At 36.9% G+C, this 115,343-nt stretch carries 105 protein-coding genes, 4 pseudogenes, 2 riboswitches and 1 other annotated feature (1 of these 112 running past the window's edge); of the genes and pseudogenes, 82 read left to right on the plus strand and 27 right to left on the minus strand.

The annotated features are described in order from the left end of the window. Positions 1-95 precede the first annotated feature (95 nt). From BC6307_RS01935 to BC6307_RS01945, 3 genes are all read left to right on the plus strand, one after another. Entirely contained in the window at positions 96-734 is a 639-nt protein-coding gene (locus tag BC6307_RS01935; RefSeq protein WP_066416305.1) for an NAD(P)-dependent oxidoreductase, read from the plus strand. Between the two features lie 481 nt (positions 735-1,215). Next, positions 1,216-1,617, plus strand: coding sequence for a PH domain-containing protein (locus tag BC6307_RS01940; RefSeq protein ID WP_066416307.1), 402 nt, complete (start codon positions 1,216-1,218; stop codon positions 1,615-1,617). Positions 1,618-2,106: 489 nt separating this feature from the next. Continuing rightward, positions 2,107-3,108 carry a 3'-5' exoribonuclease YhaM family protein gene (locus tag BC6307_RS01945; RefSeq protein WP_066416312.1) on the plus strand — a complete coding sequence of 334 codons (1,002 nt, stop codon included), beginning with the start codon at positions 2,107-2,109 and terminating at the stop codon, positions 3,106-3,108. Between the two features lie 282 nt (positions 3,109-3,390). Here BC6307_RS01945 and BC6307_RS01950 read toward each other — a convergent pair whose 3' ends face one another. Beyond that, complete coding sequence (locus BC6307_RS01950) at positions 3,391-4,395, minus strand: DUF3231 family protein (RefSeq protein ID WP_066416315.1); 1,005 nt, start codon at positions 4,393-4,395, stop codon at positions 3,391-3,393. Between the two features lie 139 nt (positions 4,396-4,534). Then, positions 4,535-5,377 carry a DUF1259 domain-containing protein gene (locus BC6307_RS01955; RefSeq protein ID WP_066416318.1) on the minus strand — a complete coding sequence of 281 codons (843 nt, stop codon included), beginning with the start codon at positions 5,375-5,377 and terminating at the stop codon, positions 4,535-4,537. A 397-nt stretch (positions 5,378-5,774) separates the two neighbouring features. Here BC6307_RS01955 and BC6307_RS01960 point away from each other — a divergent pair, with 397 nt between their 5' ends. The 16 genes and pseudogenes from BC6307_RS01960 (at position 5,775) to BC6307_RS02030 (ending at position 24,939) form a co-directional block, all read left to right on the plus strand. Further along, positions 5,775-6,740 (plus strand): tRNA dihydrouridine synthase, encoded by a 966-nt coding sequence (locus BC6307_RS01960; RefSeq protein ID WP_066416320.1) that lies wholly within the window; start codon positions 5,775-5,777, stop codon positions 6,738-6,740. A 190-nt stretch (positions 6,741-6,930) separates the two neighbouring features. Beyond that, positions 6,931-7,083, plus strand: a complete 153-nt coding sequence (locus tag BC6307_RS24680; RefSeq protein ID WP_157076653.1) for a hypothetical protein — start codon at positions 6,931-6,933, stop codon at positions 7,081-7,083. A gap of 404 nt (positions 7,084-7,487) precedes the next feature. Beyond that, the gene (locus BC6307_RS01965) at positions 7,488-7,865 is read left to right on the plus strand and encodes a lactococcin 972 family bacteriocin (protein ID WP_066416321.1); all 378 of its coding nucleotides are present in this window, start codon (positions 7,488-7,490) and stop codon (positions 7,863-7,865) included. Positions 7,866-8,721: 856 nt separating this feature from the next. Continuing rightward, a complete protein-coding gene (locus BC6307_RS01970) occupies positions 8,722-9,417 on the plus strand; it encodes an ABC transporter ATP-binding protein (RefSeq protein ID WP_066416324.1) in 696 nt (231 codons plus the stop codon). Next, positions 9,414-9,767, plus strand: a complete 354-nt coding sequence (locus BC6307_RS01975) for a hypothetical protein (protein ID WP_066416325.1) — start codon at positions 9,414-9,416, stop codon at positions 9,765-9,767. The genes BC6307_RS01970 and BC6307_RS01975 overlap by 4 nt, the downstream gene beginning before the upstream one ends. A 338-nt stretch (positions 9,768-10,105) precedes the next feature. Continuing rightward, positions 10,106-12,079: a hypothetical protein gene (locus tag BC6307_RS01980; protein ID WP_066416326.1), complete on the plus strand. Its 1,974-nt coding sequence runs from the start codon at positions 10,106-10,108 to the stop codon at positions 12,077-12,079. A 447-nt stretch (positions 12,080-12,526) separates the two neighbouring features. Continuing rightward, positions 12,527-13,123 carry a 50S ribosomal protein L25 gene (locus BC6307_RS01985; protein WP_066416327.1) on the plus strand — a complete coding sequence of 199 codons (597 nt, stop codon included), beginning with the start codon at positions 12,527-12,529 and terminating at the stop codon, positions 13,121-13,123. A 484-nt stretch (positions 13,124-13,607) separates the two neighbouring features. Beyond that, positions 13,608-14,183 carry a helix-turn-helix domain-containing protein gene (locus BC6307_RS01990; RefSeq protein ID WP_066416329.1) on the plus strand — a complete coding sequence of 192 codons (576 nt, stop codon included), beginning with the start codon at positions 13,608-13,610 and terminating at the stop codon, positions 14,181-14,183. Positions 14,184-14,329: 146 nt separating this feature from the next. Then, the gene (locus BC6307_RS01995) at positions 14,330-14,560 is read left to right on the plus strand and encodes a hypothetical protein (RefSeq protein WP_066416343.1); all 231 of its coding nucleotides are present in this window, start codon (positions 14,330-14,332) and stop codon (positions 14,558-14,560) included. 254 nt (positions 14,561-14,814) lie between these two features. Then, a pseudogene (locus BC6307_RS02000) lies at positions 14,815-15,557 on the plus strand (SDR family NAD(P)-dependent oxidoreductase). Between the two features lie 695 nt (positions 15,558-16,252). After that, positions 16,253-17,308, plus strand: coding sequence for a flavin-containing monooxygenase (locus BC6307_RS02005; protein WP_066416357.1), 1,056 nt, complete (start codon positions 16,253-16,255; stop codon positions 17,306-17,308). A 43-nt stretch (positions 17,309-17,351) separates the two neighbouring features. After that, positions 17,352-18,176, plus strand: coding sequence for an EcsC family protein (locus BC6307_RS02010; RefSeq protein ID WP_066416360.1), 825 nt, complete (start codon positions 17,352-17,354; stop codon positions 18,174-18,176). A gap of 462 nt (positions 18,177-18,638) precedes the next feature. Further along, on the plus strand, positions 18,639-20,882 hold the full coding sequence (locus tag BC6307_RS02015) for an EAL domain-containing protein (protein WP_084380441.1): 2,244 nt from the start codon (positions 18,639-18,641) through the stop codon (positions 20,880-20,882). A gap of 315 nt (positions 20,883-21,197) precedes the next feature. Next, on the plus strand, positions 21,198-22,739 hold the full coding sequence (locus BC6307_RS02020) for a spore germination protein (RefSeq protein ID WP_066416361.1): 1,542 nt from the start codon (positions 21,198-21,200) through the stop codon (positions 22,737-22,739). Further along, positions 22,736-23,827, plus strand: coding sequence for a GerAB/ArcD/ProY family transporter (locus tag BC6307_RS02025; RefSeq protein ID WP_066416362.1), 1,092 nt, complete (start codon positions 22,736-22,738; stop codon positions 23,825-23,827). Before BC6307_RS02020 ends, BC6307_RS02025 begins: the two co-directional genes overlap by 4 nt. Continuing rightward, on the plus strand, positions 23,824-24,939 hold the full coding sequence (locus BC6307_RS02030) for a Ger(x)C family spore germination protein (protein ID WP_066416363.1): 1,116 nt from the start codon (positions 23,824-23,826) through the stop codon (positions 24,937-24,939). Before BC6307_RS02025 ends, BC6307_RS02030 begins: the two co-directional genes overlap by 4 nt. 40 nt (positions 24,940-24,979) lie before the next feature. On the opposite strand, the gene BC6307_RS02035 is transcribed toward BC6307_RS02030, so the two are convergent. The 4 genes from BC6307_RS02035 to BC6307_RS02050 all read right to left on the minus strand — a co-directional run bounded on the left by BC6307_RS02035 (position 24,980) and on the right by BC6307_RS02050 (position 29,591). Next, complete coding sequence (locus BC6307_RS02035; protein ID WP_066416372.1) at positions 24,980-26,275, minus strand: TRAP transporter large permease; 1,296 nt, start codon at positions 26,273-26,275, stop codon at positions 24,980-24,982. After that, entirely contained in the window at positions 26,275-26,760 is a 486-nt protein-coding gene (locus BC6307_RS02040; protein WP_066416374.1) for a TRAP transporter small permease, read from the minus strand. The genes BC6307_RS02035 and BC6307_RS02040 overlap by 1 nt, the downstream gene beginning before the upstream one ends. Continuing rightward, a complete protein-coding gene (locus BC6307_RS02045) occupies positions 26,753-27,757 on the minus strand; it encodes a TRAP transporter substrate-binding protein (RefSeq protein WP_066416375.1) in 1,005 nt (334 codons plus the stop codon). Before BC6307_RS02045 ends, BC6307_RS02040 begins: the two co-directional genes overlap by 8 nt. A gap of 166 nt (positions 27,758-27,923) precedes the next feature. After that, the gene (locus tag BC6307_RS02050; RefSeq protein WP_066416382.1) at positions 27,924-29,591 is read right to left on the minus strand and encodes a ribonuclease J; all 1,668 of its coding nucleotides are present in this window, start codon (positions 29,589-29,591) and stop codon (positions 27,924-27,926) included. Positions 29,592-29,907: 316 nt separating this feature from the next. Between BC6307_RS02050 and BC6307_RS02055 the strand changes: the two are divergent. The 3 genes and pseudogenes from BC6307_RS02055 (at position 29,908) to BC6307_RS24685 (ending at position 32,296) form a co-directional block, all read left to right on the plus strand. After that, a pseudogene (locus tag BC6307_RS02055) lies at positions 29,908-31,054 on the plus strand (gamma-glutamyltransferase family protein). 137 nt (positions 31,055-31,191) lie between these two features. After that, positions 31,192-31,908, plus strand: a complete 717-nt coding sequence (locus BC6307_RS02060; RefSeq protein WP_066416393.1) for a DsbA family oxidoreductase — start codon at positions 31,192-31,194, stop codon at positions 31,906-31,908. Between the two features lie 232 nt (positions 31,909-32,140). Next, complete coding sequence (locus BC6307_RS24685; RefSeq protein ID WP_157729270.1) at positions 32,141-32,296, plus strand: hypothetical protein; 156 nt, start codon at positions 32,141-32,143, stop codon at positions 32,294-32,296. 96 nt (positions 32,297-32,392) lie between these two features. Here BC6307_RS24685 and BC6307_RS25270 read toward each other — a convergent pair whose 3' ends face one another. The 4 genes from BC6307_RS25270 to BC6307_RS02080 form a co-directional block, all read right to left on the minus strand. After that, the gene (locus BC6307_RS25270; RefSeq protein WP_235858338.1) at positions 32,393-33,004 is read right to left on the minus strand and encodes a DUF3231 family protein; all 612 of its coding nucleotides are present in this window, start codon (positions 33,002-33,004) and stop codon (positions 32,393-32,395) included. Next, the gene (locus BC6307_RS25275) at positions 32,974-33,405 is read right to left on the minus strand and encodes a DUF3231 family protein (RefSeq protein ID WP_235858339.1); all 432 of its coding nucleotides are present in this window, start codon (positions 33,403-33,405) and stop codon (positions 32,974-32,976) included. Before BC6307_RS25275 ends, BC6307_RS25270 begins: the two co-directional genes overlap by 31 nt. A 655-nt stretch (positions 33,406-34,060) precedes the next feature. Beyond that, a complete protein-coding gene (locus BC6307_RS02075; protein ID WP_066415065.1) occupies positions 34,061-34,420 on the minus strand; it encodes an ArsR/SmtB family transcription factor in 360 nt (119 codons plus the stop codon). Then, on the minus strand, positions 34,421-34,840 hold the full coding sequence (locus BC6307_RS02080) for an SRPBCC family protein (RefSeq protein ID WP_066415062.1): 420 nt from the start codon (positions 34,838-34,840) through the stop codon (positions 34,421-34,423). A gap of 252 nt (positions 34,841-35,092) precedes the next feature. Between BC6307_RS02080 and BC6307_RS24690 the strand changes: the two genes are divergently transcribed. Continuing rightward, entirely contained in the window at positions 35,093-35,233 is a 141-nt protein-coding gene (locus BC6307_RS24690) for a hypothetical protein (protein WP_157076627.1), read from the plus strand. A gap of 15 nt (positions 35,234-35,248) precedes the next feature. Further along, positions 35,249-36,184, plus strand: coding sequence for a GGDEF domain-containing protein (locus BC6307_RS02085; RefSeq protein ID WP_084380366.1), 936 nt, complete (start codon positions 35,249-35,251; stop codon positions 36,182-36,184). Positions 36,185-36,200: 16 nt separating this feature from the next. On the opposite strand, the gene BC6307_RS02090 is transcribed toward BC6307_RS02085, so the two are convergent. Further along, positions 36,201-36,491, minus strand: coding sequence for a hypothetical protein (locus BC6307_RS02090; RefSeq protein WP_066415052.1), 291 nt, complete (start codon positions 36,489-36,491; stop codon positions 36,201-36,203). A 167-nt stretch (positions 36,492-36,658) separates the two neighbouring features. Here BC6307_RS02090 and BC6307_RS02095 point away from each other — a divergent pair, with 167 nt between their 5' ends. Together BC6307_RS02095 and BC6307_RS02100 are read left to right on the plus strand one after the other, a co-directional pair. Beyond that, positions 36,659-37,246 (plus strand): DUF421 domain-containing protein, encoded by a 588-nt coding sequence (locus BC6307_RS02095; protein ID WP_066415050.1) that lies wholly within the window; start codon positions 36,659-36,661, stop codon positions 37,244-37,246. 9 nt (positions 37,247-37,255) lie between these two features. Next, positions 37,256-38,548: a voltage-gated chloride channel family protein gene (locus BC6307_RS02100; RefSeq protein ID WP_066415047.1), complete on the plus strand. Its 1,293-nt coding sequence runs from the start codon at positions 37,256-37,258 to the stop codon at positions 38,546-38,548. A 114-nt stretch (positions 38,549-38,662) separates the two neighbouring features. On the opposite strand, the pseudogene BC6307_RS02105 reads toward BC6307_RS02100, so the two are convergent. Next, a pseudogene (locus BC6307_RS02105) lies at positions 38,663-39,292 on the minus strand (potassium channel family protein). 75 nt (positions 39,293-39,367) lie between these two features. Next, positions 39,368-39,511: riboswitch (cyclic di-AMP (ydaO/yuaA leader) on the minus strand. A gap of 206 nt (positions 39,512-39,717) precedes the next feature. On the opposite strand from BC6307_RS02105, the gene BC6307_RS02110 reads away from it, so the two are divergent. The 8 genes from BC6307_RS02110 to BC6307_RS02145 all read left to right on the plus strand — a co-directional run bounded on the left by BC6307_RS02110 (position 39,718) and on the right by BC6307_RS02145 (position 46,673). After that, on the plus strand, positions 39,718-40,692 hold the full coding sequence (locus BC6307_RS02110) for an ABC transporter ATP-binding protein (RefSeq protein ID WP_066415044.1): 975 nt from the start codon (positions 39,718-39,720) through the stop codon (positions 40,690-40,692). Next, positions 40,679-41,452, plus strand: coding sequence for an ABC transporter permease (locus BC6307_RS02115; protein WP_066415042.1), 774 nt, complete (start codon positions 40,679-40,681; stop codon positions 41,450-41,452). Before BC6307_RS02110 ends, BC6307_RS02115 begins: the two co-directional genes overlap by 14 nt. 161 nt (positions 41,453-41,613) lie before the next feature. Next, complete coding sequence (locus BC6307_RS02120) at positions 41,614-42,438, plus strand: aldo/keto reductase (protein ID WP_066415039.1); 825 nt, start codon at positions 41,614-41,616, stop codon at positions 42,436-42,438. A gap of 149 nt (positions 42,439-42,587) precedes the next feature. Further along, positions 42,588-43,319: an ABC transporter ATP-binding protein gene (locus tag BC6307_RS02125; RefSeq protein WP_066415036.1), complete on the plus strand. Its 732-nt coding sequence runs from the start codon at positions 42,588-42,590 to the stop codon at positions 43,317-43,319. Beyond that, a complete protein-coding gene (locus BC6307_RS02130; protein WP_066415034.1) occupies positions 43,316-44,347 on the plus strand; it encodes an ABC transporter permease in 1,032 nt (343 codons plus the stop codon). Before BC6307_RS02125 ends, BC6307_RS02130 begins: the two co-directional genes overlap by 4 nt. 74 nt (positions 44,348-44,421) lie before the next feature. Next, positions 44,422-45,072, plus strand: coding sequence for a TetR/AcrR family transcriptional regulator (locus BC6307_RS02135; protein WP_066415030.1), 651 nt, complete (start codon positions 44,422-44,424; stop codon positions 45,070-45,072). A 167-nt stretch (positions 45,073-45,239) separates the two neighbouring features. Next, positions 45,240-46,298 carry a M42 family metallopeptidase gene (locus BC6307_RS02140; protein ID WP_066415029.1) on the plus strand — a complete coding sequence of 353 codons (1,059 nt, stop codon included), beginning with the start codon at positions 45,240-45,242 and terminating at the stop codon, positions 46,296-46,298. A gap of 90 nt (positions 46,299-46,388) precedes the next feature. Next, positions 46,389-46,673 carry a hypothetical protein gene (locus BC6307_RS02145; RefSeq protein ID WP_066415028.1) on the plus strand — a complete coding sequence of 95 codons (285 nt, stop codon included), beginning with the start codon at positions 46,389-46,391 and terminating at the stop codon, positions 46,671-46,673. 48 nt (positions 46,674-46,721) lie between these two features. Here the strand turns inward: BC6307_RS02145 and BC6307_RS02150 are convergent, their stop codons facing one another. Together BC6307_RS02150 and BC6307_RS02155 are read right to left on the minus strand one after the other, a co-directional pair. Beyond that, positions 46,722-47,024 (minus strand): DUF5634 family protein, encoded by a 303-nt coding sequence (locus BC6307_RS02150; RefSeq protein WP_066415026.1) that lies wholly within the window; start codon positions 47,022-47,024, stop codon positions 46,722-46,724. An 88-nt stretch (positions 47,025-47,112) separates the two neighbouring features. Continuing rightward, positions 47,113-47,883, minus strand: a complete 771-nt coding sequence (locus tag BC6307_RS02155; protein WP_066415024.1) for an AraC family transcriptional regulator — start codon at positions 47,881-47,883, stop codon at positions 47,113-47,115. Between the two features lie 176 nt (positions 47,884-48,059). Here BC6307_RS02155 and BC6307_RS02160 point away from each other — a divergent pair, with 176 nt between their 5' ends. From BC6307_RS02160 to BC6307_RS02190, 7 genes are all read left to right on the plus strand, one after another. Continuing rightward, a complete protein-coding gene (locus BC6307_RS02160; RefSeq protein WP_235858096.1) occupies positions 48,060-48,776 on the plus strand; it encodes a sugar phosphate isomerase/epimerase family protein in 717 nt (238 codons plus the stop codon). Between the two features lie 25 nt (positions 48,777-48,801). After that, positions 48,802-49,524, plus strand: a complete 723-nt coding sequence (locus BC6307_RS02165; protein ID WP_066415017.1) for a ThuA domain-containing protein — start codon at positions 48,802-48,804, stop codon at positions 49,522-49,524. Between the two features lie 17 nt (positions 49,525-49,541). Further along, positions 49,542-50,567: a Gfo/Idh/MocA family protein gene (locus BC6307_RS02170; RefSeq protein WP_066415015.1), complete on the plus strand. Its 1,026-nt coding sequence runs from the start codon at positions 49,542-49,544 to the stop codon at positions 50,565-50,567. Positions 50,568-50,579: 12 nt separating this feature from the next. Continuing rightward, positions 50,580-51,617, plus strand: a complete 1,038-nt coding sequence (locus tag BC6307_RS02175) for a Gfo/Idh/MocA family protein (RefSeq protein ID WP_066415014.1) — start codon at positions 50,580-50,582, stop codon at positions 51,615-51,617. Between the two features lie 22 nt (positions 51,618-51,639). Beyond that, positions 51,640-52,608: a sugar phosphate isomerase/epimerase family protein gene (locus tag BC6307_RS02180; RefSeq protein ID WP_066415012.1), complete on the plus strand. Its 969-nt coding sequence runs from the start codon at positions 51,640-51,642 to the stop codon at positions 52,606-52,608. A 207-nt stretch (positions 52,609-52,815) separates the two neighbouring features. Further along, positions 52,816-53,142, plus strand: a complete 327-nt coding sequence (locus tag BC6307_RS02185) for a PadR family transcriptional regulator (RefSeq protein ID WP_066415010.1) — start codon at positions 52,816-52,818, stop codon at positions 53,140-53,142. 2 nt (positions 53,143-53,144) lie between these two features. Next, positions 53,145-53,909 (plus strand): DUF1129 family protein, encoded by a 765-nt coding sequence (locus BC6307_RS02190; protein WP_066415007.1) that lies wholly within the window; start codon positions 53,145-53,147, stop codon positions 53,907-53,909. Between the two features lie 112 nt (positions 53,910-54,021). Here the strand turns inward: BC6307_RS02190 and BC6307_RS02195 are convergent, their stop codons facing one another. Beyond that, complete coding sequence (locus BC6307_RS02195; protein WP_066415005.1) at positions 54,022-54,999, minus strand: aromatic ring-hydroxylating dioxygenase subunit alpha; 978 nt, start codon at positions 54,997-54,999, stop codon at positions 54,022-54,024. A 191-nt stretch (positions 55,000-55,190) separates the two neighbouring features. Here BC6307_RS02195 and BC6307_RS02200 point away from each other — a divergent pair, with 191 nt between their 5' ends. Both BC6307_RS02200 and BC6307_RS02205 read left to right on the plus strand, forming a co-directional pair. Continuing rightward, positions 55,191-56,525 carry a uracil-xanthine permease family protein gene (locus BC6307_RS02200; protein WP_066415002.1) on the plus strand — a complete coding sequence of 445 codons (1,335 nt, stop codon included), beginning with the start codon at positions 55,191-55,193 and terminating at the stop codon, positions 56,523-56,525. A 382-nt stretch (positions 56,526-56,907) separates the two neighbouring features. Continuing rightward, positions 56,908-57,333 (plus strand): OsmC family protein, encoded by a 426-nt coding sequence (locus BC6307_RS02205; RefSeq protein ID WP_066414999.1) that lies wholly within the window; start codon positions 56,908-56,910, stop codon positions 57,331-57,333. Between the two features lie 175 nt (positions 57,334-57,508). On the opposite strand, the gene BC6307_RS02210 is transcribed toward BC6307_RS02205, so the two are convergent. Continuing rightward, on the minus strand, positions 57,509-59,206 hold the full coding sequence (locus BC6307_RS02210) for a DUF2207 domain-containing protein (RefSeq protein ID WP_066414995.1): 1,698 nt from the start codon (positions 59,204-59,206) through the stop codon (positions 57,509-57,511). Between the two features lie 203 nt (positions 59,207-59,409). Between BC6307_RS02210 and BC6307_RS02215 the strand changes: the two genes are divergently transcribed. The 15 genes from BC6307_RS02215 to BC6307_RS02285 all read left to right on the plus strand — a co-directional run bounded on the left by BC6307_RS02215 (position 59,410) and on the right by BC6307_RS02285 (position 78,076). Further along, the gene (locus tag BC6307_RS02215; protein WP_066414992.1) at positions 59,410-60,660 is read left to right on the plus strand and encodes a methyl-accepting chemotaxis protein; all 1,251 of its coding nucleotides are present in this window, start codon (positions 59,410-59,412) and stop codon (positions 60,658-60,660) included. 190 nt (positions 60,661-60,850) lie between these two features. Continuing rightward, entirely contained in the window at positions 60,851-62,152 is a 1,302-nt protein-coding gene (locus BC6307_RS02220) for a homoserine dehydrogenase (RefSeq protein WP_066414990.1), read from the plus strand. Beyond that, entirely contained in the window at positions 62,149-63,210 is a 1,062-nt protein-coding gene (gene thrC, locus BC6307_RS02225) for a threonine synthase (protein ID WP_066414988.1), read from the plus strand. Before BC6307_RS02220 ends, thrC begins: the two co-directional genes overlap by 4 nt. Then, positions 63,207-64,100: a homoserine kinase gene (gene thrB / locus BC6307_RS02230; protein ID WP_066414986.1), complete on the plus strand. Its 894-nt coding sequence runs from the start codon at positions 63,207-63,209 to the stop codon at positions 64,098-64,100. Before thrC ends, thrB begins: the two co-directional genes overlap by 4 nt. Positions 64,101-64,505: 405 nt before the next feature. Next, positions 64,506-65,408, plus strand: coding sequence for a branched-chain-amino-acid transaminase (gene ilvE / locus BC6307_RS02235; protein WP_066414984.1), 903 nt, complete (start codon positions 64,506-64,508; stop codon positions 65,406-65,408). Between the two features lie 21 nt (positions 65,409-65,429). Beyond that, positions 65,430-67,097 (plus strand): dihydroxy-acid dehydratase, encoded by a 1,668-nt coding sequence (gene ilvD, locus BC6307_RS02240; protein WP_066414981.1) that lies wholly within the window; start codon positions 65,430-65,432, stop codon positions 67,095-67,097. A 5-nt stretch (positions 67,098-67,102) separates the two neighbouring features. Next, positions 67,103-67,362: a binding site (T-box leader), on the plus strand. A 227-nt stretch (positions 67,363-67,589) separates the two neighbouring features. Continuing rightward, the gene (gene ilvB, locus BC6307_RS02245; protein ID WP_066414978.1) at positions 67,590-69,299 is read left to right on the plus strand and encodes an acetolactate synthase large subunit; all 1,710 of its coding nucleotides are present in this window, start codon (positions 67,590-67,592) and stop codon (positions 69,297-69,299) included. Further along, the gene (gene ilvN / locus BC6307_RS02250; RefSeq protein ID WP_066414976.1) at positions 69,296-69,820 is read left to right on the plus strand and encodes an acetolactate synthase small subunit; all 525 of its coding nucleotides are present in this window, start codon (positions 69,296-69,298) and stop codon (positions 69,818-69,820) included. The genes ilvB and ilvN overlap by 4 nt, the downstream gene beginning before the upstream one ends. Before the next feature lie 43 nt (positions 69,821-69,863). Continuing rightward, entirely contained in the window at positions 69,864-70,889 is a 1,026-nt protein-coding gene (gene ilvC, locus BC6307_RS02255; protein ID WP_066414975.1) for a ketol-acid reductoisomerase, read from the plus strand. After that, positions 70,876-72,420 carry a 2-isopropylmalate synthase gene (locus tag BC6307_RS02260; RefSeq protein WP_066414973.1) on the plus strand — a complete coding sequence of 515 codons (1,545 nt, stop codon included), beginning with the start codon at positions 70,876-70,878 and terminating at the stop codon, positions 72,418-72,420. Before ilvC ends, BC6307_RS02260 begins: the two co-directional genes overlap by 14 nt. A gap of 32 nt (positions 72,421-72,452) precedes the next feature. Beyond that, on the plus strand, positions 72,453-73,565 hold the full coding sequence (gene leuB, locus BC6307_RS02265) for a 3-isopropylmalate dehydrogenase (RefSeq protein ID WP_066414971.1): 1,113 nt from the start codon (positions 72,453-72,455) through the stop codon (positions 73,563-73,565). A gap of 24 nt (positions 73,566-73,589) precedes the next feature. Next, on the plus strand, positions 73,590-75,002 hold the full coding sequence (leuC, locus tag BC6307_RS02270) for a 3-isopropylmalate dehydratase large subunit (RefSeq protein ID WP_066414969.1): 1,413 nt from the start codon (positions 73,590-73,592) through the stop codon (positions 75,000-75,002). A 15-nt stretch (positions 75,003-75,017) separates the two neighbouring features. After that, a complete protein-coding gene (gene leuD / locus BC6307_RS02275) occupies positions 75,018-75,632 on the plus strand; it encodes a 3-isopropylmalate dehydratase small subunit (protein WP_066414967.1) in 615 nt (204 codons plus the stop codon). 13 nt (positions 75,633-75,645) lie between these two features. Continuing rightward, positions 75,646-76,602, plus strand: a complete 957-nt coding sequence (ilvA, locus tag BC6307_RS02280; protein ID WP_066414964.1) for a threonine ammonia-lyase — start codon at positions 75,646-75,648, stop codon at positions 76,600-76,602. 148 nt (positions 76,603-76,750) lie between these two features. Further along, positions 76,751-78,076 carry a S8 family peptidase gene (locus BC6307_RS02285; protein ID WP_066414954.1) on the plus strand — a complete coding sequence of 442 codons (1,326 nt, stop codon included), beginning with the start codon at positions 76,751-76,753 and terminating at the stop codon, positions 78,074-78,076. A 52-nt stretch (positions 78,077-78,128) separates the two neighbouring features. On the opposite strand, the gene BC6307_RS02290 is transcribed toward BC6307_RS02285, so the two are convergent. Next, positions 78,129-79,337, minus strand: coding sequence for a SpoIIE family protein phosphatase (locus BC6307_RS02290; protein ID WP_066414952.1), 1,209 nt, complete (start codon positions 79,335-79,337; stop codon positions 78,129-78,131). Continuing rightward, the gene (locus BC6307_RS02295) at positions 79,337-80,173 is read right to left on the minus strand and encodes an alpha/beta fold hydrolase (protein ID WP_066414949.1); all 837 of its coding nucleotides are present in this window, start codon (positions 80,171-80,173) and stop codon (positions 79,337-79,339) included. The genes BC6307_RS02290 and BC6307_RS02295 overlap by 1 nt, the downstream gene beginning before the upstream one ends. A 254-nt stretch (positions 80,174-80,427) precedes the next feature. Between BC6307_RS02295 and solA the strand changes: the two genes are divergently transcribed. Together solA and BC6307_RS25280 are read left to right on the plus strand one after the other, a co-directional pair. Continuing rightward, positions 80,428-81,567, plus strand: a complete 1,140-nt coding sequence (solA, locus tag BC6307_RS02300) for an N-methyl-L-tryptophan oxidase (RefSeq protein WP_066414946.1) — start codon at positions 80,428-80,430, stop codon at positions 81,565-81,567. Between the two features lie 78 nt (positions 81,568-81,645). Beyond that, the gene (locus tag BC6307_RS25280; protein WP_066414943.1) at positions 81,646-82,107 is read left to right on the plus strand and encodes a glycine zipper domain-containing protein; all 462 of its coding nucleotides are present in this window, start codon (positions 81,646-81,648) and stop codon (positions 82,105-82,107) included. A 44-nt stretch (positions 82,108-82,151) separates the two neighbouring features. Here BC6307_RS25280 and BC6307_RS02310 read toward each other — a convergent pair whose 3' ends face one another. Then, on the minus strand, positions 82,152-82,715 hold the full coding sequence (locus tag BC6307_RS02310; protein ID WP_066414940.1) for a thioredoxin family protein: 564 nt from the start codon (positions 82,713-82,715) through the stop codon (positions 82,152-82,154). Between the two features lie 180 nt (positions 82,716-82,895). On the opposite strand from BC6307_RS02310, the gene BC6307_RS02315 reads away from it, so the two are divergent. After that, positions 82,896-83,999: an NAD(P)-binding protein gene (locus BC6307_RS02315; RefSeq protein ID WP_235858098.1), complete on the plus strand. Its 1,104-nt coding sequence runs from the start codon at positions 82,896-82,898 to the stop codon at positions 83,997-83,999. 47 nt (positions 84,000-84,046) lie between these two features. Here BC6307_RS02315 and BC6307_RS02320 read toward each other — a convergent pair whose 3' ends face one another. The 3 genes from BC6307_RS02320 to BC6307_RS02330 form a co-directional block, all read right to left on the minus strand. Continuing rightward, positions 84,047-84,589, minus strand: coding sequence for an NADPH-dependent FMN reductase family protein (locus BC6307_RS02320; RefSeq protein ID WP_066414934.1), 543 nt, complete (start codon positions 84,587-84,589; stop codon positions 84,047-84,049). Between the two features lie 152 nt (positions 84,590-84,741). Beyond that, positions 84,742-85,872 (minus strand): alanine dehydrogenase, encoded by a 1,131-nt coding sequence (ald, locus tag BC6307_RS02325; protein ID WP_066414926.1) that lies wholly within the window; start codon positions 85,870-85,872, stop codon positions 84,742-84,744. 119 nt (positions 85,873-85,991) lie between these two features. Continuing rightward, on the minus strand, positions 85,992-87,236 hold the full coding sequence (locus BC6307_RS02330) for a PucR family transcriptional regulator (RefSeq protein ID WP_066414924.1): 1,245 nt from the start codon (positions 87,234-87,236) through the stop codon (positions 85,992-85,994). Between the two features lie 207 nt (positions 87,237-87,443). Here BC6307_RS02330 and BC6307_RS02335 point away from each other — a divergent pair, with 207 nt between their 5' ends. From BC6307_RS02335 to ybaK, 7 genes are all read left to right on the plus strand, one after another. Continuing rightward, positions 87,444-88,019: a TetR/AcrR family transcriptional regulator gene (locus BC6307_RS02335; RefSeq protein WP_066414923.1), complete on the plus strand. Its 576-nt coding sequence runs from the start codon at positions 87,444-87,446 to the stop codon at positions 88,017-88,019. Between the two features lie 110 nt (positions 88,020-88,129). Further along, entirely contained in the window at positions 88,130-90,241 is a 2,112-nt protein-coding gene (locus BC6307_RS02340; protein WP_066414920.1) for an MMPL family transporter, read from the plus strand. A gap of 304 nt (positions 90,242-90,545) precedes the next feature. After that, complete coding sequence (locus BC6307_RS02345; RefSeq protein WP_094366035.1) at positions 90,546-91,721, plus strand: IS256 family transposase; 1,176 nt, start codon at positions 90,546-90,548, stop codon at positions 91,719-91,721. 386 nt (positions 91,722-92,107) lie between these two features. Then, positions 92,108-92,407 carry a DUF3817 domain-containing protein gene (locus tag BC6307_RS02350; protein WP_066422025.1) on the plus strand — a complete coding sequence of 100 codons (300 nt, stop codon included), beginning with the start codon at positions 92,108-92,110 and terminating at the stop codon, positions 92,405-92,407. Positions 92,408-92,595: 188 nt separating this feature from the next. After that, a complete protein-coding gene (locus tag BC6307_RS02355; protein WP_066422016.1) occupies positions 92,596-93,642 on the plus strand; it encodes a serine hydrolase domain-containing protein in 1,047 nt (348 codons plus the stop codon). Between the two features lie 282 nt (positions 93,643-93,924). Further along, positions 93,925-95,358: a DDE-type integrase/transposase/recombinase gene (locus tag BC6307_RS02360; RefSeq protein ID WP_094366037.1), complete on the plus strand. Its 1,434-nt coding sequence runs from the start codon at positions 93,925-93,927 to the stop codon at positions 95,356-95,358. A 622-nt stretch (positions 95,359-95,980) separates the two neighbouring features. Continuing rightward, on the plus strand, positions 95,981-96,457 hold the full coding sequence (gene ybaK / locus BC6307_RS02365; protein WP_066418131.1) for a Cys-tRNA(Pro) deacylase: 477 nt from the start codon (positions 95,981-95,983) through the stop codon (positions 96,455-96,457). 37 nt (positions 96,458-96,494) lie between these two features. Here the strand turns inward: ybaK and BC6307_RS02370 are convergent, their stop codons facing one another. After that, on the minus strand, positions 96,495-97,844 hold the full coding sequence (locus tag BC6307_RS02370) for a DUF4179 domain-containing protein (RefSeq protein WP_066418134.1): 1,350 nt from the start codon (positions 97,842-97,844) through the stop codon (positions 96,495-96,497). Then, entirely contained in the window at positions 97,819-98,352 is a 534-nt protein-coding gene (locus BC6307_RS02375; RefSeq protein WP_066418136.1) for a sigma-70 family RNA polymerase sigma factor, read from the minus strand. The genes BC6307_RS02370 and BC6307_RS02375 overlap by 26 nt, the downstream gene beginning before the upstream one ends. Before the next feature lie 220 nt (positions 98,353-98,572). On the opposite strand from BC6307_RS02375, the gene BC6307_RS02380 reads away from it, so the two are divergent. Continuing rightward, complete coding sequence (locus BC6307_RS02380) at positions 98,573-100,105, plus strand: Na+/H+ antiporter NhaC family protein (protein ID WP_066418138.1); 1,533 nt, start codon at positions 98,573-98,575, stop codon at positions 100,103-100,105. A 22-nt stretch (positions 100,106-100,127) separates the two neighbouring features. On the opposite strand, the gene BC6307_RS02385 is transcribed toward BC6307_RS02380, so the two are convergent. After that, positions 100,128-100,835, minus strand: coding sequence for a metallophosphoesterase (locus BC6307_RS02385; RefSeq protein ID WP_066418140.1), 708 nt, complete (start codon positions 100,833-100,835; stop codon positions 100,128-100,130). Positions 100,836-101,242: 407 nt separating this feature from the next. On the opposite strand from BC6307_RS02385, the gene BC6307_RS02390 reads away from it, so the two are divergent. From BC6307_RS02390 to BC6307_RS02430, 9 genes are all read left to right on the plus strand, one after another. Then, positions 101,243-102,352, plus strand: coding sequence for an ABC transporter ATP-binding protein (locus BC6307_RS02390; protein ID WP_066418143.1), 1,110 nt, complete (start codon positions 101,243-101,245; stop codon positions 102,350-102,352). Further along, positions 102,349-103,239: a carbohydrate ABC transporter permease gene (locus tag BC6307_RS02395; RefSeq protein WP_066418145.1), complete on the plus strand. Its 891-nt coding sequence runs from the start codon at positions 102,349-102,351 to the stop codon at positions 103,237-103,239. Before BC6307_RS02390 ends, BC6307_RS02395 begins: the two co-directional genes overlap by 4 nt. 17 nt (positions 103,240-103,256) lie before the next feature. After that, positions 103,257-104,078 carry a carbohydrate ABC transporter permease gene (locus BC6307_RS02400; protein WP_066418148.1) on the plus strand — a complete coding sequence of 274 codons (822 nt, stop codon included), beginning with the start codon at positions 103,257-103,259 and terminating at the stop codon, positions 104,076-104,078. Between the two features lie 87 nt (positions 104,079-104,165). Further along, positions 104,166-104,840 carry an extracellular solute-binding protein gene (locus BC6307_RS25440; protein ID WP_066418151.1) on the plus strand — a complete coding sequence of 225 codons (675 nt, stop codon included), beginning with the start codon at positions 104,166-104,168 and terminating at the stop codon, positions 104,838-104,840. 65 nt (positions 104,841-104,905) lie between these two features. Beyond that, positions 104,906-105,478 (plus strand): extracellular solute-binding protein, encoded by a 573-nt coding sequence (locus BC6307_RS25445; RefSeq protein ID WP_066418153.1) that lies wholly within the window; start codon positions 104,906-104,908, stop codon positions 105,476-105,478. Between the two features lie 89 nt (positions 105,479-105,567). Beyond that, the gene (locus BC6307_RS02415) at positions 105,568-106,956 is read left to right on the plus strand and encodes an MBL fold metallo-hydrolase (protein ID WP_066418155.1); all 1,389 of its coding nucleotides are present in this window, start codon (positions 105,568-105,570) and stop codon (positions 106,954-106,956) included. 99 nt (positions 106,957-107,055) lie between these two features. Next, positions 107,056-107,140: riboswitch (cyclic di-GMP riboswitch) on the plus strand. Between the two features lie 156 nt (positions 107,141-107,296). Then, the gene (locus tag BC6307_RS02420) at positions 107,297-108,652 is read left to right on the plus strand and encodes a sodium-dependent transporter (RefSeq protein ID WP_066418157.1); all 1,356 of its coding nucleotides are present in this window, start codon (positions 107,297-107,299) and stop codon (positions 108,650-108,652) included. A gap of 28 nt (positions 108,653-108,680) precedes the next feature. Then, complete coding sequence (locus tag BC6307_RS02425) at positions 108,681-110,318, plus strand: pyridoxal phosphate-dependent decarboxylase family protein (RefSeq protein WP_066418194.1); 1,638 nt, start codon at positions 108,681-108,683, stop codon at positions 110,316-110,318. A 17-nt stretch (positions 110,319-110,335) separates the two neighbouring features. After that, positions 110,336-112,087, plus strand: coding sequence for a methyl-accepting chemotaxis protein (locus tag BC6307_RS02430; RefSeq protein ID WP_066418159.1), 1,752 nt, complete (start codon positions 110,336-110,338; stop codon positions 112,085-112,087). A 59-nt stretch (positions 112,088-112,146) separates the two neighbouring features. On the opposite strand, the gene BC6307_RS02435 is transcribed toward BC6307_RS02430, so the two are convergent. Together BC6307_RS02435 and BC6307_RS02440 are read right to left on the minus strand one after the other, a co-directional pair. Beyond that, entirely contained in the window at positions 112,147-112,446 is a 300-nt protein-coding gene (locus BC6307_RS02435; RefSeq protein WP_066418162.1) for a spore coat protein, read from the minus strand. After that, positions 112,443-112,649: a hypothetical protein gene (locus tag BC6307_RS02440; protein ID WP_066418165.1), complete on the minus strand. Its 207-nt coding sequence runs from the start codon at positions 112,647-112,649 to the stop codon at positions 112,443-112,445. The genes BC6307_RS02435 and BC6307_RS02440 overlap by 4 nt, the downstream gene beginning before the upstream one ends. A gap of 173 nt (positions 112,650-112,822) precedes the next feature. On the opposite strand from BC6307_RS02440, the gene BC6307_RS02445 reads away from it, so the two are divergent. The 4 genes and pseudogenes from BC6307_RS02445 to BC6307_RS02460 form a co-directional block, all read left to right on the plus strand. Then, complete coding sequence (locus BC6307_RS02445; protein ID WP_066418195.1) at positions 112,823-113,050, plus strand: spore coat protein; 228 nt, start codon at positions 112,823-112,825, stop codon at positions 113,048-113,050. A gap of 10 nt (positions 113,051-113,060) precedes the next feature. Continuing rightward, positions 113,061-113,423: a spore coat protein gene (locus tag BC6307_RS02450; protein WP_066418172.1), complete on the plus strand. Its 363-nt coding sequence runs from the start codon at positions 113,061-113,063 to the stop codon at positions 113,421-113,423. A gap of 13 nt (positions 113,424-113,436) precedes the next feature. Beyond that, positions 113,437-114,575, plus strand: a pseudogene (locus BC6307_RS02455) (zinc-dependent alcohol dehydrogenase). Between the two features lie 434 nt (positions 114,576-115,009). Next, positions 115,010-115,343, plus strand: the 5' portion of a protein-coding gene (locus tag BC6307_RS02460; RefSeq protein ID WP_066418174.1) for a LytTR family DNA-binding domain-containing protein. 311 nt of this gene lie beyond the right edge of the window; the window shows 334 of its 645 coding nt (coding positions 1-334); its start codon is at positions 115,010-115,012; its stop codon lies beyond the right edge, outside the window.

Consider the following 115,343-nt stretch of genomic DNA (forward strand, 5'->3'; position numbering starts at 1 on the left):
AATGGTTTTGTTGACATCTAACTTAATTGTAACTAAAATGATTACAGGTAATCGAATTAATTACAAGTGAAATTTTTATATAGGAGGACTTTAAAATGAAAATTGGAATTATTGGTGCAAGTGGGAAAGTAGGCAGTCTTGTTTTGAAGGAAGCAGTTAGTCGAGGACATCAAGTAACTGCAATTGTAAGGGATAAGTCAAAACTAAAAGATACGAATGTAGAAGTGATGGAGAAGAATATCTTTGATCTTACACAAGAAGATGTAAAGCAGTTTGAAGTAGTTGTAAATGCTTTCGGTGCTCCACTTGGAGAAGAGCAAGCACATGTAGATGCTGGACATGCTTTAATTGAAGCTTTAAAAGGAACCGATACAAGAGGAATCATTGTCGGTGGTGCGGGAAGCCTTTATGTGGATGAAAATAAAACGGTTCAGTTAATTGATACACCTGAATTTCCAGATTTCGTGAAACCAACGGCGAAAGGTCAGGGGCGAAATTTACAAGAATTGCAGACAACAACAGGGATTACTTGGACATTTATCAGTCCGTCTGCCGTATTTGATGCGGAAGGAAAAAGAACTGGATCTTATCAGTCTGGAAAAGATCATCTTCTTGTCAATTCAAAGGGTGAAAGCTACATCAGTTATGCGGATTATGCGATTGCAGTTTTAGATGAAATTGAAAATCCACAGCATATAAACGAACGTTTTACTGTCGTGGGTGAAGCAGAATAAGTAGTGGTGAGATTTAAGAGGGCTTAATTTTTGGTTTGTAACGACTACTTTTGGAGTGGTTTCCAATGCTAATTAGTTAATGTTTTTAATAATTCCAGTATTTTTAAAAGGTAAAGCAATGTAATAAAAACCCAAGATTCTTAATGAATTTGAATCTTGGGTATTTTTATGTTCAGTTGTTTATAAAGTAGAATAGGAGGATAAGTTAGTAGTTTCTTTGTAATAAAAATGTAAAAAATTCCAATAAATGTGTGGACGGGGAACCTGTCCCTCTGTCCCATCCCGAAAATCATGAAGCGCCTAGTCTTATGTTAGCGGAGTAAGGTGGTTTGGTGAATAACAAGTGAAAAAGGATAATTATGACAAAAGTCCCTAGCCATTCATAGGACCCTTTTGCAATAATTAAAGTGGTATTAAGTGGTTTATGGATGATTACAAATAATTTTACATAATATCAATTTTTGGGGGAGAAGAATGTCTTATGTTTAATCGAAACGAGTATATGGACCAATTTTTAGATGAAATAATGGAGCCTGGTGAAGTAGAAAAACAGTATTTCTATGTGATGAGTTTTGCTCCGCTCACCAATTATTTGTTGTTTCAGGAATTTACGATGTTGCTGAACAAACACATGATCGTTGCTTTCACAAACAAACGAATTTTAATTTGTGAAATGGATGGAACAACTGGAAAAATGACTGGGAACTTCCTACCGTTGGATTTACAGGATGTTAAGGAAATCTCTTTCAAACGAGGTTTGCTAAAAACAACAGTAAAAATTACTTTTTCAGACGATTCCAAAATCCAAATTAAGCCGAATAATGTTTGCGTAGGGTTATCTAATCATAAAAAGAATTTGTTGGCATTGGCAGAAAGGTATTAATAAGGGGACATTCACGTAGATGATGAAGTTCATTTACTAGATTAAGTGTGAACGAGGGGAAGGTCATTCACACTTAAAATGTGATATATTACCAGACGGCAATACGTCTTTAGCTGCCCAAATGATTGGTTTAAATGCAGTACGTTTTATTCAAAATAACCCTTGTCCGTATGTATGTAATGATGATGATTATTGGCCAATTAGCAATTAATTGGTCTGTTTTTTGTTTAAAGGGTAAGGTTTCAAAGGTTGGTCCAGTATGCTTTATTTAAAACAGGCAAGAAAGCTCCCTCTAAAAGCAGCCTATTAGGGCAGTAAGTGGGTGGAGAGTTCAATTAAGCCATATTAAAGTATATTAGCAATCAATAATTACTAAAATTTATCCTATCTAACCAATACTATGATATATACTTATGTAGAATGAAATAATAGGTTTGAATTTAAAGATTAACTTATGTAATAATTTATCTTCTATTAGGAGGACATAAAATGCCTGTTACATGTTTGTTAGAAGTTAGCCCTGGTAATTCCTTTGATGGTTTAGTTCTCATTAAAGCGGTTAAGTTAGAGAAAACGAAAAAAGGGGATCCATATCTAGACGTGACGATAGGGAAAAAGCATAAAGTAATCGAATGTAAGATTTGGAACAATGGTTTTGGTGGAAGAACAGTGGACGAGATGTTAACGATTTTCACTAACGGTGCAGTCTTACATGTAATCGGTAATGTGTCGGAATATAATGGGAAGGCTCAAATGACGATAAATGAATTCCGAGTCCCTAATAAAGGTGAAGTGAACATCAGTGATTATATAGAAATGGCACCAGAGTCTATTGATAGTATGGAAAACGAAATACTTGAGTTTATAGATGAAATTAAAATTCCTATTTTGCATCAAATCACTTTACAATTGTTTGAGGAGAATAAAAAATACTTCATGACTCATGTCGCTGCAGTGAAGATGCATCATAATTTTCGATCTGGACTTGCCTATCATACCCTATCACTTCTTCGTATATGTAAAAGCATTTGCGATCAGTATGGTGAAGTAATAGATCGCAGTAAAATGTATGCGGCCCTCACACTTCATGATATGGGGAAAATAGTGGAGATGTCTCGTGATTTCACTGCTCCAGAATATACACTTTACGGAAAGTTCCTAGGACATATTCAAATAGTTAACCAAATGATAGACCGTAAGTTAGTGTCGATACGAAATGAACGAACGGTTTCAAAAGAAGAAGTTACGATTGTATACGAACTAATGAACATTATATCAAGTCATCACGGTCCTCTTAGTAACGGATGGGGAAGTACGGCTGAACCTATTACGTTAGAAGCACACCTTTGTCATATGATTGATAATATTGACGCTAAAATCAATATGATAACAAAGGCAACAGAAGATATGCAGGAAGGTGATGTTCAAAAAGTTTGGGGACTTGGCAATATATATAAGCCAAGTACATTAAAAAGTTCAGTTTCGGAATGAATACTGGAAGGTAGTTGGCAAGAGTGGGAAGTTTGTGAATTAGAAGTGGAGCAAGAGAACTGAAATTCGTCTATACAAATATTGATTGAAATGACTAGTAAAAAACCCAAATGAAACAGTTCTGACTTTGGTTGGGCTTCGGGAGATGATAGAGAAAAGAGGCGGGAATATCCACTCTTTTCTCTTTTTCAATTTACAGGTAAAAATAGAAATCTATCTGTGGTATAAACTAGAATTCCTTCCAATAACTGTGTGGACGAGGGACCTGTCCCTCTGTCCCATTTATTTTTGTTTTGCACTTTCTGTTCTATTTGGTGCAAGTGGAGGTTGTTCTAGCCATTTATTTTTCACCATAATGTCAAACCAATTTTTTGTTACCTTTAGATTTTGTAAAATGATGGATTCGTAAGTGGTTACAAGGTCTGCTCTCATCGATGAAGCAAGGCCTGCACCATGATAATTTTGTGCTGCTTGAAACAAGAATCCTATGTGATACATTAATAATTTATCGGAAAATGGAGAGTCTGTCGAAACTGTAACTTCTGTTTCTAACGATTTAGGAACTGGTAAATTATCTGCCTGCATTATTTTAGCTAAAGCTTTAATTTGTCCATCAGCAGTTTTCTCAGAGTGGGTTAAAAATTTTCTAACTTCTTCCGATTCTGCCACTTGGCTAAATGCAATGGAAAGGGTTTTAGCTAGAATACCTTTCTTAATGTTAAAAGAAATACTAATAATTTCTGTCGCTGCAAGTTTTCTACCTTTACCAATAAAACCGTCTATAAAATCTTTACTTGAAAGAAATTGAGTTTGGTTTTGTGGATAAAATAGCGGGTCTCTCTGAAAAAGGCCTTTTTCAAGCAATAGCTCAATCGTTCGATGATACATATTTTTCGCATCATTATCGCAAGAATCGTAAAAATCCCTTAAGTCTTTTCTTACAGAAATACTGAACGCAGTAATATGCCCTAATAATCCATGTAATGTCATGATATGTAAATAATTCAGGCAGAAAGCATCGGTAAACAATCTTGGTTTTCCTGAATACAGGTCTGTTTCTGTAAATCCAATGGGAACAGGAAATCCCTCATTCTCCATAAACGTTTTTAATTGATTCTTCTGTTTTTCAAATATTTGGATGGCATCATTAAAAATAGCTTTTATTTCTTCATCTTCAATAATGGAGTGCATATATTTATTCACTACATCTGTCGCAGTACCGTCAATATATTCCGCCCATAAGGAACCTATTTCAGAAGATGTAAGTTTTAATTTTTCTGTGTCCATGTCTTCACCTCGCAATTATTATTTCCATTTTCAAAATAGATATGATATTTCATTGTTTAAAATATGAGAGTATTATTAAGAATTCATTCCCCAATTAATAAGAAAAAAGGGACGAAACAATCGCCCCATGAAGTGAAAACTATTTTCTAGCAAGCCCTCTTTCAAATGCTGCTAAATGGTTTACCGAGGCATTACGTAGTTGAGTAAAGACATTTCTTACATCAGTAGGAATGTTCATTGTTAAAAATTTGTCGTACATTGATATGTTTTCTATTTCTCCTTGAACACCTGCTGCATATGCAGCTTTTAAGTTATCAGGAGTAGTAACTAAGGATTGAGAAATATCTATTGGTAAAGGAACTTGATAACGTTCGAAAAGTGGTAATAAGGCACTTATATGTCTCATTTCTGCATCTTTAATTTGTACAAATGTTCTTATGTTGCCAAAGGTTGCGATAATGTTATTATATCTTGCTTGGGCTAAATATTCGTCCTGAAGGGCGTAAGTCAACATTTGAGGTAAAGTAAGTGAAGGAGCGTTCAAAGCCCCTAAAGCGCCATAGTCCTCCAGTTGTCTATTGGTATTTGTAGTTTTGAAAACTTTAAATGCTTCTGCCACTTTACGAGCAAAGTTTAAAGGTGGTTCAACGGATTGAAAGTGGACATAAAGAATGGTTGGCTCTGTGTACAGCCAATGATTATGAATGGCGCTGATGATTATACCATTTCTACTTAAACTATTAGTAAATGCCTGTATTTCTTCTTCGAGTATGACTGTTTCACCAAGATTAAGTGCATTACCTTCTTGATCTAACGATTCAAATGATACTTCTGCATGAAGTTCCCCACGACTAGGGCGATCTTGAATTGTAACCTTTAAATTTCGTTCTATTTCCACAGAGCAAACTCCATTGTTAATTTTGGGAGTTTCTTTGAAGATTTGACCAAATTGTTGGCAAATTGTATCGACATTTTGCGGCATAACCATTCCCCTTTATTATTCATTTATATAACTTATGGATTGGGTTATAGTTTAGTAACTTGTATTGCATTACATGATTTTGTATAGGGTGAAAATGTTGACTATTAAAGGGAAAAAAATATTGCTATGTTTTTATACACTCCTTCACATGGAATAAGTTGAGTAATTGACGGATTTGTAATAGAAGATGTATACTAGCATTTATTAGTACGACCCTAAATTCGCAGAAAAAAACATTTTTGCGTTTTCGGGGTCTTTTTCCTGTTACTATCCAACGAGCTCTTCAGAGTGGATTTTAACTTGAAGATTGTGAATGAAAAATAAACAATACCATTTGATATATATAGAAGATTTTCGAATATGGCCTAGTATCCTATAATGAGAGGATTTGAATAGAATGAAAGAAAACTTTTGGCGTGATTTACCACGACCTTTTTTTATATTAGCACCAATGGAAGATGTAACCGATGTTGTTTTCCGTCATGTAGTAAGTGAAGCGGGAAAACCGGATGTGTTTTTTACAGAGTTTACAAACAGCGAGAGTTATTGTCACCCTGATGGTATCCAAAGTGTACGTGGTCGGTTAACTTTTACAGAAGATGAACAACCGATTGTAGCACATATATGGGGAGACAAGCCTGAATACTTTCGCCAAATGAGTATTGGAATGGCGGAGCTTGGGTTTAAAGGTATAGATATAAATATGGGATGTCCTGTACCTAACGTGGCACGGCATGGGAAGGGAAGTGGCCTTATTCTTCGTCCAGAAGTTGCAGCAGAATTAATTCAAGCAGCAAAAGCAGGAGGACTGCCTGTTAGTGTTAAGACAAGGCTTGGATTCAAGGAAATAGACGAATGGCGCGAATGGCTGACACATATATTAAAACAAGATATTGCGAACCTTTCTATTCATCTGCGTACTAGAGAGGAAATGAGCAAAGTTGACGCCCATTGGGAGCTAATTCCTGAGATAAAGAAACTTCGTGACGAGATTGCTCCAGATACACTATTGACGATTAATGGAGATATACCAGATCGCCAAACGGGCTTGAAGCTTGTGGAGCAATATGGTGTGGATGGGGTTATGATTGGTCGCGGAATTTTCCATAATCCATTTGCTTTTGAAAAAGAGCCGAAAGAGCATAGCAGTAAGGAATTACTTGATCTTTTACGATTGCACCTCGATCTTTATGATAAATATTCAGATGTTACACTACGTTCATTCAAGACTCTTCATCGCTTTTTTAAGATATACGTCAAAGGTTTCCGAGGAGCGAGTGAACTAAGAAATCAGCTAATGAGCACAGAGTCAACAGATGAAGTGCGTGCAATGCTTGATAAGTTTGTGTTGGAAAATGATTAATAATATTCTATCTTATAGTTTTTATTAAAGGCTCTGTTTAGCAGGGTCTTTTCTTAATTTAACTAGGCTATAATTTGGTGAGAAAATAGAACTTCTCCAATTACCAAGCGATAATATTTTTAGTATGTGAATAGGAAATTTTGCGAATTATAATCACGATTAAAAAATCAACGTCAATTGGGGGATTGTAATGGAAAAAGAAAATAATGAATTACAGCAATCGATTAAAGATAATGAAACGTTAGAAATAAGTTCAACAGGTTATGGGTTAGAGTCGGTTTCACATGATGAAAAGGAAAATAAACAGGAAAATCAAAATCCGTCTAGTTGTGGAGGATTATGATTTTATAATCTATTGAATCAGTTTAATAATTGTTAAGCCCAAGAACGGCGTTCCACCCTGTTCTTGGGCTTTTTTGTGGTTTGAAGATAGCAGATTTCCCCCAAAAAATGTGTGGGCAGAACCTGTCCCTCTGTCCACAACAAAAGTTTGTGGTAAAAAATTACTATTTTGAGTTGTATTTCTTAATTCACCATCAAAGTTAAGTGAAATAGTTAGATATTTGGGAATAAATTACTAATTTGTAAATAAGGAAGAAACCTCATGAATAATTGGAATTATTAGACTATTATAAATTTGTGGAAGGGGTAAAGAATCCCTCCCGCATCGACATGGTAGGTGAGTTATACAAAGCGCTTGAAGGGTAAGTATTAAAAACCATTAGAAAGTTTGAGGAGGAATGGAAAATGCAAAATCAATTGAAAAGGGAAAAGAAGAAACCGTTATTTCGTAAATTGAAACTTACGTTAGCTGCGTTGACATTGTCTGCTGCTTTTATTGGAGGTACAGCGATGCCTGCATTTGCTTGGGTGAATCCAGGTTGGCACTATCAGTACCCAACTGAGGGAGGAACATGGAGATATGGATTCGTGGACGCTGGGCTCCGTTCTCAGTATAACCATCCTTCAAAGGTACACGGCTCAACTGTTCAGAGGCTTATTGATGGTCAAGTGGTAAGTACTAATAGAAGCTTGGATACTCGTGCAGGTCAGTACTCATATGCCTATATTGGAACAATAAACTCACCAGGGCTTAAGGGTCGTTATTATTATCGAGTAAACTAATTTAGAAGATACAGCTTGGTTAAGTTTACTTAGTTTCAGATAGTACTAGAAAGTTCTGCTTTTTATTTGCGGTTTATTGTTGCTGTCATTTGCAAGTGGTCCATGCAATGCATAGAGACAAGCTATCCACCTATATTAATCGACCTATTTGATCGAGACTTTCTGCAGACAATTGGTGTCTAGAGAGTTAAAATCTACATTCTCTGCTCTAATTTTTAGTTAATAACATACATGGTCATAGGTTGGAGCAACTAAAGTATAAGCCTGTCTTACCGTAACCTACCATGTCGGTGCGGAAGTGGTTCTTTCCCTAAGTAGCAAATTACATCTAGCTTTTTACCTCATACATAAAATTTTTTCAAAAAAGATTTAAAATTAGTGTAACTTTTTCTCACTTTCAGTTGTTGATATTGTAGATAAGTAAAATAGGAGAACAAATAATCTAGTTACCACAAAGAGCGATCAAAAAGATCAACACATCCTATACAGCTTGTCTGATTAGGTACTGGTCATTATTTGATAACCTAATCATTTTTGCCTGGTACGGCAGATTGGTATTACTTATAGTAAAGCAAATGAAAGGGGAGAAAAAGTACTTGTGAAATTAAAAGAATGAATGTCTCCAACAAAGATGAGACACGTTGTCACGGTTCAAAAGTAAACTTCAACAAGCCATCTTAGATGAACGGCAATCCATTATCTTTAATGGTAATTATATAGGAAAAATTAATGGGAGGAATAAAAAAATGAGCAACTATTTTGGGGGAGGAAAGAGTAATCCCTTGGTTCGGACAAGTAAAATGGCACAAGCAGGGTTAGCTTTTTCTTCAAGATTCGAATGTAATGGGTGGTTCAAATGTTGATTCAAGCTAAAGGTATATCAGTAGCAATTGGAGGGCGTACAGTTCTTAATGATGAGAATGTTCGTTGCTCGCCTGGGAATATGACAGCTCTTGTTGGTCCAAGCGGATGTGGCAAGACCACTCTCCTGCACACTCTTGGACTGTTGCTCCCTGTAAATGAAGGACAGATACTGATAGATGGAAAGGACGTCACAAACTATAGTACTAAGGCACGGCGTAAATTTTGGCGTGATCATGCGGCATTTGTGCTCCAGGATTACGGGATTATGGATGAAGAGTCTGTTGCTTTCAATGTCACAATGAAATCGAGCATCTTAGGCCGGCGAATGAAGGGAAATCAAGAACGGTTGTCACAGGTACTTGAGCAGACGGGTCTTCCAGGTCGGGAGGATGAACTGGCTGGCCATCTAAGCGGTGGAGAGAAGCAGCGACTTGCACTAGCTCGTGCCATTTATAAAGACGCTTCTGTTCTGTTCGTCGATGAGCCCACTGCCTCGCTCGATGCCACTAACCGGGGAAAAGTAATCGATTTGTTTGCTGACTTCGCTGCACGTGGTAGTACGGTTATTGTGTCGACGCACGACTCTGAAATGATTAGTGCTTGTGACGCTAAACATGAGGTCGGATTAAAGAACTCGACCTATCACACGGGAATGAGGGAAAAAGCGGGAATAGGAGGGGCCATATGAAATCAAGCTCAAAAATAATGATTGGTGTTGTTTTCTTATTGTTAGTCGTACTAGCTTTTGCCCTTTTAAATGGATGGTTCCCAGTATCAAGGGATACGCATCCGCCATGTGAACAATTGCCGACCACGGCAGAAGCTACTTCGGCACTTGCTAGCAACGAAAGTCTTGCAGAGGAAATTAAAGCACTTGGAGATGGTATTACGGTGGAAGTAGGAAAACCGTGTAATGATGACCAAGAGCGAGGGTTGGTTCTAGTGAGCTATAGTACGAAATCCGAGCGTGACGCCATTTCCGACTTACTTAGCCGCCGCGAAGGGTTTGGGGTTCCGGTGCATCTTGTGAAGCGCTAATTCAAATATTGAGTAATCTTAATATAGTGGAATTAGTATTATCTTTTAACAAACTATTACTTACTTTCCACTTTCTTAAGTTAAAACTAACAATAACAGACTACGCCTAGGGCGAATAGCATTCACGGAATGTAGAACGTTTGCGAACAATAGCTAGGCGAATAAAAACGATAGAAAAGTAAAATGTTGACGAAATTATTCAAATGAATTAGGAGGATGAAGTAGAATGGAAAAACATAACCTGCTATTCCAGGCGATTTCCTCAGGTCTAGCTGTTACCGGTTATGGTCGCTGGGGATTAGCACGACTAACTCAAAATAAATGTTGGAGGGCAACTTGTGTATAAGCGTATTATAGTGGTTGTCGCAAGTGCGTTGTTTGGTCTCCTAGCACTATTAGCGGTGATCATTACGGACCTATATGATCGAGACTTTCCGCAGGCTATAGGCGTCGAAAGTAGACTTAGTATCAATTTTAGCGAATCTAATTTTTCTGTTACGGAAGCATTTGCAATGCTGGAGGAGCTGGATGCAAGTTTGGAGCTTGGTTTAGTGAAGGTCGCGCCGGACCTAGCTAGTGACGGTGAGGGACAAATGTTTGTAGCCCTAAATGAAGGAGAACTGCCCGAAGAATTTAGTTGGTTCGGTGGAGATGGTGTAGTGAAAATCGTCGGCAAGGATAGACTTTCCAACTCATATCCTGATGGTTTTTATCTAGTAACTGGAAAATATGCTAACTTAAGAGAATTTGAAGATACGTTGAAAAGTGCAGGCGTAAAGGTTGGTCGCGGAGATGCCTCAATTTTGGATAGTCTCTTTTTCGTAGTACAAGAAAGAGGCTTTACTGCTGCTGTTATTGCAGCGTTTGCGCTAATTATGGCACTAGCGCTGTTCTGGTTGTCCCTAAGGGCGCGAGGGCGTGCTCTTCGAGTACTCGGTGGATGTCCTACAGTGAGGATACAGATGCAGGACTTGGCCGGATTCGGCGGCACACTGTTCGTTTCGGCGGGCGCTGTATCGTTAATTGCGGCATTATATGTAGGTCTGTTTTATGGCTGGCTGTATGTTGGCACCTTCCTCAAAGTGCTTCTCAGCTTGCAAGTGGCAGTCATTACAGTTTCCCTTCTTGCAGCACTTATTATGTCAGCAACGGCTTGGCCTAGTGCCACCATGCTTGCAACAAGACAACCAGCTGTTAAGAGTCTGCGGTCGGCAGCGATGGTGATTCAGGCATTAACATTTCTACTGGTGGTGTCAGCGGCCGGCCCTGCTTGGTCTTCTTACAAACATTCTTCTGCAATGGCAGCGGAAATGGCGCAGTGGAAGCAACTAGCTGATCAAGTTGCTATTGTGTTCGCCACAGAAATTAACGAAATGGACAATTTGGAGCCACAAATAGGTGAGCTGGTGAAAGATGCAGAATCACTAGATGCAGTTGCTTTTTCGTATACCTATACAAAAGAAATGATAATGTCGGTCAACTTTGGAGAGTACTCTTCCGTCTCTTTTGTGAATGAGAATTGGCTCGATCTAGTGACGAAGGGAGTGTCACAACCGACTGTAACTTCGGTCCCACATGAAGATATTCCAAAAGAGCTTTTCCAAATGGTTCGAGAAGAGGCAGACTTCTTGTCTAGAGATGGAGTTTCCGAAGAATTGTTTTCACAGTTCCAGTTCCTACGCCCTGCCGATGGGTTTCGCCTACCGGTATCCCAGGGAGGAGGTGGCGAAAGACTTCTTTTTTCGGAAGATGTGCTTGTTGTCGTAGTGCCCTCGATTTATAACGTATATAATGATTCGGCATTAACATCAATGGCATCTACTAGTAACGTCGTGTTCTCCGGTGTGACAGCTACGCAACAATTGTTAGAACGACACGGACTCGACGTGCAGTCACTACGAGAAAGTGGTATGAAAGGTGAATTGAGGGTTGTTTACATTGCAGAGGAAGGGATTCTCCTTGCGCAATTCGCCGCATACGTTGTATGGTTGTTAAATCTTGCCCTAGTTGCCCTAGTTGTTGCCTTCTCTGTAGCAGCTGGAATTAGCGCACTGATCACAGCACTCCTTCAATCGAAGCGCGATTTCCCGTTGCGATTAGCAGGTCAATCATGGATAAGCATTCTTCAGAGGCGTATAGTCAAAGATTTATTTGCTGGAATCATTATCGTCGGGATTGTTGTTGTACTTCAAAAACCTGGTACGATGGGAGCTGTACTTGTAGCCGCCGCGTATGGTTTGCTTATAGTGCCGCTGAGCCATCTGTTTGCGACGCGTTGGTGTTTTAATGGTGTGAGTAGACGTCGGATTTGATTTTTACGGAGTAGGATGAGGGAACAGTGTAGCTAAGAAAATACTTTGCGGGATGCTAGAAGGGTATTGGGTCAAACTCGGAATCTATTAGGAAGACTAGTATTCAAAGTTGATGAAGAGCAATCTATAGTTTGGATTGACGGTATACCACGGGAATATGATTATTTGAACATATATTGTATTTGGTACCTACATCATTTTGTAGGTACCTTTTTAATGTGTAGAAAATAGATTATTAATCTAAAACAATTTAATTAAATTTATATACATAATATAGAAAAAATTACAGTAAATGCGTGGACAAGGAACCTGTCCCTCTGTCCCAAAATCAGATAATTTGAAAAAATATATTTTGTTGATATACTAGAGTGTAGTAAGAAAATATTTATATTTCTTACATATATTGTATGTGGAAGTCTCATATATTATTAGAAAGGTGGAAGCATAATGAATGCACTAGTGGCCCAAGAAAGGAATAATTTTAAGAGATCGGCATTGAAGAAGTTAAGAAATGATGGGGAAGTTCCTGCAGTTGTTTATGGAAGTGATGTTAAAACAAAATCTATTTCTATCAACAAGTCAGAGTTACTGAAAGCATTAAAGGTAGTTGGAAGAAATGGTATTTTCCCACTTAATCTTAATGGTAAGGTGAAAAACGTTATTTTAAGAGACTATCAAAATGATAGTGTAACGAGGGAAATCCTACATGTAGATTTTCTTCAAGTAGAGAAGGATACTGAAATCGATACCAAAGTTAGTGTAATATTAACGGGAACATCTATTGGAGAAAAATCTGGTGGAACCGTTAAACAATTTATTCATGAATTAGATGTAACAGCGAAGGCAAAAGATTTACCAGATGAAATTCAAATCGATATCACTGATTTTGATATTGGTCGTGCTGTTAAAGTAGGAGATATCAAAAAGGATTATAGTAACTGTACATTTAAGCATGAAGACCAAGAAACTGTTGCAATGGTTGATTATGTGAAAGCTCAAACAAGTGAAGAAGAAGAGGCTGAAGGTGAAGCAGTAGGTGTTTGACCTTAATGCGTGACACGAATCAATTTACCTTTATTTAATTATGTTGAGGCCAAAGATATACGAGAAAAACGGTTATTTGCCATTTATTTGGCGAATTGCTAAACCGCAATTTCCTTCAACTTTCTCCACACCATATGAAAAATATTACCCACTCTCATCTTTTGGGAATTTGGTGTAATAGTTGCCTCTAACTCTATCCCTAATATGAATCTGATTTTAAGTAGGATGAGAGTGAATAGCTAACATTTTGCTGAAAAAATTTTGCTTCTCATGAGTTTTTAACTCGTGGGAAGTTTTTTACTGAAGACGATGTTTTTACATAAAAAATTATTAGTGCTGTAGGTAAACGAGTGGAAAACTTAGTAAGCTTGTGGAAAGATTAGGTATGCTACGGAAAGTATCATAGATGTAAACAAAGGTTTCTAGAGTTTCTTAAGACCTAAATGATATAACTAGCTTAACAACCGATAAGGAGGAATAGTCAATGACATTAGGTGAAAAAATTAAGGATTATAGATTAAGAGCTAAATTATCCCAGGAGCAGTTAGCACATAAATTAAGTGTGTCGAGACAGGCAATAACAAAATGGGAAAATGATAAAGGAATGCCTGATATACAAAATTTACAATACTTAGCAAAATTATTTGATGTTAGTATTGATTCTTTAATTAATGATCCGGAAGACATCGCTACAATTGTAGTTAAAGAAGACATTAACATCGATTCGTACCAAATTAAAGGAAAGTGCCGTTCGAAATATGATGCAGTTGTTCATGAAAAATATCAGCAAGCAAAAGCAATATTTCCTTTAATAAGAAGAAAAAAGTTGAATTTTGCACAAGAAGTCGTTGATTTTATCGTCCAGCCAGGCGTTTTACATACGGCTGATGCGTTTAATGACATGTCATCGTATTATCTCGTGGAAGATACTAATAAGCAATTATTAGTTCAAGTTACTAAGAATACAATAGAGGGAAGAGAACTAACAAAGAGGTTTGAAGGTAAAAAAATGGTTGTCGATGGCCATCTATACAGAAAAGCTACATATCAAATTTTGTAATTAGAAAGATAAACCTTGTTGCAGCTCAGTTAGATTAGGAAAGCCCTATAACCATTTCTTTTAAGCTATAAAATTTCCTTTAAGATGCTGTTACTGGAACGTATTAGTCTTATGATTTTATATTAGAGGATAAAAGGAGGAGTTTTATGAAGCGACTAATTCGTGCTATTAAGGCGAATTATGAATTTTACGTAGACGTATATGAAAGGATATGGGGAAGTGGAAATACACAATACGAACAACAACAAAAGGAAGAGAAGAAAATTAATGATTCAAAAATAATACCTTTCGATCCCAAGAGGGCGTCTAAGAGAAATAAATTTAATAATGTTCGGGATGTAACGAAAGAGTATGATAAGAAAAATCAAATTAAGTGATTGCAGGGACAGGATTGCACACACATATTAGTAAGTTGAAAGCTTTGTAGTGTGAATTATTAGCTTAGTGAGTTCAGCCAGGTATATTAAATAATATATGTTTTTGTAATGATATAAACACCTTTTATACGTTTTAAGAGGTGTTTAAAATAAAATATCTCGAATTCGAGGCATTTTTCTTGAAAAGTAATTTTTCGAGGGGTACGATAGTTATGTAAAGTAATTTAATTTTTAAAAAATTGGAGGAATACATCATGGGTAAATTAGACGGTAAAGTGCAATTATTACAGGAGCAGCACAAGGTATGGGTGCTATGCATGCTCGTAAATTTGTAGAGGAAGGTGCGAAAGTAGCGATTACGGACTTAAACTTAGAAGGTGCACAAACACTAGCTGATGAATTAGGAGAAAATGCAATCGCTCTTAAATTAGATGTATCTAGTGAAGAAAACTGGTTAGAAGTTGTAGCAAAAACAGAAGAAACATTTGGTCCTATTAATGTGTTAGTAAACAACGCAGGGATCGGTATTTTCAAAACATTAGAGGAACTAACTGTAAAAGATTTCGAGCTAACATTCAAAGTGGACGAGCTTGGTGTATTTTTAGGAATGCAAAAAGTACTTCCTTCTATGAAAAAAGCTGGCGTAGGTTCTATTGTTAACATTTCATCTGTAGATGGTTTAGTAAGCGCACCAACGGCTATTGCATATAGTGCTTCTAAACATGCTGTAACTGGTATGACAAAAGGTGCAGCTACTGAGCTTGGTCAATATAACATCCGTGTAAATTCTGTACATCCAGGAATTATTAAAACACCAATGGCTGACCAACCAGATGTGGAAGAATATTTAAAACAGCTTGAACAAGATATTCCACTAAGAAGAAGAGCAGAGGTAGTAGAAGTGTCTAACTTAGTTGTGTATCTAGCTTCTGATGATTCTAGCTATTCAACTGGAGCTCAATTTGTAGTAGATGGCGGAATGATTTCTGACTTATAATAGATGAAAATAACTCATTATTGGAAAATAAAAGTTATTATTGTTTGCCTATTCCATTAACTAGTGCCTTAAGTTCAATAAAAACTTAAAATAAACATAGGACCACCTATATAAACTGGTCGATTAGTAGCTGACATGGAAAAATAAAGTACTTAAAATCTATACCTAAGAAGCAGAGTTTTAAATACCTGCTCCTTAGGTTTTTTAATGTTTAAATTATTTATCGGACAATTCAGGAAAATTTTTATGGGTATTGAACGTTCCGTGACAAACGGGGAAGTAACCCTACATTTTCAACCTTTGTTCTTGAGCATAGGTTGTTCTATTGGATTCTATATTGTAATAAACAAATTCATAATTATGGGTGTACTATATAGTAAGCTTAGCAATTTCTGTTCCGTTACGCGTAATAATAATATCCTCTTGAGTAGCTAACATTAAATATTTTCCAAATTGTTTTGCAGTTCTGTGGAATTAACTTTCACTTTTACCATCAACCTCCTTTTAGCTAATTGGCAAAAGGCGAATGAGAGTACTTTTGAACAGCTTCAAAAAATAAATAATTTCCAAAAATTGTGTGGACGCGGAACCTGTCCCTCTGTCCCACCCGGAACCTGTCCCTCTGTCCCAATTTTGCCTTTTCGTATATAATAATATTCAAATGGATGTTTGAATGTGGTGAGGTGGCAATATACATGAACGATTACGATGTAGTTATTATTGGTGGCGGTCAAGCGGGTCTTGCGATGGGATACTATTTAAAGCAACAACAGTTTTCTTTTATTCTACTAGATAAAAATGATCGAATAGGGGATTCGTGGCGGCAGCGATATGATTCTTTAGTTTTATTTACTCCAAGAAAATATAGTAGTCTCCCAGGTTTGGCGATGGAGGGAGTGGAAAATGATTTCCCGACGAAGGAAGATATGGCAACATATTTAGAAAACTATGTAAACCATTTTGAATTACCGGTAAAAGGAAATACTGAAGTGAAAAAGCTTAGGAAACAAGATGGTGCTTTTCATATTGAAACGAATAATGGAGTCTTAAGGTGTAAGCAAGTGATCGTCGCAACAGGTGCTTTCCAAAAATCGTATATACCCGTAGTCTCTAACAGTGAAAACCAACCGCTTTACCAACTCCACTCTTCACAATACCGTTCACCAAAGAACATTCCCGGAAACTCGGTGCTAGTAGTTGGCGGTGGAAATTCTGGAGCACAAATTGCGGTGGAACTTTCTAAGGAGAAGAACGTAACAATAGCTATAGGACATCCGATCAAATTTTTACCTTTGCACCTATTCGGAAAAAGTATTTTTAGTTTGTTAGATAAGCTTGGGTTACTTTATGCTGGCGTTGATACATGGAAAGGGAAATGGTTTCAAAAGCAGAGTGATCCGATATTTGGGAAAGAATTAAAAACATTGCTTAAAAACAAAAAGGTTCTTATAAAGCCGAAAGTTGTTTCAGTAACGGGCAATGAAGTATTGTTCGAAGATGATAGTAAAGAAGTTTTTGATAGTATCATATGGTCAACGGGCTTTGTTCCATCGTATGATTGGATTCATATAGATGGTGTACTTTCAGTAGAGCAAAAACCTACCCATACTAGAGGAGTTACGGAAGTAAAAGGGTTATATTTTTTAGGCTTACCTTGGCAATACCAGCGTGGTTCTGCACTGATTTGTGGTGTTGGAAGGGATGCTGAATATTTAGTTTCGTTTATTGTTAGTTTGCAAGGAAGTAATTAAGGACCGAAATTAATGCTGATGCCAGAAAAGGAGAGTTAGCGGTATGGAAACAAAAGATCAGCTTTTAAAAGAATTAAAAGTTATTGAGAAATGGGAGAAGAAACAAAAGGGGCTATGGTTTTGGGAAAGACTTGGTCGTCTTCCATTTAAGCTCCTAGACCGTGTGACACCACAGTTTATTCACAACAAAATAGGGCAAGCCCTAGATGAGTTAGGTAGTTATTTACAAACAGGTGGAAGCTATTTATCTAGTAAAAAGCATATTTTTAAAAGGTATGAAAAAAACGGAGTCGAGGGTGAAGAGGTAACACTCGAATATATTTCTCAATTACCGATAAACGTCATGGATGAAGTGAGTGATCAATTGATTCAGTCGAGAAAAAATACAGCGATGACACAAGGAGCGACAACAGGAATTGGTGGTATTTTTACTTTGGCGATAGATATTCCACTTCTGATTGGGATGTCGCTAAAAACGCTACAAGACATCGCGATTACATACGGATATGATCCTAATGAGAAAGAGGAGCGTATTTTCATTGTGAAATGCCTTCAGTTCGCTTCATCCGATATTGTTGGAAAAGAAGCTGTTTTGAAGGAACTATCCGCTTATTCAGATCCTAACGTAGCAGCGAAGGATGATGCGATCTCTCAAATTCAAGGCTGGCGTGAAGTAATGATGACATACAGAGATAACTTTGGATGGAAAAAATTATTTCAAATGATTCCGATTGCTGGTATTATTTTTGGTTCATTTATTAATAAATCGATCATCTCTGATATTGGTGAAGTCGGAAAAATGTTGTATAGGAAACGTCGAATAAAAGAAAAGCTGGAGCAGTTAACGAAAGATAGTGAGGTTATTTAAGATAGTTGTCTCCTTAAAGGAGTGAAAGAAATGGAGCCACACCTAATAAAAAAATGGCATTGCGATGATTGTGATGAACTGTTTTATACAGTGGTTAACAGACAACCAGAGTATTGCCCTTATTGTAAATCTTTGCATCTATTTGATTCGGAGGTTTTAAGAATAGGTAGTAACTAAGAATAGAGACAGAAAAAGATGCGTGTTAAAAGCTATTAAAAATGTGGATGGGGAACTTATATGTCTGTGCTAGTTATTGAGTTTTATTTAACAAAAAGTCAGTAAGGAGGTAGGCACCACCTTACTGACTTTATAAAATAATTTCCAAAAAATGTGTGGACGAGGAACGCTGTCCCTCTGTCCCACCCGGAGCTGATTACTTGAAAACTATTTTTCCAGTGTTAAAATATACTTAAATTAAATATCTTTAATTCGAGATATTTTGGATTTAAGGAGAGTACGAGTATGACTAAATGGATGATAGACGAAGCACATTCCACCGTTGGATTTGAAGTGAACCATATGATGATATCAAAGGTAAGAGGTCAATTTGATTCTTTTACTGCAGATATTGAAGCGGATGATATTTCGGATTTAACAACTGCAAAGATAGCGTTCACTTTTGAGGGGGACAGTATAAACACTCGTAACAAAGAACGTGATAAACATTTAAAATCAGAGGACTTCTTTGATATCGAAAATTACGAAACGATTGACTTCGAATCTAATACTATTATAAAAAATGGTTATAGTTATAAAGTAACCGGTAACTTAACGATTAAAGCAATAACGAAACCAATAACATTTGATGTTAACTTCGGAGGGAAAGCGATAAGCCAATGTGGAATAGAGGTTTACGGTTATGAAGCAGAAGCAACCATTAACCGTGAAGAATTTGGCCTCACTTGGAATGCAGCACTAGAGACTGGCGGTGTACTAGTCGGTAAAGAAGTGAAAATAATAGTTGAATTAGAGTTAAACGAGCCAACTAGTTTATTCTCAAGAGAGAAAAATCTAGTTGAAAATCTGAACCAAGTAACAGGAAACAATGACATCTACCGGATGATTGCTGAAAACTTAACAGACCTTGTTGTGATTATTAATAAAGGCGGGGATATTCAGTATGCTACTCCATCTTTTAATACGGTGCTAAATTATGACCTTTCATTACTTCAAAAGAGTAATTTTTTTGAGAAAATACACGTGGATGACCGAGAAATCGTTGAAGCTGAGATTAAAACGTATTTTAGTAGAACGATAAAAAAGGCATTAAAAAGTGAATTTAGACTCCTTCATGAAAAAGGAAATTATGTGGATGTTGAGGCAAATATCATTAGTATGAAGAAAAACGGATATATACTAATCTCGATGCGTGATATTAGTGAACAAAAAGAAGTAGGAAAAGCGATATATGAGTTAGCATTTCATGATTCTTTGACACATCTTCCAAACCGACGTTCGTTTATTAATCAACTTCGTGGTACAGTCTTGGATCGAAAATTTTCAAGGTCTAAACTTACTGTATTTTTTATAGACCTGGACAATTTTAAGCAGATTAATGACCAATGGGGACATGATGCAGGTGACCTTGTACTGAAAGAAGCTGCTAAAAGAATTCAATCTGTTATTCGTCCGACAGACATAGCGGCTAGATTAGGTGGGGATGAATTTGTCGTCATGTTAAAAGACGTGCAAGATGAAGAAGATGCAATTACGATTGTCCAAAGGATGTTAAATCAGTTTCAAAAACCTATTAACATATCTGGTCAAGACTATACACTTTCCTGCAGTATTGGTGTTGCACACTATCCTGATCACGGAGAATCTTCAGAAGATCTAATCAAGAGTGCGGACACAGCATTGTATTATGTGAAAGAGCGCGGTAAAAATGATTTTATGATTTATGATCAAACGATGGAACAACAATCTTTAGAACGTCGTATACTTGAAAATGCATTAAGACAAGGGATTAAAGAGGAACAATTCTACATAGAATATCAACCGAAAATGAACATGTCTACTAATGAGTTAATTGGCATGGAAGCGCTAGTAAGATGGAAGCATCCTGATTTAGGAGTTATTTCACCAGGTAAATTTATACCGTTAGCAGAAGAGACGGGATTAATCGTTCCGTTAGGAGAATGGATTCTTAGAGAAAGTTGCAAGCAAGCACTAGCATGGCGAGACGAGGGGTATCCACCGTTAATACTATCCGTAAATATTTCGGTACGTCAGTTGGAGGATGTACATTTTGTAGAAAAGGTTCAAACAATTTTACATGAAACACGATTAGACACAAAATGGCTGGAATTAGAGGTAACGGAAAGTGTATTAGCAAATGATAAAAGTACTATTTCTATTTTAAAAGAACTTCAAAATCTAGGTATCCATATTTCTGTCGATGATTTTGGAACAGGCTATAGTTCTTTGAGTTATCTTAAAGAACTCCCAATTAACACATTAAAAATCGACCAGTCGTTTATAAAGGATATTCATACGAATAAAGCAAGTAATGAAATTGCTAAAGCCATTATAAACTTAGCACACTCCATAGGATTAAACGTTATTGCAGAAGGAATTGAACTAAAAGAGCATGTGGATGAACTTAGTAAAGATGGATGCATACTTGGACAAGGATACTATTATAGTAGACCGTTAAAGGTAGGAGCATTTGAGGATTATATGACTAATATTCATGAAGCGTCATAGGTTGGAGTAATCGCCTGTATAATGTGAGGATGAAAGGTAATTCCAAGCATGACCTCTATGAGTACTGATTATTATAAGATCAATAATTAAAAGGGTATATGAAGTATTCGAGACACTCTGTAATTGGGTGTCTTTTTTTGTGCTCGCGACATGGATGGGATCTCTACAAGTTACCAAAAGGATAAAGATGCTTCTCTATTTCCAAAAAATGTGTGGACGCGGGACCTGTCCCTCTGTCCCGATGTGGAAAAAAGTGAATGGTTTTCCATTTAAAGTTGCATACTAAAATATCATATATTAGGTGGGAATTCTTTCATGATTTTTTTCCGGAAATATAAAAAAATGCAAAATTCCTCTCAACAAACGAATAACAATTCTCAAACTCAAAAATCAATTAGCTCTGAATTAATGGACAATGTTACAGAAATTAAGTCTATTTTTTCTGATACCCCTGATCTCGTTATTAGACATATAGTTATAAAACAAACAGATAGTAAAGCTGCGTTAATATATTTGAGTGGTATTACAGATAGTCAAACAATTTATAATCATGTGCTGAGCCCACTGTTATTTGAAGAAAATAAAGAAAATAACGAAGCAGATTTAAAGGTATCGCTTGGCCATATTAAAGAGGTAACGAAGTGGCAGGAGATTGAAACTGCCATTTTAAATGGCGAATGCGTCTTATTTGTAGACGAATATTCAGAAGCTTTTATTTTCGGTACTCCTGATTTTCCTAAAAGGTCTTTGGAAGACTCGCCTCTTGAATCGACCTTATCTGGTGCACATGTTGGGTTTACGGAAAGTATCGCTGATAATATTGGGTTAATACGTAAACAAATTCGTAATCGCGAATTGAAGATAAAGGAAATAACTGTTGGGGAACGAGGGAAATCAAAAGTATCTATCCTGTATTTAGAGGATGTTGCTAATCCAGAGGTGTTGCAGGAGCTTGAGACACGCATCCAAAAAGTTGATGTGGATGGTATTATAAACTCTGGCGTTCTTACAGAATTCATTGAGGATAATTCCTACTCTCCTTTTCCACAATTATTGTTAACAGAACGTCCCGATTTTGCAGCCTCAGAAATTCTTCAAGGAAGAATCGTGACAGTAGTGGACAGATCACCGAATGTTATCATCGGGCCAACAACCTTTGATTCATTTTTCAGAACGATGGATGACTATGGCTCTCGCTGGATTGTAGCTTCTTTTGTTCGATTGTTGAGGTATTTCGGTTTCTTTATAGCAATCCTGCTACCTGCATTTTATATAGCGATTATTTCCTTTCATTTTGAAGTAATACCGTTGAAGTTACTATTTTCTATCGGTGTATCAAGAGAAAGAGTTCCCTTTCCTCCTTATCTCGAAGCATTTATTATGGAATTTACTTTAGAAATGCTAAGAGAAGCTGGGATTCGCTTGCCAGCTAAAATTGGACAAACAGTTGGCATTGTTGGTGGTATTGTAATCGGTCAAGCGGCAGTAGAAGCAGGAGTTGTCAGTAACATCATGGTTATTGTTGTAGCTATAACAGCGATCGCTTCTTTTATTATCCCTAACTATGAAATGAGCTCTGCGATTCGAATAGTCCGATTTCCGATGATGATACTTGCAACGTTATTTGGGTTTGTAGGAATTGTTGCTGGGATAATGATACTAATCGCACATTTCATTTCGCTAGAATCATTAGGAACTCCTTATAGTAGCCCAATTGCACCATTACGTTTTAAAGATTTAAAGGATGTGTTTATTCGTTTCCCAGTATGGTCTGTCGAAAAACGGCCTTTAAGTACACAAGCAGTTCAAAATAGAAGAGCGAATTCAAATCGTCCAAAGGGTGACGAAAAGGGATGAAAACTAATAAAATAACGTTAATGCAATATATTTTTTTAATTCACGGTGTACAAGTAGGTGTTGGTCTATTAACACTACCACGTGAATTAGCGGAAAAAGCCGGTACAGATGGTTGGATTACAATTATCCTTTCTTGGCTTCTAACGTCAGCAGTTAGTTTAATCATTATACAAGTGATGAAAAAAAGACCGGATGGGACAATTCTAGATCTAGTTACCTATTACTTTGGAAAATGGGTAGGGAAGGCAGCCACTATTCTGTTTGCCTTATATTTTGCAGCATTAGGTAATTTAATTTTTATTAGAGAAGCTATCTTTATTCAAGCGTGGATTTTACCTCGTACGGAACTATACATTTTTATTTTACTGTTATCCCTTCCTACCTATCTAATTGTAAAAAATAATATTACGGTGTTAGGTAGGTATTCAGAGTTGGTTTTTTTCATAACAATATGGATCCTGATTGCCTATCTTATTCCGTTGAACTATGCGAACTGGCTTCATTTACTTCCGGTCGTAAAGGAAGGGTGGTTGCCAATTGTTTCTTCTATACGTACAACCATTTTTTCTTTTATAGGTTTTGAAGTTGCCTTTTTCCTATATCCATTTTTGCACAAAAAGGAGAAAGCATCTCTCGGTATCGTTATTGCGAATACGATAACGATGCTTTCATTATTAATGATCACGTTAGTAGTTTATCTGTTTTTTAGTCCAGATGAAATAACAGTTTTTAATGAACCAGCAATCGTTATTATAAAAATTATTGAATTTACATTTGTTGAACGGCTAGAAATAATCATATTTTCCTACTATATATTTGTTATTTCAACAACCGTTTTACCCCTAATATTCTTTGCGGTGTATTGTACAAGTCAGTTAGTTGGCAAACAAGATCATAGTAGACATTTGCTCTTGTTTTTAATACTTCAGTTTTTAATTGTTCTGTTAATTCCTCCTACAGTTGAGAGAAATGCGATACTTCGAGAAGGTATGAATGTAGTTAGTTTTGTTTTTGCGTTTGTTTTTCCTATATGCATATGGGTGTATGTCTCGTTGCATGGCGTACTAAAAAGGGGGATAAAAAAATGAAACGTATATTTCATACCATTTTTGTAAGTGTGGTTATACTTTTACTATCTAGCTGTGGAAGGCCTATTCCAATAGAAGATTTAACAATTGCTTTAATACTTGGTGTAGATATAGATGAGGAAAATAATTTAGTCATATCCGAATCTAGCCCTGTGTTCTCAGAAGACGCTCCGAAAAATATCGCAACGTATGAAGTGAAGGCTAAAACAATAAGAGAGTCTAGGGAACTTTTTAATGTGAGAGCGACAGGAGATGTAACTGCTGCTAAAATTCAAGTTTTTTTAATTGGTAAACGAGTTCTAGAACAGGACAATTGGTTTTCAATGCTAGATACTGTATATAGAAATCCAACCTTTTCTATTAACACAAGAGTTATAGTAGTAGATGGTCCAGTAGCTGACGTTATTTTCTACGAACCGGATAATAAACCACCGCTACCTTTACATTTGAAGGGACTTATTGATAAATATACAATGCGAACGACTGATGTTATTATTACTTTTCAGGAGCTGCATCGGCAAATGTACGAAAAAGGGCTTACCGCCTTTATTCCAGAATTAATAAAAGACAATGACTTAAGATTAAATGGACTAACATTGTTAGATGGAGATGGAAAATATGTAGACAGTTTATCTATTAATGAAAGTTTACTTCTTCTAGTCCTAAAGGGAGAACAAAAACATGAACTAACGCTTACTTTTCCGGTCACGTCTGTAGAAGAGGACGGTGGAATCTTCAATCTTAACGAAATAAGTATTGCGTTTAGTAACATTAATACAAAAGTAAAATCAAGTTATAAAGATGATAAATTTTCCTTCGACTTTAACATTAAAATGAGAGGAAGCATTGCAGAAAGATTATTTGTAACGGGTTCAATGAAAGAAGATGAATTGAAGAAGATGCTGGAAAAAGAATTAAAATCTCAATTCGAAGATCTTATAAACAAAATCCAAGAAAACAAAATTGATCCGACTGGACTTGGATTGTACGCAAGAGCTTATCATTACGAACAATTTAAAAAAGTAGAAGACAATTGGGGAGAGGCACTTGCGGAAGCTAATATAAATGTTTCGGTAGAAGTGGAAATAAAATCACCGGGTGCTGTTAAGTAATATAAAGGGAGTCAAAGCTTTAGCTCTGACTCCCTTTATATTATAGCCCAAATAAATTCGGTAAAAATAACGACAATTGTGGAATGAACGCTACTAATATTAGTACGACAATGACCGCTGCAAAGTATGGGAGTAATGTTTTAATTACTTCCTCAATTTTAACGTTTGCAACGCTACATCCTACGAATAGAGCACTTCCAACTGGTGGTGTCATGTTACCGATACATAGCGCGAAACAGACGATCATACCGAAGTGGACAGGGTCCATACCGAAGCTTGTCGCAACTGGTAAGAAAATCGGTGTGAAAATAAGAACTGCTGGAGTAATATCCATGAATGTTCCAACTAAAATCATGATCAATAGCATAATAAGAATGATACCAATTTGATTATCCGTAATAGATAATAATGATTTACTAATTGCTTCAGGTAAGCCCATATAAGACATTACTAGGGAGAATAAGGCCGAAGCCGTAATTAAGAAAAGAATCATCCCTGTAATTTCAATTGTTTCTTTAAAAATGCTAGGTATATCTTTTATTTTTAGTCCTTTATAGATCATAGATAGGAGGACTGAGTAAAGTACCGCTACTGCAGCACCTTCTGTCGCTGTAAAAATACCGCCAACAATTCCACCGATAACGATTACAATTAGTAATAAACTTGGAATTGCACTCCAAACGATATATAACGCATCTCTAAGAGAAGGTAAGTTAGAAACAGGGTAGTTTTCTTTTTTCGCCATAAAATAAGCAACAATCATAACTGCTATTCCCCATAGTATACCAGGGATGTAACCAGCCATAAATAGAGCTGCTACTGATGTTCCACCACTTACTAAAGAATATACGATTAGAACGGAACTAGGCGGAATAATTAATCCAGTTGGTGCAGAAGCAATATTAACTGCTGCAGAATACGTTCTTTTGTAGCCCTTTGCTGTTTGCATTGGTGTCATAATACGTCCCATTGCGGCAGCAGAGGCAACACTTGAACCTGCGATTGCTCCGAATAACATGTTTCCAACAACGTTCGTATGTGCTAAAGAACCAGGTAATTTTCCAACTAGAAGTTTAGCAAAGTTAACGAGCCTGAATGCAATTCCACCATTGTTCATAATGATTCCGGATAAAACGAATAGTGGGATCGCCAACATTGTAAAGTTATCAATACCTGTTACCATGCGCTGTGCTGATGTTAAGATTGCTACATCAAAAGGTAGCACAGCTAAAAATGTTATAACTGAACTTAAAATAATTGCAATTGCAATTGGTGCTCCGAAAATTAAAAGCAAGAAGAATGTTGTGAATAAAATAATCCCTGCTACCACTTCCATTAGCCATTCACCTCTTCTGTCTCTTTAGTATCCTTCGACATTAAGCTTATAATTGTGTAAATAATGATAAACAAGCCGCTTGTCGGTAGGGCAGCATAAACCCATGCCATTGAAATCCCTGTTGCTGCTGCCGTTTGTGCAGACGTTAGAAGGACAATTTTTAAGCCGCCATAAACCATGAGAGTGGAGGCGATTCCTAAAATAATTAAATCGCTTACTTTTTCAAACGCTCTTTGCACTTTCCGATTAAATTTTTCACGGAAAAATAGAATTCCGATATGTTTCTTTACTCCAAATACGTACGCTGCCGTTAAAAGACCGAACCAGATGAGTAAATGTCTTGTTAACTCTTCTGTACCTGGTGAAGATATATTAAATACGTATCTTGCTAGTACTTGCCATATAGACAAACTAACCATCATAACTAATAAGGAAGAAGAAACAGTTATAAGAATTTTGTCTATTGCACTTTTTAGTTTAGTCATTGCCTATGTTCTCCTTTATTAAGTGATAAATATCCTTTGTTTTCTCAGCTTCCGCATATTTTTTGTGCATTGGTTGTACAGCATCGATAAAGGACTGTTTATCTACTTCGATAAATTGAACACCCATGTCATTTTTCGCTATATCTGTCTGACGTTCAATTGTTTCAGCCCAAACATCCTCATGATAAACAGTGGATGCTTTTGCTGCTTCTTGGACGATTAGTTTCTCTTCTTCAGAAAAATTATTAAAACGGTTCGCATTCATAATAAGCATATCTGGTACAATTTGATGACCTGTGTACATATAATACTTGGCAACTTCTCCATGGTTGTTACCTACTAATGCGGTTTCATTATTCTCCGCAGCATCAATAACTCCTGCTTGTAGTGCTGTATAAACTTCACCATAAGCCATTGCTGTAGGGAGACCACCTAAAGCATTAATCATACCAACGCTTGTCTGACTTGGTTGTACTCTAACTTTTAAACCTTTCATATCTTCTACCGTCGTCACTTCACGGTCTTTCGTATAAAGATTACGAACTCCTGCATTATAGTAAGTTAAGCCGATAATACCGATATCTTCTGTTTTGAAATATAGATGATCTGTAATAGTTTCGTTGTTCATAGCTTGTTCGAATTGCTCATAGTCTTCAAAAAGGTAAGGGAGACTGAAAATAGAATAATCTGGTTCGAATCCTTCTAGTGCGCTAGCGCTTACTTTTGCTATATCAACAGCTCCTGACTGTGTTAGTTCCAATACTTCACGTTCACTACCTAATTGAGCATTAGGGAAGATTTTAACTTTTATATTTCCGTTAGAATTTTCTTCTACAAGTCTACTGAATTCTACTAATGATAAATGAACGGGGTGGTCTAACGTTTGGTTGTGGGCGATTCTTAATTCAGAAACGCCTTCTTCTCCACTAAGATTTAAACAACCAGTAAGCATTATCATTGTAAGAAGAGAGACGATAATAAAATAAGACTTTTTCATGTTGAATTCCCCTCCTGAAATCGATTCCAATAATTAGTTTGTTTAGTGAATTAACTAATTTGCACTTTCTAAATTACATGCTATGTAATCATATGTCAATAGAAGTATTTGGAGATTTTTTTTATAGAAATTAGAGGAGCAAAACGATGTTTGCTCTTCTAATTGTTTAAATTTCAATGATAATGGGGATAATCATTGGCTTTCTTTTTGTTTTTGAAAATAAAAATTGACCAACAGATTTTTTTATCGATTGTTTTAATATATTCCATTGTCGTCTTTCCTCATTTTCTAAGTCATTTACTGCTTGCTTTACTAGTTTGTTCACTTCCCTGAGGAGAGCATCTGATTCTTTTGCAAACACAAATCCGCGAGTAATGGTATCTGGTCCAGAGATGATTTTTTGCTCTGATCTACTTAGTGTAATAACCGTAATGAGCATTCCATCTTCAGAAAGTTGCTTACGATCACGTAATACGACAGAACCGATATCTCCAACACCTACTCCGTCAACGAACGTATCACCAGCAGGAATCGTTCTCGTCTGGCGTGCAACTCCATGCTGAATATCCATCACTTCTCCATTTTTCATAATAAAAGTATTGCCAGGCTCAATGCCGACCGATTCTGCTAATAACCGGTGGTGGTGTAGCATTCGATATTCGCCATGAATTGGAATAAAATATTTAGGTTTCATAAATGTTAACATTAATTTTAAATCTTCTTGGTAGCCATGTCCGGAAACGTGCATACCTGTTGAGCTTCCTGATCCATAAATAACGTGTGCTCCTAATTTGAATAGGTTATCGATGACGCGTGAGACATCTTTTTCGTTACCAGGGATAGGGGATGCTGCAAAGATAATAGTATCGTCAGCATAAATATTAACGTCTCGGTAATTTCCAGTTGCTAAACGTGCAAGGGCAGCATTCGGTTCACCTTGACTACCAGTACAAAGTATCGCTACTTTTTCTGGAGGTAACTGTTCCACTTCTTTTGCATCCATTAACATCCCTTCCGGAATTGTTAAATACCCTCTTTCCATCGCAACAGAAACAACGTTCACCATACTTCTTCCTAATAGGGCAAGCTTTCGATTTGTGTTTTTAGCAGCATCTACTACTTGCTGAACACGACTAACATTTGATGCGAACGTGGATACAAAAATTTTACCAGTTGCTTTCATAAATGCCTCATTCATATGGCTTGCTACCATTTGTTCCGATGGAGTTAGGCCAGGGCGTTCTGCATTCGTACTTTCTGATATTAAAGCTAAAACACCCTTATCACCAATACGAGCCATTTTATTAATATCGACTTTTTGATTATCAGCAGGAGTTAAATCAAATTTAAAATCTCCTGTATGGACTACATTTCCTTCCGGAGTATGGAAAACAATCCCTAAACAATCAGGAATACTATGACTCACTCTAAAAAAGGAAACACCGATAGTACCGAATTGTAATTCAGAATCAGGAGTGATTGTCACTAGCTCTGTATCCCTAAGAAGTCTATGTTCCTCTAGTTTTAACTCAATTAACCCTAATGTGAAACGTGTTGCATAAACAGGAACATTTAATTTTTTAAAAAAGTACGGAATCCCTCCAATATGATCTTCATGTCCATGCGTGACGATTAAAGCTCTAATTTTGTCTTTATTTTCTTCCAAGTATGTAAGATCCGGAATAATTAAATCGATACCTAATAACGTTTCATCCGGAAATTTCCCACCACAGTCAATGACGATAATGTCATCGGAGTACTGCACAACGTACATGTTTTTGCCAATTTCATTCATTCCGCCTAAAGCAAAAATGGATAGAGTATTTTCGTTCATATTAAATTGGCTCCTCCTTGCGTATATTCTTGTCCCTTAGTATGTCCTTATGGAAAAAATATTTTCAAAAAAAGTAAAACACTAGAAGACATGCAATAGGTAAATTACGGAATAAGTATTAGGAAGATAGACCCCGAAATTGTCCAATTCAGTAGTTTATTCCTGTTTAATATTTCTGAATATTCATTATAATTTACTATGTAAGGTGTAAAGAGAGGAGGGAAATGGTGTACAGCTAAGGCTTACTACATATGGGAATGTGTTCATTTGGATGAGTGTTAGCGTTATAAAAATAGTATATTAAAGGAGTGTTTTTTTGAAAAAATTACGTTTGTTTTTCTCTGTATTTGCTGTTTTATTACTATTAGTATCCCTTTTACCTTCTGCTGGATTAGCGAAAAAACCTGCGAATCCAACGAATGAAGTTGCAGTTGGAAAGGATGGAATGGTTTCAACTTCCCATCCATTAGCATCCGAAGTTGGTGCTGACATTTTAAAGAGGGGTGGAAACGCAATCGATGCTGCAATCGCCATTCAGCTAGCTTTAAATGTAGTAGAGCCGATGATGTCTGGAATCGGTGGTGGTGGATTTATGATGGTGTACGATGCGGAGGAAGATGAAACCATCATTATAAATAGTCGTGAGCGTGCCCCAGCTGGAGCAACTCCTGATATGTTTTTACGACGCTGACCGCGCGGCTTATGCAGGAGACCCAGAATTTGTAGAAGTACCAACGGTTGGATTGTTACATCCTGATTATATTTTAGAGAGAAGTGAACTAATCGACATCGACAATGTGAACCGAAATCCTCAGGCTGGTGACCCATGGAGATTTGAAGACGTTAGTCCAAATTACGAAGTGGTAAACCAAAATGATGATAAAGATATCGGGGAAACTACCCACTTTACAGTTGTGGATCAATGGGGCAACTTTGTTTCCTTCACAACAACAATTGAGCAAGTATTTGGCTCTGGTATTATGGTACCAGGGTACGGCCTAATGTTGAATAATGAATTAACTGACTTTGATGCAGTTCCTGGCGGGGCGAATGAAGTGCAACCGAACAAACGGCCGTTAAGCAGCATGACGCCAACAATTGTTTTTGAAGATGGGAAGCCGATTTTAAGCGTTGGCTCACCAGGTGGCCCGACTATTATTACTTCGGTGCTTCAAGTTATACTTAATATTATCAATTACGAAATGGGATTAGAAGAGGCAATTGCTGAACCACGGATCTATACGAACAATCTTAATAGCTATCGTTGGGAAGAGGGAATTCCAGAAGAAGCGATAAGTAGCCTGAACGAAATGGGACATCGTTTCCCAGCTAATTCTGAATTAATAGGAAATGTACAAAGTATTTTCATTGATTATGTAAAAGAAGAATATGTTGGTGTCGCGGATGCTCGACGTGATGGTGCGTCGATAGGTTATACTCATCCAGGCAAAGGTAGAAAATAAACTAGTGATTGTCCACTTAGACGAACAAGAGTCTAAGTGGGCTTTTTTGCGTTGTCATTAAAAGCTCAATTGTTAGTAAATTTATGTCTCGAGTGTTAGGATAATTATATAAATATATAGAAAAGTGGTGTGTTAATTTGAAAATAGAAGTATGGTCAGATTATGTTTGTCCGTTCTGTTATATAGGAAAGCGTCGTTTAGAACAAGCACTACAAACTTTTCCACAAAAAGACAAGGTGGAAGTAACATTTAAAAGCTTTGAGTTACAACCTCATCTCCCAAGTGACCCTAATGTATCCGTTCATGAAATGTTGGCGAAAAAAATGGGCGCTACTATCGAGCAAGCGAAATCAATGAATGAACAAGTTATCCAGAGCGCAGCATCGGTTGGATTAGCGTACAATTTTGATTCAATGAAACAAGTGAATACGTTAGATGCTCACCGTCTCGTGAAATTTGCAGAGCAACGTGGAAAAGCTGCGGAACTAACAGAGCGACTATTAAGTGCTCACTTCATTGAATCTCAATTCCTCGGGGCAAATGAAACATTAATCTCATTAGCGGAAGAAGTTGGCTTAGACCGCGATGAAGTGCAACAAGTTCTTGCTAGTAACGCTCACTTAGAGGAAGTGCGTCAAGACCAAGTAGAAGGTCAACAGCTTGGCGTGCAAGGAGTACCATTTTTCGTATTTAATCGAAAGTATGCTATTTCCGGCGCACAACCGTTAGAAGTCTTCACGCAAACATTAACTAAAGTTTGGGAAGAAGAGAACGGTGCTACTCCATTACAGCAGGTACAATCAACTACGGGTGCTACTTGTACCGACGATGGGTGCGAAATTCCGGAAAAGTAAACATGAAACAAGTGGGGTAACGATTCGTTCCGTCCCCCCTTGTTTTTTTATTTATTAAAAATTAAATGCTGATGCTTGCTAATTTCCTTGCTGGGTTGGCGCAAAAGTAATCTCGGTTGGCACAAAAGAGATCCGGGTTGGCACAAAAGAGATCCGGGTTGGCACAAAAGAGATCTCGGTTGGCACAAAAGAGATCTCGGTTGGCGCAAAAGTAATCTCGGTTGGCGCAAAAGTGATTCGGGTTGGCGCAAAAGTAATCTCGGTTGGCGCGAAAGTAATCTCGGTTGGCACAAAAGAGATCTCGGGTGGCCCAAAAGCCTTCCCGGTTGGCGCAAAAAGCAAACCCGCAAAAATTATGGTAAAAAAGAGTTATCCACAAAATATATAAGAAATACGAAATTTCATGATAGTTATCCAAGGATTCTGATAACTTCCCACAAGCTTTTCCACAGAATAATGAAAAAAGGCTGTTATCCACAGCCTACTACTTTTTCTTTATGAGCTTTTGACGGTCATCAGCAAGAGGCGGTTGCTCCAGCCAACCATGTTTGATTAGCAATTCGGCTCCATCTTCGGCATATAAACCAACTTGTCCCATGAGACGAGTATACTCCACGGAAAGATCTCTTCTTTGTGAAACAGATGCCCCTGCTCCGAAATAGCCAATAGCAGCAGCAACTAAAATAACAATATGATTTAACATCAGCTTGTCTGAGTATGGAGGAGTAGTGGAGCTTGTTATTTCTGATACCCATGAAGAAGGAGATGCTAAATCATCCTTTGAAAGGATTGAGCTTAAAATACTAAATTGCTTTTCACACAATTCTTTTCCTTTAAGGAAATATTTTTGTACATCTTTCGACTGACATACTTGTGCAAAACCAATTTCTAAAACAACTTTTATAATTACTTTTACCATATTGTAGCTTAAACCACTTATTTCGACGACACTTAATGGGCGATGATGGCCAAACCATCCAGTTAAATAGTTTTGACTGTCAATGAAATCTATTTCGGAAGGTGGATTTACTCGTGGTGGCTTTCGATAAATACCTTTTGCTAACATTACATCAACAACTCGTCTATATAACTCCATCGTTTCCTTATTACATTGCACAAATAAAAAATTTGGTCAGCACGTGTTGAAGTAGCAACAGCTCCTGCGTAACCTGTTAAACCTAGTAATGTCATTACGTGCATATACACCATCATAAACGTATCGGTAAATAGAGCTGGAGCTTCTAAATTAACATCTTCCTCCACCGTAAAACCTTTAGGTATGGGGATATTCTCTTGTTCAAAAAAATGCGTAATTTTTTCAATATGGTCTTCTGCGATACGAAGTGCAAACTCGAGTACTTCTTTCATATCCTTATCTTTGGCCACCTTGACGGAATGGGTAAGAAAACATACCGACATCGAATCATTAATATATTGAGTCCACAAATTTGCCATTTCAGCAGAAGTAAGTTCGACATTGTGATTATAGCGTTTCATGTAACATCCCCCAAATTTAGTTTAAACGATGTTTTCCCATTAGTTTTTATAGAGGTTATTATTTGAGGTATTCTTTCTTTTATTCTACAAAATTTACAGATTAAAAAAGTTATGGCTGAGGACGCTTCGTGGAACGCAGGGTGGCAATCGCAAATAAAAAGTGATTACGGCAAATAAAGAGGAAGTTACCGCAAATAAAAAGTGATTACTGCAAATAAGAGGGAGTTAGCGCAAAAAAAAAGTGATTACCGCAAATAAGAGGGAGTTACCGCAAATAAAGAGGAAGTTATCGCAAATAAAAAGTGATTACCGCAAATAAAGAGGAAGTTATCGCAAATAAAAAGTGATTACCGCAAATAAGAGGGAGTTATCGCAAATAAAAAGTGATTACCGCAAATAAGAGGGAGTTAGCGCAAATAAAAAGTGATTACCGCAAATAAGAGGAAGTTATCGCAAATAAGAGGGAGTTACCGCAAATAAAAAGTGATTACCGCAAATAAAGAGGAAGTTATCGCAAATAAAAAGTGATTACCGCAAATAAAGAGGAAGTTATATCGCAAAATAAACCAATTTAATCAAGAATCCGTAGCAGTTATTTTCAAAACAATTAAAAAAACAAGTGGAAAAAATGATTTGATTTCCCCACTTGCTTCATTCACTTCTTTTGCTCCTTTAATAAGGACAATGGTTCATTTTCTGTATCTTCATTCTCGACTAGATGCTGTAGAATGGACATTTTATTATCCCAAAATTGCTCGAAAAAGCTGAGCCATTCATTCACTTCCGTTAAAGTTTCTGGCTGTAGTGTATATCGTTTTTCCCTGCCAACTTTTCTGCTCGTTACTAAGCTAGCTTCGGAAAGGATGTGCAGATGCTTGACGACAGCAGTTCGACTTATTGGAAAATGCGATGTAATTTCAGAAATAGGAAGTTCATTGTAAGCTAGTAAACGCAATACGTCTCTCCTAGTTGGATCAGCAATTGCTTGAAATACATCGTGCTTAGCAGCAGCCACTTATCCTTCGACTACCTTTCTTAACTTAGCATGTACGATATCTTCCCATCCATTATTCATGCGATTGCGAATGACGGCACTATCTTCATTAGGCTTCGTAATAACTGTATCAGCTGTTTTCCAGCCACTATGTATTAAGGTGAATTCCGTTTTTTCTTCGACTTCTTTTAATAGAAATGTAACAATCCAGCCATCCGTATCCCAAGAGAAAGAAATTTTATTTGGCTCCTCCACTTCTATCACTTTACAAGGGGATGGTCCGAATGGAGATTGAATATGAAATACATGTCCGACTCTAGGCTCAAAATCATTTGGCATAAACCAAGTACTGATTCCTTCTGCAGAAGAGACTTTTTCCCAAACTTTTTGAATAGGGGCATCAAAAATTGCTGTTTTCACGATATCTTGGATTTTTTGCATGTTTTACAAACTCCTTTAACTTTAAAGTAACACCATTAAGTGTTATTTGTTATCATATAACACCAATAGGTTTCACGTCAAACTCTCTTGAAATTTAGAACAGTTACGTGTAGTATATTGCTTCAAAAATTACAATATTGTACTATTTACGACATTTTTTTCATTTTATTTACAATTTAAAATGGATGTGGAAGATTTAGCGTACTACTATATATGGTACAAATTACCTATGTTTAATAGGATGTGAATAATATGCATGAAGCAGTACAATCTGTGTTATCCAATATAGCAATTATTTTCATAATGCATTTACTAATAAATTTAGTTATTGTAAATAGGAAAGCATTTCTTAACAAAATATTATTTTCTATTGCATTAATACTAATTACGTAAATTGCTGTTATTATTTTGTTTTATTTACCAATCGTTTACGGAGATTTTCAATTTGATATGCGGTTTATACCACTCGTTTTTTTAGCATATAAATGGGGATGGAAGCATGCAATTCCGGCGCTCGTCATCGTAAGTTTATGGCGATTAGGTATAGGAGGACAAGGAGCGGTTCCTGGAGTTATTTTTGGAATGATGTTTCCTACTTTAATTTCTCTGTTTATGAAATGGCTCAAGCAAACAGAATTAAAGTCTCTAACACTACTAATAATTATTACGTTGTCTTGGCTTGCATCAGACTTACCAATTATCTTTTTTGTTCCTAACGGTTTACAAGTTTTCGCAGAAATGTCTATTTATCGATTGATGACGTTTCTTACAACGGCTTTCGCGTTACACTTTTTTATCGTAAATGCAGAAAAGGAGCTTTATTTAAGAGATAGGCTTACGTTCTATGCAGAACATGATCCGTTAACTGGATTAAATAACATTCGACATTTTGAGGAGAAAGTAAAGACGTACAAGACGAAACAAAATAAAAATCGGTACATTATTATGTTAGATATTGATCATTTTAAGTCTGTTAATGATGAATATGGTCATTTAAGTGGCGATATGATTTTAAAAGGCTTTGCCGATATTATGTTGAAAAAAGTTTCCTCCTATTACAAAGATGACGTATTCGCCGGAAGATATGGAGGGGAGGAATTTATTATTTTCTTTGCAACAGATTCTAAAGAGGAACTCATGTATTTTGCAGAATCGTTTCGCCAAGAAATTGAAAATACAGAGTTTATAACAGAAAGTAAGGCGATTAAGAAAATAACGGTCTCATTAGGCATTTCCAAGTTTACTGAATCGAAAAGCTTATACGATATCATTTCTGAAGCGGATGAAGCGCTGTATAAATCGAAAAGAAATGGTAGAAATCAAGTTCAATATTACGCAAATTAAAAAAGAGATTGGGGGATTAAACTCTCCCAATCTCTTTTCCGTTAATGATGATGATAATTTCGTTTAACTCTTCTTTTAGCTCTTCTTGTGTTACTTTTATTTTTAGTTTATAGAAAATATACACTGTAAGATAAAAGATGATTCCAATTCCAATCATAAGTAAACGAATTTGAAGAAGTATTAACGGGGAATAGAAACTACTGAGCATGAATGTGAAAAGCATACAAGAGGCTAGCACAATGGACCCAATAAGATAGAACCAATACTCGTTCTTCGTTAACGGATAGTCCTTGTTTTGTATACTCATGAAGCACTCTCCTTTAAAGAATAGTAACCTTGTATAAACGTATGAAATGTACATTTGAAAAAGAACTTACGGGCATGGACCGATTTTCTCTTAGAATTCAAATATTCTTTTTCATATAAGCCATACTAAAAAAATAGAAAAGCTACATACGGAAGGAAGAGCTTATTTTGGATTTGCACTTTATTTGGAAATCATTTGTTATTGTTTTTGGCGGCATTTTAATTTTACGTTTAGCTGGTAGAAAGTCGATTTCACAATTAACTGTCGCACAAACAGTTTTAATGGTAGCTGTTGGGTCACTAATTATACAGCCAGTAGGTGATAGAAGTATATGGATTACGATGTTGATTACTTTATTACTAGTCCTTTTTTTAATTGTGGTGGAATATATCGTATTGAAGTCTGACAAACTAGAAACATTTTTTTACGGGAAATCCATTATAGTCGTTGAAAATGGAACCATTATTGATAAAAACTTAGCGAAGATTCGGTTAACTGTTGACATGTTAGAGGTTAGATTGCGGCAGCAAGGAGTGCAAAACATCAGCGACTTGCAATGGGCAACGATTGAATCAAATGGTCAAATTGGCTATTTGTTAAAGCCTGAAAAACAGTATGCAACGAAAGAAGATATTCAAAAGTTACTAGCTCTTTTCCAAGCAAACGAACAAAATATCACGAATAGCACTAATAATCTTTTTACGGAAGTGAAGAACAAAATACATAAAGAAGAACCCCCAACACATTTAAAATGAGGGATTCAAATGAATATAGCTTATAGAACTTTAATGGCTACATTAATTAAATGGATATTTTTCGGAACAATAATCGGCATTATCATTGGTTCCACAACAGCGCTTCTGTTAACGACCAATGATATGTTAGGAGAGACTCGAGAGAACAACTCATGGCTAATCTTTTTTCTTCCTCTAGGTGGGATTGTAATTGGCTTTATGTATATGAATTTTGGAAAAAGTTTTGGCAATGATTCTGCAAAAGGAAACAATTTAGTAATTGAAGGTGTGCATGGGAAAGCGAAAGTTCTTAAAAGGATGGGGCCGCTTGTTTACATAGGAACGTTTATAACTGTCCTATTAGGAGGATCGACAGGACGTGAAGGGGCAGCTATTCAAATGGGTGGAAGTGTTTCTCAAGCAGTAAACCAGTTTTTTAAAGTTTCCATTCTTGATAAAAAAATTTTGATCATGAGCGGTATTAGTGCTGGCTTTGGAGCAGCGTTTGGGACACCGATAACAGGCGCTGTGTTCGGTATGGAAATGGTAGCGTTAGGTAAAATGAAGTATAAAGTGTTAGTGCCTTGTTTAGTAGCTAGCTTTGTCGGTCACTATGTTACAGAAAAGGGCTGGGGAGTAGAACACGAAACGTTTATTATAAAAACGGTACCAGAATCGTCTTTTGCAACATATGGAAAAGTAATAGTAGTAGCCATTATTTTTAGTTTATTAAGTGTTTTGTATAGTCAATTACGGCACGGAATTCAAAGGATTTCCGAAAAATATACGAAGAAGAATCATATGGTAAGGGCGTTCGTTGGTGGAGTACTCATTGTCATTTTATTTTTAATAATCGGTTCACAAGATTATAATGGCCGAGGCTTGGATATGTTAGAGCAGTCGTTTAAAGAGGATGTACCACCATTTGCCTTTATAGCAAAATTAATTTTCACTGCCATTACGATGGGGACAGGCTTTGTAGGTGGAGAAGCCATTCCTCTATTTTTCATGGGAGCTACGTTAGGGAATACGTTATCGGAATTTATCCATTTACCATTGTCGTTTCTTGCGGGGTTAGGGATGATTGCTACCTTTTGTGGTGGAGCGAATACACCAATTGCAGCATTCCTATTAGCTGTTGAAATGTTTGACGGGAAGGGAATAGAATTTTTCTTCGTTGCATGTCTTGTAAGTTATATATTCTCTGGGCATCATGGCTTATGGCCATCGCAAAAAATCTTTGAACCGAAAAGTAGGCTATACAATATTGAAGACGGTCTATCGATTGAGGATGTGGAGAAAAAGAAACGACATAAAAAATGAAATAAAAGAAGGGCGCAAAAGAACCGGGGGTATCGCAAATAAAAGTGTGATTACCGCAAATAAGCCCGGTGTTATCGCAAATAAAAGGTAATTACCGCAAATAAAAACATTATTCTAAACCCCAACCTCTTCAAACCGTTGAATATCTTCGTTTCTACCGATCATAATTAAAAGGTCACCTTCTTTAATGATCTCTTCAGCAGATGGAGCTACAATAATATCACCGTCACGTTGAATTCCGATTAAATTACAACCGTATTTCGCCCGAAGATCTAGTTCAATGATACTTTTATTGTTTACTTTTTTTGATGCATGAATTTCTACAATACTATGATTATCCGATAGTTCAATGTAATCAAATATTTTATCAGACACGACGTGATGAGCGATTCTTCGTGCCATATCTTTTTCTGGTTGAATTACACGGTCTACTCCAATTTGCTCGAGCACTTTTTTATGGTACTTATTAATCGCTTTAACCCAAACTTGTTTTACACCCATTTCTTTTAAAATCAAACTAGTTAGCACACTTGATTCAATGTCTTCTCCCATCGAAACAATAGCGTGGTCAAAGTTACGAAGCCCTAAAGATTTTAATGTTTTCATCCGTTGCATTTGCTTGTACGGAATGGGTAGCAAATTCACTAATTCTACTTACGTTTTCTTCATCCTTATCAATCGCCAGCACTTCTACGCCAAGTGACCAAAACGACCTAGACCGATAACAGCAAATTGCTTTTTCATTTGTTTTACCTCACTTTGACATAAAAAGACCATTCCTTGGCAGATCCGCAGAATGGTCTCTCATAATTTAGTAGACCCTTCTCTCAATTTGTTTACGAGGTTAGCTGTCGGATTAGAGGATGAGAGTCCTCTTCGTTCATAACGATACACCCCTAGAAACGAATAAACGTTTCGATTTGGTTCCCCCGCTCTTACAATAAGATTCAACATAAGGTTTTTGAAAAAAAGATAATTTAATTTGTTAATAAATGTACTCTTCAAAAACGGCACCGTCAATAGAAAATTGTAAATTTTTTAAAGCAAATAATAATCATTAACTATTCTTTCCATCTAGAGACGGAGTTAATATACAACCGGAGAGAGTTTTTTAAAAGGTTTTTTAAGAATACAATGAATATATAGACAATTACATTAGAGGTGATGGAGTGGAAAAAATAATTGAAGTTCGCGGGGTTAGTAAGCAGTATACGAAACGAAAAACGAAAGAAATAGTAACAGCGGTTAATAATGTTTCATTTGATGTTCATCGTGGGGAAGTACTAGGATTGTTAGGACCGAATGGTGCAGGAAAAACATCGACGATTAAGATGATATGTGGATTGCTACAGGCGGATGCGGGATCTATTCATATTAATGGATTAGATATAAATAAAAAAAGATTAAAAGCGTTACGCCATATTAGTGCAGTACTAGAAGGAAACCGAAACTTATACTGGCGTTTAACGGTTAAAGAGAATTTAGAATATTTTGCAGGTAATAGAGGTCGGTCACGGAAAGAAGTGATAGAAGAGGTAGACAAATTATTAGAGCAGTTCCACTTAAAAGAGAAGGAAAATGAACTAGTACAAGGATTATCACGTGGAATGCAGCAAAAACTTGCGATTGCCGTTTCGTTATTAGCGAATACGGAAGTAATTTTATTAGATGAGCCTACATTAGGATTAGATGTTGAAATTAGTTACGAGCTGCGCGAAATATTAAAGCAAATTGTTAAAGAAGAAAACCGAACGATTATTATAAGCTCGCACGATATGCCGGTAGTTCAAGAATTATGTGATCGAACGATTATTATTAATAAAGGTACAGTCGTTGTGGATGAAAAAGTGGAGAACTTGCTTAACTTGTTTCAAACGAAAGCATATTCTATTAAACTAGGTGAACGTCTTAATAGTAGGCAAAAAGAAGAGTTGTTACTGACTTTTCCATTAAGCACCTACACTGAAAACAGTCTTCAAGCGATTGTAGATGTAAATTTAGAGCGAAGTGAAGATATTTATAAACTGTTCGACATTTTTAAGATGGAAGCAACACTTGTCGAAAGCATTGACCGGACAACGATAGATTTCGAACAAGTATTTTTGCAAATCGTGAAGGGGGAGAAGCAATATGCAATTGTATAATGTACTTACCTCCAATGTGAAAAAAGAATATATCGAGTTGAAGCGGTATTTGCCGAATACAATAGCCCTATTATTAACATTTTACATTATTTTTCTAGGTGCATTTTTTGGTGTCATGTTTGTAGGAGATCCAGCATCTTTTGAATCAAATGTTCAATATTCTATCGTTAGTATTGTTTTTTGGGGCTTAACGATGACGACGATGAATTTTATCGGATACGCCATTATTACCGAGGCGATGAGAGGTACACTTGAACAGCTATATATGTCTCCGATGGGTGTTTGGAGGATTATGCTCACGAGAATGATTGGGCAATTCGTGTTGCAATCGTTCATTATGATTATCTTATTGTTTGCGGCAATGTTAACATCTGGACAATGGTTAAATTTAAATCCACTAACAACGATACCGATTATTTTCATTACGATGATTAGTATGTTTGGCGTAAGTTTTATGATTGCAGGCCTAGCAATTATTGTGAAACAAATTCAAGCGTTCCTACAAATCTTTCAATTTGTTTTAATGGCTCTCGTATTTGTTCCATTATCTGTAGCACCATATTTAGCATTCGCTCCATTCGTCAAAGGGGTAGATATGGTACGAACAGTCATGTTAGAAAATAGAGGGTTAACGGAATTTTTATGGACGGATTATGCAGTCTTAATCGCAAATTCTTTAGTTTACTTCATTGTCGGCCTCATCGTGTTTCATCGTTGTGAAAGAATAGCGATGAAAAAAGGATTACTTGGGCAGTATTAACGAATTTTGAGTTCGCCACCTGAATCCAATTTTTTCAATCGGGTATCATTTTCATTCGGCATCCGAACTTTTTTATGGTAAAATATTTTAGTATTTCGTTCTCTTTCCATTTTGTATAGAGAATGAAAACGAATAGTAGATAATTTAAGGAGGATTCGGAGATGAATTATGTTACATTAAACAACGGTTTGAAAATGCCTCAGCTTGGATTCGGTGTATGGCAAGTAGCGGATGACGAAGCGACTGCTGCTGTTAAAAAAGCGATTGAAGTAGGGTATCGATCAATTGATACAGCTATGATTTATAAAAATGAAGTAGGCGTTGGGAAAGCGATAAAAGAATCTTCCGTACCTCGTGAAGAGTTATTTATTACAACAAAAGTATGGAATAGTGATCAAGGGTATGAAAATACGCTACGTGCTTTTGATGAAAGCTTAGAAAGGTTAGGTCTTGATTATGTAGATTTATACTTAATCCATTGGCCAACACCACAATTTGATCAGTACGTTGATACATATAAAGCGTTAGAGAAGCTTTACCATGATGGTCGCGTGAAAGCAATTGGAGTATGTAACTTTGAAATTGAACATTTAGAGCGTCTTTTAAACGAATGTGAAGTAACTCCAGTTTTAAATCAAATTGAGTGTCATCCATACCTTTCACAAAATGAATTAAAAGAATTCTGTGAGAAACATAATATTTTTGTAGAAGCATGGAGTCCACTAGAGCAAGGTGGAGAAGTGTTAAAAGATGAAGTCGTTCAGCAAATTGCCGAAGCACATCAAAAGTCTCCTGCACAAGTAGTGTTACGTTGGCACTTACAAAATAACACGATCGTTATTCCTAAATCAGTAACACCTTCTCGAATCGAAGAAAACTTTAACGTGTTTGACTTTGAACTTTCTTTAGATGAGATGAAAAAAATAAATGCAATAAATAAAGATAGACGTAGAGGGAAACATCCGAACGAAATGAATGTTCGATAAAAAGTAGTAAAAAGGGTCAGAAACTGTTCTGACCCTTTTAATATTTTATAAAATGAGTGATTACTCACTTTACACACAACAAGAAAACGTTTATGATGAAAATAATGAGTGATTACTCACTTTCATATGAAAAGTCAGAGGTGAATAGGATGAGTACGGAAGAAAGTGTTGTGCAAATTGAAAATGTCTCGATGGCGTTCGGTAAGCAGGTAGTGCTAAAGGATATTTCACTTCAAATTCAAAAAGGTGAAATTTTTGGTCTATTAGGACCTTCAGGTGCTGGCAAAACGACACTAGTGAAGCAACTAGTTGGTTTGGAAATTCCGTCAAGTGGAGAAGTATTTCTTTTTCATGAAAAAATGCCTTCTCTTAAATTAATGAAACGGATTGGATATATGGCACAATCCGACGCTCTGTATGGAGAATTAACAGCGAAAGAGAACTTACAGTTTTTCGGAACACTATATGGTTTGAAAGGAAACCGACTACAACACCGTATGGAAGAGGTATTAAAAATTGTCGACTTAACCGATCATACGAAAAAAACTATTTCCAGCTTTTCAGGAGGGATGAAAAGAAGACTTTCGTTAGCGATTGCCCTATTACACAGTCCAGAAATACTAATTTTAGATGAGCCGACTGTCGGAATCGATCCTGTTTTAAGAAAGAGTATTTGGCAAGCATTTCAAATGCTACGGGAACAAGGAACAACGATTATCGTCACGACGCATGTGATGGATGAAGCAGAAAAATGTGACCGATTAGGTATGCTTCGAGATGGTGTGTTAATCGCAGTCGGCACGCCAGAACAATTAAAAATACAAACTAGCGCTAAATCAATTGAGGAAGCATTTTTAACATATGGAGGTGCTCATTTATGAGGGTGAGAGCGTTAGTGATACGAATATTACGGCAAATTATTCGCGATAAACGAACAATTGCGTTACTTCTATTTGCACCGATTTTAGTATTAACGATGCTACATTTAGTATTTAACGGGGAAGAGTACATTCCTAAAATTGGACTAGTAAATGTACCCCCTGCTATGAACTCACAATTAGATTTCGAAAATGCAACGATTAAAGCGTACAAAACATTAGATGCTGCGGAAGAAGATTTACTTAATAGAGAAATAGATAGCTATATTCATTTTATAAATAATCAACCTTCAGTAGTGTTAGAGGGTAGCGACCCAACTATTAATGGAGTTACAATGAAACAAATAGAAAAAGCCTTGAAAAAATTACAACCAACCGACAACGACATTGCTAGTTTAGAGGTTGAATTTGTACACGGTTCGGCACATATGGGACAATTTGATTATTTTGGGCCGGTCTTGTTAGGTTTCTTCGTGTTTTTCTTTGTGTTTTTAATAGCAGGTGTTTCTTTTTTAAGAGAAAGAACGACAGGTACGTTAGGGAGGTTAATGGCTAGTCCGTTAAAAAAATGGGAAATTGTAGCTGGTTATATTATCGGATTCGGTATTTTTACGATGATCCAGTCGGCCATCATAGCAGCCTATGCGATTTATGTGTTAGGAATGTTAATGGAAGGAGCTTTCATTCATTTACTTCTTATTATTTTAGTGCTCGCTTTAACGGCTCTATCGCTCGGAATATTATTATCTTCTTTTGCTAATAACGAGCTACAAATGATTCAATTTATTCCAATCATCGTTGTTCCGCAAATTTTCTTCTCGGGCCTATTTAACTTAGAGACCATTTCGAGCTGGTTAAAATGGATTGCACCTTTTACACCTTTATATTATGCTGCCGAAGCGTTACGAGACGTGATGGTTAGAGGATATAGCATTAATGAAATATATTTAGAACTACTCGCACTTTGTGGTTTTTCCGTTATGTTCATGCTTTTAAATATTGTTGCATTAAGGAAATATCGAAAAATATAAACGGTTTTCATTTCACCTATTGGCTCAAATCTATTACAATGAAGGTAATGATTCTGAATAATAAGGAGTAACCGATGAACGACCAAAATAATTTAATAGAAGAAATATTTGAAAACGATGATCAATTAACGGAAAAACAAAAGAAAATTATCGTTGCGGCCATAGAATCCTTTGCAGAAAAGGGCTATGCTTCTACGTCGACAAGTGAAATTGCGAAAAGAGCTGGGGTAGCAGAAGGAACAATTTTTCGTCATTATAAAACGAAAAAAGACCTTCTATATTCGATAGTAGAACCGATGATTGCTAAGTTTATTGCTCCTTTTGTCATTAACGATATGAAAAAAGTACTTGATCAAGATTATGAACAATTTGAAGATTTTTTGAGGGCGATGTTTGAAAATAGAATTTCTTTTATTCGAAGGAATTTATTACTATTCCGTATTTTAGTACAAGAAATACCGTTTCAACCAGAATTACAAAAAATGTTCAAAAAACATATCGCGAGTAAAATATATACTCGATTTGAAGACTTAGTAGATCATTACAAAGCAAAAGGGCAGCTAGTCGACCTCCCAGCAAGTACAATTATAAGAGTAACGGTTTCTAGCATATTCGGGTATCTCATAGCTCGAAACTTACTTTTCCCTGAAATAAATTGGGATGACGAAGTAGAAACAGAGCAAACGATTCGACTTATTATAAATGGGGTGTCCCCAAGAGAATAAATGAAATAAAAAAAATGGACTGACTTTTAATTAGAAAGTCAGTTTTTTTATGTGTTACAATCTAAAACCTATAGGAACAAAAAATATTTTAGTGCGTTAAAGTAATTAGAGACACGAAACAATTTTTGTACTATAATGAAAAATACAACGATTTGGGGGTGCTTAATTTGGAAAATATTTTAAAAGAACTTTCTTCTATCCATGGTCCTTGCGGCTTTGAGGAAGATGTAGCAAAGTACATTGCGAACCGTTTAAAAGGTAAAGTAGATTCGGTACAGGTTGATGGGGTAGGAAATTTAATTGTCCGTAAAAAAGGAACTGAATCTGGACCAACAATCGTAGTAGTGGCTCATATGGATGAAGTAGGCTTTATCGTCAAAAAGGTTGAGGAAAATGGTCTTATCCGCTTTGAAAAATTAGGGGGGCATGATGATCGTATTCTACTATCACAACGAGTTCAAATTAATACATATAAAGGATTAAGGTCAGGTGTTATTGGAACGATATCTGCACATATGATGAAATACGATGATCCGAAAAAAGTACGAGCACATCAAAAGCTGTATATTGATGTTGGTGCTAGTACGAAACAAGAAGTAGCAGAATTAGGGATAAGAGTAGGGGACTCGATTACTTGGTACCCTCACTTTGACTACTTAACAGAAAATCGAATAGTTGGAAAAGCGTTTGATGATCGTGCAGGTTGTACCGTGTTAATTCAAGCGCTAGAAGAATTAGAAAAGAGCGATTTTGCAGGTGAAATTGTAGGAGCATTTACGGTTCAAGAGGAAGTCGGTTTAAGAGGTGCCAGAGTAATAGGCCATCAAGTAAATGCCGATGTAGCCATTGCGCTAGATACGACTGCAGTTAGTGACACGCCTGAGGAAATGATGGACAATACGTTAGCGTTAGGTGCTGGAACAGGTATTAAAGCGATTGACTTTAGCCTAATAGCAAATAAAAAAGTGAAAAATCATTTACAAGAAATTGCCGAGAAACAAAACATCACGTACCAAATAGAAGTATTCCCTGGTATTGGTACAGACGCAGGTGAATTAAGCCTTGCACATCAAGGTATCCCAACAGGAGTTCTATCTATTCCTTCTAGATACGCCCACTCCTCAACAGAAGTGATCGATACGAGAGACCTTCTAGCAACAAAAGATTTATTAGTAGCGTTTATAAAAGAGATGAAGGCAACAGAACATTACAAGTTTACAATTTAATAGAGTAGATTAAAAAATCTACTAGAAAAAGATATATTTTCACCTCATTGGACATACTAATTTATAAGCATGTTCAATGAGGTGATTTTTTTGAAAACAATAACTAGATTTGCAGACTTATGCTGGGAAGGCTTAACATTACAACATATATCAGACAAACGAATTGTCATTCCTTATCTACTATTTATCGCTATGACGCTACTATTTGAATTATTTCTATTAGTGTTAATTGGAATCACTAGCTTTATATTTTATATTCACGGCTATCAACCAAGTTTAGGATATATAGTTAGTGGTCCAGCCGTACTCTGCATGTTCCTATTAACAATTCCAATCTTAAAAGCAGTTCTAAAACAGAGAAAAATTGCACATTAAGGTGTAGACCAATTCTGAAGAAGAGAATTGGTCCTTTTTCATACTGCCCTATATTTGTTCAAAAACACTTTCTAAACTGTCGAAGCCGCGTCGATCTTCATTATTCGGTTCGTCTGTCTCGACAGTCCATTCGTTTCCTAAAGGGGTTAAACTACCTTCCTCACTTTTCGTATAAGGAAGATGAATATGATATGTCTTTTCATCTTTTGATACTGTATAGCCTAAATAGTATCGATCCCCTTCTCCATGCTCCTCAAAAATTCCAATTGAATCTAAATCGAATTTCTCAATATACTCTGGAAGAGAGGTTTGTAATTCATTTAATATTTCATTACGAGATAAGTATTCCATTCTATTTCTCCTTTTTCCTAGAATCACTTTTAATATGTGTTTGTTTTCTGGAATTAAACAAAGGCTGCGAGAAATAGGCTTAATATTCTTATTTACTTCGATACTCACCAGGAGACATACCATATTTCTTTTTAAACACACGGTGAAAATACGTGTATGAAGTGAACCCGCAGTTCTCTGCAATATTTTCTAACGTCATCGTTGTGTATTTCATTTGATCGATTGCAGCGGAAAGGCGAATTTCTTGGGCATATTCTATCATTGTCTTCCCAACAATTTGTTTAAACAAATGAACAGCTCGGGATACACTTAGTCCGGCATGTTTTGCTACATCTTCTACTTTTAATCCAACAGTAGCATGCTCTTCGATGTACCTTAACATTCTTGTAACCGCGTATGGCCTATTTTTAGACTGTTTCGTTTCATTCACAGCCCGTTCTAACGTTAAACAAAGCGCCTGCATTAAATACGATGATAATTCTTGGTTTTCTTCGGATAGAGGTCGACGTTTTTCAATCGTTAAATGTCTCCAAAGTGCTAGTAAGCGCTCATCTAAATCAATAGTAGAGATGGCAGGTTTTTCAGACCGATTCCACCATTCATCGACCCAAGCACCTGATACGGATAAATGATAATCCCCACTCTTTTCATTTTCTTCAATATTTAATTCATATAGGTCACCTGGCTTGGCAAGTAAAAGATCCCCTTTTTTAATCGCTATTTTTTCATTGTTTAACGTAATAACGCCTGTCCCTTCCGTTTGCAAGCGAAAAAGATAACCTGTTAATTGTTCTGTATCTTGGGAATGATAACCTTTTGTATGGTAGGAATAACCGCAAAAACGTATGTAAGTGTTCATTTTTTTCTCGTCCTTATTTTCATTATAAAAAAGAAATAGCAAAATAGTGCATGTTTCCATTATATTATCTATTTATAATTTATACTATCTATTTTATGATGAGTACGTAAATGTAAGCGTTTTATCCTTATGTTGAAAAGGAGTGAAATGTTATAGGTATCCCAATAGCAGTTCAATTGTATACGTTACGTAATGAATTAGAAGCAGATTTCGTTGGAACATTGAAAAAGGTAGCTCAACTTGGTTTTGATGGCGTAGAATTAGCCGGATACGGAGGGATGAGTGTTACCGAGCTAAAAAGCTTATTAGATGAACTAGGTCTTCAAGCTCCATCTAGCCATGTCCCGTTAGAACAATTAGAGAAAAATTTGGACAAGGTGATAGAAGAACAGAAAATATTAGGAAGCCAATATATTGTAGTTCCTTATATAATGCCAGAAAATCAAAACGAAGATTATTATTACTCATTAATCTCGTTTTTAAAAACCGCCAATGCAAAATGTAACGAGCAAGGCTTAACTCTTTGTTATCATAACCACGATTTTGAACTAGAGAAATTGAGTGATGGTAGAAAAGTACTTGAAGCAATCCTTGAAGAAACAAGTGTTAGTACAGAATTTGATGTGTATTGGTTAACGAAGGCTGGGGAGGATCCGGTTGACTGGTTAACCCGATATCGTGACAGAACTCCGCTTGTTCATTTAAAAGATATGACGTTAGATGATGAAAGATTTTTTGCTGAACTTGGTACTGGTGGAGTAAATGTGGAATCGATTCTCCAAACAGGAAAAGAGCAAAACGTAAAATGGTGGATTGTGGAACAAGATGAAAGCCGACGTACACCGTTAGAGAGTATTGAAATAAGCATTAACTACTTAAAAAATATAATATAAATTAATTCTAAGGAGCGATAACAGCATGATTAATGTAACAGTATGGAACGAGCACCGTCACGAACAAAAAAACCCGGTAGTAAGAGACGTTTACCCAGAAGGTATTCACGGAGCAATTGCAAGCTTTTTAAAAGATGATTATAAAGTGAGAACAGCAACGCTAGATGAAGCGGAACACGGATTAACAGATGATGTTTTAAATGAAACAGATGTTTTAATTTGGTGGGGCCATATCGCACATGATGAAGTAAGTGATGAAGTTGTGGAAAAAGTGAAGAAACGTGTATGGGAAGGAATGGGACTTATCGTACTTCATTCTGGTCACTTCTCGAAAATTTTCAAAACATTGATGGGTACTTCATGTGACTTAAAATGGCGTGAAGCAGACGAGAAAGAAAGACTATGGGTTGTTGACCCAAGCCATCCAATTGTGGAAGGTGTTGGAGAATACATTGAGCTTGATCGTGAAGAAATGTATGGAGAGCATTTTGACATTCCAGCACCAGATCAACTTGTATTTTTAAGTTGGTTTGAAGGTGGAGAAGTATTTAGAAGCGGATGCACTTACAGCCGTGGTAACGGGAAGATTTTCTACTTCCGACCAGGACATGAAACGTATCCGACCTATCATAACGAAGAAATTCAACGAGTTATTAAAAATGGCGTAAAATGGGCGGCACCGACAAAACGCTCTTATCCTGTATATGGAAACGCGAAGCCATTAGAAGAAATTAAACCAAAGAACTAAACAGGGGGATTAGACATATGAGTAAAGTGAAAATTGGAGTAATTGGTTGTGGAAGTATTGCGAAACACCGTCATTTACCGGAATATGCAAACAATAAAAATGTAGAAATTGTTGCAGTGTGTGACATCGTAGAGGAAAGAGCACAAGAGACTGCGGATAAATATAATGCAACTGCTTATACAAGTTATGAAGAGCTTTTAGCTAATGAAGACGTGGAGGCAGTAAGTGTTTGTACACCGAACTATTTACACGCTCCAGTTTCGATTGCAGCATTAAAGGCAGGTAAACACGTACTATGTGAAAAGCCGATGGCAACATCTAAAGAAGAAGCAGAGGAAATGATTGCAGCCGCTAAAGCAAGTAATAAAAAACTAATGATTGCTCATAACCAACGTTTCGTACCTTCGCACCAAAAAGCGAGACAACTAGTTGCAAGTGGAGAGCTTGGAAAAATTTATAGCTTCCGTACTGCTTTCGGTCATGGAGGCCCAGAAGGTTGGAGTGTAGATGGAGCGAATAGCTGGTTCTTTAAAAAAGAGCAAGCGTTCATCGGTGCGATGGGTGACCTAGGTGTTCATAAAACAGACCTTTTACGCTACATTTTAGGAGAAGAGTTTGTAGAAGTTGGTGCGTTCGTAGAAACTAGTGCAAAAGAAAATGCAGATGTGGATGATACAGCTGTTTGTGTTTTAAAAACAGAAAGCGGTATTATAGGTACATTAGCAGCTAGCTGGTCTTACGTATCGAAAGAGGATAACGCTACTATTATTTATGCGGAAAATGCTATCGTTCGTCTAGAAGATGACCCAGTTAACTCCGTAATTGTTCAATATAAAAATGGTGAAGTCGTGAAATATGAGCTAGGTGGCATTCAAACGAATGAATCTGGTGGACAAACGAGCTCTCAAGTAGTAGACCAATTTATTACTTCTATCGTGAATGATGTAGAGCCACCAGTTTCGGGTGAAGAAGGAATGAAATCTTTACAAGTCGTATTAGCTGCGCTTGCTTCTAATGAAACGAAACAAATAACTAGAATTTAAGTGGTGGTTAAAATGACAAAAATAAAAATGGGAATTATCGGCACGGGCGGTATCGCTCGTGGCCGCCACATTCCTGCCTACCAACAAATATCTGATCTAGTAACACTCGAGGCTGTTTGTGATGTAAATATCGATGCAGCGAAAGCGGTTGCTGAAGAGTTTGGAATTGAAAAAGTGTTCTCCGATTACACCGATCTTCTTAAAGAAGTAGACGCCGTAACAATTTGTACACCAAACAAATTTCATGCTGAAATGACGATTGCAGCGTTAGAAGCTGGTGTTCATGTGTTATGTGAAAAGCCGATGGCAATAAGTGCTGAAGAATCAGCCGCAATGCTTGAAGCTGCTAATAGAACTGGAAAAGTGTTAGGAATCGGATTCCACTATCGATTTACGAAAGATGCACAAGCGGCAAAAAGGATGATAGAAGAAAATGAAATTGGTGCGCCAATCGTGGCTCGAGCTCATGCGATGAGAAGAAGAAAAGTTCCTGGTTGGGGAGTTTTCACAAATAAAGAGCTACAAGGTGGCGGCAGCTTAATTGATTGGGGCTGTCATTTCTTAGATTTATCTCTTTGGCTAATGGGGAATCCAAAACCGGTTGAAGTAGTTGGTCAATCGTACAACCGTTTAAGTAAAATGCCGAACCAAGTGAATCAGTGGGGAAGCTTTAATCATGAGACGTTTTCAGTAGATGATCACGTTACAGCGTACATTCGGTTTGATAATGGAGCAACGATGCTGTTTGAAACTTCTTGGGCGGCAAATATAAAAGAAGATTCAGAAGGTGTTAGTATTTCAGGCGAAAAAGGTGGAATCGACCTATTTCCATTGGAACTGAATCAAGTGAAGCACGGCATGTTAGTAAGTAGTAAAGCTGACTGGATTCCAGGTGAAGAAAATCCTGGAGTAGCACAAGTAACAAACTTTGTGGAAGCATGTTTAGGAAAAAGTGAACTCGTAGTGAAGCCAGAGGAAGCGCTGCAAGTTTCTCAAATAATTGATGCCATTTACTTAAGTAGTGAAACAGGCAGAAGTGTAAAGCTATAAAAGGAAAGGGAGGTTTTCATACATGAAGTTAGGTGTTTTTACCGTTTTATTTTCTCAAAAAAACTTAGATGAAATGCTAGACTATGTAAAAAACGCAGGGGTGAAAGCTGTAGAAATTGGGACAGGTGGCTACCCTGGAAATGCGCATTGCGATATCGATGCATTATTAGAAAGCGAAGAGCTTCGCAATGAATACTTAGAAAAGGTAACTTCTCGTGGTTTACAAATTAGTGCGTTTAGCTGTCACGGTAACCCGATTTCACCTGAGAAGTCTTTTGCAGAAGAATCACATATCGCACTGAAAAAATCTATCCAACTAGCTAATTTAATGGGCGTACCTGTTGTCAACTGTTTCTCTGGAACAGCTGGTGACCATGAAGAAGCAAAATATCCAAACTGGCCGGTTACACCTTGGCCAACAGAGTATGCGGATGTATTAAAATGGCAATGGGAAGAAAAGTTAATTCCTTATTGGAAAGAGATGGGGCAATTTGCGAAAGACCATAACGTCAAAATTGGCCTAGAACTGCATGGAGGATTTTTAGTTCATACTCCATATACTTTACTAAAATTACGTGAAGAAACGTGTGATGCCATTGGTGCGAACTTAGATCCGAGTCATTTATGGTGGCAAGGAATTGATCCAGTTGCGGCGATTAAAATTTTAGGAAAAGCAAATGCAATCCATCACTTCCATGCGAAGGATACGTACATTGATCAAGAGAACGTTAATATGTATGGATTAGTTGATATGCAACCGTACGGAGAAGTACAAACGAGAGCTTGGACATTCCGTTCAGTAGGCTGCGGACATAGTATTCAAGAATGGTCCGACATGATCAGTGCATTACGTACGTACGGCTACGATTACGTAGTGAGTATTGAACACGAAGATCCACTAATGTCTATCGAAGAAGGCTTTGCAAGAGCAGTTAAAAACTTAAATTCCATCATCATTGAAGAAAAACCTTCAGATATGTGGTGGGCGTAACGAATAGGAGAGAATCTGTAATAGACAGATTCTCTTTTTTTGAAAATTACTTGTAAAAAATTTCTAACAATGTTATAGTCAAACTATATTGTAATACAAAGTAGTGAAAAGTTCTTTTTTTATCAAACTATGTTGCATAACAAAATTGTTGTTCTCTTTTTTTGTTCAACTATATTGCAAAACAAGTTAGTGGAGGGAGGGGAAAGTGTGTCCACAAGTCAAATATTAAAAGGAATATTAGAAGGATGTTTACTTTCTGTTATTGGAAAAGGGGAAACGTACGGTTACGAAATGATAGAAAAACTAAACAAGTACGGATTTACTATGGTAAGTGAAGGAAGTATTTATCCACTTTTATTACGAATGAGAAAAGAGGGCCTTGTTATAACAACTCAGAAAGAACTTCCATCAGGTGGTCCGAAAAGAAAATATTATTCTTTAACAGCCAAAGGAAAAGAAGAGCTAGAAGAGTTTAAATTGCGTTGGGATGCGATTTCGAGCGGAGTTAATAACCTTTTAAAGGAGGATGAGTAGTGATGAAAGTATCGAAACAAAGTAAAGAGTTTTTACAAAATTTAAGAGCTTATTTAATTGCAAGTGGTAAAAAGGAACAAGAAATTGAAGAGATAATTAGTGAGTTAGAAGATCATTTAGTGGAAGCAGAAAAAGACGGTAAAAATGTAGAGGACATAGTCGGGCAAACGCCAAAGGAATATATGGAACAAATTGCAAAAGAAATGCCGCTAGATATTGGGGGAATATTAAAGTTCATTCCGATTATCTTTTTAGGAGCCTTTTCCTATATTTTACTAGGGGATGTTATTCGAGGTGGATTAGCCTATTCTGTTTTACAATTAGTTGGATATCCGATTATCTTTTTGTTTGTACTCTTGGTGTCTACAGTTGCAATCAAATATTTATCTAGTAACAAACTATCAAAAGTAAAAGAATGGACGTTATATTGTCTAATCGGTGGAATCCCAATGGCACTGTTTGTCGGGTTACTATTTTTAAACGATGCAATAGAAACTCCGATTTTTACATTTGGTCCGACGATTAATGTAATAGCTGCGATTTTTTCTATAGTCGTATTCATCGCCATAGCACTATGGTCTAAAACGTGGATGCCGATTGTACTACCATTAATTCTTTTTGTTCCTGAAGTAATCATCGGATTAACTTCCTTATCAGAAGAAACTAAACTAATCTTAACGGCGCTTATTTTACCTGTTGGCCTAGGTCTTTATTTTATCGTAATATGGCAGATGGAAAAGCAAAAAGTAGCAAACGTAATAGAATAAGGGATTAAGCAAGAGGATTGTTAACAGGATAGTAGAGAAGAAAGAAAAATAATAATAGGGAAAAAACGTGAAAAGGGGTCAATGTAATCTTCTGACCCCTTAAAAAATTCCTTTATGCAGTTCCTAAAACAACGCCTAATTTTTTCAAATATTGACGATACGCGATACTTACACGGTCACTTTTCAATGAAAGCTCCACCTGTAAGTCTAGCGGTAGATCTTCAGGTTTTTGATTTTCTACAATAGGTTTATCTTGAGCAAAAATCATATCCTGATAAGCAATTGTTTCCTCGTCAGATGTATTCGTATCGTAGTTAAATGCAAGAATACCATAAACAACCGACTTTTTCTCTTCAACAGGGGAAACGGTTAGCAAAATAGTAAACTTGTTATCTGTGTCAGGATCTCTCTTAGTAAAACGAACAGTTAATGGACTTAATATTTCGTACGTGTAATACACATACTTTGATTGACCTGAGCCATCAGGATCTGGTTGGAAAATAGCAATCTCATCAGAGTAAATACTATTTTCTCCCCAATTCATTTCATAGTCCTCGATAACAGGTTTATCTTCTACTCCTAAAATACCACCGTGTACAAATGCAAGATGTCCAACATCTAAAAAGTTTTCTACTATTCTAGGTGGGTTAGCGTTTACTGAAGTTGGTCCCCACATAATTTTTCTTACATCTTCATTCTCCCACTCCGTAAAATCAAAAAATGTACTATCATCAGTCGATAAATTTACCCAAATAAATCCGTATTTTTCCGCACAATGATATTTAATTGCTTTAGCTTTCATTGGAATTTTTCGTCCTTCTGGAAGTTGAGGAATCTTCTCGCAATCTCCATTTGAGTTATATTCCCATCCGTGATACGCACATACTAAATTTCCGTCCTTTACACAACCTAAAGATAGTGCTGCACCTCGATGAATGCAAAGATCTTTGAAAGCATGAACGCCTTCTTCATTTCTAAATAGAACGATACGCTCTCCTAAAATAGTAACAGATATAGGTTTATCGCTTACTTCTTCAGAAATACAAGCTACAATCCACTCTTTTTGTAATACTGGGTCTTTAACTAACATTCGCTTTTCTCCTTATATACATTGTGATTTAACATTATGTTAAGTTAAAATTGTTCGTTAGTCAATTAAAAAACGAACAATAATTATATCATCTAATAAAATATACGTATTTTATATTTACAAAACTAATTTTAACTTCTATAATACAAATTATCGAAAAACTGAATCACATTTAGGGGGACAATTACGAGATGAAGACAGAAGAGAAAAATAACGGGCTCATCGTTGGAGTAGATGATAAACTTAGCCCAGGTAAAGCGACAATACTTGGCTTACAGCACGTTCTTGCGATGGATTTATACATTGCTCCAATAATAATTGCTGGATTATTAGCACTCGATACACAAAATACTACTTTCTTTATTCAAATGTGTTTTCTTGCAGCTGGGTTAGGAACGTTAATTCAAACTGGTTTTGGTATGAGGTTACCAGTAGTGCAAGGTCCGTCATATGTTCCGATTGGTGCATTAGCGGCAATTGGTGGAAAATTGGGCTTAGGAGCAATAGCTGGTAGTTTAATTCCCGGCGCAATATTAATTGCTATTATTGGATATCCATTAAAATGGTTTGCGAAAGTAGTAAAAAGAATTATTCCCCCTTTGGTAGGTGGAACAGTTATTGTAATCGTAGGGATTTCTTTAATGCCAGTTCCTTTTAAAAGTATTTATTCTTCTCCAGGTAATTTAGGAGATAATGCGATGATAGCAATTGTTACGGTCGCTGTTCTTATCCTTTGTATGTTATTAGGGAAAAAGCAGCAAGGATTAGGGACGTTTTTCCGATTAGTTTCTGTTATTTTAGCAATCGTTGTAGGAACGATTACGGCCGCTTTTTATGGAAGAGTTGATTTTTCTCCAGTTGCAGATGCAGCTTGGTTCTCGTTACCAAAGTTAATGCCTTTTGGACCTCCAGTATTTGATTTAAATGCAATTTTAATTATGGTATTTATTTATTTTATTATTTTAGTAGAAACAACAGGAACTTGGTTCGTCGTATCAAAAGTAACGGATAGTGAATTAACAGATAAACGATTAAACAAAGCTTCTTTCGGTGAGGGGTTAGGTTGTTTTGTAGGATCTTTAGTTGGTGGAACACCGATGACAGGTTATTCTTCTAACGCTGGTCTAATTGCCATTACTGGTGTTGCTAGTCGTGTCGCTATTTTAGCTGCAGGAGGAATATTAGTTTTACTAGGTCTTCTTCCTAAACTATCGGCATTAATAACTTGCGTACCTGCCCCAGTTATTAATGGAATTTTTGGTGTAGTTTGTATCACTATTGCGATGAACGGCTTTAAAGTAATTCAACACGTTGTATTAGATGATCGAAATATGATTGTTATCGGTTTACCAATTCTATTAACAATTGGTGTAACAGTAATGCCTTCTGAAATTTTATATAGTATGCCGGATTTAGCCAACTACGTATTATCTTCTGGTACGGCAGTAGGTGCTTTAGCAGTCCTCATATTGAATTTAATTATTCCTGAGGACAAAAAGAAAGTTCCGATTAAGAACGCGGCATAACGAAAAGTTGGGATGTCCTAAAAGTCAGTAAAGACTGACTTTTAGGACTTTTTTTGTTCCTTACTCCTTATAAGGATTCTAAAACCTCATTAGTTCATAGTACAGATTTTCCATTATGTGTAGTTTTCACGGATGTTGGCTTCATTCTATTAATTGAGAACGAACACTGTAAACTACCCTACTATCTGAATGAAATTCATACAAACAAGTGGGAAAACAATAAGGTTTCTCCACTAATTTGGCATTTATTGGACAGCCCCTTTTCCTTAATTTCTCAAGGCGAAATGTTTGACATAAATTTAGCCACAGATTACTTTTAAAATAATTAAGGAATCAATTGGAAATAGTAATGGATAGTATATGAACGAAAGGAATGATTGGAATGAAAACAACGATTAATTGGGAAGGCAAAATGGCTTTCGGAAGTGTAACACCATCTGGTCATGAATTAAAAATGGATGCAGCCCCTGAAGTTGGGGGAGAAAATAGTGGACCAAGACCGACAGAACTATTATTAAATGCGGTAGCTGGCTGTACCGGTATTGACATTATCTCGATCTTACATAAAATGCGCTTAGAGCCGACTGGATTTACAATGGATGTAGAAGGAGAACGAGCGGACGATCATCCTAAAAAGTTTACGAAAGTACATATTCACTACTCGTTAGAAGGAGAGCTTCCTGAAGATAAAGTAGTGCGAGCCATTAAGTTATCCAAAGATACGTATTGCTCCGTGTCCCATTCTTTAAGTGCGGAAATCTCGGTTAGTTATTCTATTAATGGAAAAAAAGGGGAACAGTCTATATAAAAGTAGATGCGGTCCAAAAGATTGACTATCGCAAATAAACTGCGTGCTACCGCAATAAAATTGGAACTAGCCTCCACCGGCCAACCCTTTTTAAGCAGTATCAAATGCCAATACAAAAAAAGTGGGAGAAACAAAGTCGTTTCCCCTACTTTTTTAATAATACACTTCATTTAACTTAAAACGCCCCAGACCCACCACCGCCACCACCAGTTCCGCCACTACTATAAGAGGAAGAACTGCTGCTAGAACTGTCACTTGTAGCGCTCGAAGCAGAATGGAAATTGTTAGAAGTTAGTGCGCCTAACATATATAAAGATTGGTAGCTTGTACTCGAATGCCGTCCCGTTAAAGTTGGTGTAGTGAAGGCTTCAACGAATTCTTTATGCTTTTCGGTTAATCTTTTATTATTAATACCTAGCCCATAAATGTAAGCTCGCATTTTCTCATCTTCGGTCCAGTGCGTCCAATCTTGTTTCGTTACCTCTAAAAACTTCTCTTTAAACACTTTCCAACTGTAGTGAATACTAGCACCTTCAAACGTTTTTGGTCGATACGATATCGCGTAAATAAGAACGGTTAAAAACAACACAATCGTTACAATAAAGGCACTATACAATTCGTAGGTAGGAAAATAAAACAAAAACGGTAAAAGTAGAAGATTTATTAATATCAATGACAAGCTATACTTTGTTTTATTATGATAAAGCGTATGTTGGTTAACTTCTTCTTTTACTGCACCTTGCCATTCGGATTGAAATTCATGATACTTATCATGGTTATTTTCATCACTAGTGTAATTTTTCAAGTCGTTAAATTGAAACGTACCATCGTTACCTATTTTATAAAAAAGCCATTCTATTAAAATCGTTTCATGATGAAGCTCTGGAGATTTATTCATAACTGTAAATGTATCTTTACCGCTTTTTTGCACATACCCTTGTCGGATTAAATCTAGTAACGAAGCAGCCATTGCATGCTCATTTAATACTTTAAAGTTTGTAAAATAGAAAACAGCTGGCATACTTAATTTTTGTTGAGGCAATGTGTTAAATGATGGATGTTCTCTCTTTACTGAAGCTAATTGGTTTCTCATCAAAAAATAATCTCGTAAAAATAAAAATAATAGAAGCATTGAAACAACTGGTAGACCAATTGCTGCAATAGAAGATAGCGTTTCTTTCTTTTCTTCTCTTTCAATCGCTGCTAAAACTTGTTCCTGTTGTTCCGCCAATAATTGTTGTCTCAACGTACCGGTATTCGTTCCCGTTGTAGCCGGAAAGAGGCTAGAAGGATAGGCAACGCGAATATCCCCATTTTCCCTTCTAGGAACTTTTCCGTATTGGAATACGACCACTCCTGAATCCTGAATTTGTTCTGTATTATACGCAGTATCATATCCGAAAGCTATTACATCATCGGTAGGTTGCGGAGGATGAACCGTAATAACTAGATGTTCGTAAGTAGACTCATTTCTACTATCAAAAAATGGCCAATAAAACTGTGTGACGTCCTCGTAAACATCGACAGCACCATCAATTGTATAAGTAATCGTAAAGGTGATCGTTTCGTCGTTCCCAGCTCGATGTATTTTGTATACATTTTCTTCTCGTTCCACATGTAATGTGTTTTCCTGTTCCGATGCTGTTACTTGTTGAATATGAGCACCTTCTTTAGGGACGATTTCTCTAGTTATGCCATTAAAATCTCCCCTAAATTCGTATGTATGCAGCTCCATAACATAAACATCGCCGTTATCTTGTAAGTACGCATCAATTTCTACATTTGTAATAGAATAATCGACAGCAAATCCTTTTGTAGGAAAGGTCATAACGAGTAAAAGTAATAATAAAGAACTCATGCAAATTTTTTTCATCTTCGCACCTTCCTTTCATCATTACATACGTAACAAACAAGGAAAAGTTTCACAAAATGTAGAATGCTTCCGTTTCTTAATGTAATTTGTCTGAATATTATTGAAATGATTATTAGCTTGTTTTATGATGAAATAAATAGGAAAAAAGTTGGTATACAGAAGTCCTTATAAATTATTAAAAAAGGATAGAGGGGTCGAAACTATTGAAAAATTTTAGATGGACGGTAGCTAAGAAGCTCTACGCTGGTTTTATCGCCGTAGTGCTAGTACAAGGGATATTTATTATGTTATTATCCTCTGTTTCATTTGTAGAAGGTGCTATTTTCCTTTTAGTAGGTTTAATAATAGGGCTTTCGATAGCATTTGTGGTAGCGCGGATGATTACGAAACCGTTAGAGATTGTGAATAAAGGAATGAAAGAGGTAGCAGAAGGAAATTTAACGATTGATCCAATAGAAGTGAAAACGAACGATGAAATAAGGGACTTAGCCTTATCTTTTAATACGATGGGAACGAATTTAGCAAACTTAATTAGAAAAGTACTAGTTGCCTCCGAGACGGTAGCTGCCTCCTCCCAACAGCTACTAGCAAGCTCAGAGCAAACTTCGAAAGCAGCAGAACAAATAACGGAAGTGATTCAAGAAATTGCGGCAGGTTCTGACAATCAAGTGGAAAGCGCTCTAACAGCCAATGACTCTATTATACATATTGCGAAAGGAATGGAGCAGGCCTCAAACTCCATTGTAACCGTTTCAACTTATAGTGCTGAAACGAACATAAAAGCAGAAGAAGGCAATAAAATTGTCATGGATACGGTAGCGCAAATGAGTATTGTTCAAGAGCGTGTATCAGAAATCGCTACTATTATTAGTAGTTTAGGTGAACGTTCCCGTGAAATCGGGGTAATTGTCGATGTCATTTCGAAAGTAGCTAGTCAAACGAATTTATTAGCGCTAAATGCAGCAATCGAGGCAGCGCGTGCTGGTGAGCATGGAAGAGGATTCGCTGTCGTTGCAGATGAAGTAAGGAAGCTTGCGGAAGAATCGAATGATGCTACAGAACAAATTCGTGTAGTAATTGAAAAGGTCAGGGAAGAAATTAATCAAGTTTCCCTTTCTATGAATGCTGGTACTAACTCGGTCAAAGTTGGGATTGAAAAAGTAAACGAAACGGGAAAATCATTTCAAGAAATACGAACAATGATTGCAGGTATAACCTCACAAGCAGAAGATGTATCAGCAATTGCAGAAAGAGTAAGTACAAGTACGGAACAAATGGTACAGCAAATGGCTGACATTACAAACGTCTCTGAAAAATCAGCACATAATTCTCAAATGGTTGCAGCTTCAGCTGAAGAGCAAAACGCATCGATGGAGGAAATAGCAGCATCGGCTAACGCCCTAAGTCACATGGCTCAAGAACTACAAGAGCATATTTCCATTTTCAGAGTTTAGTAGTTACTTAATACAATCATATAAAAATTTTCAAAGCTTGTTTCCTGTTGGAGCAGGCTTTTTTTGCTATTTACAAAAATAAAAAACTATTTTTTGAAAATAATAGGTTGTAAAGCTGAAAAGTAAGTTATATAATGTCTACTATATAAAAACAAGTGTATACCACAAAAGTACATCGGGGTGATAGGAAATGAGAGAAAATGTAAATGTAGGCTTATTAGGATTAGGAACTGTTGGTACGGGTGTAGTTAAAATGATTCAACGTCAACAAGAACAGCTTTTCCATCAAGTTGGCTGCTCGGTATCTATAAAAAAAGTGTTAGTAAAAAATGTAGACAAAGAAAGAGATGTAGACGTTGATCGTTCTTTGTTAACAACTGACCCATACGAAGTAATTAATGACCCAGAAATTGATGTTGTTGTAGAAGTGATGGGAGGAGTAGAGGAAACACGTCGTTACATAATCGACGCTCTTCAATTAAAAAAACAAGTTGTAACAGCAAATAAAGATTTAATTGCACTTCATGGCTCTGAGCTACAAAAAATAGCAGTAGACAATGGATGTGATTTATTTTATGAAGCAAGTGTTGCGGGTGGGGTTCCGATTATTCGTGGACTAACAGAAGGACTCGCTTCGGACAAAATTCAGAAGATGATGGGAATTGTAAACGGGACGACTAATTACATTTTAACGAAGATGTCGAAAGAAGGTTTAGCATACGATTCCGTCTTAAAAGAAGCGCAAGATTTAGGTTTTGCTGAAAGTGACCCGACTTCTGACGTAGAAGGTCTTGATGCAGCTCGTAAAATGGCAATTTTATCACGCTTAGCTTTTTCTATGGATATAGAGCTTGATGATGTATCTGTCCGAGGGATGTCAAACGTAACACAAGAAGATTTAAAATACGGAAATATGCTTGGTTACACGATGAAGTTAATCGGATATGCTGAGCAGGAAGACAACCGAGCGGAAGTGAGTGTCCAACCGACATTTTTAGATAATAGTCATCCTCTAGCATCCGTAAACAATGAGTACAATGCTGTCTATGTTTATGGAGAAGCGGTAGGAGAGACGATGTTTTATGGTCCAGGAGCAGGTAGTTTACCAACAGCCACTTCTATCGTAAGTGACTTGTTAACAGTTGTAAAAAATATGCGACTCGGAGTTAATGGGCGAAGTGTGCTTGCACCTCAATTCAGTCGCCAATTAAAATCAGCAGACGAACGTTATGCGAAATATTTTATTCGATTACATGTGCTTGATGAAGTTGGAGTCTTTGCTGGTTTAACTCAACTGTTTTCCGATAATTCAATCAGTTTTGAGAAAATATTGCAGCTACCTCTTGATGAAAAAGGGTTAGCCGAAATTGTCATTGTTACTCATAGAGCATCTCTCGCAAACTATGAAAATGTACTAGCGAAATTGAGTGATCTTCCTGTAGTGAACGCAGTGAAAAGTCTTTATTTAGTTGAAGGTGGGGGACAAAAATGAAGTGGGAAGGATTATTAAAACAATATAAAGAGTTTCTACCTGTAACAAATAATACTCCAGAGCTTTCATTGATGGAAGGAAATACACCATTAATTCCATTAAAAAATATATCGAAAAAATTAGGAATCGATCTTTATGTAAAAACGGAAGGAACAAATCCGACGGGGTCATTTAAAGATCGTGGAATGGTTATGGCAGTAGCAAAAGCAAAAGAGGAAGGAAGTAGTACAGTTATTTGTGCATCAACTGGAAATACGTCCGCTGCTGCCGCTGCCTATGCAGCAAGAGCTGGTATGCGTGCAATTATCGTCATACCGGAAGGGAAAATCGCAATGGGGAAATTGGCGCAAGCAGTCATGTACGGAGCAGAAATTGTTGCGATTGAAGGGAACTTCGACGATGCATTAAAAATGGTTAGAAGTATTAGTGAACGCTCTCCGGTAACGCTCGTAAATTCCGTTAATCCTTATCGTATTGAAGGACAAAAAACCGCAGCGTTCGAAATATGTGATCAATTAGGAAAAGCACCAGATGTTTTAGCTATACCTGTAGGAAATGCTGGTAATATTACAGCGTATTGGAAAGGGTTCAAAGAATATAACGAAAAATATAGCACAGGACTGCCTCAAATGCATGGATTTGAAGCAGAAGGAGCAGCAGCCATTGTGAAAAACGAAGTAATTGAAGAGCCAGAAACGATAGCAACTGCAATTAGAATTGGTAATCCAGCAAGCTGGGAATACGCGGTAGCTGCAAGAGACGAATCAGGTGGAAAAATCGACTTAGTTACCGATGATGAAATACTAGAAGCCTTCAGGTTAATTGCGAAAGAAGAAGGTGTATTTGCGGAACCTGCTTCTTGTGCTTCTATTGCTGGTGTGATGAAACAGCTTAAATCTGGAGAAATTCAGTTAGGTGCTACAGTAGTAGCGGTGTTAACAGGTAATGGGTTAAAAGACCCACAAACAGCAATGGAACAAGTTCAAAAAGAACGAGTATTATTACCAAACGATGAGAAAGTAGTGGCACAATTTATTGAAGGAGTCGTTACAGCATGAGTACGTCCGTAACTTTACAATTTCCGGCGAGTACAGCAAATTTAGGGCCAGGTTTTGATAGTTTAGGCCTAGCCTTAAATTTGTACTTAACGCTTGAAATAACAAGGTCCTCCGACTGGAAGATTGAATGCCGATCACCGTTACTTAGCAGCTTGCCAACGGACGAAACGAATCTTATCTATCAAGTTGCTACTCTAACAGCTGAGCGCTATAACGCGGTCCTTCCGCCTTTGCATATCGTCATTGATAGTGAAATTCCTCTTGCTCGTGGACTTGGAAGTAGTGCAGCTGCAATTGCTGCTGGAATTGAAGTGGCGAATTATTTTGCTCAGTTAGAGTTGACTCTTGAGGAGAAACTGTTAATTGGTAACGAAATAGAAGGACATCCAGATAATATTGGTGCATGTATTTTTGGAGGGCTAGTAGCAGGTGTATCTATTGGAGAGGTAGTTGAAGTCGTTCAGTTACCAAAGCCTAACATAGATATTGTGGTGACTATTCCGCCGTATGAAGTGAAAACGGAAGTTGCTAGAAAAGTATTGCCAGAACAGCTTACAAGAGAAGAAGCAGTATTAGGTAGTGCAGTAGCCAATGTTTTAATTGCTGCGCTGCTTACGGAAAACTACGAATTAGCAGGAAAAATGATGGAGAAGGACCGTTTTCATGAACCGCATCGACTTCCGTTAATACCAGAGTTAACGGAAGCGCGTAATTTTGGGAAAGAAGCGGGAGCTATCGCAACGGTTATTAGTGGTGCTGGGCCAACGATATTAACGTTTGCCCCAAAAGGAACGGGTGAATATATTGCCTCTCTGTTCCAAAGAAGATTTTCACATTGTACCGTTAAACAACTTCAAATTCATTGTAATAATCTGGAGTATAACTATTAATCTATTAAAAAAGGAAAGTACCTGCTAACTTTTCTTTTTCTTTCCTTTAGATAAAGGTATCTTGTATAGACAACATAGAACAGAAACTATTTTTAAGATTGATATGGAAGTTTTTATGTAAGGGTTTTCATTAAAAAGTTCAAAAATATTTTAAAATCTCGCAAACATGCATCGTTATCATAATGTAAGCGATTTCTTATATATCAGATAAATCTAAATTATCTAAAAATTTTTAAAAACCTATTGACCTTAAGGCTGAACGGGCGTATTATTGTCCTCAATCAAAGAATTTTCAGAAATCAACAAACTAGTTAATCTAGTTAAAAATGACAAATATTTTTTTAAATTACACACTTTAACGCGTTTATGTAATTAAGTGGAATCATCAAGAGAGGAGAGAACACTTTGAGTGAACAATGGATTTATTTAGACGGCAAATTTGTTACGAAAAAAGATGCGGTAGTTTCGGTTTACGATCACGGTTTCTTATATGGAGATGGAGTGTTCGAGGGAATACGAGTTTATAGTGGGAATGTATTCCGCCTCCAAGAGCATATTGACCGCCTATACGATTCTGCGAAATCGATCATGTTATCGATACCACAGACGAAAGAGGAAATGACAGAAATTATCGTTGAAACGTTAAGAAAAAACGAATATAAAGATGCATATATACGAGTTGTCGTTTCAAGAGGTGTTGGGAATTTAGGTCTTGACCCATTCACTTGTAAAAATCCGCAAGTCATTGTTATTGCAGAACAATTAGCACTATACCCGAAAGAAATGTATGAGAGCGGTATAGACATTGTCTCAGTAGCTAGCAGAAGAAATCGTTCGGATGTATTATCACCGAAAGTAAAATCGCTAAACTATTTAAATAACATCCTTGTAAAAATTGAAGCTAACTTAGCTGGGGTTGGAGAAGCTTTAATGCTTAACGACCAAGGATATGTGGCAGAAGGTTCCGCTGATAACATTTTTATCGTAAAAGGAAATGTTATTAAAACACCTCCAGGTTATGTTGGAGCGTTAGAAGGAATTACGCGAAATGCGATTATCGATATAGCAAAAGAAAAAGGGTTTGACATAAGGGAAGAGGTCTTTACGAGACATGATGTTTATACAGCAGATGAAGTATTTTTAACTGGTACTGCCGTAGAAGTCATCGCCGTTGTCAAAGTAGATGGTAGAACAATTGGTGAAGGTACTCCAGGTCCTTATACGAAAGAGTTGCTTGAAGATTTTCGTAAAGCAGTTACAAGTGACGGAGTGAAAGTTTATCCGAATGAAAAAATTCAAGCGGTGTAAAAGTAGTTGGAGGAGATATAAATGCGTAGCGATATGATCAAAAAAGGAGTGGACCGTGCACCTCACCGGAGCTTACTTTATGCGACAGGGGTAAAAAGAGAAGATTTAGATAAGCCGTTTATCGGTGTTTGTAACTCTTATATAGACATTATTCCAGGTCACGTACACTTAAGGCAATTTGCAGATGTTGTAAAAGAAGCAATTCGTGAAGCAGGTGGAATTCCATTCGAATTTAACACTATTGGTGTCGATGACGGAATAGCAATGGGGCATATCGGAATGAGATACTCGCTCCCAAGCCGAGAGATTATTGCGGATTCAGCAGAAACAGTTATAAATGCACATTGGTTCGATGGAGTTTTTTATATACCAAACTGTGACAAAATTACACCAGGTATGTTAATGGCGGCAGCTAGAACGAATGTCCCTTCCGTATTTGTTTCAGGAGGTCCGATGGAAGCAGGTAGAACAAAAGATGGGAAACCACTATCTCTTGCATCTGTCTTTGAAGGAGTAGGCTCACTTATGTCAGGAAAAATGACAAGGGAAGAGCTATTAGAGATCGAAATGAGTGCATGTCCAACTTGTGGATCTTGTTCTGGAATGTTCACTGCTAATTCAATGAATACGATTATGGAAATGCTCGGATTGGCACTACCGGGGAATGGAACAATCGTTGCAACTTCAGATGAACGCAAAAATTTAATAAAAGAAGCTGCAAAAAGTCTGGTAGAAATGGTGAAAAAGGATATTCGTCCTAGAGATATTATTACAAAAGAAGCAATTGATGATGCGTTCGCTCTTGATATGGCAATGGGTGGTTCCACTAATACAGTACTGCATGTGTTAGCAATCGCCAATGAAGCAGAGATAGATTATGACTTAAAAAGAGTGAATGAAATTGCTCAACGTGTTCCTTATTTATCGAAAATCAGTCCTGCATCAGATTACAGTATGCAAGATGTACATGAAGCAGGTGGTGTTAATGCCATTATTAAGGAATTGTGCAATATAGAAGGTGCAATCCATCCAGATCGTTTAACAATTACAGGAAAATCAATATATGAAAATGTAAAAGATGCAGAGATACTAAACGATAAAGTTATTCGACGAGTAGATAATCCATACAGTCCAGTTGGGGGATTATCCGTACTTTACGGAAATATTGCACCAGATGGAGGAGTCATTAAAGTTGGTGCAGTGGATCCATCCATTCAGACGTTTGAAGGCGAAGCAATCGTATTTGAATCTCAAGAAGAGGCACAAAAAGGTATCGATGAAGGAACTGTAAAAGAAGGGCATGTTGTTGTCATCCGTTATGAAGGACCAAAAGGTGGTCCGGGAATGCCGGAAATGTTAGCACCTACTTCTGCAATTGCAGGCCGTGGATTATCAACAAAAGTTGCTCTTATTACAGATGGTAGATTTTCCGGAGCATCAAGAGGTATTTCCATCGGACATATTTCACCTGAAGCGGCAGAAGGCGGACCAATTGCCTTCGTTGAAAATGGAGATATTATTTCCATCGATTTACCGAACAGAACGATAAATTTAAAAGTTTCTGAAGAGGAGCTATCAAAACGTAAAGCAGATTGGAAACAACTTGAACCGAAAATTAAAAAAGGTTACTTAGCGAGATACGCCAAACTTGTAACGAATGCAAGTACGGGTGGAATTATGAAAATTTAATAGTTTTAAAGGCGTTGACGAGGAAAAAGTGAAGGAATCCGTATTTTCAGAGAGCCGGTGGTTGCTGCGAACCGGTAATACCTCCTTTTGCGACATCCCCTCTGAGCGTTGATCTGAAAAATGAATTTTAGTAGGATCGACCGAGTAGTAATACTCGTTACAAAAATGAACAATAGATTTGTTGTTCCAAAGGTGATATTTGCGAAAATATCATGAATCAGGGTGGTACCGTGATAAAGTTACTAAAAGCTTTTTCACCCCTGCGTTCCATTGTATTAATTGTGGAGGCAGAGGTTGGAAAAGCTTTTTTATTTTAGCTTATAGAAAAGTATAAAACTTTTAAACTGTGTAGAATGTTAGATTCCACTTTTGAAAATGGTTTACTTTTCAGAGTCGCATAAGTAAAACTATGCAACTCGCTTCGTCTAAGGAACAAGCGAGTAGCGAGTTTTTCTAATAAAAATTTATAAATGTTTTAGGAGGGAGACTAGTATGCATACAAAGGTAGAGGCTGAACCATTAAAGGAAGAGATGAGTGGGGCAGAGATTTTTATTCAAGCGTTAAAAAACGAAAAGGTCGAACTACTCTTCGGATATCCTGGAGGTGCTGTTCTACCCATCTATGATGCTCTTTATAAAATGCCAATCAAGCATGTTTTAGCTAGGCATGAACAAGGAGCAATCCATGCAGCTGAAGGTTATGCGAGAGTTTCAGGAAAGCCAGGTGTTGTCATTGCGACATCAGGACCTGGTGCAACAAATTTAGTAACAGGAATTACAGATGCAATGATGGATTCACTGCCGTTAGTTATTTTTACAGGTCAAGTTGCTAGAGGTGTAATCGGAACAGATGCATTTCAAGAGGCCGATGTTGTTGGTATTACAATGCCAATTACGAAGCATAACTTCCAAGTGCGCCAGATTAGCGACTTACCTAGAATTGTGAAAGAAGCATTTTATATCGCAACAACTGGGAGACCAGGACCTGTTTTAGTAGATATTCCAAAAGATATAAGTGCAGAAGTAATGAGTCCAAACTTTGAACTTGAAGTAGATTTACCTGGGTATCAGCCAACGTTATCGCCGAATGTTTTACAAATAAAGAGACTATTAGAGGCTGTGAAAAATGCGAAAAGACCGGTAGTTTTAGCAGGTGCAGGTGTGTTACATGCTAAAGCGTCCGAGCAATTATTAGCCTTTGTAGAACAAAATAACCTTCCAGTTGTTAATACACTTTTAGGTCTTGGAACTTTTCCAGCAGAACATCCTTTAAATTTAGGAATGGGTGGAATGCATGGAACTTATGCTGCCAATATGGCAATGTACGAATGCGATCTTTTAATTAGCATCGGTGCTCGCTTTGATGACAGACTAACAGGTAATTTAAAACATTTTGCCCCAAAAGCGACGGTTGCCCATATTGACGTTGATCCTGCCGAAATCGGAAAAAACGTTACAACTCAAATACCAATCGTTGCAGATGCAAAAGAAGCATTAACAAAACTAAATGAAGAGTGTGATGCTAAGCCGAATATTTCTGAATGGCTAGCTCATTTAACAACATATAAAGAACAATATCCACTCTGGTACAACAACTGTGAAAAAGAAATCTCGCCTCAACATTTAATTGAATTAGTTCATGAATGTACGGCAGGAAATGCGATTGTAACAACGGATGTTGGCCAGCACCAAATGTGGGCAGCTCAATATTATCGTTTTAATGCCCCTAACCGTTGGGTAACATCCGGTGGTTTAGGTACGATGGGCTTCGGCTTTCCAGCAGCGATTGGAGCTCAACTAGCTGACCGAGAAGCAAACGTCGTTGCCCTAGTTGGAGATGGAGGCTTTCAAATGACATTACAAGAAATGTCACTTTTAACAGAGCTAGATCTGCCAGTGAAGATCGTAATTGTTAATAATAACGCATTAGGAATGGTAAGACAGTGGCAAGAAACATTTTATGAACAGCGTTATTCACAGTCGATTATGCAACATCAACCAGATTTCGTAAAACTCGCGGAATCATATGGCATTCGAGGAATTCAAGTAACGAGTGAAGAACAAGCAAAAGAAGTATTGCAAGAAACGTTAAATAAGCGCGAACCAATTTTAATAGATTGTCGTGTTAGTAGAATGGAAAATGTATATCCGATGATCGCACCTGGTAAAGGATTGCATGAAATGATTGGGGTGAAACGATGAAACGTCGAATTGTTTCAGCCACTGTAAATAACCAAAGTGGTGTATTACATCGAATTACCGGTTTGTTTACAAAAAGGCAATTTAACATTGAAAGTATTACTGTTGGAGTAACGGAAATTGAAGGTGTTTCCAAAATGACCTTTGTTGTCAATGTGGAAGATGACCGCCAAGTAGAGCAACTTATAAAGCAACTAAACAAACAAATTGATGTTTTGAAAGTTTCTGATATTACAGACCAAGCAATTGTTGCGAGAGAGTTAGCACTAATTAAAGTTATTAGTAATGCGCAAACACGAAGTGAGATTAGTGGCATAGTCGAACTATTCCGAGCGTCCATTATTGACGTATCAAGGGAAAGTGTCACCGTTCAAGTAACTGGTGATTCCGAGAAGATGGATGCAATTATTGACTTATTGAGACCTTACGGAATTAAAGAGCTAGCTAGAACTGGAATTACCGCTTTCCCAAGAGGCTCACAAAAATCAGTTGCCAATATGAAGCAATACTCATTATTAAAATAAATAATTGGAAAATTCACAATAAAAATTGAAGGGATGAATGAAAATGGCAAAAGTATATTATAACGGTGATATTAACGAGGCAGTATTAAAAGGAAGAAAGGTAGCAGTAATTGGATATGGATCTCAAGGTCATGCACATGCACAAAACTTACGTGATAGTGGTTTCGAAGTAGTTGTTGGTCTTCGTCAAGGAAAATCATGGAACTCTGCAGTTGAAGATGGTTTTGACGTAAAAACAGTTCATGAAGCGAGTGCAGAAGCAGACGTTATTATGGTACTACTTCCAGACGAAATGCAGCCACAAGTTTATAAAAACGAGATTGAACCAAATTTACAAGCTGGCAAAGCTTTAGTATTTGCTCATGGATTTAACGTTCATTTTAACCAAATTGTTCCTCCACATGATGTAGACGTATTTTTAGTAGCACCAAAAGGACCAGGACATTTAGTTCGTCGTACATTTGAAGAAGGGGCAGGAGTACCTGCATTAATCGGTGTATACCAAGATGTATCAGGAACTGCGAAAGATTTAGCACTTGCTTATGCGAAAGGTGTTGGAGCTGCACGTGCTGGTGTTCTCGAAACTTCATTTAAAGAAGAAACAGAAACGGATTTATTCGGAGAGCAAGCAGTCCTTTGTGGTGGCTTAACATCTCTAGTAAAAGCAGGTTTTGAAACGTTAACGGAAGCTGGATATCAGCCAGAAGTTGCCTATTTTGAATGTTTACATGAGTTAAAGTTAATTGTTGATTTAATGTATGAAGATGGTTTAGCAGGAATGAGATACTCTATTTCTGATACAGCTCAATGGGGAGATTTTGTATCTGGACCTAGAGTAGTAGACGAAGATACGAAGAAACGAATGAAAGATATTTTAACAGACATTCAAGATGGGAAATTTGCGAAAGGTTGGATTTTAGAAAACCAACTTAATCGCCCAGAGTTCCACGCTATTAACGAACGTGAAAAGAACCACCCAATCGAAGTTGTTGGAAAGGAACTACGCGCAATGATGCCATTTGTAAAAAAACAAACAAAAAAGGAAGTGGTAGCAAGTGCGAAAAATTGACGTATTTGATACAACGCTAAGAGACGGCGAACAATCAGCGGGTGTTAATTTAAATACGGTCGAAAAATTGGAAATAGCAAAGCAGTTAGAACGTCTTGGAGTTGATATTATGGAGGCTGGCTTTCCCGCAGCCTCCAAAGGTGACCTTGAGGCAGTGAAATTAATCGCGCAAACTGTTAAAAATAGTTCCGTAACAGGACTAGCGCGCTCGAACAAAAAGGATATCGATGCAGCGTGGGAAGCATTAAAATATTCGGCTGAACCAAGATTGCATATCTTCCTAGCAACGTCTCCAATCCACATGACTTATAAGTTAAAAATGACACCTGATGAAGTAATCGATGCTGCAGTAAGTAGTGTGAAATATGCCCGTCAATATTTCCCTCAAGTGCAATGGTCCGCAGAGGATGCTTGTCGATCCGATTTAAATTTTTTAGTGAAAATTGTATCAGAAGTCATTGATGCAGGAGCAACGGTGATCAACTTACCAGACACAGTCGGTTACCGTAGCCCACAAGAATATGGAAAGCTATTTAAATACTTACGTTCGTACGTTAAAAATATCGATAAAGTTAAACTATCTGCCCATTGCCACGATGATCTCGGAATGGCGACAGCTAATACACTCGCTGCAATTGAGAATGGTGCTACTCAAGTAGAAGGTACTATTAATGGAATCGGTGAACGCGCAGGTAATGCCTCTCTTGAAGAGGTAGCGGTCGCGCTTCATATCCGCAAAGACTATTACGAAGCAGAAACTCACCTAAAGCTAGATGAAATTAAACGAACAAGTAACCTTGTGAGCAAATTATCTGGAATGATTGTTCCAGCTAATAAAGCGGTCGTTGGAGCAAATGCATTTGCCCACGAATCAGGCATTCATCAAGACGGTGTGTTAAAAGAAAAATCAACATATGAAATCATTACGCCAGAATTAATTGGTGTGAAATCAAATAGTTTAGTTCTTGGAAAACATTCCGGTCGACATGCTTTCAAAAATAAAGCGCTAGAGCTTGGATTCCAATTAGCAGATGAAGAATTAAACGAAGTGTTTAAACTATTCAAAGACCTTTCAGATAAGAAAAAGGAAATTACGGAAGAAGATTTGCTTGAGCTATTAACAGATAAACAAACGGAAAAAGACGAACAGAAAAAATATGAGTTTACTAGTTTACAAGTCCAATATGGAACGGCTAACATCCCTACGGCGACATTAGTTGTGACAACAAAGGATGGAGAAAAAATCCAAGAAGCTGCTACTGGCTCAGGTAGTGTAGAAGCAATTTATAATACACTCGAGCGTATCGTGGAGGAACCAGTTCAGCTATTAGATTATAAATTAAACTCCGTCGGTAGTGGACGTGATGCATTAGCAAATGTGTTCGTAAAAGTGTTGTATAACGGAGTGGAATCAAGTGGAAGAGGAACGGCACAGGACGTATTAGAAGCTTCTGCCAGAGCATATATCAATGCAGTCAATCGCGTTTGTAAGTTTGAGAGTAGAAAAGTAAAACAAAAAGTACATTTATAAAACGGAACAACTAATATAATGGAGGGATTACAATGGGAGCGCGAAAAAAAATAACGGTCTTACCTGGTGATGGAATTGGTCCAGAGGTTGTTAGTGGAGCAATTAAAGTTTTAAAAGCTGTAGCGCAAAAGTACGGTCATCAATTTGAATTTGTGAAAGCTTCTATCGGAGGGGCTGCCATTGATCAATACGATACACCTCTTCCGCAAAAGACGATAGAAGCTTGTAAAAGTAGTGATGCTGTCCTTCTAGGAGCAGTTGGGGGGCCGAAATGGGACGGAAATCCTTCTCATTTACGACCAGAGCGCGGTTTACTCGCGATTAGGAAGGAGTTAGGACTTTTCGCGAATTTACGTCCGGTAACAGCATTTGAAAGTCTTATTGCATCTTCTCCATTAAAGAAAGAAGTTGTTCAAAATGTAGATTTAATGATTGTAAGGGAACTAACAGGTGGACTTTATTTCGGAAAACCTAGTGAGCGTAGAGGTGAAGATCAATCCTATGTTGTCGATACTCTACAATATTCGAGAAAAGAGATTGAACAAATTGTTGAAAAAGCATTTGAGTTAGCTTCTGTGCGAAGAAAAAAATTAACATCTGTAGATAAAGCAAATGTTTTAGAATCAAGCAAGATGTGGAGAGAAATTGTTGAGGAAAAAGCAGCCTTCTATCCAGATGTAGAGGTTGAACATATTTTAGTCGACGCTGCTGCGATGAAACTAATTCAAAACCCAAAACAATTTGATGTCGTCGTTACGGAAAATATGTTTGGTGATATTTTAAGTGATGAAGCGTCGATGTTAACAGGCTCACTAGGGATGCTTCCGTCAGCAAGCTTACGAAATGATAGCTTCGGGTTATATGAACCAATTCACGGCTCAGCTCCTGATATTGCTGGGCAAAATAAAGCGAACCCATTAGCGATGATTTTATCGGCGGCAATGATGTTAAAATATTCATTTTCAATGGAAAAAGAAGCAGAAACAATTGAGCGTGCGGTAAATGATGTGTTAAATGCTGGATACCGGACTGGAGATATTCAATCAGAGGGTAGTACAGTAGTAGGAACGGATAAGATGATTGAGCTTGTTGTTAATCAATTAGAAGATGACGCAATTGTAGGGATTTTAGCTTGCTATGCATAATGTTCGTTGTAAGGAGGTAAAGGTATGGCGGCAAAAACGATAATAGAAAAAGTTTGGGAGAAGCATACGGTTCAGTCGGAACAAGGAAAGCCAGATTTACTATATATTGATTTACATCTAGTTCACGAGGTAACCTCTCCACAAGCTTTTGAAGGCTTACGACTAAACGGAAGAAAAGTAAGAAGACCAGATCTAACATATGCTACGATGGACCACAACGTTCCAACGATTAATAAACATGTAATTACAGATGAAATAGCAAAAACACAAATGTCAAAGCTAATGGAAAACTGTCAGCAATTTGGTATTGAAATTGCTGACATTCACCATCCCGATCAAGGAATCGTTCACGTAATCGGACCAGAATTAGGTTTAACACAGCCAGGGAAAACGATCGTTTGTGGTGACAGTCATACGTCCACTCACGGTGCGTTTGGAGCACTAGCTTTCGGAATAGGGACGAGTGAAGTCGAACATGTTCTTGCAACCCAAACGCTTTGGCAAGCTCGTCCAAAAACATTGCAAATTAAAGTAGAAGGCGAGCTTGGGTTCGGAGTAAGTGCGAAAGATGTTATTTTACACATCATTGCCAAACATGGTATTGCATTTGGAACGGGGCATGTTATTGAATATACAGGAGACGTAATTGGTCGTTTATCAATGGAAGAGCGGATGACGATTTGTAATATGTCGATTGAAGCTGGTGCTCGTGCGGGACTTATTAGCCCAGACGAAGTAACCTTTGAATATTTAAGAAATAGAAAATATAGTCCTAAAGGTGAAGAGTTTGAGAGAGCGGTAGATTATTGGAGAAGCCTTGCAACAGATGAAGGGGCTACATTTGATAAAACGATTGTTATAGACGGCTCGCAAATTGAACCTCACGTAACTTGGGGAACAAACCCAGGAATGGGAACGACTGTAACAGGTAAAGTACCTAATCCAAGCGCTTTAGAGAATAAAACTGAGAGTCAATCCATTCAAAGAGCTTTAGAGTATATGGGATTGGAACCAGATACACCGATTGAAGATATTGCGGTTGATTACGTATTTATCGGCTCTTGTACTAATTCTAGATTAAGTGATTTACGTGCCGCTGCTGAAGTGGTGAAAGGTAGAAAAGTAAAAGATAGTGTTACAGCGATCATTGTACCTGGCTCTCAAACGGTTAAAAAAGAAGCGGAAAAAGAAGGCTTAGATAAAATTTTTACAGAAGCTGGCTTCCAGTGGCGAGAGTCCGGATGTAGTATGTGTTTAGCGATGAATGACGATGTTGTACCAGCAGGTAAACGTTGTGCATCTACGTCAAATCGTAACTTTGAGGGAAGACAAGGAAATGGTGCAAGAACACATTTAGTTAGTCCGCAAATGGCGGCCGCTGCTGCCGTTACAGGGAAATTTAGTGATGTAAGAAAATTGGAGCCCGTTTTTCAATAAAGGAGGGTAATAATATTGGAACCTTTTCAAAAATATGACGGTATTGTTTGCCCTTTAGATCGGGCAAATGTTGATACAGACCAAATTATTCCGAAACAGTTTTTAAAGCGAATAGAACGACAAGGGTTTGGTCAGTTTTTATTTTACAACTGGCGCTTTCAGGACGACGGGACAACGAATGAACAATTCATTTTAAATCAACCACAATATAAAGACTCCTCTATATTAGTTGCTGGTGAAAACTTTGGCTGTGGATCGTCCCGTGAGCATGCACCGTGGTCATTATTAGACTACGGATTTAAAGTAGTAATTGCCACAAGCTTTGCAGATATTTTTTATAATAACTGTCTGAAGGTAGGTTTACTGCCGGTAAAACTTCAGCAGTCAGAAGTAGACACATTATTAGAAAATGCAAAACAACCAAACTACCGTCTTTTCGTTCATTTAGAAGAGCAGACGGTAACAGACGAGCAAGGTTTTAAAGCTAGCTTTTCTATTGATCCTTATCGAAAAGAAATGCTATTAAATGGTTGGGATGAAATTTCTTTAACATTACAATACGATGATCAAATTAAACGGTACGAAACAAGGGAGGAAGAACTGCGTTGGGAATTATCTCCAAGAACATGATGTAATTAACGCGATGGAAAATCTCCATCCATATATCCATCGAACACCTATTAAACAGTCCGCAACATTAAATAAACTAACAGGGGCTGACGTTTATTTAAAATTGGAAAACCTACAAAAAACAGGCTCCTTTAAATTAAGAGGTGCGTTAAATAAAATTATGAAACTGTCTGATTTTGAAGGCGCAAAAGGAATTGTTGCAGCATCAGCAGGAAATCATGCGCAAGGAGTTGCATTTGCAGCCTCCAAAAGAGGAATCCGTTCAAAAATTTATATGCCAGCCCAAACGCCAACCGCAAAGGCTATTGCAACACAATCTTACGGGGCGGAAATCGTACTAGGAGGCGAAACGTATCAAGAGGCTTTTGAAGCAGCGATGAACGAACGCCAGCAGAAAGGTGCAACGTTCGTTCACGCATTTGATGATCATGATGTAATAGCTGGGCAAGGAACAATCGGGTTAGAATTAATGCAACAGTATAATGATTTACAAGCACTTTTAGTTCCTGTAGGCGGAGGCGGCTTGATTGCTGGTGTTGCATTAGCAGTAAAAGGCTTTAATCCAAACATTAAAGTAATTGGTGTGCAAGCTTCTGGTGCGCCAGCTACATATAACCGTTTTACTGGAACAAGTAATTACAAGCTACAACATGTCCAGTCGATAGCCGACGGAATATTAGTAAAAGAGCCAGGTCAAGTAACCTATCCAATTATTCATCAACTAGTAGATGAAATGGTTACTGTTACAGATGAAGAAATTGCCTATGCTATTATGTTCATGCTAGAGCGCGAGAAGATGTTAGTAGAAGGAGCTGGGGCCGCTGCCCTCGCAGCACTCCTATGTAGAAAAGTTAACCTAGTAAATAAACGAGTAGGTACAATTATTAGCGGTGGAAATATGGACCTTTCCAACTTACCACTCTATAAAAAACTATCTAAAAACATAGAAGATGTTAGGAAAATTAGTTAAGTGAGATACAGGATGTGAAACGATATTTTCAGAGAAAACCGTTACTAAAACTAGTAACGGTTTTCTTTTTTTTAGTATAAACACCGTTACAACAAATCTATTAACAACATAAATTATTAGTATCTTTAATATAAGGAAGTGTTAATAGATGTTTGGTTTTTCTATGATCCAAATGGTAAGAAACAACGCACATAAATTAGATAAACAATTAAGAGAAGAATTCACTTCAATATACCGTCCATTCAAATATACCCCGTGTTTTTTGCATCGTACATTCGAGAGATTTCTTAGTAACTTCAAGCAATATCCTGTTATTATCTCCTTTCAACAATGTAAAAACAAAGAACTCCAACAAGAATATCAAACAGTGAATGAAGTATTGCATCGTCATTTGAGATGTCAAATCGGAAAACAATTTCCAAGTATCCAATCTTGTAGCGCAACTGTTACCGCTGTAGCATTAGAAGAAATACTTTCGAAATGCGCAAAAATAAAAAAAGTTTACTACAATCGAGAGGTTAAAGCTTTACTAGATGTTGCAACTCCCACTATAAATGCAACGAATATCGTTAGAAATCATACAGAGTTAACTGGTGAGGGCATAACGATAGCTGTAATAGATACAGGAGTTCATCCACATCCTGACTTACAAGGACGAATTAAAGGTTTTAGAGATTTCATTAATAACGAAGCGAATCCGTACGATGACAATGGACATGGTACCCACTGTGCGGGTGACGCAGCTGGAAACGGGTCGATGTCAGGTGGACAGTATAAAGGTCCAGCACCAAATGCATCCATTGTCGGTGTCAAAGTGTTAAATAAGCTCGGCTCAGGTTCTTTAGCGACAGTGATGGAAGGTGTACAATGGTGTATTGAGAACAAAGATGCGTTAGGAATTAATATTTTGTCCCTGTCGCTTGGAAGTACTGCGAGTAGTGCCTATCGAAATGAAAATGACGATCCAATGGTTCAAATCGTGGAAGCAGCGTGGGATGCAGGACTTGTTGTATGTGTGGCCGCTGGAAATGAAGGACCTGATCCTCATACGATAGCGAGCCCAGGGGTAAGTAGTAAAGTCATTACGGTCGGGGCAATGGATGATAAAAATACTCCTTCCCGTTCTGATGATGAAATCGCAAGTTTTTCTAGTAGAGGGCCAACCATTTATGGTGTGAAAAAGCCAGATGTTGTGGCACCTGGTGTAAATATTATTTCATTACGTTCACCAGGTTCATACATTGATAAGCTCCAAAAAAATGCAAGAGTTGGAGAACACTATATTTCGTTATCTGGTACTTCAATGGCAACACCGATATGCGCAGGGGTAGTTGCCTTACTTTTACAGCATAATCCTAACTTAACTCCATACAAAGTAAAAAAGGCGTTAATGAAAAATGCGATACGATGGGGAGATAACGATGAATATGTATACGGGGCAGGCTATATAGACGCTGAACGTACAATAACATGATAGTAAAATCAAAAGAGGTAATGAATCATCTTAAAGTCATTACCTCTTTCCATTAACTAATATCAACCAAAATCAAGCATTGATCATCCTTCTTATCTATATTTCTATTGTTGTTGAGTATTTCCATAATTCGTTCTTTCACTTCCGATAAAGATTTTGTTGCATTTTCTTGAATTAATGGAGCTAAAAAGTTACAATCTTGTGGTTCGGTAATTCCGTCTGTGTAAAGGGCTAGTTTACCACCAATACCGTATGAGAATTTTTCACTTTTAAAAGCAATCCCTTCAAGTAAACCGATAGGTGGCGTAGTTGATTTTAGCTCTCGTTGTCTTCCGTTGATTTCTTGCCAAATAGCAGGTGGATGCCCGGCATTTATATATTCAATTTCTTTCTTTCTAGTATCTATTAAAAGGTGAATCGCTGTACAATAATGTCTTGCATCTTCGTTATGTTGAAAAAGAGAATGAATGTGATGATCTAATTCTTTCATTACAACATCCCCGGTTACACCAGTTGAGATTAGTCGGTGAAATAAAGAATGTAGTGAAATGGTTATAAAGGCGGAAGAAATACTATGACCCATCACATCTAGTATAATGATACCGTATTGGTATTCATTAATACGATACACCCCATACATATCCCCAGATAATTCTCCTGCTGGTTGATAGTACACCTCCGTTTTTACATGAGGGTGAGAAAACGGCTCCGTTAAAAATGTTTTTTGTATTTTCCGTGCAAGCTGCAATTCTAATTTTGTGTCCACTGTAAACTTTTGATTTTGTTTATTTAATTCTAATAGTTCCTTTTGCTTTTCTTCTAACTCTTTAAAGGCGCTTTTAAGTTGAGTATTCATGATGTTTTTTTCTTTTAAAGCGAGCTCAGCCTCTTTTTTTGCAAGTAGTAATTGATTTTCCAACTCGTTTCTTTTTTGCATAGGAATAATAATGCAATGGATATTAGAAGTGTCATTTGTGCTATTGCCAGAAGCGTTAAGAAGAACGGGTATTTCTTTCCCATCTTTTTTATTTAATGTTAAATACATTTCTTCTATGCGCTGCTCTACTTTTATTAACGGTATAAAATAAATTTGATAAAAGATACGAGCTGGAACCGATAAAATATTATTTATATGTTTTCCGATTAGTTGCTCTTTTCGGTAATCTAATGTAGTCAGTAATGTTTGATTAATAGAAAGAATCGTTCCTTCATTTGACAATGTGAGAAAGCCACCTGGTGCATAATTTAGCAGTTCATCCATTAAACAGGACCAAGATGATTATTATTTAGATGGACCTCGTTTAAATATTGTTTAATAAGTTGAACTGTTTCCTCAGGGTGGCTCATGTGAGGGCAATGACCAGTTGCATTCATTACTTGAAATTCACTTTTCGGTAAATGTTCGTGAACGTATTGTCCAACCTCGGTTGGTGCAATAATGTCTTCAGAACATTGTAAAATCAGCGTTGGTACAACTCCTTTTCGTAAGTCTTCACGATTATCAGAGAAAAATGCTGCCATAGCGAATTGTTTTGCAATAATAGGGTCTGTTGAGCAAAAGCGGTCTTCTAGCTCTTTTGTCACGTCTGGTCTATCAGCGTTATTGACGACAGTTGATGCAAAAATATTAGCCCAGCCAATATAATTCTTTTCCATCATTTCTATTAAGCTATGTAAATCTTCTTTTTCAAATCCACCAAAATATTCAGGGGGATCATTAAGGTAACATGGGGAAGGACCTATCATAATTAGATTGGAAAATAATGTTGGTTGGTAGAGAGAAGCAAGTAAACCAATTATGCTTGAAACGGAATGACCTACAAAAATCACATCTTTTAGCTGAAGATAAGAGCAAACATCGAGTATATCTTGTGCATAGCCGTTAAGGGTACTATATCTTTCAGGGTTATAAGCGCTTATATCTGAATTACCTAAACCTACATAGTCAAACAAAATAACTTGATAATGTTCTTCAAAGGCTGGAACTACTTGCTTCCAAACTGTTTGGTCGCAACCAAATCCAGGCGCAAACAGGATTGGCTGAGTCCCTTTTCCTAAAATTTTCACATTGTTGCGTACTACTATATTGTGTTCCATGACAACTCTCCTAATATAAATAAATTTTCGTTTAAATGACAATCAATACCTCAAATGGCGCTAGTTAAGGAGGGAATCATAGATACCACTACCGGAAGGAAAAAAGCGCTTACCTTTATACCATCTTATGTATTTATTAAAATGATATTCCGTCCTTCCATCGTACCATTTTGGTATTTATTTAAACAATAATAATTTTTAAACAGTTATATGGAAAAGGTGTACAATATTTATTAATAGAAAGTGAGGTTGTGATGGTGCGAAATAATATTTTTGATGTAATCGTTGTAGGAGCAGGTTCAATGGGAATGGCAGCAGGCTATTTTTTAGCAAAACGTGGGGTTAAAACGTTACTTATTGATTCGTTTGACCCTCCACACCATAACGGTAGTCATCATGGTAGTACGAGAATTATTAGGCATGCCTACGGGGAAGGAAGTCAATATGTTCCGCTCCTTTTACGTGCACAAGTATTATGGGAACAGTTAGAAAAGGAAAGTAATACGACATTATTTGAAAAAACAGGTGTACTCGGCATTGGACCGAGAGATTCTGCGTTCATTAATGAGACGATAGAAAGTGCTAATACACATGGATTACCACTCAACGTTATGTCTTCAACAGAAATGATGGAGAAGTGGACAGGTCTGAATGTACCGAATCATTTTGTAGGTTGTTACGAGCCGTTGTCTGGAATATTATATAGTGAAAAATGTATAGAAGTATATCGAGAGCTAGCACTGAACTATAATGCTTCCTATTTACCTCATACAAATGTTGTGGATATCCAGGGGGAAGAAGATAGAGTCTCTATAAAAACAAACAGCGGTGATTACTATGCCAAAAAAGTAATCGTTACGGCCGGTGCTTGGACTTCGAAACTATTACATTCTTTAGAGCTACCATTACAACCTACACGAAAGACGTTTGCGTGGTTTGAGACAAAAACTGATGAGTACACCATGACAAATTTTCCCGCGTTCTTTTTTGATGCAGAAGAAGGAAAATATTATGGCTTTCCAAATATGAATGGTGACGGGTTGAAAATCGGAAGACATGATGGTGGGAAAAAGATAAACCCTGATGACGAAAAGGAACCGTTTGGAATTGATCCTGCTGATGAAGGGGATGTACGTCAATTTTTAAACGTGTATATGCCGAATGCTTCGGGCGCTTTAAAGGATGGTAAAGTTTGTATGTACACTTTAACACCTGATGAACATTTTATTGTTGATCATCATCCAATAGATGAAAATATTATCATTGCTGCCGGTTTTTCTGGTCATGGGTTTAAATTTAGTAGTGTAATGGGGGAAGTGTTAAGTCAACTTGCGATTGATGGGGAGACGGAACATGATATTTCTTTGTTCAGATTAAGTAGGTTTATTCATTAAAACGTAGTCTTCTTGAAACCTTTAGTATGCTGCAACCGTAGAAATATTAACCGAAAAAAGGTAAAGGGTGAGCGGCGGATGAATGAACGAGTCAAAAAAATATTCGATACATTAAATGAGATTAAAAGTAATGTGAGCAATAGAGATCAGCATAGACTTAAATTGGAAAAAATGGAGCGAGTGTTAAAACGTGTTCATTCTTTTTCAAGCGATTGTCCGGAATGTGAAAAATACTTGAACGAACTCGAAACTTGTCTTCATGAAATACAAGCAATGAAAACTATACAAGATAAAGAAATGTTAAAACATCATAGTAAGAAACTACATCTTATTACAGCCCATCTACAGAAGAAACATAAGCTAGTCACGGAAGGTTATTATATGAGTGTGTTTATGTCTGTAGGTGTAGCCATTGGAGTAGCGTTAGGTTTATCTGCGTTCGATAATATCGGTATGGGAATCCCAATTGGAATAGGTATTGGTATAGCTATCGGTGCAGGTATGGATGCTGATGCAAAGAAAAAAGGTTTAGTTTTATAATGTAAAAGAGGTCTGCCACTTATTATTCGGCAGACCTCTTTCTATTATAGTACTTTCTCTTTTAACTTTTCTAATATGCTATCTGACACAATATCCCGTAGAGAAGCATCGTTTACGTATAAATCTTTAATTTGCTTAAAGAGGGCAGATTGCTTTTCCTTAAAATCTGGTGAGTCACTTGGGGGAAGGGAAGACTTCATTTTATCCACCATTTCCTGCACTTTAGGAGCTCTTGGGCCCCATACAGCTACTTCTTCACCAGCCTGGTTAATGAAAATAAAGATTGGAATAGAGCGAGCTGTCCCATTCGTTAAATATTGATCCATTAATTCAAGGTTTTGATCGCGAAGAATAAAGCGAACGTCCATTTTACCGGCTTCAGCTATTTTCATTAATATCGGATTATTAAGTAGGGCATCTCCACACCAGTCTTCCGTAATAACAATAACGTTTAATTGTTGTTGTGCTACCTTTTGTAACAGCGAAGTTTCTTCCGTTTTTAAAGAAAAATCTTGATAAATAGTTTCCATTTCTTCTCTGTTTACCGTCATGTTTTCTTTATATTGTTCATATGTAAGTCCTTTTGCAAACCACTCATTTAAATTCATTGTTTTCCACCTCATTTTATTCTTTCTTTTAAAGTACCAAATTTCATGCGTATCTTACTAGAGTTTTGCTTCGGAAATGCAAAAATATACAGAAACATCTATAAACACGAACATTCTTTTTTATAATCAGGCAAAACTAATAGTAAAAATAATGTATGACGGGAGGGATATAAATTGAAGGTGGCGATAATGGGAGCGGGGTTGTCAGGCTTAGCTTGTGCTATTATGTTAGAACGGAATGGAGTCTATCCAACAATATACGAGAGTAGATCGAAAGTTGGAGACCGCTTCATAAATGGCGAGGCACTCTTCTCGATTTTAACTAGACCGATTAACGACTCCATTAGCTATTTATCAAATGAATACGAACTGTACTTAAAGCCAACGAGTCATATTGGGCAAATGGTCATACATAGCGAAAACAGTAAAGCTACTATTAATGAGAGAATTGGTTTTGTTAATATTAGAGGTCGACATGAGCTATCTTTTGAAAATCAATTAGCAGAGCAAGTTAACTCAGAGCTAATATTTAACTCTGAAAAGTCGTATGAGGAGCTTTCGCAAGAGTATACTCACGTTGTGATGGCAACAGGTGATGCTTCCTATGCGGTAAAAGTAAAAAACTTTAAAGAAGATTTATCGGTAACGTTAAAGGGAGCGACAGTTGAAGGGAATTTTGAACGTTTTTCCGTTAGTGTATGGTTAAATAACGAATTAGCTCCTAAAGGATATGGCTATTTACTTCCGTTTTCTGATAAAGAAGCCAACATTGTCATTGCTTTTCCTGATGAGGCAATCAAAACAGATGAAGAAATAAATAAGCTTTGGGACCGATTTTTTCAAACAGTTTGTTCCGAGCTTGGACAATCGTTAAAGATTACCGATCAATTTCAAATTAGAAATTATAAGATTGGAATTTGCAACGCACCTCGAATTGGTAATACGTTCTTTACAGGAAATTGCTTCGGTGCAATTATGCCTTTTCTCGGATTTGGCCAATTTCAAGCACTATTAACTGGGATATATGCTGCACAAGACATATGTGGCTTAGGAACCTATGAACAATTAACGAAGCCTTTAATGAAGAGTTACGAGCATTCGTTAATACTCCGCCGAGCGTTAGAACAAATGAACAATAACACATATGATTTTCTCATTTCCCATCTTGATGGTCGTATCGGTAGTAAAATCTTTCAACAAAGTACACATAATCCATTGAAGGTATTAAGTTATTTAATTAGGCCGTTTATAAAAAAGGAGCCCCGCTATTTAAGAAACGAATAAAAAACGAAGGCAAATATCAGTGGGGACGTCCCCACTGATATATAAACCTACCCGTGTAATTTCATCGCTGCTTCTGCAACAAGCTTACCATAATTGCGTGCAATTTCCATTTCTGCATCAGTCGGCTTATTGAGCGGTGCGTCTTTCGATTGTTCAACGGGAATTACTGCGACAGCTCCGTAAGGACAACCGTATTGAGCACGATCCGCATCATTCGGTCCGGTATTAGATACAACAATCATTCCATGGTGAAACATCGGTGTTTGTAATGCGCGACAAACGTTTTCTACTCCTCCATGTTGTGTTGTCGTCGTCGCAAAAACGCCCCCAACTTTCCCTTGGAATGCGCCAGTATACCAAATCCCGCCTAATTTCGAAAAGAACGCCGACATTTTTTCATTCGGTTCTCCGAACGTACCACCTGAACCCCAAATGATTGCAGCTGCTTCTTTTAATTCTTCTGGATCTACTTCGTCTACTGACTTATATATAACGTCTGCACCACTAACTTGTTTAGCTCCATCAGAAATGGCAGAACCTAAAACTTCTGTATGTCCATACATACTTGCATGTAATACGTAAACTTTCATTATGACAACTCCTTTATTAAAAAGTTTGTACTTTGTTATTATTCTTTATCATAAAGGTTTTAAACGTGTGTTTATTTTTTGGAAAATATCGTTCGAAGGGGTCAAATATAGATAGAAAAATCCCCCGTGTCGAAACACGAGGGATAGAGGGATTATAATTTTGTTATTTCTTTTTCGAAAGCTTCATCAACTGGTACGTAATTATAACCTAAGTCTTTTGCAACTGCTTCATACGTGATCGAACCGTTTACAACGTTTACTCCAAGCTTTAAAGCATGGTTTTCTGCAATGGCCTTTTGCACGCCTTTGTTTGCAATTTGTAGAGCGTAATTCATTGTTGCATTTGTTAATGCAATTGTAGATGTTCTAGGAACAGCTCCAGGCATGTTTGCAACAGCGTAATGAACAACACCGTGTTTTACGTACGTTGGGTTGTCATGAGTTGTGATGTGGTCAGAAGTTGCGAAAATACCACCTTGGTCGATTGCGATATCAACGACAACAGATCCAGGGCTCATTGACTTAATCATTTCTTCTGAAACTAACTTCGGTGCTTTTGCTCCAGGAATTAAAACTGCTCCGATAACAAGATCAGATTCTTTTACTGCTTCTGCAATATTGAATGGGTTTGACATTAATGTTGTTACATCTGTACCAAATATATCATCTAATTGACGTAAACGCTCAGGGCTTAAATCGATAATTGTAACTTCCGCACCAAGTCCAACTGCCATTTTCGCAGCATTTGTACCAGCTACACCGCCACCAATAATCGTTACTTTTCCACGTTTAACACCAGGTACGCCTGATAGAAGGATACCTTTACCACCGTGTACTTTTTCTAAAAATTGTGCACCGATTTGTGCTGCCATTCTTCCAGCAACTTCACTCATTGGAGTAAGTAGTGGTAATGTACGATTTACTTCAACTGTTTCATATGCAATTGCTGTTACGCCATTCTTCGTTAGTGCCTCAGCCAATTCAGGCTCTGCTGCTAAATGAAGGTACGTGAATAAAATTAATCCTTCGCGGAAATAGTTGTATTCGGATGAAAGTGGTTCTTTTACTTTCATAACCATATCTGCAGACCAAGCTTCTGCTGCTGTTTCTACAATCTCCGCACCAGCATTTGTGTAATCTCCATCTGTAAAGCCGCTTCCCATCCCAGCTTCAGTTTCGATAATTACTTTATGTCCAGCCTTTACGAAAGCATCTACACCAGCTGGAGTAATTGCGACACGATTCTCATTGTTTTTAATTTCTTTAGGAACTCCGATTAACATGTTCCTGCCCCCTTTGTTTTCAATAATAGTATTATTATTATTAGCTTAAATTATAGAGTGTAGTTGACATTTTTTCATTGTATGAAATGAAGAATGAAAGCATTTTCATTTGTGATATTTTACAAATCCTTTCGTTTGCGTCGTAGCATTAAATCTACGTAAATGGACATTTTTTCGTTCACGTTTTTTAAATCTATTTCGGTAATTTCAACAATGCGTTTCATTCGATAATTTAACGTATTAATATGAACAAACAATTTTTTAGAAGCGTCGTTCATATTACTATCTTCGTTAATGAAAACTTCTAACGTTTTTAAAAAGTTTGTGTTGTTTACTTTATCATATTGTTCAAGCTTAAAAATGGCTGGGTGTTCGTACGAATCGGAGCGTTTTTCTTTCATAATCGCATCGAAATACCGAAACATACCAAGCTGATGATAGTGATATACATCTTCCAGTACTTCCGGATATTCATCTTTCATTTCTAGTACTTTTAATGCTTCCTGATAACTAGTTTCCACTCTTTCTAAGTCGGCATACACCGTTCCTGAACTTCCTTTAATTCCTTCTACCGAAAACCTATTTTTCATTTCGGCTATAAAAAAGGTAATAAATTCTCGAAAGTTTTTCTCATCCGGATAAGAAGGGTGAGGGGAAGCGATTAAAATAAGCTCATTTCGCATAACGACTAGAAAATGATTGGTGATTTTTTGACTTGTTGATATTAAATACGCGATATGGTCTTCCATTTGTCTTGAGATTTCTTGTTCAAACTGAAAGACAAGAACAGAAAATCGTTCAGGCATGGATATATTTAATTGATAAAACTTTTTACTAATTTCTTCTTGAGATTTATAATGCCCTGTTATGAGTTGCCAGAAAAAATCTTGGTAATCTTCTTCTTTTTTCTTTTTTTGTAAATGTAGTTTAATTAATAATGTTGTTGCAGCGCTCGCCGCATTTTTAAGTTGTAAAAATTGCTTATCGGATAGTTTATTTTTTTCTTCTACAATCCAAATGTAGCCTAATACTTTATTATTTTTTCGAATGGATACAGCAACACGATCACGTAAACCAATTTCTTTAATTTCAGGAATTCGGATTGGTTCGTCGGTTGCCATTAACTGAGGAATAATTCCTTCCTTCCAAAGCTTATTAATTACTTTTTCAGGAACACGTCGTTTAATAATGGTCGAGATTCGAGCTGGGTCGGTTTCGTCCTCGTGAGAGTTGTATGCTAATAAACGGTGATTAGCATCCTCTATCGTTACAGGGCATTGAAACGTATCGTTAATACTGTCAACAAGGTCCTCTAAACTTGTATACGTTCTTTTAAATGGGTCATTTTCAAATTTTTTCGTCATGAAATGGCTCCTTCATTTATTTCACATGAAAAATTACTTTATGATAATATGTAATGGACTTTGTATTTGTTTATTATGAGTTAAATTCAGTACTAACTGTAGATGTCCGCTACTGTGTTTCGTAAGTAACTGTAGCGAAAAGATACTTAATATTATTATATCAAAAAATAAAAGGTTACAGATTAGATTTTTTGTGGAGGTGGGAGGATGGCGAGAGAGAAAAAGTTTTCAACGGAAGATTTGTTTCAAGCAACGAATCATTTACTTCTCCAACACGGATATGAAGGCTTTACGTTTAGTATTTTAGCAGATCATTTAAACGTGTCGAGAGGAGCGTTGTATAAATACTATGAAAATAAAGAAGAGCTTATCACCGATTTTATGCTATACGAAATGAATCTTTTTCTCGTTGAATTAAGAGAAATCGATCATGTGGACGGGTTTGAGGAGCAGTTTGAATTTTTAATTCAGTTGATATTTAAAAACAAATCTATTCATAAACTGATAGAAATAGGTAGTAGTATTCCGACAAATGTAAGCGCGAAAGCAAAAGAGAATCGTGATAAATTAGATCTTCTCCATTTAGAAATGTACAAAAACCTCCAAGGGTTCATTGAATTAGGTAAAAAAGAAAGGATGTTAAAAGAAGATATTCCGAATGGTCTATTGCTTGGGATTATCTTTCAAAGTATTGCTATACCTAATCATTTTGGTGTTCCATATTCGATTTGGGTGGAGTCAATAAAAGAAATTTTAAGTCACGGAATGTTCAAGAAAAGATAATTGACACTAGTGTCACTAATAAACGATAATAGTTAAGTGGCATTAGTGTCTATTTTCATTTCCAAAGTGACACACTTGTCACTATAAACTTTTATATGAGGAGATACACTATGAAATTATTTTTACAAGCGATAACGGACCGTGTCTCAACGAAAAAAGGGATGTGGATTACATTAAGCCTTTGGTTAATTGTGACCGCGGTTTTAACTGTTTTTGCACCTAGTGTAAAAGATTATCAAGTTTCAAGTATTGATGCCCTACCTAGTGATGCTAAAGCAGTAATAGCTCAAAGTAAAGTGGATCAATATTTTTCAGATAGTGACGGAGTTCCAGCTATCTTAGTTTTTGAATCACAATCTGGCACTATCGAGTTAACAAATTTAGTTAGTGCAGTTAGTGCAATCGAGGACGAAGGCATCGAAGGCTTGGCACAAGTAATTCCGTTAGCAGCGCTTCCACCTCAAGCTGTTGAGAGCTTTTTCTCCGAAGATGGAACAACTGCTATCGTTCCAGTTACATTGGATGGAAGCTTAGAATCAAAAGAGATTAAAGCTGTAAATGAACAAATATATGAAGTGGTTGAAAGCACAACAAATCTTAATTTGTATATAACTGGTCCAGCAGGTATTGCTGCAGACACGCTTGATTTATTTTCAAGAGCGGACTTAGTTTTAATTTTCTCTACAGTTGGATTAATACTAGTATTACTAATTATCATTTATCGCTCACCATTATTAGCGTTAATTCCTTTATTAGCGGCGGGTATCGTACATGAAGTTGTAATGAAATCACTCGGTATTTTAGGAAGTACAGGTGTATTAATTAGTCAGCAAACCGTGTCGATTATGTTGATATTATTATTTGCAGCTGTCATTGATTACTCGTTATTCGTGTTCTCACGTTTCCGTGAAGAATTGAAAGATCACGAGGACAAATTCACTGCAATGAGAAGTGCTATGAGAGAAACGGGAATGCCAGTCTTTTTCTCTGGAGGTACCGTATTAGCTGCAATGCTCGTATTGTTTGTCGCTCAATCTGGAGATTACCGCAACTTTGCACCAACATTTGCAACAGCACTTGTTGTTATCATTTTAGCTTCCGTAACGTTAGTACCAGCCCTATTCGCACTATTCGGTCGTAAATCATTCTGGCCGAAAGTACCGAAAGTGGGAGAAGCAAAGGTTAAAACGAACTCTGTTTGGAGTCGTGTTGGGCGTTTCGTCGTTAGAAAGCCAGGGCTCGCGGTAGGTGTTGTTGTTATTTTCTTAATTATCTCATCGTTAAATATGTTCAATTTAAAATATGAATTTGATACGATGAAATCTTTCCCTGAAGACATGCCATCACGTTATGGTTATGAATTGTTAGAAGAGAAGTTCGCACCAGGGGACTTAGCTCCTTCAACTGTTTTATTGGAAGGTACGGATGTGTTAACTCCTGAACAACAGGAAGAGTTAAGAGTAAGATTATCCGAACAATCGTTAGTAGATAATGTTCGGGTGAATGGTGTTGCTGAAGATGGTAAAGTCGTAAGCTACAGTGTTACATTTGCAGAAAGCCCTTATTCTGTTGAGTCCATTGATGCGATGGAAACAATGATGAATGAAGAAGCAGCATTAATAGGGAACTTAGACGGAAATTTGTACTTTGCTGGAGAAACAGCGAAACAAGTGGATAACCGTGATTATAATAATCGTGATACGATCCTTATCGTTATATTAGAAACGATATTAATCTTTTTAATGTTAATTGTGTTAACGAAGTCTGTGAAAATGCCAATATACATGATGGGAACTATATTAGTTTCATTCCTTGCTGCATTAGGAATTGGAATGTTCTTAACGGAGTTGTTCTTCGGCATTGATACAATCAGCAACAGAGTACCGCTATATGCATTCGTCTTCCTCGTAGCATTAGGAATTGACTATAACATTATGTTAGTGTCACGATTCCAAGAGGAACGGAAAAAGCACTCTGTGAAAAAGGCAGTAGAAATTGCGGTAGCGAACACTGGAGGCGTTATTTCATCTGCAGGCTTAATACTAGCCGCAACATTCGCAGTTTTAATGACGCAACCAATTGAGTTATTGTTCGTGTTCGGATTTATCGTTGCTGTCGGAATATTAATTGATACGTTCATTATAAGAGGATTTTTACTACCTGGCTTACTAGTATTATTTGAGAAAGATGATAAAGCAGTAGTTAGCGAGAAGAATAATTAAATTATAGTTTCGCACTCGTTTTTATCGCGGTTGGGCGGTAGGAGCGGGTGTTTTTTGTAGAGTGGAGGGCTGGGAATGTGGGGTGGTCCATTTTCGCAAGTAGGAGGGATTCGCAAATGTGGTTAACGCAAATAAAAATGAGGTTATCGCAAATAAAAAGGGCGTATCGCAAATAAAAAGTGGTAAACGCAAATAAAAGATGATGTATAAAAGTATGTGTAAGTCCTTTTGCTAGACAAATAAAAAAGGACAAAGTACTCTCTGAGTTATCACCACAATAACCTTTGAGAGGAGTACTTTATCCATGTCTCATTTTAACACAGATAAATTAGATTTAGCCACTATCTTAAAAATCTCCATGCAGGATCTCCTAAAGGAGAAAATAGAAACTATCTTGCGTGAGGAAATCAAGAGTGTACTAGAGAACGAACCTGTCGGAGAAGGAAATTCGCGTAACGGATACTATCCGAGGACTCTCGACACCATGTATGGCCGCGTTGAAGATTTGGCTGTTCCCCGTGATCGTAAGGGAGAGTTCACAACTAATATGTTTGAGCCTTATCAGAGGCGAATGGTTGCAGTAGATGAGCTCGTTGTTCAACTTTATCAACACGGGGTTGGAGTCCGTCAGGTAGGGAGCATCTTGAAAAACTTGCTTGGGGAACAATATTCCCCTGGCACCATATCGAATATCACATCTGCCGTGATGGAGGATGTGATTGAATGGCAGAACCGCCCTTTAAAGGAGCGCTATTGTGCTTTATTTCTTGATGCTTTATTTGTAAAGATTCGTAGAGATACAGTAGCCAAAGAAGCTGTCTATATTGTTCTAGGAATTACTCCGGAAGGCCACAGGGAAATCCTTGGTTTTTATGTAGGAGGAATAGAATCTTCAAATGGTTGGAAGGAAATCCTCCAGGACCTGCGCAACAGAGGAGTACAGGAAGTACTGCTAGGCGTTTTTGACGGACTGACTGGTCTCGAAGAGGCATTTCGTTCCATCTTTCCAAAAGCTGATGTTCAACGTTGTGTAATACACAAGGTCCGTTCCACTATGAATAAAGCACGTAAGAAGGATCAAGCTGAGCTAAGTACTGATTTTAAAAAAGTCTATACATCAAGCACATACGAAGAAGCTGAGAAAGCGTTCGGAGAGCTCAGGGAGAAATGGAAAAAGCGCTACAGTCGAGAAATAGCTTCTTGGGAAGAAGACCTTCCAGTACTCTTAACCTTTTTACGCTACCCTGAGGATGTCCAAAAGTACATCTACACTACAAATCTTATTGAGCGTACCATTAAGGAAATCCGCAAGAGGTTAAAAACCATGAATAGCCTGCCTAACATTGAAGCAGCTGAAAAGATTACGTACCTGACCTCTATCGACTATAACGAGCGCTGGTCAAGAAGAAAACTAAGTGGATTCGGCCTAGCTCATGATCAAATATTAAAAATGTTTGAGGAGCGGTATCCCAAAGCCTAAAAGTGGAGGATTCAGGCAGCCGCGGCTGCCTGAATCCTCCACTAACAAAGACATATAACTCATTGAGTACAAATGCTTACACATAATTATTGACAGTACCAAATAAAAAGATGGTATCGCAAATAAAAAGGTGGTTACCGCAAATAAAAGGATAGTTATAGCAAATAAAAAGAGGGGTACCGCAAATAAAAGGTTCAGAAACTAGAATTTGTGCTCCAAAAGATTGATCTGAGGATAAGCCCAAGTATAACGGCCAAGTTGTTATACAGTAACGGGGGCATGTTGTCCAACCTTCCCCAAATACCCCTATGAATACAAACATATGTAGACTTCTTGTCTCATAGATTGGTAAAATAAGATAAATAAAAAAGAAGGATGATACATATATGCCAAAAACTCCAATTGATCAGTTTCGTATTATCGGATTCATTGAAGGCGCTTCCTTAATTGTTCTGTTGTTCATTGCCATGCCTTTAAAATACGCAGCGAACATTCCAGAAGCAGTCACATTCGTTGGTTCGCTACACGGATTTCTCTTCATTTTGTATCTATTTATTATCGGCTACACAACACTTAAAGTTCGTTGGTCGTTTAAATGGATAGTTAGTGCAATTGCAGTAGCCTTCATTCCATTCGGAAACTTTTTACTAGATATGTTTTTAAAGAAATCACAATATGTAAACTAACAAAGGGCCTACCTCAAAGTAATACTTCACTTTTTGGGGAGGCTTTTTTATATGTTGAAAAAATATTTCCAAAAAGGACAATTTAATGGGCTAATAATTAATTATTTTTTCAATAAAAACTCTAATTTTAGAAGTCTACAATATTATTATAGTCTTACATTTTAATCATTTTTGAAAGGGGTAAGAATTTGAAAAAGTTAATAATTCTAATACCAATTTTATTAACAGCGATTTTATTAATATTTTTATATAGCGGGCAAGCAGAAAAGGTCATAACCTACCCCGACGGAAAATGGGAAGTGTCAACTACCCATACATTTGACGAGAAAAGAAGAGAAGGTTTGTATCACGCCCTAGAAAAACGACCGCAAATCCACACAATGTTAATTATAAAAGATGGAAAAATCATAGAAGATTACGGAATAGGAATAGATAACAATAATACAATTAAAGAAATTAACTCAGCTACTAAAAGTATTATGTCGATGTTAATTGGTATTGCAATTGGAGAAGGACATATAGAAAGTGTCCATCAAAGTATAGAAGATTTCATACCGGAGATAAAAGAGAAGGATACGTATGAAGACTTAAAAAAAATAACAATAAGAGACTTACTAACGATGAGGTCAGGGATAAAATGGGGAACGGGAAATGAGGAAATGACTGGCGCTGTATCAGACCCTATTGACTATTTCATTAGCCAACCTATAGATAGAGAACCAGATCGTATCTTTGTCTATAATACAGGTGGTTCGGACCTATTGTCTGTCATTATAGAAAGAGCTACAGGAAAACCAACGCCAAACTATGCGGAGGAAAAGCTTTTTAACCCTCTTAAAATCGAAAAATATACATGGAATCAATTCAATGGAGGTTTTTACCGAGGTGGAAGAGGAATAGCCCTTTCCCCATATGAAATGGCGAAAATAGGCTACTTAATGTTGCAAGATGGTATATGGGATGGGGAAAGGATTATACCAGAAGGATGGGTCGAAGAAAGTACAGCAAAATATTCAAACGGAGACTACTTTTTAGCAAAGGGATACGGGTATCAATGGGTAATTGGAAGCCATGGAAGGGAGGATTATTATTTTGCTGCTGGCGCATTAGGTCAATATATTTTTGTAATTCCTAGTAACAATTTAGTGGTAGTTTTTACAGGAAGGTTTCCAGATGAGGAATACCCAGTACATTATGCGTTATTAAGAAATTATATTATCGACTACATAAATTAAAACCATACCGATATCTAAAATAGAACGAAAGGAATCTAACATGTCTTACCGTAATTGTGATTTTAGTAACCGCAACTCTATTAATCTATTTCAACCAAGGACAAGCAGATAAATTCATAACCTACCCCCGGTGAATGGGAACGTATTGTCAAAACTTTATATAAAAATAGGCTATTAAATCCTATATTAGAGGGCTTTATAAGCAAAAAAATTGCCACCCCCTGAAATCTGTAGATAATTGAGGTTACCACAACACCCAATTCCAGAAAAGGAAGTGACAATTTGTACCCTCAAATTATAACCTATTTATTAACTTTTATAAACTATCAAGAACAAATTATTCGAACTTTGCTTACTCTTTTGATTGGAAAAAGCATGTTCGATAAACCAAAAGAAGCTCCTGTTAATCAGCCTTATCGAAAGCTTCAAATTGATGAGTTACCTATCATTGAAAAACCTAAAATGCTCAATTATCAACTTTTATTAGCGGAACACCTTCAGTCCAAAGGGAAACCGTTAAAACCAGTACAGCGTCGAGCGAATTCTACACCTGTACCGTCTACATTATGTTGTCCGAAGTGTGGTGCTCCTTCTGCGTATCTGTACGCAAACAACGGAGGAAAAGGACAATATCAATGTAAGGTGTGTGCGTGTGTTTTCAATAAAAAGAGTCGTTATCAGAAAGAGGCCATCCTTAAGTGTCCTCACTGTCTTAAAACGCTAGAAAAAATTAAAGAACGAAAAGATTTTCACGTGTTTAAGTGTAAAAATGATAGTTGTACTTATTATCAAAAGAACTTGAATGCCATGACCAAAAAAGAGAAAAAACTGTTTAAAGAAGATCCACAATCGCTGAAAGTTCGATATATTTATCGGAAATTTCACATCGACTATCAACCGTTATCAAAACAGTCACCAGAGCAGCCAAAAGTCGATTTATCAAGATTGTATGTTTCACCGCATACACTTGGGCTCATCTTGACGTACCATGTCAATTACGGATTATCGGCCCGTAAAACGGCCGCGATCATGAAGGATATTCACGGTGTGTCTGTCTCCCATCAAAGTATCCTAAACTACGAAAACAGCGTCGCATTATGGCTCAAGCCTTATATTGACTACTTTCCGTATGAGCTGTCGGATCAATTCTGTGGGGATGAAACGTACATCCGGGTCAACGGTCGTTGGCATTACCTGTTTTTCTTTTTTGATGCGGTCAAGAAAGTCATTCTTTCGTATCCAGTGTCGCCAAATCGCGACACCGCAACAGCGATACGAGCGATTGATGAAGTACTAGTGAAGCTGAAAGAAATACCCGAAAACCTACAATTTGTAGTAGATGGTAACCCTATTTACTTGTTGGCACAGCATTTCTTCGCAGAGAACAGCATATCGTTTGACGTAAAACAGGTCATCGGGCTAACAAATGAAGACGATGTCTCTAGAGAGTATCGACCTCTCAAGCAAATCATCGAGAGACTAAATCGCACGTTTAAAGGGAATTATCGATCGACGCACGGCTTTGGTTCTGAACAAGGATCTGTTTCTTTTGTGACATTGTTTGTGGCTTACTTTAACTTCTTACGTCCACATTCTTCACTTGAAGGTAAAGTGCCAGTAACAATTCCAGAATTAGAAAAGCTACCAACCATGCCAGCGAAATGGACAGCCCTTATTGGATTAGCTCAAGACTGGATTCAACAACAGTCAGCCTAACTTTTGTTTAGCTGAGCCCTATTCAGCTATCGACGAAGCGAACTCTTGACAAACCGAATTTACCAATGGTTTAAAATGGAAAAAGTCAAGGGTTTATTTAGCATGCCTTCTTTTGTTCCCTTCGCCCTTGATTGACCTCTGAATAAACCATTGGTGTGTTTGTCAAGAGCGATAGCGTGGTATTTCCACCTAATAAATGGTAGGTAGTATGAACCGTGCTAGTTTTTCATAGAACTTTTGACACTACCAATGGGAAGTTTCTACTTCGCATACCTTTGATGAAGTAAGAAGAGAAGGTTTACTTCAGGTTTTAGACTTCCGTTCCATTCTTTAAATCGTTCAGGGCAAAATTCATGTGGCATTTTCCACAAGGATGTATTATGATTCGCCGACATATCCAGTAAAACGAGCATTCCTTCTTTAAATTTACTAAGCTTTTTTCTAAACTTGGATCATGTGGAATTTGTTCGTTTTGCGCCATTGTATAACTCTCCTTAAACATTTCTACTAATAGTATGAGATGTGCGTATTCATTTTAACCAAAAATACCCAAGAAGGATGATGCAAAGAGCAAAAGATATTGCTAATATATATAAAAAAGAATGAAATGGGGATGCGTGAATTGAAAGTTAGTAAAACGAATGCAATGAGAATACTTGATTCTAAAAAAATTCCCTACGAGATTATAACGTATGAAAGTAAAGACGGTAAAATTGATGGAGTTTCCGTTGCAGAGAAAATCGGTAAAGATGTTAGAAGTGTGTATAAAACACTTGTCGCTCAAGGAAATAGTAAAAATATATACGTATATATTATCCCGGTTAATGACGAACTAGATCTTAAAAAGGGTGCAAAGGCAGTAAACGAAAAAAAGATTGAAATGATCCCGGTAAAGGATATTCAAAAATGGACGGGATATATTCGTGGTGGCTGTTCGCCAATTGGAATGAAAAAAGTGTATCCGACGGTGATTGATGAAAGTGCTGAAGGTCTGGAGAAAATAATAGTAAGTGGTGGGAAAATAGGTGTGCAGTTGGAGTTGACAGTGGGAGATTTGAAAGAAGTTACAAATGCCATGTTAGTAGATGTCATAAAATAAAGGTCTGGAACTTTGATTAAGGTCCAGACCATACTTTTTACTTCATATCAAACTCAATTGCTAAATCAGAATATACTTCATATGTTGCGTCATATAACATAAGCTCTAAATTACTTGAAAGGTCAACTTTAGGATATGTCACTTTAATATAATCATTTTCAACTTTATAAGACTTTGCCATGAATTCTTCGTTCGAATCTATATCTATAATTCGTGGGAAAATCGGTAATTCATCATTCATTTTATAGTACACTACTGTAGCGTCGTTCTTTCCTTCAATTTTTAAAACTTCTATATTTGATTCCAGTTGTAATGTTGACCCTACTTCAAATGGAGCAGTGATTTCATAGTATCTATAGGATTCCCCAGTCCCGCTGTTATGGTCGACTTTATAGCCATTATATTTTACAAGGAATGGAGTTAATTTATATTTATATAAATTATTAGAACGAGTGATTTCTACTGTTTCTTTATACGTTTTCCCTGGCTGAATAATGTTACTACTAGAATTTGACCAACTTCTGTTAACTCTTTCAATGTGCATTTCACCATCAAATCCGACTGCAGTAACAAAAAAATCATGCATATAATGATCTACAGCTATTCGTCTTTCTTCTGCTAGTTTAGTAATCGCATCCACTAATAATGTAGTTGGTGTTAATTCAACTTTTCTAATGTTAAAGGAATTTTCATTTTCATCTTCTTTTTTCGGAAGAGAGGAAAGAGTTATGTATTCTTCCTCTTTCTTAATAGGAAATTGGAAAATCCAGTTCCCTTTTATGTTATCTATACTAGTTATGTGAAGTTTAACTTCTCCTTCATCTGGAAAGTCGTTTGTATGAAGGGTAGGTAAAATATCCCCTTTGTAAAACAAATCTCTATTTACTAGACCACCCAAACTAGACCCACCTACAGACTCACCATTTACGTATAATTCCCAATTAATAATAGTCTCTTTTCCTAACAAATCTAATCCATCTACTCGATATGAGATTGCCATTTGATAATTGTCTAAATATGACTCTTCTAAAAATACTCTTATACCTTGGTCTTCTGCTATAAGAGTGTTTTTGTTCACTCTTCCTTCTTCTACCATTCTTTTGAGCCCTTGGTCGCCTCTATGATAAATAATACTATTGTCAGGTAAACTTGCTGTAATAGAGTTCTCATTATCAGTTTTTTCATAGTAGGACGAGAAAAGTAGAGCACCAATTGCCAAAACAAAAATCGAAGCTAAAGACGCAAATATATTTTGCTTTCTATTAAACGTTTGTTTAGTTTGCTTTTTTGCAAGTTGTAGTGAACGATTAACCGTCTCGTCTAATTTCGTACTAGGTACGTCAACACTATCTACCATACTTTTAATATTCCGTTCCATTTGATCCATATGTTTCCCCTCCGTTTTCTAATTTTTCTTTCACTTTTGTTAGAGCGCGGTGAAGTTGTGATTTGATTGTTCCTTCTGGTTTTTCTAACATATGAGCAATTTCTGGTATTGAATAGCCGGAGTAAAACCGTAGTAATAGTAATGTTTTTTGTTCCGGCTTTAATTGATCAAATACTTGCTCCATATCCATCGAAATTATTGATTGGTTTTCGTGGCTTCGTTCTGGAGTTAGCCACTCCTGATCTAAATAAATGACGTTTTTTGATTTTCTAATATGGTCAATAGCAGAATTTATGACAATACGAGTAATCCAAGTAGAGAAGTACTTCTTTTCTTTCAACTTGTGAAAAGATTTATAGCCTTTAATAATCGCATCTTGAACGATATCTAGCGCATCTTGTTCATTTTTCACATAGGAATATGCAATTTTATAGAGTTTTTCTCGCTCATTTTTTATTAAAACTTCAAAGGAATGTTCCTCTGTACGTTTAAAAAAGGATGTAAACACCGTAAATCCTCCCTTCCCTAAATTTCCATTTTACTATAAAAACATTAATAAAGACCGTCTTGATTGAATGTTTCTACTTATTAGACCAAACAAAACTTGTAACCGTTCCAATTAAAAATATAAAAATATTTTTTAAAAAACTATTGAATTAATATGCGTAATGTTGCATAATTAATCAAGTTCATAATTATATAAAAAATAACAACAGGAGGAACATAAAATGGAGCATATCGGTTGGTTGTCGTTAATACCACCAGTGTTAGCGATTATTATTGCAATCATGACAAAAAATGTCATTATATCATTATTTTTCGGTACTTTCTCAGGGGTTTTAATATTAAGTAGTTGGGCGCCATTAACGGCAACGAAAACAATAATAGGTGAATATTTATTCGTCCAACTAACAGATAGTTATAATGCAGGAGTGCTAGTGTTGTTAGTATTTATCGGAGGATTCGTTGCGTTAATGGAGCGTTCCGGTGGGGCTGCAGCATTTGCGGACAAGGTTATTCATTTCCTTAACACGAAAGTGAAAACACAGTTAGCTGCATGGTTTGGTGGGATCATTATTTTCTTCTCGGATTTAGGGACACCATTATTAAATGGACCTATTTTTGAAAAAGTTTTTGATAAAGCAAAACTTTCTAGAGAAAAATTAGCGTGGATTATTGATTCAACAGCGTCACCAGTAGCAGTTCTTATCCCGTTTATCGGCTGGGGCGTTTACATTATGGGACTTATTCAAAAAGAATTTGAAGCGTTAAGTCTTGCAGAATCAGATTGGGATGCGTTTGTTGCGGCAATTCCGTATCAATTTTACCCAATTCTTACATTATTAATGGTGCCGCTTGTTGCGTTTACGAAATTAGATTTTGGAGCGATGGCAAAGGCGGAGAAAAGGGTTCAAGAAACAGGGGCGCTATATTGGCCTGAATCTAAACCGCTACGTAAGTCAGAAACGATGCAAGAAATCTCAGCAACAAAAAGTAAAGCGAGCTTAATTTGGTTACCATTATTAACATTACTCGTTACGTTATTTGGAATTTTAATTTCTTTAGGCTTCCCGTTTGAAAGAATTGGCGGAAGTGATTTCCGCGTTGCCTTAACGACTGCGTATTTGTTTGCTGCTATTCTATTAATTATTATGATGGTTTACTATAAAGTGAAAAAGTTTGGCGAAGCATTAGAAATTTACATGTCAGGTATGCAACGAATGATGAACGTGGCCATTACACTAGTTCTAGCTTGGGCGTTAGGTACCGTTATTAAAAACGCGGGAACGGCTAACTATATCGTTGAAGTAATGGACGGTAATGTACCAGCATACTTAATTCCTGTTATTTTATTTATTGCAGGAGCGGCTATGTCATTTGCAACTGGTAGTTCATGGGGGACGTTTGCCATTATGATGCCACTAGCAATTCCGATGGCATTCCATTTCGATGCATCAATTTATATTGCAATTGGAGCCGTTTTATCAGGAGGATTATTCGGAGACCATTGTTCACCAATCTCTGATACTACGATTTTAGCTTCGACTGGTGCTGGGTGTGACCATATTGACCACGTGAAAACGCAATTACCGTATGCATTATTAAACGGTGGAGCGGCAATGGTTGCCTATTTAGTAGCAGGACTAACTGGAAACGTAATGTCACTTCTATTAGCAATTGTATTAATGGTAGTTACAGTAGTACTACTCGCAAGAAGACAAAAAGGGTTAAATATAGACACGAAAAACCTTTCCTCGTAATGGGGAAAGGTTTTTTTTATACTCAGTCTACATACATAACTTTTGAACTACTCACTTCTAAACAATATAATCTCCCACCGTACGCACAACCACCATCTATTCCAATAATCTTGTTTCGACCAAAATATACGTCTTCACTTTTATGTAAATGTTTTACCGGTGTATGACCAAAAACGACTGTTTTTTCGCCGTTATAGCCTTGATGGAATTCTTCACGAATCCACACTAACGTTTGAAGATCCGTTTCTTCAACCGGACTTGTCGGATGAACTCCGGCATGAACAAAAATATGCGTATCCGTCTCATAGTAGTGGTGAAGCTGTTGAAGAAATTCAATGTGTTCGCGTATTTCGTCATTCATTTGAAGAGGTTCAGGCATTTCTTCTGTCGTATACCAATACTTCGCATCATCTTTTTCAATGTTATACCCGTAATTTTGCAGTGTCTTTATTCCACCGTTATAAAACCATCTTTTTACGTTCATAGGATCATCCGTCAAAAAGGCATCTACCATCATTTTATCGTGATTCCCAATTAGCGCTATTGCACCATCATCCTCTACTAATCTTTGAACCGAATTTAATACATCTCTAGAGCTTGGTCCACGATCGATATAATCTCCTAATAACAGCAATTGATCCTTATCATTACGAAAGTCTACTAGGTGTAAAAGTTTTTCAAATTTCTCTATATCTCCATGAATATCACTAATAGCAAGCATTCTCTTCAAAAATCTCCACATCCCTTTTATGCGAGTAATTCCTTATATTTTAGCATAATGTTATGTATTGATTTTACAAAAGATAGAAATTCTTAACGGCTCCTTTACATACTTTTATCTTCAGTTAATCGTTCTCCGAATTATTCTCAATTTTTTAGGTCTCGTTATCCTCATACTACTAGGTTGTTTGCAACAAAATGGTTCAAGGATAAAGGGAAAACTTTTTAAAAAATGGTGACGCCTGGTGAACGAAGCGTTTTGAAATCTCTCTTTCTAAACATTTACAAACCATTAATTACTTTACATTTTCAAATATTACTTAACGAAACATTCAAACTACTTTTACGGCAGCTTCGTACTCGGTAGGTATAATGAATCATGTTAACTTAGGATGAAAATATTAGGGGGTTACATCTTTGAGAATAGAGTTGAGGGACATAACGATGAAATTTGACGATGTTACCGCAGTGGATCGATTAAACGTGACGATTAATGATGCGGAACTCGTATCCCTTTTAGGGCCAAGTGGGTGTGGAAAAAGTACAACCTTATTTATGCTAGCCGGATTGTACAAGCCTACGTCAGGACAATTATTTTTCGGTGAAAAACTAGTAAACGATATTGAACCAGAGCATAGAGAAATTGGGATGGTGTTTCAAAACTACGCCTTATATCCACATATGACCGTATTAAAAAATATTATGTTTCCATTAAGAATGACAAAAGTACCTAAAAAAGAGGCGGAAGAAAGAGCGATTGAAATGGCAAAGCTCGTACAAATTGACCATCTATTAATGCGAAAGCCGAAACAGCTTTCAGGAGGTCAGCAACAACGTGTTGCAATAGCACGTGCGCTAGTAAAACAGCCAAAGCTACTGTTGCTCGACGAACCACTTTCTAATTTAGACGCACGCTTAAGGTTAGAAATGCGTGAAGAAATTCGTCGCATTCAACAAGAAGTAGGAATTACGACTATTTTTGTTACGCATGATCAAGAAGAAGCGATGAGTATATCAGACAAAGTGTTACTAATGAAGGACGGAAAATTTCAGCAGTTTAGTCCACCGCAACAAATGTATGACAGGCCAGTTAATGCTTTCGTTGGCAAGTTTATGGGGAATCCACCAATCAATATGATCCCAGTAAACTATCAACCTAGTAACCAATCATTACATATAAAAGACACAAAAAATAGCTTGCAACTTGATAAACAGCTAGCTATTCCTAATGATTCAGAAAAAGAATTATTATTAGGCGTTCGAGCAGAAGATTTCTTTGTAACAGACAGTGAAGATAATAGTATTACAGCTAGAGTCGAGCTCGTAGAACGAATCGGCCGTGACACATTATTAACCGCTACCGTTGGGGAGTTGAAAATTAGAGCATTACTTGACCCAGAGCAAACAACAAATAGTGGAGATGCGATTAAACTATCGATTCGTAAAGACCGTTATCATCTTTTTGATGCCGAGTCAGGACAGAATGTAGCGATTGAATCTATTGAAAAGAAGGAGCGCGTAGGGTGATAGAAAAACCAACTATAAAAGGAACATTAAAAGCTCTTCTGTATTTAGCACCAGCTCTTATCGTTTTAGGAGTTTTTAATATATATCCAATCATCATGTCGTTTTTAATGAGCTTTTATACAGATTACGATTATTTTAAAAATATCGTACATGAATATGGCTTTGACAACTTTATTTACATATACAATGATCCGGAATTTAGGACTTCCATCAAAAACACGTTCATTTTCGTTTTAGGGGTCGTACCTGCGTCCATTATATTATCGCTATGGATCGCCATTTTATTAAACACAAAAATAAAGTTTAGAGGTATTTTCCGATCGATATATTTTTTACCATTCGTTACGTCCGTTGTAGCAGTTTCCATTGTGTGGCGTTGGATTTACCACACAGACTATGGGATATTTAACTACTTTTTAGGGCTAATTGGGATTGATCCGATACGTTGGTTAACGGACCCGAATTGGGCAATGCCCGCATTAATTATTATGAGTATTTGGAAGAGTCTCGGATATAACATCATTATTTTTCTAGCAGGCTTACAAAATATTAACCACCAATATTATTTAGCAGCTCAAATTGACGGTGCTAGTTCATGGAAACGTTTTTTGCATATAACTGTTCCGATGTTATCGCCAACAACGTTCTTTGTATCGATTATCGCAGTAATAAATTCGTTTAAAGTGTTTGACGAAGTGTATGCACTTTTTGATGGAAAGCCTGGACCAGCGTATAGTGCACAAACAATTGTGTATTACATATATGACAAGTTTTATTTAGAATGGCAGTTCGGCATTGCTTCCGCAGCTGCGTATGTGTTGTTCATTATTATTTTTATCTTTACCCTTATCCAACTTTACATTGGAAAACGTAGGGTTACTTACTAGGAGAAGGGGGAGAGAACATGCAAAAAGCAGCTCTATCAAAAGGTTTCATTTATATCATTTTAATCGTAGGCAGTATGTTGATGCTTTTGCCGTTTGTTTGGATGTTAAGTACGTCGCTGAAATCTTCAGGAGAGGTAATGATGATGCCTCCTGTTTGGATTCCATCCGATTGGAGATGGGATAACTATGAAACAGCATGGGGGATGGCCCCGTTTGCTAGATATACGGTAAATAGTATTATCGTTACCGTATTATCGACTATTGGGGAATTGTTGACAACGATACTAGCTGCCTACGCTTTTTCGAGAATTAACTTTTACGGTCGGGACATCGTTTTTGCTGTTCTGTTAGGAACGATGATGGTTCCGGGGGAAGTATTGATTCCGAATTACGTAACATTGTCCGAGCTAGGTTGGATTGACCGTTACCCAGCATTAATCGTACCGTGGCTAGCAAGTATTTTTTCTATCTTTCTATTACGCCAATTTTTCTTAGGAATTCCAAGAGAGCTATCCTATGCCGCCAAAATCGATGGGTGTAGCAATTTTCGTTTTTTATGGACGATTATGGTACCACTTGCAAAGCCTGCGATTGTTACGATTTTATTATTAAAAGCAATCGGTAGCTGGAATGCATTCCTTTGGCCGTTAATTGTGACTCAATCAAAAGAAATGAGAACTTTACCGGTCGGTTTAACTTCGTTTAGTACAGAAGCAGGAACCGTTTATGAGCTACTTATGGCGGCTTCTACAATGATCATACTGCCAATGATTATTTTATATCTCATTTTACAAAAGTACATTATTGAAGGTGTTGCGAAAGCTGGAATTAAAGGATAACAGAAGAGAATGCTTTTAGGGGGTGGTCCTAAAGTAAAAGGTTCACACAATTCGAATTCTATTAACTAGTAAAGAGGAGGAAATACGATGAAAATGAAAAAATTAATAATGACGATGATTGCAATATTATTTATTACAATATTAGCTGCTTGTGGAAATGAGAGTAATACCACAAGTGGCAACGAAAATACGAATAATGATTCTAACAATAATTCAAATACAGAAGAGAAAAAGGAAGCGGAAGCGTCTCCGATTGAAATTGAATTTTGGCATGCAATGAGTGGAGGACATGAAGAAGCTTTAACGAAAATTACGAATGATTTTAATGAATCAAACGAAAAAAATATTACGGTAAAGCTTGTGAATCAAGGAAGCTACAGTGACCTTTCTACGAAAAATATGGCTGCTGCAAGAGCAAATAATTTACCAGTTTTAACTCAAGCTTACGAGGATTGGATTACGGAATATATTCAAAATGATTTAGTTGCTGATTTAACACCATTAATAAATGATCAAGAAGTTGGCATGAGTGAAGCAGAATTAACTGATATTGTAGAAGTTTTCCGTGAAGCGAACGTATGGGATGGCAAGTATTACGGTTTACCTTTTAACAAAAGTACTCGTATTATGTTCTATAACGTAGATTACTTAGAAGAAGCTGGAATTGAACCACCAACAACGTGGGAAGAGCTACGTGACGCGTCTGAGAAATTAACGTTTGACAATGAAGGTCGTAAAGTAATTGGACCTCTGTTTCATTAGAATTTAACCAATGGGTACACCAAGCTGGTGGTGTATACTTTGATGAAGCAACTGGAGAATTTAAAATGAATTCCTCAGAAGGAAAAGAAGCATTAGAATTTGTTAATAATATGATTCTAGACGGTGTCGCTCGTACAGCAGGTGAGGACGGATATATGTCTGGTCCGTTTACTCGTGGAGATGTTGCTTTATATATCGGTTCTTCTGCAGGTATCCCTTATGTGGCAGCTCCAGCTGAAGAAAACGGCATTAATTGGGCAGCAACGCCATTTGCTGGGACAAACGTTTCTATTTTCGCTAGTGCTTCTGATGAAGAAAAGAAAGCAGCATTTGAGTACATGAAATTTTTAATTAATACAGAAAACACAACATATTGGGCAATGCAATCTGGTTACTTACCAGTACGTTACTCGGCTTTAGAAAGTAGTGAATGGAAGCAATATACAGACGAAAATCCGGAATATGGCGTAGGAGAACAGCAATTTGATGCAGGCTTCTTCGACCCACGTATTGTCGGTGCTTATGGATTGAAAAATTCTGTTGCAAAAGAAATCGACAGAGTGTTCCTAGGTGAACTAACAGTGGAAGAAGGATTAGAAGCTGCGGAAAAAGCAGCGGATCGCGAGTTAGGAAACTAATAAAAACATATAATAGAAGGTGTCCCAATGATAAGTGGGACACCCTCTTTTTTCGAATACAATTACATAAAAGAAAAGGATGTCGAAGAATGAGTAAAACGTTGATTCAATTTTTTGGTGGATTAAAAACAATTGGCGGTACCATTATTCAATTACAATACGGGCAATCGCGTGTTATTTTTGACTTTGGATTAACGTTTGACCCGAGGACAGCTATTTTTGACGGACAAGTGAAGGTGCGCAATAGTGCGATAGTTCGAGACTACTTAAAGCTACGTATGATACCGAAAATTGAAGGAATATACAATAAGGAGCACTTAGTAAGTGATAATGTTATTTCAGCGGAAGAATATGAGGGAAAAACAGCTGTTTTAATATCTCATTTGCATTTAGATCATATGGGAGCTATCGGATGTATTGATCCTTCTATTCCAGTTTATATGACGGAACAATCTCGAAATCTATATAATCAGTTACAATTAATCGGGGAAGGTGTACCTGGTGTAAGGTCGTACCAATCTTGTGAGTACGATCAATCTTTTCATATAGGAGAAATAAAAGTAACACCTCTTTCTGTTGATCATGATGTTATCGGGGCGTGCGCATTTCATCTAGAAACTCCTGATGCAAAAATTATTTATACAGGTGATTTTAGATTGCACGGCTCTTCACCAGAGGTGATGGAGGAGTTTTTACAAAAGGCAAAAGAATTAAGGTATGATGCAGTTATTATCGAAGGAACAACATTAAAAAGTGAAGAGGAATTAGCGGAACATCTTTTAGTCAGTAACAATGAATTGCCAGATAAACTCCTTACGGAAACGAAGCTACAAATTAATGTTGCACAAATGTTAAAAGAGTCAGAGGGTATTGGTATTTTTAATATTTACCATCGAAATATGGAACGCATTAACGGTATGTGTAAAGCAGGAGAAGAGGCTAAAAGAAAAGTGGTTTTAGAAATAAAAACAGCGCAACTTGCTCATACTTTTTTACCACAATGTCACTTTTACATATTCGAATCAGAAGAGCTAAAAACTATGATAAGAGAAAACAAGCTGCTCGATTGGCAAAAACTATTGTTGGAAAAATATCCACTCATAAATAAAGAAAAAATTAATGAGAATCCAAGCAGATATTTCGTTCAAAACAGTTATGAGAATATAATAGAATTATTTGATCTACACGTTGAAAATGGAGTATACATCCACTCCAACGGCGTTCCTTTAGGTGATTATGACCCGGCATTCCATAATCTAGAGAAAATATTATCACTACTTTCTTTAGAAAGAGTAGAAGTAAGTTCAGGAGGGCATGCGTTACCTCAGCATTTAAAGTATATTGTTGATGAACTTGACCCAAAAGTACTCATACCCCTTCATAGCTTTTATCCTGAAAGATTGAAACCAAAGAATGGGCAACAGCTCTTACCGGCTTATGGGGAAGTATACGAAATAGGTGATATAGTTAATAAGTAACGGTAAAGATGCTTATTTTAGTTCTAAAGACTTATAAACATATTTGTCAACATGCCGATTATACTTATGTTATACTTAATGGTGCAAAAAAGAAGATACCTACGATAATGGCAAATCCATTGAAAAGTGGAGACGCAAAGCTACGGGCCTAAGGAGATACCTCTAAGGTCGCCGGGTTACCGAACAGGCTGGATATACTTATTTTTGATCTGCTAATCATCAATGTCCACCTTATTTAGGTGGGCATTTTTTTATGATTTTATATCAAGGAGTATCCGTAGTATTTTAATAGAATGGTATCTATCGCTGTTTAATGTTTTAAAGGAAGAAGGTAAAGTAATTGACACAACAAGAGCATTGGAAAACAAAAATTGGTTTTATTTGGGCCGCTGCTGGCTCAGCAATTGGTTTAGGGGCAATTTGGAAGTTCCCTTATGTAGCGGGTACTGGTGGAGGAGGAGCATTTCTACTAGTCTTTTTATTATTTACGTTATTTCTAGGATTGCCACTTTTAGTCGGAGAATTTGTAATTGGTCGTAAAGCTCAAAGTGATGCAGTTTCGACTTATACGAAGCTTGCCCCAAATTCAAAATGGAATGTGATCGGAAAACTAGGTGTGTTCACTAGCTTTTTACTATTGTCCTTTTATAGTGTTGTTGGGGGCTGGATCATTCTATACATAATAGAAGTTTTCGCAGGCGGTTTGAACGGTCTATCTCAAGCTGAATACGGACCACTTTTTGGTCAAGTAATTTCTAAGCCGTTTTGGACTCTATTAGGCCAACTATTATTTATGTTTATTACGATACTTGTTGTATCACAAGGTGTTCAAAAAGGAATTGAAAAGGCTAGTAAAATAATGATGCCAGCCTTACTCGTATTATTTATCGTCATCGTCTTTCGCTCCCTTAGTTTAGATGGAGCGTTGGAAGGTGTGAAATTTTTACTGATTCCTGATTTTTCTAAACTAACGTCAGAAAGTATTTTATTCGCACTTGGCCAGGCGTTTTTTACCCTTTCTTTAGGGGTATCCGTCATGGTGACATATGCTTCTTATTTACCTAAAACACAAAATATTCCGTTTTCAGCATTATCTATCGTTATCATTAATATTGTGATTGCTCTTTTAGCGGGACTAGCTATTTTTCCAGGTGTATTTTCGTTCGGATTGGAACCAGATGCAGGACCGGTTTTAATTTTTGCTGTATTACCGGCGGTGTTTTCACAGTTACCGTTAGGAATGTTTTTCTTTCTTGCCTTTTTAGTTTTATTTTTATTTGCTGCCTTAACATCGGCATTTTCTATGATTGAAATTATTGTGGCTGCTTTTACGAAAAAAGATAATAGCAAAAGGAAAAAAACAACATGGCTTGTTGGAATACTTATTTTTATCGTTGGTATTCCTTCCTGTTTATCGTATGGAGTGATGGCAGATGTAACTATTTTTGATAAAACATTTTTTGATCTGTTCGACTTTACCGTTAGTAACATATTAATGCCGTTAGGAGCGTTACTCCTAGCAATTTTTATTCCATTAAAAGTATCGAAAAGTGAATTGATGGATGAATTGCGAGCAGGATCTAATATAAGAGCTAGTATTTTTAACGTTTGGTATTATTTATTGAAATATTTTACACCTGTTGCCATTATTATTGTGTTCTTAGATGTTATTGGTGTATTAAAGTGGTTCTTTTAAATAAATGGGGGTAAAAAATATGACAACAATGAGTGAACTTCAACAGTTGTTTCCAAGTGTGGACGGAAACGAGAAACAGAGAGAGGAATTAGGAAACTATGTTCAAACGATTCTATCAAAAATAGATGAACTAAAAGATCCTTCTAAGTTAACACTAGGTGAAATGCCGGTTTACAGTGAGGATTATTATAATCGTCTTATGGAACATTCATCGGTACCGAGTGCGGGCTTATCAATGGAAAATACGATTGACGAGCTGTTAGAGCTTGTTAAAGGACATCGTTTTGTAAATAGTAGTTATGTAGCGAATGCTGCACCACTTCCAAACATCGCTAGTATTATTGGAAATTTAGTAATGGTTCTAACGAACGGTAATAGCTTATGGGATGTCGAAGGTCCAGCAGCAGCTAGTGCAGAAGTGAAGATTACGAGTATGTTATCTAAAGTAGTTGGTTACGACTCGAACGAAAGTGCTGGCTATACGACGTGGGGGGGCCAAGGTGCGGTATTCAACTCATTACGACTTGCCATAACTAGGCGCTTTCCACAGTCCAATAAAATAGGGGTACCGAACAATTTATATTGTTTCTGTTCAGAGTTATCTCACTATAGTCTCTATAAGTCTGTCGAGGCAACAGGTATCGGCATTAATAATATGATTCGTGTAAAAGTTAATGATGACCATTCGATGAATTTGGATGACTTGAAGGAGAAAATGGAAGAAATCATTCAATTCGGTGGAATACCTTTATATGTGTTAGCAACGATGGGGACGACAGATACGTTTGGCATTGATAACATCGAAGGGATAAAAGAAATTACGACACAGTTGGAAAAAGAATACGATCTTCAGCCAATTTATATTCATGCGGATACGGCGATGGGGGGAATGTATACGTTCTTCAACCAATATTCATTTGAGTCAAATCCGCTAAATTTACATAGTGATGTTTTACATGTGTTACAAAACTATCATACGAAGTTTAGTAAAGTTTATTTAGCAGACAGCATGGTATTTGATTTTCATAAACTAGGTCAAACTCCTTACATCACGAGTCTTTTCTTAATAAAAGATAAAAATAATTTACAATATGTAGATTTAGATGCATCAGAAACCCCTTACGTTGGCAATCGAGGTTACGGAAGTTATCATACAAGTTATACGCTAGAATGTTCTCGAATGGGTAGTGCTATCTCCATATACGCTTCCTTATTAGCGCTCGGAATGGAAGGGTATCAACGTTTATTAGCTAATTATATTGAAGTAAATTTACGGTTTAGAAAAACTCTTAAATTAGCATTTAACAATGTTGAAATAACAAATGAAGTATCACCAATTACGACATTCCGATTCTATCCTACTAATAGCCGCTGGAAGGAAGAGTTGAACGGTATGTTAACTTTGGAAGAAATTAATGAAATTAATCATTATAATGAAGAGTTTGCTGAACTAATAGGCATAGCTAGGGAGCATGTTTTCTTCGGAAATACGAAAAAGCAACGTCAAGTAGTCGCGGCAAATTCTAATAAAAATGTTTCTATTTATGCTCATAAGTTTTTTAGTATCTCCCCTTATACAACAGTAGAGGAAGTGGAGCGTTATATCGCATTCCTTCAGGAGCATATGAACATACACGAAAAATCGTACGAGTTATTATACGTATAAAAAAGGAGTAAAGCATCTTGACTAAACTTAAAAAACTATCTTTTGCGACAAAGTCTATACTAATTACAACGTTGTTATTATTGCTTGTTGGTACAGTATTAATGGTAAGCAGTATCCAAATTCAACGAAATGTGTTAGTAGCCGAATTAGAGAAGCAAACAGAGGCGCTAGCAACTCGTTGGGCGGATGAAATTGAAACTACTATTGTTCAAGCGGCATCTCAAGCTTCTAGTTATGAAGATCCAGCGCAACAAGAGTTAACTTCATTATTTGATTACATCTCATCAACTAATCCAAATGTTGCACAAGCATATATTTTCAGTACAGAGCTAGTCGATGGTAATTCTTCCAAAATTATTGCAATCCCCTCGCACTTAATAGAGGCGTTAAAAGAATTTAATATAGGGGCTGGCGATATATACGAACATCCAGCAGTTGTCGTTCAATCGATAAAAGAATTAAATGAAACAAATCGTATTACGTTTTCCCCAGTGTACGAGGATGAATTAGGTACTTGGGTTACTGTTCTTTATCCAATAAGTAACCAATCAGGGGATTCGTTTGCTTTTTTCGCCATTGATGTAGATGCGAGTATGGTAAAGGATGGTACAAGTGAATTTATTTTTAAATCTCTCATTATCCTAATACCAGCAATTATCGTTATTATCGTTGTACAAATTATCGGAATTCGTATGCTATTTAAACCGTTACGCCATCTTATGGATGGAATTAACGAGATGAAAAATGGCAACTTGAACATTGACTTGCCAACGAGAGCCGATGATTTAGGAGAAATGAACGAAGCGTTTAATGAAATGGCACTACAGTTAAAAACGATGATGAATAAAATTGGGGAAACGTCCAATACGGTATTACACTCTTCTGAATTAGTTAAAAAAGTTAGTGAACAATCAATTGATACTTCTACGGTTGTAAGTGAAAACATTAATAAAATGACAGCCGGTGTTCAATCGCAAGAAAAGTCTGTAATGGAATCGGCGGGAGCGATGGGACAAATTGCTTCTGAAATTGAAGCAATCGCGAACTCCTCTCAAGATATATCATTATTATCGAAAGATATGGAAAGATACGCTCATGACGGCTTAACGTCTATTCAAAGTGTCGTGGAGCAAATGCGAACGATTAATAACACTGTAAAAGAATCTAGCGACGTTATTAATACATTGAAAGTACGTTCCGATGAAATTAGTAGTATTTTAGAGGTAATAACTAGTATTTCAGCTCAGACAAACCTTCTAGCGTTGAATGCGGCGATTGAGGCTGCCAGAGCAGGAGAACATGGAAAAGGTTTTGCTGTAGTAGCCCAAGAAGTTCGAAAGCTTGCAGAAGAATCTAACCAATCTACTAGTAAAATAGAAAAAATTATTGAACAAATTCAAGCAGATACGAATAATGCGGTCACATCGATGGAAAAAGGAACATTGGAGGCAGAAAAGGGATCCGAAATTGCTAATCAAACTGGTGAAATTTTTCACGTAATGAAGCAGTTCACCGATCAAATATCTGCGCAAATTGAAAGTGTTTCTAGTGCAACGCAAGAAATATCAGCAGGCACAGAAGAAGTTACTGCATCTGTTGAGGAGTTAACAATAATAGCTCATCAAAACGCTGATTTTACTTCTGATATTGAAAAGAGTACAACGGAACAGCTACTATCCATCAATGAGTTATCAGATGCAGCTAAGGAGTTACACGATTTAGCGGTAGAATTAAAAACAACGATGGCTAAATTTAACGCTACTAATTAGAAAAACTCGAGAACATTTCCTATTACGCGCATAAAAGCGAATATAGGAAATGTTCTCTTTTATTTTTCGGTTAGTGTTAATGCAGTTTCTGTTATTTGCATATCTACTTTTATTTGTTCTTCCAGATTAGACGGGTGATAGACTCCTTTTTTAATCATGTAATTGGAAATCGCCTCATGTGTCTTCACCGCATTTCTTAATTCCTCACGCAGTACTTTCTTTAATTCTGGAGTAGTTGTTTCGGTAATGGCGAAAGCTAAGTTTCTAACAGCAGCCTTTGTAGAGACGAGGAAATCTGTAGCAATAACCGTGTCTGTCATGCCGCCCATCCCCATTAATTTTTTTATTATGTTATTCATGCCTCATTACTCCGATCTGTTAAAAAGTTCTGTAATTGATGAATAAACTTTGTTCCAAATTCAACCTCTTGATTTAATATCGTTTTTAATTGTTCGTCTTGAACAAGTCCACTCATCATAAATGATTTTGTTATACTTAAATTTTTAAAATTTAGTAGTTCATGTGCTTCTAATGCTTCATGTAGTGCTAATTTTGTCTTCATTGTCGGTCTCCTTTCCTTAACATTTCTAATCTTTCTTCTCTCAAATGAAACTTATTCAATTTCTATTAGTTAATTTTAACCACTTATGGAAGAAGAATTTTTTGTTTATTGTGGAAGATGACAATATAAATCGGGAAATTAAAGTAGGAATGTTTGATAAAGGAGTGTGTAACATGTCTGAACAAAAAGCTGAACTAGCGTTTCACGAAACGATGGACACGCACGAAATGGTTAATTTTAAAACAATTTGTTTAATGAAAACGAAACTAATGCAAGGAGTATGCTTTGATAACGATTTAAAAAAATTGATGGATAAAGATATAGAGCAATCTATGCAAGCACTTAAAGAATTACAGACACTTTATAGAGGGACACGTACCGATTATCAACATGAAAGCTGAGGTGTAAAACATGAACGAAGATTATTTAGATCCTAAGTATGCAGAAGGAATGCCGAAAATGGCAGACTCTGCAATCGCTGTTGATCTGCTATTATCGATTAAAACAGGGATAAGATACTACGCAGTTACCTTAACAGAAACTGCGAATCCAGAATTACGGAATGTTTTATATAACCAGATGGAACGAGCTATTGATTTACATAGTGAAGTTACCGAGCTGATGTTAGAAAAAGGATGGTTATATCCACGTGATTTAGGAAAACAAATGGAATTGGATTGGAAAGCGGCAGATATGGCGTTAGCAATTGGGGAAATGAACCTTTTCCCTATCGATACGGATCGGTTAGGAACGTTTGCAACACCTAATAAGTAAAGGAGGATGAGGGATGAAGGCTGTTATCTATCAAGGAATAAAAGACGTTGCAGTAAAAGAAGTAGAAGATCCAGCTATACAAAAAGCAGATGATATCATCGTTAAAGTAACATCGTCCGCTATTTGTGGGTCCGACCTACATTTAATTCACGGTACGATTCCAAATATGCCAGAGAACTTTATTATTGGTCATGAGCCTATGGGTATTGTAGAAGAAGTTGGTCCAGAAGTAACACATGTTAAAAAAGGGGACCGTGTGATCGTTCCATTTAATATAGCATGTGGAACATGTTGGTATTGTAATCACGGTTACACAAGTCAATGTGATGATGCCAATCCGCATGGAGATATGGGAGCATATTTTGGTTACTCAGAAACGACTGGTGGCTATGCTGGTGGGCAAGCAGAATATTTACGTGTTCCATACGGTAACTTTACACCTTACCGATTACCTGATGATTGTGAAGTAGATGATGATCAGCTGTTCTGTTATCAGATGCAGCGTCTACTGCTTATTGGAGTGTGGAGAACGCGGGGGTAAAGCAAGGTGATACGGTTATCATTTTAGGCTGTGGACCCGTTGGCCTATTAGCACAAAAATTCACTTGGCTAAAAGGTGCGAAACGAGTAATTGCTGTTGACTACATTAATTATCGTTTAGAGCATGCGAAACGAACGAATAATGTAGAAATATACAATTTTGAAGACCATGAGAATATCGGGGAGTATTTGAAAGAGATAACACAAGGTGGAGCAGATGTTGTAATCGATTGTGTTGGGATGGACGGGAAAATGTCGCCACTTGAATTTTTAGCAACGGGGTTGAAATTGCACGGGGGCTCTTATTGAGCAATCGTGATGGCAGCCCAAGCAGTTCGTAAATGTGGTACGATCCAACTTACTGGAATATATGGGATGAGATACAACGCTTTTCCGCTAGGTGATATTTTTATGCGAAATGTTCAATTAAAAATGGGACAAGCACACGTTATCCCACTTATTCCTCAGTTATATCAAATGGTTAGCGAAGGGAAAGTAAACTTAGCAGACATCGTTACCCACAAAATTCCGTTGTCAGAAGCAAAAAAAGGATACGAATTATTTGATACGAAAACAGATGACTGTATAAAAGTAATTTTAAAACCACATTAAAAGAAAATGTCCCACTTAGTTGGGGCATTTTTTATTGGGACGATTAGGAGAGAGAGACTATGCTGACTTTTATAGTTGTTATGCACTATTTTAGAGAGGATACGCATCATTCTCCAAAGGTGTATGCACCAAATTTTGGTCGGTATGCACCACACGGAGGTTTATGCTGACTTTTAGAGTTGGTATGCACCACACGGAGGTTTATGCTGACTTTTAAAGGAGGTATGCACCAATTTAGAGAAGATACGCATTATTCTCCAGTGGTATATGCATCAATTTTCCAGCGGTATGCACCACTACCGAACGGTCATGACAAACAACACACCCTCCAAACACAATCCTTTTCTATGCAAACAACACTTCGATAATTTAAAATATAACTAGAATATAAGATTCTACATAAAGGGGAATTTCACAAAGGGTTGGTGTTTAGTATGGAAAGTTTCACGTTCGGTTCACTATTAGATGTAATCGGGGAATTGTTTTCTGATGAAGTTTCAATTGCTGTCTCTAATACAGAAGAGTACATCTATTATAGGCCAAGTAAACGTATCGATTTGAAAATTAAGCCTGGTGATCCAGTGCGACAAGATACGATAGCTTATAAAGCTATTAAGACGGAACAAAAAGTTTCAGAGTTTAATAGCCGGGATGTTTTTGGTGTACCTTACCATGGGATGGCGGTTCCGTTCGAACATGAAGGGAAAATTCAAGGATGTGTAACAGCCATTTATCCGACAGTAACTGATGGAAAATCAGTTGTTACTG

The organism is Sutcliffiella cohnii (assembly GCF_002250055.1).
Lineage (GTDB): Bacteria > Bacillota > Bacilli > Bacillales > Bacillaceae_I > Sutcliffiella > Sutcliffiella cohnii.

Excerpts from the sequence above, each read along its gene's own strand:
- BC6307_RS02195 (WP_066415005.1), bottom strand. The coding sequence starts at position 54,999 with ATGTTAGTTAAAGACCCAGTATTACAAAAAGAGTGGATTGTAGCTTGT.
- BC6307_RS01940 (WP_066416307.1), top strand. The coding sequence starts at position 1,216 with ATGTTTAATCGAAACGAGTATATGGACCAATTTTTAGATGAAATAATG.
- BC6307_RS02040 (WP_066416374.1), bottom strand. The coding sequence starts at position 26,760 with ATGACTAAACTAAAAAGTGCAATAGACAAAATTCTTATAACTGTTTCT.
- BC6307_RS02125 (WP_066415036.1), top strand. The coding sequence starts at position 42,588 with ATGAGTACGGAAGAAAGTGTTGTGCAAATTGAAAATGTCTCGATGGCG.
- BC6307_RS02435 (WP_066418162.1), bottom strand. The coding sequence starts at position 112,446 with ATGAATAACATAATAAAAAAATTAATGGGGATGGGCGGCATGACAGAC.
- BC6307_RS02165 (WP_066415017.1), top strand. The coding sequence starts at position 48,802 with ATGATTAATGTAACAGTATGGAACGAGCACCGTCACGAACAAAAAAAC.
- BC6307_RS02120 (WP_066415039.1), top strand. The coding sequence starts at position 41,614 with ATGAATTATGTTACATTAAACAACGGTTTGAAAATGCCTCAGCTTGGA.
- BC6307_RS02345 (WP_094366035.1), top strand. The coding sequence starts at position 90,546 with ATGTCTCATTTTAACACAGATAAATTAGATTTAGCCACTATCTTAAAA.
- BC6307_RS02170 (WP_066415015.1), top strand. The coding sequence starts at position 49,542 with ATGAGTAAAGTGAAAATTGGAGTAATTGGTTGTGGAAGTATTGCGAAA.
- ilvA (WP_066414964.1), top strand. The coding sequence starts at position 75,646 with ATGGAAAATCTCCATCCATATATCCATCGAACACCTATTAAACAGTCC.
- BC6307_RS02310 (WP_066414940.1), bottom strand. The coding sequence starts at position 82,715 with ATGAATTTAAATGAGTGGTTTGCAAAAGGACTTACATATGAACAATAT.
- BC6307_RS02045 (WP_066416375.1), bottom strand. The coding sequence starts at position 27,757 with ATGAAAAAGTCTTATTTTATTATCGTCTCTCTTCTTACAATGATAATG.
- BC6307_RS02050 (WP_066416382.1), bottom strand. The coding sequence starts at position 29,591 with ATGAACGAAAATACTCTATCCATTTTTGCTTTAGGCGGAATGAATGAA.
- BC6307_RS02340 (WP_066414920.1), top strand. The coding sequence starts at position 88,130 with ATGAAATTATTTTTACAAGCGATAACGGACCGTGTCTCAACGAAAAAA.
- BC6307_RS02370 (WP_066418134.1), bottom strand. The coding sequence starts at position 97,844 with ATGGATCAAATGGAACGGAATATTAAAAGTATGGTAGATAGTGTTGAC.
- BC6307_RS02425 (WP_066418194.1), top strand. The coding sequence starts at position 108,681 with ATGAGTGAACTTCAACAGTTGTTTCCAAGTGTGGACGGAAACGAGAAA.
- BC6307_RS02155 (WP_066415024.1), bottom strand. The coding sequence starts at position 47,883 with ATGAACACTTACATACGTTTTTGCGGTTATTCCTACCATACAAAAGGT.
- BC6307_RS02005 (WP_066416357.1), top strand. The coding sequence starts at position 16,253 with ATGAACGATTACGATGTAGTTATTATTGGTGGCGGTCAAGCGGGTCTT.
- BC6307_RS01965 (WP_066416321.1), top strand. The coding sequence starts at position 7,488 with ATGCAAAATCAATTGAAAAGGGAAAAGAAGAAACCGTTATTTCGTAAA.
- ilvN (WP_066414976.1), top strand. The coding sequence starts at position 69,296 with ATGAAACGTCGAATTGTTTCAGCCACTGTAAATAACCAAAGTGGTGTA.
- BC6307_RS02320 (WP_066414934.1), bottom strand. The coding sequence starts at position 84,589 with ATGAAAGTTTACGTATTACATGCAAGTATGTATGGACATACAGAAGTT.
- BC6307_RS02200 (WP_066415002.1), top strand. The coding sequence starts at position 55,191 with ATGAAGACAGAAGAGAAAAATAACGGGCTCATCGTTGGAGTAGATGAT.
- BC6307_RS02380 (WP_066418138.1), top strand. The coding sequence starts at position 98,573 with ATGGAGCATATCGGTTGGTTGTCGTTAATACCACCAGTGTTAGCGATT.
- BC6307_RS02175 (WP_066415014.1), top strand. The coding sequence starts at position 50,580 with ATGACAAAAATAAAAATGGGAATTATCGGCACGGGCGGTATCGCTCGT.
- BC6307_RS02210 (WP_066414995.1), bottom strand. The coding sequence starts at position 59,206 with ATGAAAAAAATTTGCATGAGTTCTTTATTATTACTTTTACTCGTTATG.
- solA (WP_066414946.1), top strand. The coding sequence starts at position 80,428 with ATGGTGCGAAATAATATTTTTGATGTAATCGTTGTAGGAGCAGGTTCA.
- BC6307_RS02080 (WP_066415062.1), bottom strand. The coding sequence starts at position 34,840 with ATGCAAAAAATCCAAGATATCGTGAAAACAGCAATTTTTGATGCCCCT.
- BC6307_RS02090 (WP_066415052.1), bottom strand. The coding sequence starts at position 36,491 with ATGAGTATACAAAACAAGGACTATCCGTTAACGAAGAACGAGTATTGG.
- BC6307_RS01990 (WP_066416329.1), top strand. The coding sequence starts at position 13,608 with ATGACATTAGGTGAAAAAATTAAGGATTATAGATTAAGAGCTAAATTA.
- leuB (WP_066414971.1), top strand. The coding sequence starts at position 72,453 with ATGGGAGCGCGAAAAAAAATAACGGTCTTACCTGGTGATGGAATTGGT.
- BC6307_RS02285 (WP_066414954.1), top strand. The coding sequence starts at position 76,751 with ATGTTTGGTTTTTCTATGATCCAAATGGTAAGAAACAACGCACATAAA.
- BC6307_RS02020 (WP_066416361.1), top strand. The coding sequence starts at position 21,198 with ATGATTTTTTTCCGGAAATATAAAAAAATGCAAAATTCCTCTCAACAA.
- BC6307_RS02035 (WP_066416372.1), bottom strand. The coding sequence starts at position 26,275 with ATGGAAGTGGTAGCAGGGATTATTTTATTCACAACATTCTTCTTGCTT.
- BC6307_RS02115 (WP_066415042.1), top strand. The coding sequence starts at position 40,679 with ATGCAATTGTATAATGTACTTACCTCCAATGTGAAAAAAGAATATATC.
- thrB (WP_066414986.1), top strand. The coding sequence starts at position 63,207 with ATGAGTACGTCCGTAACTTTACAATTTCCGGCGAGTACAGCAAATTTA.
- BC6307_RS25445 (WP_066418153.1), top strand. The coding sequence starts at position 104,906 with ATGAATTCCTCAGAAGGAAAAGAAGCATTAGAATTTGTTAATAATATG.
- BC6307_RS02030 (WP_066416363.1), top strand. The coding sequence starts at position 23,824 with ATGAAACGTATATTTCATACCATTTTTGTAAGTGTGGTTATACTTTTA.
- BC6307_RS02100 (WP_066415047.1), top strand. The coding sequence starts at position 37,256 with ATGAATATAGCTTATAGAACTTTAATGGCTACATTAATTAAATGGATA.
- BC6307_RS02350 (WP_066422025.1), top strand. The coding sequence starts at position 92,108 with ATGCCAAAAACTCCAATTGATCAGTTTCGTATTATCGGATTCATTGAA.
- ilvC (WP_066414975.1), top strand. The coding sequence starts at position 69,864 with ATGGCAAAAGTATATTATAACGGTGATATTAACGAGGCAGTATTAAAA.
- BC6307_RS02015 (WP_084380441.1), top strand. The coding sequence starts at position 18,639 with ATGACTAAATGGATGATAGACGAAGCACATTCCACCGTTGGATTTGAA.
- BC6307_RS02335 (WP_066414923.1), top strand. The coding sequence starts at position 87,444 with ATGGCGAGAGAGAAAAAGTTTTCAACGGAAGATTTGTTTCAAGCAACG.
- BC6307_RS02180 (WP_066415012.1), top strand. The coding sequence starts at position 51,640 with ATGAAGTTAGGTGTTTTTACCGTTTTATTTTCTCAAAAAAACTTAGAT.
- ald (WP_066414926.1), bottom strand. The coding sequence starts at position 85,872 with ATGTTAATCGGAGTTCCTAAAGAAATTAAAAACAATGAGAATCGTGTC.
- BC6307_RS02450 (WP_066418172.1), top strand. The coding sequence starts at position 113,061 with ATGAACGAAGATTATTTAGATCCTAAGTATGCAGAAGGAATGCCGAAA.
- ilvD (WP_066414981.1), top strand. The coding sequence starts at position 65,430 with ATGCGTAGCGATATGATCAAAAAAGGAGTGGACCGTGCACCTCACCGG.
- BC6307_RS01960 (WP_066416320.1), top strand. The coding sequence starts at position 5,775 with ATGAAAGAAAACTTTTGGCGTGATTTACCACGACCTTTTTTTATATTA.
- BC6307_RS25280 (WP_066414943.1), top strand. The coding sequence starts at position 81,646 with ATGAATGAACGAGTCAAAAAAATATTCGATACATTAAATGAGATTAAA.
- BC6307_RS25270 (WP_235858338.1), bottom strand. The coding sequence starts at position 33,004 with ATGGAGTTATATAGACGAGTTGTTGATGTAATGTTAGCAAAAGGTATT.
- BC6307_RS01970 (WP_066416324.1), top strand. The coding sequence starts at position 8,722 with ATGTTGATTCAAGCTAAAGGTATATCAGTAGCAATTGGAGGGCGTACA.
- leuC (WP_066414969.1), top strand. The coding sequence starts at position 73,590 with ATGGCGGCAAAAACGATAATAGAAAAAGTTTGGGAGAAGCATACGGTT.
- BC6307_RS02025 (WP_066416362.1), top strand. The coding sequence starts at position 22,736 with ATGAAAACTAATAAAATAACGTTAATGCAATATATTTTTTTAATTCAC.
- BC6307_RS25275 (WP_235858339.1), bottom strand. The coding sequence starts at position 33,405 with ATGAAACGCTATAATCACAATGTCGAACTTACTTCTGCTGAAATGGCA.
- BC6307_RS02330 (WP_066414924.1), bottom strand. The coding sequence starts at position 87,236 with ATGACGAAAAAATTTGAAAATGACCCATTTAAAAGAACGTATACAAGT.
- BC6307_RS02190 (WP_066415007.1), top strand. The coding sequence starts at position 53,145 with ATGAAAGTATCGAAACAAAGTAAAGAGTTTTTACAAAATTTAAGAGCT.
- BC6307_RS02135 (WP_066415030.1), top strand. The coding sequence starts at position 44,422 with ATGAACGACCAAAATAATTTAATAGAAGAAATATTTGAAAACGATGAT.
- BC6307_RS02440 (WP_066418165.1), bottom strand. The coding sequence starts at position 112,649 with ATGAAGACAAAATTAGCACTACATGAAGCATTAGAAGCACATGAACTA.
- BC6307_RS02290 (WP_066414952.1), bottom strand. The coding sequence starts at position 79,337 with ATGGATGAACTGCTAAATTATGCACCAGGTGGCTTTCTCACATTGTCA.
- BC6307_RS02415 (WP_066418155.1), top strand. The coding sequence starts at position 105,568 with ATGAGTAAAACGTTGATTCAATTTTTTGGTGGATTAAAAACAATTGGC.
- BC6307_RS24680 (WP_157076653.1), top strand. The coding sequence starts at position 6,931 with ATGGAAAAAGAAAATAATGAATTACAGCAATCGATTAAAGATAATGAA.
- BC6307_RS01945 (WP_066416312.1), top strand. The coding sequence starts at position 2,107 with ATGCCTGTTACATGTTTGTTAGAAGTTAGCCCTGGTAATTCCTTTGAT.
- BC6307_RS02445 (WP_066418195.1), top strand. The coding sequence starts at position 112,823 with ATGTCTGAACAAAAAGCTGAACTAGCGTTTCACGAAACGATGGACACG.
- BC6307_RS02010 (WP_066416360.1), top strand. The coding sequence starts at position 17,352 with ATGGAAACAAAAGATCAGCTTTTAAAAGAATTAAAAGTTATTGAGAAA.
- BC6307_RS01995 (WP_066416343.1), top strand. The coding sequence starts at position 14,330 with ATGAAGCGACTAATTCGTGCTATTAAGGCGAATTATGAATTTTACGTA.
- BC6307_RS02130 (WP_066415034.1), top strand. The coding sequence starts at position 43,316 with ATGAGGGTGAGAGCGTTAGTGATACGAATATTACGGCAAATTATTCGC.
- BC6307_RS02295 (WP_066414949.1), bottom strand. The coding sequence starts at position 80,173 with ATGGAACACAATATAGTAGTACGCAACAATGTGAAAATTTTAGGAAAA.
- BC6307_RS01975 (WP_066416325.1), top strand. The coding sequence starts at position 9,414 with ATGAAATCAAGCTCAAAAATAATGATTGGTGTTGTTTTCTTATTGTTA.
- BC6307_RS24690 (WP_157076627.1), top strand. The coding sequence starts at position 35,093 with ATGCATGAAGCAGTACAATCTGTGTTATCCAATATAGCAATTATTTTC.
- BC6307_RS01985 (WP_066416327.1), top strand. The coding sequence starts at position 12,527 with ATGAATGCACTAGTGGCCCAAGAAAGGAATAATTTTAAGAGATCGGCA.
- BC6307_RS02205 (WP_066414999.1), top strand. The coding sequence starts at position 56,908 with ATGAAAACAACGATTAATTGGGAAGGCAAAATGGCTTTCGGAAGTGTA.
- BC6307_RS02220 (WP_066414990.1), top strand. The coding sequence starts at position 60,851 with ATGAGAGAAAATGTAAATGTAGGCTTATTAGGATTAGGAACTGTTGGT.
- BC6307_RS02150 (WP_066415026.1), bottom strand. The coding sequence starts at position 47,024 with ATGGAATACTTATCTCGTAATGAAATATTAAATGAATTACAAACCTCT.
- BC6307_RS01935 (WP_066416305.1), top strand. The coding sequence starts at position 96 with ATGAAAATTGGAATTATTGGTGCAAGTGGGAAAGTAGGCAGTCTTGTT.
- BC6307_RS25440 (WP_066418151.1), top strand. The coding sequence starts at position 104,166 with ATGAAAATGAAAAAATTAATAATGACGATGATTGCAATATTATTTATT.
- thrC (WP_066414988.1), top strand. The coding sequence starts at position 62,149 with ATGAAGTGGGAAGGATTATTAAAACAATATAAAGAGTTTCTACCTGTA.
- ilvB (WP_066414978.1), top strand. The coding sequence starts at position 67,590 with ATGCATACAAAGGTAGAGGCTGAACCATTAAAGGAAGAGATGAGTGGG.
- BC6307_RS01955 (WP_066416318.1), bottom strand. The coding sequence starts at position 5,377 with ATGCCGCAAAATGTCGATACAATTTGCCAACAATTTGGTCAAATCTTC.
- BC6307_RS02400 (WP_066418148.1), top strand. The coding sequence starts at position 103,257 with ATGCAAAAAGCAGCTCTATCAAAAGGTTTCATTTATATCATTTTAATC.
- BC6307_RS01950 (WP_066416315.1), bottom strand. The coding sequence starts at position 4,395 with ATGGACACAGAAAAATTAAAACTTACATCTTCTGAAATAGGTTCCTTA.